Consider the following 85,825-nt stretch of genomic DNA (forward strand, 5'->3'; position numbering starts at 1 on the left):
GTGACCGGATCGAGAACGGCCCCAAGGCCGACATCAAGCCGGGCAACAACCTGCCGCTGCGCAACATCCCGGTCGGCACCGTCGTGCACGCGATCGAGCTCCGCCCCGGCGGCGGCGCGAAGATCGCCCGGTCCGCCGGCGCCAGCGTCCAGCTGGTCGCCAAGGACGGCCCGTACGCCCAGCTGCGGATGCCCTCGGGCGAAATCCGCAACGTGGACGTGCGCTGCCGCGCCACGGTCGGCGAGGTCGGCAACGCCGAGCACCAGAACATCAACTGGGGCAAGGCCGGCCGCATGCGCTGGAAGGGCAAGAAGCCCACGGTGCGTGGTGTCGCCATGAACCCGGTCGACCACCCGCACGGTGGTGGTGAGGGCAAGACCTCCGGTGGTCGCCACCCGGTGAACCCGGCCGGCAAGCCCGAAGGCCGTACCCGCCGCCGCAAGGCAAGCGACAAGCTCATCGTCCGGCGTCGTCGCACCGGTAAGAAGCGCTGAGCAGGGAGGGAGTGAAGGATGCCACGCAGCCTTAAGAAGGGCCCCTTCGTCGACGACCACCTGCTCAAGAAGGTGGACGTCCTCAACGAGTCGGGCAAGAAGACCGTCATCAAGACCTGGTCCCGCCGGTCGACGATCATCCCCGACATGCTGGGCCACACGATCGCGGTGCACGACGGCCGCAAGCACGTGCCGGTGTTCGTGACGGAGGCGATGGTCGGGCACAAGCTCGGCGAGTTCGCGCCGACCCGCACGTTCAAGGGTCACATCAAGGACGACCGGAAGTCGCGCCGCCGCTAGGCGACGAACTAGAGGAAGAGCAAGGGGAAGCAGCGATGAACGCCCGTAACGAAGCTGAGGCGCAGGAGTTTCCGCGCGCCGTGGCTCGGGCTCGCTACGTCCGCGACACGCCGATGAAGGTGCGCCGCGTCGTCGAGCTCATCAGGGGTCGTAGCGCCAGCGAGGCCCTGGCCGTGCTCCAGTTCGCGCCGCAGGCGGCATCTGAGCCGGTCCGCAAGGTGCTCGCGAGCGCCGTGGCCAACGCCGAGAACAACCTGTCCCTGGACCCCGACACCCTGTGGGTGTCCAAGGTCTACGTGGACGAGGGTCCGACCCTCAAGCGGTTCCGCCCGCGCGCCCAGGGCCGTGCGTACCGGATCCGCAAGCGGACGAGCCACATCACCGTCGAGGTGGAGTCGCGTCCGAAGAAGTCCAGCGCGAAGGGAACCCGGTAGTGGGCCAGAAGATCAACCCGCACGGCTTCCGGCTGGGGATCACCACCGACTGGAAGTCCCGCTGGTACGCCGACAAGCAGTACGCCGAGTACGTGGCCGAGGACGTCAAGATCCGCAAGCTGCTCGGCCGTGGCATGGAGCGTGCCGGCATCTCCAAGGTGGAGATCGAGCGCACCCGCGACCGGGTCCGCGTCGACATCCACACCGCCCGGCCGGGCATCGTCATCGGCCGTCGTGGTGCGGAGGCCGACCGCATCCGCGGTGAGCTGGAGAAGCTCACCAAGAAGCAGGTGCAGCTCAACATCCTCGAAGTGAAGAACTCCGAGGCGGACGCGCAGCTCGTCGCGCAGGGCGTGGCCGAGCAGCTGTCGAACCGCGTGGCGTTCCGCCGCGCGATGCGCAAGGCCATCCAGTCGGCCATGCGCTCGCCCCAGGTGAAGGGCATCCGCGTGCAGTGCGGCGGTCGTCTCGGCGGCGCCGAGATGTCCCGCTCGGAGCACTACCGCGACGGCCGGGTGCCGCTGCACACGCTGCGCGCCGACATCGACTACGGCTTCTTCGAGGCCCGCACCACGTTCGGCCGCATCGGCGTGAAGGTGTGGATCTACAAGGGTGACGTCGTCGGTGGCCTCAGCGCCAAGCGCGAGCGCGACGCCGCGCCGTCCGCCGAGCGCGCCCCGCGCCGCGACCGCGGCGAGCGCCCGAACCGGGCCCGTCGTTCCGGCGCCAGCGGCACCACGGCGACGAGCACCGAAGCCGGACGGGCCGCGGCGGAGACCGCGGACGCCCCGGCCGCGACCGAAGAGAAGACGGAGGGCTGAGTCGTGCTCATCCCGCGCAGGGTTAAGCACCGCAAGCAGCACCACCCCGGTCGGTCCGGTGCTGCCAAGGGCGGCACGAGGGTCACCTTCGGCGAGTACGGCATCCAGGCGCTGGAGCCCGCTTACGTGACCAACCGCCAGATCGAGTCGGCGCGTATCGCCATCACGCGGCACATCCGCCGTGGTGGCAAGGTCTGGATCAACATCTTCCCGGACCGCCCGCTGACCAAGAAGCCCGCCGAGACCCGCATGGGTTCCGGTAAGGGTTCCCCGGAGTGGTGGGTCGCCAACGTCAAGCCGGGTCGGGTGCTCTTCGAGATGAGCTTCCCGAACGAGCAGGTGGCCCGCGAGGCGCTGCGCCGCGCGATCCACAAGCTCCCGATGAAGTGCCGCATCGTTACGCGTGAGGGTGGTGAGTTCTGATGGCAGCGGGTACCACCGCTTCCGAGCTTCGCGAGCTCACCGAGGAAGAGCTCGTGCTGCGCCTTCGGGAGGCGAAGGAGGAGCTGTTCAACCTCCGCTTCCAGATGGCCACCGGGCAGCTGGACAACAACCGCCGGCTGCGCACGGTCCGGCACGAGATCGCCCGGATCTACACCGTGATGCGGGAGCGGGAGCTGGGCCTGTCGGCCTCTCCCGACGGTTCCACTGGTGAGGGTGCGGCATGAGCGAGAACGAAGTGACTGAGACTCAGACGCGCGGCGAGCGCAAGGTCCGCGAGGGCTACGTCGTGTCCGACAAGATGGACAAGACGATCGTGGTCGCCGTCGAGGACCGCAAGAAGCACCGCCGCTACTCCAAGGTCATGCGCTCCACCACCAAGGTGAAGGCGCACGACGAGCAGAACTCCGCCGGCGTCGGCGACCGCGTGCTGCTCATGGAGACCCGGCCGCTGTCGGCCACCAAGCGCTGGCGCCTCGTCGAGATCCTCGAAAAGGCCAAGTAAAACCACGGACCGAGCCCGTCAGGTCGGCAATCTGGCGGGCCAGGAATGGTCAGGAGAAGGTAAGTGATCCAGCAGGAGTCGCGGCTGCGCGTCGCCGACAACACCGGTGCGAAGGAGATCCTCTGCATCCGTGTTCTCGGTGGCTCGGGCCGCCGCTACGCGGGCATCGGGGACATCATCGTCGCGACGGTGAAGCAGGCCATCCCCGGCGCCGGTGTGAAGAAGGGTGACGTCGTCAAGGCGGTCGTCGTCCGCACCGTCAAGGAGAAGCGCCGTCCCGACGGCTCTTACATCCGGTTCGACGAGAACGCCGCGGTGCTCATCAAGAACGACAACGAGCCGCGGGGCACCCGCATCTTCGGCCCGGTCGGTCGCGAGCTCCGCGACAAGAAGTTCATGAAGATCATCTCGTTGGCGCCGGAGGTGCTCTGATGAAGGTGAAGAAGGGCGACACCGTCGTCGTTATCGCCGGCAAGGACAAGGGCGCTCGCGGCAAGGTCATCCAGGCCTACCCCGCCGAGAACCGCGTCCTGGTCGAGGGCGTCAACCGCATCAAGAAGCACACCCGGATCACGCAGACCCAGCGCGGCGCGCAGTCGGGCGGCATCGTGACCCAGGAGGCCCCCATCCACGTGTCCAACGTGATGGTGGTCGACTCGGACGGCAAGCCGACCCGTGTGGGCTACCGGACGAACGACGAGGGCAAGCGGGTCCGCATTTCCCGTCGTAACGGGAAGGACATCTGATGACGACCGTTGAGAAGACCATCCCTCGGCTGAAGACGCGCTACCGCGAGGAGATCGTCGCGGAGCTGCGCAAGCAGTTCGAGTACGCCAACGTGATGCAGATCCCGGGCGTCGTGAAGGTCGTCGTGAACATGGGCGTCGGCGACGCCGCTCGCGACGGCAAGCTGATCGAGGGCGCCGTGCGCGACCTGTCGATCATCACCGGCCAGCGCCCCGAGGTCCGCAAGGCGCGCAAGTCCATCGCCCAGTTCAAGCTGCGCGAGGGCATGCCGATCGGTGCGCGCGTGACGCTGCGCGGCGACCGCATGTGGGAGTTCCTGGACCGCCTGCTGACGATCGCGCTGCCGCGCATCCGCGACTTCCGCGGCCTGTCCGGCAAGCAGTTCGACGGCAACGGGAACTACACGTTCGGCCTCAACGAGCAGTCGATGTTCCACGAGATCGACCCGGACGCCATCGACCGCCCCCGCGGCATGGACATCACGGTCGTCACCACCGCCACCAACGACGAGGAGGGCCGGGCGCTGCTGAAGGCCCTGGGCTTCCCGTTCAAGGAGAACTGAGCTGATGGCCAAGAAGGCTCTGATCAACAAGGCGGCCAAGAAGCCGAAGTTCAAGGTGCGGGGGTACACCCGGTGCCAGCGCTGCGGCCGGCCGCACTCGGTGTTCCGCAAGTTCGGCCTGTGCCGGATCTGCCTGCGCGAGATGGCCCACCGGGGCGAGCTGCCCGGCGTGAGCAAGTCGAGCTGGTAGACCCGCCCACCGGCAGGTTTTTCGAAAATCCCACTTCGCTGTAGGCCCGCTCACGACCCGGCTGGGGTGCGGGGACTCCCGCACCCGGCCGCGGACCCTGACTGGGGAACCGCAGCGAGAAAGGTTGACCAGGTCACCATGACGATGACCGACCCGATCGCAGACATGCTGACGCGTCTGCGGAACGCGAACTCGGCTTACCACGACAAGGTCGTGATGCCGCACTCCAAGCTCAAGGCCAACATCGCCGAGATCCTCAAGCGCGAGGGCTACATCGCGAGCTACCGCGATGAAGAGGGCGATGTCGCCAAGCAGCTCGTCATCGAGCTGAAGTACGGCCCGAACCGGGAGCGCAGCATCGCCGGCCTCCGCCGCGTGTCCAAGCCCGGTCTGCGCGTGTACGCGAAGTCGACGAACCTGCCGAAGGTGCTGGGCGGTCTGGGCGTCGCGATCATCTCGACCTCCGGCGGTCTCATGACCGACCGTCAGGCCAACAAGTCGGGCGTGGGCGGCGAAGTCCTCGCCTACGTCTGGTAAGGGAAGGGGGACAAGCCAATGTCGCGCATCGGAAAGCTGCCGATCACCGTCCCCTCCGGGGTCGACGTGAACATCGACGGCCAGGACGTCAGCGTCAAGGGTCCCAAGGGCACCCTGTCGCTCACGATCGCTGAGCCGATCATCATCGAGAAGGCCGAGGACGGCACTCTTGAGGTGAAGCGCCCGAACGACGAGCGTCGCAGCCGCTCGCTCCACGGCCTGTCGCGCACCCTGGTGCAGAACATGGTCGTCGGTGTGACGCAGGGCTACGAGAAGAAGATGGAGATCCACGGGGTCGGTTACCGCGTCGCGCTCAAGGGTTCCGACCTGGAGTTCGCGCTCGGTTACAGCCACCCGGTCAAGGTCGAGGCCCCCGCGGGCATCACCTTCGCGGTGGAGACCCCGACCCGCTTCTCCGTGGCCGGCATCGACAAGCAGCTCGTGGGCGAGGTCGCCGCCAACATCCGCAAGCTGCGCAAGCCCGACCCGTACAAGGGCAAGGGCGTGCGCTACGCGGGCGAGAAGATCCGCCGCAAGGTCGGAAAGACGGGTAAGTGACATGAGCGAGACTGCAACGAAGCGCAAGCCGGTCGGCAAGGACATCTCGACCACCCGCCGCATCGCCAAGACGCGCCGTCACTTCCGCCTCCGCAAGAAGGTCAGCGGCACGCCGGAGCGTCCGCGCCTGGTCGTGCACCGGTCGTCGAAGCACATCACCGTGCAGATCATCGACGACCTCGCCGGCCACACCCTGGCGGCTGCCTCCTCGGTGGAGGCGGACGTCCGCGCGGTGGAGGGCGACAAGAAGGCCAAGGCCGCCAAGGTCGGCCAGCTGGCCGCGGCCCGCGCCAAGGACGCCGGGATCACCAAGGTCGTGTTCGACCGCGGTGGCAACTCCTACCACGGCCGGATCGCTGCTCTGGCCGACGCCGCCCGCGAGGCGGGGCTGGAGTTCTGACAATGCACATCTTCGGAATTGAGAGGGACGCCTGATGCCAGGACGCACGCGTCGCGAAGGCGGCGGGGGCGAGCGCGGAGAGCGTCGCGACCGTCGTGACGGCGGTCGCGGCGGCGCGGCCCAGGAGAAGACCCCGCACCTGGAGCGCGTGGTTGCGATCAACCGCGTCTCCAAGGTCGTGAAGGGTGGCCGTCGCTTCAGCTTCACCGCTCTGGTCGTCGTCGGCGACGGCGACGGCATGGTCGGTGTCGGCTACGGCAAGGCCAAGGAAGTCCCGGCCGCGATCGCCAAGGGTGTCGAGGAGGCGAAGAAGAACTTCTTCCGCGTCCCTCGCATCGCGGGCACGATCCCCCACCCGGTGCAGGGCGAGAAGGCGGCCGGTGTCGTGCTGCTGCGCCCGGCCTCGGCCGGTACCGGCGTCATCGCCGGTGGCGCGGTCCGCGCGGTGCTGGAGTGCGCCGGTGTCCACGACGTGCTGAGCAAGTCGCTGGGCTCGGACAACGCCATCAACATCGTGCACGCCACGGTGGAGGCCCTGAAGGGTCTCCAGCGTCCCGAGGAGGTGGCTGCCCGTCGCGGTCTGCCCCTGGAGGACGTCGCTCCCGCCGGTATGCTCCGCGCTCGCGCAGGGGCGGTGTGATCATGGCTCAGCTCAAGGTCACCCAGGTGAAGAGCAGCATCGGTACCAAGCACAACCACCGTGAGTCCCTCCGGACCCTGGGGTTGCGCAAGATCCGCCAGTCGGTGGTCCGCGAGGACACGCCGCAGGTGCGCGGGCTCATCCACGCCGTGCGCCACCTGGTGGTCGTCGAGGAGGTCCAGTCGTGACCATCAAGATCCATGACCTGCGTCCGGCCCCCGGCGCCAAGACCGCGAAGACCCGTGTCGGTCGCGGTGAGGGCTCCAAGGGCAAGACGGCCGGTCGCGGTACGAAGGGCACCGGCGCGCGGAAGAACGTCTCCCCGCGCTTCGAGGGTGGCCAGATGCCGCTGCACATGCGCCTGCCGAAGCTCAAGGGCTTCCGCAACCCGTTCCGCACCGAGTACCAGGTCGTGAACGTGGGCGACCTGGCCCGGGTGTTCCCGGACGGTGGCCGGGTCGACGTGGACGCCCTCGTCCACGCCGGTCTGGTGCGCAAGAACGAGCTGGTCAAGGTTCTCGGTGAGGGCGACCTGAACGGCGTCAAGCTGGACGTCGTGGCCAACAAGTTCTCGGGCAGCGCGGTCGAGAAGATCGCGGCGGCCGGCGGCACCACCACGGTGCTCTGACGCACTGCGACGGTGCTGACGCACTGCGACGGTGCTGACGCACTGAAGTGGCAGGATTGAACTACAGCAAGGCCTGAACGGCCCCCGGTGCCTCCCGCGCCGGGGGCCGTTCGCTGTCTCCTCCTCCTCCGGAGGGGTGTCCTCGCTTCGCGGTTCTTGGACGCGCTGGCGCGCTCTCAAGATCAAAAGCGTAAAAGCGGCCGGGAGGCCTCCAGTGGGGGGAAGGGCCTGCGTGTTCCCCACCGCATGACCTGGCGGAGCCGACCACACTTTTCGGGGGTCGGTCGAAAAACTTTTGCTCGTTCCTCGCAAAACTTTTTGGCCCGACCCCCGAAAAGTGTGGTAGCCCTTCGGGCAGGTCATACGGTGGGGAACACGAAGGCCCCTTGTGGCTGGTAGCTCAGCCGCCGCTGCGCGGCGGAGCCGCGCGGAGCGCGGCGAAGGGCGTGTGGGTGGCGCGGTGTGGTTGTGTGGCGAAGGCGTGCTGAGGGTGGCTGTAGGGCGTGGCCGGGTGGGATGGTCCGGCTGGGCGTTGGTGGCGGTCTGGGGGGCCTTGGTGGCCATTCGAGATGGTGTGGGGTGTTCGCGCACAGCAGAAAGCAGTTGCGGTGGCGGGTTAGCGTGGGCGCATGTGGCTGGTGGTCTTTTTTGGTGCGGCTGTTCTGGTTGCTCTCACGCCTGGTGCCAACAACCTGCTCGGCATGCACCACGCCGTGCACCACGGGGCGCTCAAAGCGGTGACTGCCCTGGTCGGGCGGCTGTTCGCGTTTGCCCTCATGATCGTTGCCGTTGTGGCCGGGCTCGGGCCGGTGTTGGCCGCGTCCACCACCGCGCTCACCGTCATCAAGTGGCTCGGGGTGGCTTACCTCGTCTACCTCGCCGCGCGCATCTTCTTCACACCATCACAGGCCTCCTCGACCCCGAAGAGCGGCAACCCGCTGCGCAAAGAGTTCCTCGTCGCGATCACGAACCCGAAGGCGTTGTTGATCTTCACCGCCTTCGTCCCGCAGTTCGTGGACCCCGCGCGGGGCTCCGTGCAGGCTCAGCTCGTCGTGCTCGGTGCGGTCTACCTGGCAGCGGAAGTGCTGGCAGGGGCCGGTTACGTGACGGTTGGCGCGATCATCCGCCGGGCCGACCTCAGTGCCCGCGCGCGGCGCCGGCTGGACCAGGGGACCGGGACGCTCCTGCTCGGGATGGCGGGGGTCCTGGCCACGAGCGCCACCCGCTGAGACCGGTCGGGCACCGGCTGCAACTTGATCCATTCGGCGGCTTGCGAACGCCGGGTCTTGATCGGGTACGAAGTGTGAAGGGCGGCTGGCTACGGCAACCCGCTTCGCGGCTGTTAAAGTCGCGGGCTGAACCCGGATGTCCTCCGGGTCGGTCGCGGCTACCCCCGCGTCCGCCACCACCGCAAGACTGTGCCGGCAACACAGCCGGTACCGCAGGATGCCGACCCAGGCGGGGCGGCAACGCTGATGGAGGTTCGCGTGCTCGGCGCATTCCGCTCGGCTCTCGCGACGCCGGACCTACGCAAGAAGATCCTCTTCACCCTGGGGATCGTCGTGGTGTACCGGTTGGGCGCGACCATGCCCGCGCCGGGCGTCTCCTTCAAGAACGTGAGGCTCTGCGCCGAGCAGATCGACCAGCAGGGTGTCTACTCGCTGATCAACCTGTTCAGCGGCGGCGCCCTGCTCAACCTGTCGATCTTCGCGCTGGGCATCATGCCCTACATCACCGCGAGCATCATCATCCAGTTGCTCACCGTGGTCATCCCGCGGTTCGAGCAGCTGAAGAAGGAAGGCCAGGCGGGCCAGGGCAAGCTGACCCAGTACACCCGCTACCTGACCATCGCCCTCGCGGTGCTGCAGTCGACCGGCATCATCGCGCTCGCGGTGCGCGGCCAGCTGTTCCAGAACTGCGAGCACGACGTCATCCCGGACCAGAGCGTCTGGAACCTCGTCGTCATCGTCGTCGCCATGACCGCGGGCACCAGCGTCATCATGTGGCTGGGCGAGATCATCACGGAGAAGGGCATCGGCAACGGCATGTCGTTGCTGATCTTCACCGGCATCGCCGCCCGCATCCCGCACGAGGGCCAGCTGATCCTCCAGCGCGGTGGCCTGACCTTCTTCCTGGTCTGCGTCGCGGCCCTGCTGATCATCGCCAGCGTCATCTACGTGGAGCAGGCCCAGCGCCGCATCCCGGTCCAGTACGCGAAGCGCATGATCGGTCGCCGCATGTACGGCGGCACCTCGACCTACCTGCCGCTGAAGGTGAACCAGGCCGGTGTCATCCCGGTCATCTTCGCCTCGTCGCTGCTCTACCTGCCCGACCTCATCTCGCGCCTGACCACGTCCACCGACGGGTCCGCGCCGAGCTGGTGGGAGACGTTCGTCCAGACGCACCTGGTCAGCCAGTCCAGCCCGGTGCACATCTCGGCGTACTTCCTGCTGATCGTCTTCTTCACCTACTTCTACGTGGGCATCACGTTCAACCCCGACGAGCGTGCCGACGAGATGAAGAAGTTCGGTGGGTTCATCCCGGGTATCCGCCCCGGGCGTCCCACCGCCGAGTACCTCCGCTTCGTGCTGGGGCGGATCACGCTGCCGGGCTCGCTGTACCTGGGCATCGTCGCCATCCTGCCGAACCTGTTCCTCGACCTGACCGGTCAGGGCCAGAACCAGAACTTCCCGTTCGGCGGCACGGCGGTGCTGATCATGGTGGGCGTCGGCCTCGACACTGTTAAGCAGATCGAGAGCCAGCTCATGCAGCGCAACTACGAAGGGTTCCTCCGCTAGTGCGACTCGTTCTCGTCGGCCCGCCCGGAGCGGGCAAGGGCACTCAGGCCGAACTGCTCAAGACCAAGCTCGGCGTGCCGCACATCTCCACCGGGGACCTCTTCCGCGCGCACATCAGCCAGCAGACCGACCTCGGCAAGGAGGTCCAGGAGTACCTGGACTCCGGCGAGCTGGTGCCGGACGCGGTCACCAACGAGATGGTGCGGGAGCGCCTGTCGCAGGAGGACGCCAAGGACGGCTTCCTGCTCGACGGGTTCCCCCGCAACGTCGCCCAGGCGGCCGTGCTCGGCGAGATCCTCGCCGCGGACGGGCACGCCCTGGACGCCGTGCTGGAGTTCCGGATCGACGAGGACGTCGTGGTGGAGCGCCTGCTCGCCCGCGGCCGGGCGGACGACAAGGAAGAGGTCATCCGCCACCGCCAGCAGGTCTACCGCACCGAGACCGCGCCGCTGCTCGACCACTACGCCGACATCGTCGTGAGCATCGACGCCGTGGGCGACGTGGAGGAGATCAGCGAGCGGGCCCTGGCCGCCCTGCGCGCCGCGCGCGGCGAGAAGTGACCGGTGGCCTGCTCGATGCGCTGCGCAGGATCGTCCCGGGTGACCGCATGATCGAGATCAAGAGCCGCGGCCAGCTGGAGGCCATGCGGGCCGCCGGCCTGGTCGTGGCCCGCACCCTGGCGCTGCTCACCGAGCACGCCAAGGTCGGCGTGAGCACGGCCGAGCTGGACGAGCTGGCGGAGCAGTCCATCCGCGACGCCGGCGCGATCCCCAGCTTCAAGGGCTACCACGGGTTCCCGGCGAGCATCTGCGCGTCGGTGAACGAGCAGGTGGTCCACGGCATCCCGAGCAAGACGCAGGTCCTGGCCGAGGGCGACCTCATCTCCATCGACTGCGGCGCCATCCTCGACGGCTGGCACGGCGACTCGGCCGTGACCCTGGCGGTCGGGACGGTGACCGAGGCGGAGCTGAAGCTGTCCGAGGCGACCCGCGAGTCGATGGTGGCGGGCATCGCGGCGGCCGTCCCGGGCGGGCGGCTCAGCGACATCTCCTTCGCCATCGAGTCGGCCACGATCCTGGCGGGCGAGCGCGACGGCGTCGAGTACGGCATCGTGGACGGCTACGGCGGCCACGGCATCGGCACCAAGATGCACATGGACCCGTTCCTGCCGAACTACGGCAAGCCCGGCAAGGGTCCGCGCCTGAAGGTCGGCATGGCGATCGCGATCGAGCCGATGCTGACCCTGGGCAGCGAGCGGACCGCCGAGCTGGACGACGGCTGGACCGTGGTGACCACGGACGGGTCGCGGGCGGCGCACTGGGAGCACAGCGTGGCCATCACCGACGACGGCCCCTGGGTGCTGACGGCGCTCGAAGAAGACTGACGGACGCCAGTAGCGGGCCGCTGGCGAGTCCGGGCCGCCCGAGCGCGGATACGGGGGTTAGCCCCCTTCTTCGGCGGGTGGCCGGTGGCCACGATTGACGCGTGAGCCTCCCCGTGCGGCCCGAGGACATGCGGGCCTCCGACGCCGAGCGCGAAGTCGTGCAGCAACTGCTCCACCGCGCCCACGCCGACGGCAGCCTGGACCTCGCCGAGTTCGACGAGCGGGTCGTGGCGGTCTGGCGGGCGAAGACCCGTGGTGAGCTGGTGGCCCTGACCGCGGACCTGCCGCAGGTGGTCGAGCGGCCCCTGCCCCCGCCCCCGCCGCCACCGGTGCGGGTGAAGCCCCGCGGGCCGTCCGCGCTGAAGGTGCTCACCACGATCTGGCTGAGCGTGAGCGCGTTCAACTTCGCGATCTGGCTGCTGGTGAGCGTGCTCGGCGGCGAAGGCGTGGTCCACCCGTGGTTCCTGTGGGTGGCGATGCCGTCCGGGGCCGTCCTGGGTGTGATCTGGCTCCTCGTCGGGCGCGACCGCGCGGCGGGTTGACAGCCCCGATTTGGGCATACCCGCCGACGCGCGTACTATGGACGGGTGGCGCACACGTAGCGCCGGTTCCGCCATGCCTGTGACGCACCTTACCGCCGGCTGGCAGGTTCGCAAGGGCCTGAAGGAGTCGGGGTTCCGCGCGTGCTCCACAGCCAAGTGGAAGCTAACCACCGTCACGAAACGCGGAGGACATGGGCAAGAAGGACGGGGCCATTGAGGTCGAGGGCCGCGTAGTCGAACCGCTCCCCAACGCGATGTTCCGCGTCGAGTTGGAGAACGGGCACAAGGTCCTGGCACACATCAGCGGCAAGATGCGTCAGCACTACATCCGCATCCTCCCTGAGGACCGGGTTGTCGTGGAGCTCTCGCCCTACGACCTGTCCCGCGGGCGCATCGTCTACCGCTACAAGTGACCTCCACGGTGACACCGGGCGACCGGTGCACCGGGGCTACCAGCAGGAGAGCTCAGGCGTGAAGGTCCAGCCGAGCGTCAAGAAGATCTGCGACAAGTGCAAGGTGATCCGCCGCCACGGCCGGGTCATGGTCATCTGCGAGAACCTGCGCCACAAGCAGCGCCAGGGCTGAGCAGACAGCCACGTCGCAGCGTCCTCACCGACGCAAGACAAGCAAGCCTCCCCGCACCTGCTCCTCGACGCACCACCCGAGGAGCACACCCCCGGACTCCAGGCCGGGGCCGGGACACCGACCGTGAGAGCGGCCGGAACTGACAACAGCGAGTCAGTCCCGGGAGCGGACGGGGAGCAGACCTGGAGAGAAACGACAGGAGCAATCGCCGCATGGCACGACTCGCTGGCGTCGACCTCCCCCGCGAGAAGCGGATGGAGATCGCGCTCACCTACATCTTCGGCATCGGTCGCACGCGCTCCAAGGAGCTGCTGACCGCCACTGAGATCTCCCCTGACCTGCGCGTCAAGGACCTCAGCGACGACGACCTCGCCAAGCTGCGGGACTACATCGAGAACAACTTCAAGGTCGAGGGTGACCTCCGCCGCGAGGTTCAGGCCGACATCCGCCGCAAGATGGAAATCGGCTGCTACGAGGGTCTGCGCCACCGTCGCAACCTGCCCGTCCGCGGGCAGCGCACCAAGACGAACGCGCGTACTCGTAAGGGTCCGAAGAAGACCGTTGCGGGCAAGAAGAAGGCCGGCAAGAAGTAACCTCGCGCACCCATAAGTAGGAGATCACCCAGATATGCCACCCAAGTCCCGCACGGGCGCCGGGGTCAAGAAGGTCCGGCGCAAGGAAAAGAAGAACGTCTCGCACGGCCAGGCGCACATCAAGAGCACGTTCAACAACACCATCGTGTCCATCACGGACCCGATGGGCAACGTGATCAGCTGGGCGTCCGCCGGCCACGTGGGCTTCAAGGGCTCGCGGAAGTCGACGCCGTTCGCGGCGCAGATGGCCGCCGAGAACGCCGCCCGCAAGGCCGCCGAGCACGGCATGCGCAAGGTGGACGTGTTCGTGAAGGGTCCCGGCTCCGGCCGCGAGACCGCGATCCGTTCCCTCCAGGCCGCCGGTCTCGAGGTCGGCACCATCCAGGACGTGACCCCGCAGCCCCACAACGGCTGCCGCCCGCCCAAGCGGCGCCGGGTCTGAGGCACGGGGAGGAGTAAGCACACATGGCTCGCTACACCGGACCGGCCACCCGCATCTCGCGCCGGCTCAAGGTCGACCTCGTCGGTGGGGACCAGGCGTTCGAGCGCCGTCCCTACCCGCCCGGCCAGCACGGCCGCGGTCGCATCAAGGAGTCGGAGTACCTGCTCCAGCTCCAGGAGAAGCAGAAGGCCCGCTACACGTACGGCGTGCTGGAGAAGCAGTTCCGCCGCTACTACGAGGAAGCGGTCCGCCGCACCGGCAAGACCGGTGAGAACCTGCTCCAGATCCTGGAGTCCCGTCTGGACAACGTGGTGTACCGCGCGGGCCTCGCGCGCACCCGTCGCCAGGCTCGCCAGCTGGTCAGCCACGGGCACTTCCTGGTCAACGGCCAGAAGGTGAACATCCCGAGCTACCGGGTGTCGAAGTTCGACATCATCGACGTGAAGCCGAAGTCGCTCCCGACGCTGCCCTTCGAGGCCGCGCGCGCGTCCTTCGGTGACCGCCCGATCCCGGCGTGGCTCCAGGTCGTGCAGTCCAACCTGCGCATCCTGGTGCACCAGCTGCCGGAGCGGGCGCAGATCGACACGCCGGTGACCGAACAGCTCATCGTCGAGCTTTACTCGAAGTGATCCTCTCGGCGGGCGGTCCACGCGACCGCCCGCCGATCGGGTCCCGCGACGGCACGGAATGGTGTGCCGAACGCGTTTGCCGGTCTCCGCGACTGGCGTTCCCGGCGTCATATGGCGGGCGTCGGGTTGAGAAAGGAAGAACCCAGTGCTGATTTCCCAGCGCCCCTCGCTCAGCGAGGAAGCGGTCAACGAGACCCGCTCCCGGTTCGTCATCGAGCCGCTGGAGCCGGGCTTCGGCTACACCCTCGGCAACTCGATCCGCCGCACCCTGCTGTCCTCCATCCCCGGCGCCGCCGTGACCAGCATCCGCATCGACGGCGTGCTGCACGAGTTCACGACGGTCCCCGGCGTGAAGGAGGACGTCACCGACATCATCCTCAACCTCAAGGAGCTGGTCGTCAGCTCCGAGGAGGACGAGCCGGTGACCATGTACCTGCGCAAGCAGGGCCCCGGTGCGGTGACCGCCGGTGACATCGTGCCCCCGGCCGGTGTGACCGTGCACAACCCCGACCTGCACATCGCCACCCTGAACGGCAAGGGCAAGCTGGAGATCGAGCTCGTCGTCGAGCGCGGTCGCGGCTACGTCCCCGCCGTCCAGAACAAGCAGGCCGGCGCCGAGATCGGCCGCATCCCGGTCGACTCGATCTACTCGCCCGTCATGAAGGTGACCTACAAGGTCGAGGCCACCCGTGTCGAGCAGCGGACCGACTTCGACAAGCTGATCCTCGACGTCGAGACCAAGCCCTCCATCACGCCGCGCGACGCCGTCGCGTCCGCGGGCAAGACCCTGGTGGAGCTGTTCGGTCTCGCGCGTGAGCTGAACGTGGACGCCGAGGGCATCGAGATCGGACCGTCTCCCGCCGAGGCGGACACCATCGCGGCCTTCGCGATGCCGATCGAGGACCTGGACCTCACCGTCCGGTCCTACAACTGCCTCAAGCGCGAGGGCATCCACACGGTGGGCGAGCTGGTCTCGCGCAGCGAGGCGGACCTGCTGGACATCCGCAACTTCGGCGCCAAGTCGATCGACGAGGTCAAGATGAAGCTCGTCGGCCTCGGCCTCGCGCTGAAGGACAGCCCGCCCGGGTTCGACCCGTCGGCCGCCGCGTCCGACTACCCCGCCGAGGGCTGGGGCGCCGCGGACACGTCCGTGGACAACCACGACGACGGCCACGACTACGCGGAGACCGAGCAGCTCTGAGGCCGCTTAGCGGCCGGGCCGGAGCAGAGGATCAGAAAGAAATCCGAGGAGCAATTCGATGCCCACCCCCACCAAGGGACCCCGTCTCGGGGGCTCGCCGGCCCACGAGCGGCTCATGCTGGCCAACCTGGCCACGTCGCTGTTCACCCACGGTCGGATCACGACCACGGAGGCCAAGGCGAAGCGGCTGCGCCCGTACGCCGAGAAGCTGATCACCAAGGCCAAGGTCGGCGACCTGCACAACCGTCGCGAGATCCTCAAGGTCATCCGCGACAAGGACGTCGTGCACAAGCTGTTCGCGGAGATCGGCCCGCAGTTCGCGGACCGCGCCGGCGGCTACACCCGCATCACCAAGACGCTGCCGCGCAAGGGCGACAACGCCCCCATGGCCGTGATCGAGCTGGTGCCGGAGAAGACCGTCACCTCCGAGGCCGAGCGCGCCCGCAAGACCAAGTTCGCCAAGGACGAGGTCAAGCCGGCCGAGACCAAGGCCGAGGAGACCAAGGCTGACGAGGTCGTCGACCAGGACGCTGACGCGCCCGAGTCGGCCACCAAGGACGCCGCGGAGGAGCCCGCCGAGGGCGCCGACGAGGCCGCTCCGAAGGCCGAGGACAAGAAGGACGAGTCCTGACGGACCCGACCGCCGACGAGCCCGTCGTCCCCTCGCGGGGCGACGGGCTCGTTCGTGTGCGCCTGGACCTGGGCTACGACGGCACGGAGTTCTCGGGGTGGGCGCGCCAGCCGGGTCGGCGGACGGTGTGCGGGGTGCTGGAGGACACGATGTCCACCGTGCTGCGGGAGGACGTGTCCCTGACCGTGGCGGGGCGGACCGACGCCGGCGTGCACGCGTCCGGCCAGGTGGCGCACGCCGACCTGCCCGCGTCGGTGGACGTGGCCGGGTTGCCGCGGCGGCTCGCGCGGGCGTTGCCGACCGACGTGCGGGTGTTCTCGGCGCGGGTCGTGCCGGCCGAGTTCGACGCCCGGTTCGCGGCGTTGCGGCGGCACTACGAGTACCGGGTGACCGACGCGCCCTTCGGCGCTTCGCCGCTGCGGCGGCTGGACACCCTGGCGTGGCCGCGTCCGCTGGACGTGGACGCCCTGAACGCCGCTTCCGAGCTGCTGCTGGGGGAGCGGGACTTCTGCGCGTTCTGCAAGCGCCGGGAGGGCGCGACGACGATCCGCGAGCTGCAGCGGCTGTCGTGGGAGCGGGACGGGGCCGTGCTGACGGCGTTCGTCTCGGCGGACGCGTTCTGCCACTCGATGGTGCGCAGCCTGGTGGGGGCGCTGCTGGCCGTCGGGGAGGGGCGCAAGCCGGTCACCTGGCCCGCGTCGCTGCTCTCGTTGTCTTCTCGATCGAGTGAAGTCACGGTCGCTCCGCCGCACGGCTTGTCACTCGTCCGGGTGGACTACCCGGAGGATTCGGAGCTGGCCGCGCGGGCGCTGGTCACGCGGAACGTGCGCGGCGCACCGACCAGTTGAGCCAGGCCACGCCGCCCATCGGGATCTCGGCGAGGTAGGTGAAGACGGCGAACAGGAGCACGCCCGCGACGGCCGGTCCGGCGGGCGTGCCCAGCGCGACGAGCAGGGCGATCGTGCCGTTCTCGCTGACCCCGAACCCGCCGGGCGTGACCACGGCCAGCGTGAGCAGGCGGCTCACCGCGAACGCCGCGACCAGCGCGCCCGGCGACAGCTCGACCCCGGTCACCGCGAGGCAGCACCACAGCAGCAGGGCCTGCAACGCCAGGTAAGCCACCATGCCGGTGGTCATCTTCGCCCAGTTGCGCCGGATGACCTGCGCGTTCTGCCGGCGCAGCCGCACCACGAACCGCCGGGCGCGGCCCCGCAGCACGCCGCTGAGCCAGCGCAGCCTGGTCAGGGCGGCGACGGTGACGACCAGGGCCACCGCGGTGGTGAGGGTGGCGGCGAGGACCGTGCGCCCGAGCACCGCCGCGCCCTGGACGGCCAGCGCGACCAGCGGGAGGGCGACCCGGCCCAGGGCGTTCCACAGGCCGCTGACGATGGTGGACGTGGTGATCGCGCGGGCCGTGTGCCCCCAGCTCGACGCCATCACGGCGGTCACGGCGACGCCCGCGGCGCCGCCGAACGGGAACAGGTTGCTCACCGCGCTGCCCGCCGCGTTGAGGCTGAACGCCTGGGTGTTGCGCAGGCCGGGCAGCGAGCCGGTCAGGACGTAGGTGTAGGCCCACAGGCCGGCCAGCCACAGCGCGGTCAGGCCCGCGAGGGCGGCGGCGCTGACGGCGGCGAGGTGGTCGGTGATGGTGGCCCAGCCGACGCCGCCGACCTTGGGGACCAGCGCGACCACCAGCCACACCGCGAAGGCCACGGAGGCGAGCGAGGCGACCAGGTTGAGGCGGCCCCTCAGCGTGCGCGCAAGCGTTTGCGCTCGATGTACCACTCCGTGCCCATGACCAGCCGGAACAGCGGCGGCGGCAGGCTCAGCAGGGCGCTCACCGTGCGGGTCTGGTCGCCGCCCGTCGTCTGCGTGGCGTGCGCCGCCAGCGCCGCCCGCTTGGAGCCGGCGTACCGGCGGACGTCCACGGTGTGCGTGATCGCTGCGCGGGGCGTGTAGGCCGTCCGGAACGGGGTCAGGTCGAACCGCCGCGCGACCCGGGCCAGCCGGAGGGCGCGCAGCAACAGGGTCCGGTCGACCGTCGCCTCCCACACCCTCAGTGTGCCCGCCAGCTCGGCGGCCAGCGCGCCGACGCGGTGCACCTGCACGTGGTCGGGGTGCCCGTAGCCGCCGACGGGGTCGTAGGTGGTCAACAGGTCGGCGCGCTCCTCGTGCAGGATCTCGGCCAACCGCCCGGCGGCCTCCGGCACGTCCGCCCGCGCGAAGCCCGTCGACGCGCTCCCGTCCAGCCCGGAGTCGGCGTAGCCGAGGAACTCCACCCGCGCGCACCCGAGCACCTCCGCCGCCCGGTGCGCCTCCCTGGTGCGGACGGCCCCGAGGTCGCCGCGGTGGGCGGCCAGCCCGCGCTCGCCGGCCGTCGCGACGACCAGCACCACCCGGTGCCCCTCGGCGGCGAGGCGGGCCATGGTGCCCCCCGTCAGGAGGGCTTCGTCGTCTGGATGGGCGTGGAAGAACACGCAGGTTCGGCTCACGGGTGTAAGAGTGTCAGTTGCTCCGTTCAGCGGCTTGACGGGAGTCCCTGTGTCGATCGTCCACGTCAGCGACTGCTTCCTGCCGCGCCTGGGCGGCATCGAGGTCCAGGTGGCGGGCCTGGCCGAGGCGCAACGCCGCGCGGGCGCGGAGGTCCACGTGATCACGGCGACCCGCGCCGCCACCCGACCGCCCGGCTACACCGTCCACCCCGTGGCGATGCCGTTCGGGCCGCCGATCCACCTGCGCGCCGGGCACCACCTGGACCGGTTGCTGGGGTCGTTGGGGGCGGATGTCGTGTACGTGCACGTCGGTGCGGTGTCGCCGTTCGCGTGGTCGGGCATCCGGTCGGCGCTGGAGCTGGGGCTGCCGACGGTCGCGGTGGTGCACAGCATGTGGGACCCGGCGGTGCGCTGGTGCTACCGGGCGCTGGACCGGGTGGACGGGTGGTCGCGGTCGCCGTTGGTGCTGGCCGCGGTCTCGACGGCCGCCGCGGCGCGGGTGCGGTCGGCGTTGCCGGGGGAGGTCTTCGTCGTGCCCAACGGCGTCACGCCGGCGCTGTGGCGGGGGATCCCCGCGCAGCGCTCGGGCGGGCCGGTGCACGTCGTGTCGGTGGGTCGGTTGGCGTCGCGCAAGCAGCCGCTGCACCTGTTGGCCGTGCTGCGGGAGGTGTCGTCGGCGGTCGGCGGGGTGCGGGCGACGCTGGCCGGGGACGGCCCGGAGATGGGGGCGGTGCGCCGGTACGTGCGGCGGCACGGGATGGACTGGGTGCGCCTGCCCGGTCGGCTGGACCGCGAGGCGGTGTCGCGCTTGCTGGCGTCGGCGGACGTGTTCGTGAACCCGACGGTGTGCGAGGCGTTCGGGCTGGCGACGTTGGAGGCGCGGACGGCGGGGGTGCCGGTGGTGGCGCGGCCGGGGACGGGCGTGGCGGACTTCGTGCGCGACGGCGTGGAGGGACTGCTGTCCGACGACCTGGCCGCGGCCCTGGTGCGGTTGGTGTCGGACCGGGGGCTGCGCGCCCGCATGGCGGCCCACAACCGGACCACGGACCCACCGTGCACGTGGCCGCGGGTGTTGGCGGCTCTGGACGCGTGCCGCGAACGGGCGGCGGTGCTGGCCGGCGCGGGGCTCAGCGGAGGAGGTCGGCGAGGTCGAGGGTGATCGGGACGGGGGAGGCGGTGATGGTCTCGGGGCCTTCGGCTTCGAGGATGTTCTCGGCTTTGTAGAGCCCGTTCTCCAGGCGGTGGGCGGTCAGGCGCAGGGGGTTGAGCTTGCTCGGCTGGTCGATCGCCCAGAAGAACGGCACACCGGCGCCGGCGTAGCTCGCCACCTTGATCTCGCGTTCGGAGACCGGGTTGCCGGGCGACCAGATCTCGACCGCGAGCCGCACGGCCTCGGCGGGGAACGAGACGGCCCCGACGGGGGTTCGGTCGAGCAGCACCAGGTCGGGGATCAGCGCGGTCCGCATCGTCGTCGAGATCCGCACACCCACCCCGGGAACCGCGAACAGGTCGTTGCGCTCGGCGGCGCGGATCGCGGCCCTGAGGCAGGCGCCCAGGTTGAGCGCGGCGAACTGGTGGGTGCCGCCCGGCGGAGGAGTCACGAACAGGTACCCCGTGATCAACTCGATGCTCGACCCGTCCGGAGCGGGATCCAACTTCAGCCAGTCCTCGATGGTGTGCGGCCCGAGGGTCGAGCGCGGTGGGTCGTGCTCGGCCGGCGGTTCACAGCCGTACTCCGGTGCTGCGGACACGGATGGACCTCCTGCTTCGTCTTCCCTCACAGCGTCCCACTCTCCACCAAACGGGTGAGATCGCAACAGAACCGCCACCATCGGATCAGCGGGTGGAGGCCACTCGGGTCGAGGCCCGCCGCCACCACAACAGCAGAACGGCCCCCACCGGCGGAAGGAGGTGGGGGCCGTTCGTCGTGCTGCCCGGTGCCGCGGGACCTACAGGTCGAGGGTCCAGGTGTCGATGTAGCCCGTGTCCTGCGAGTAGACGTCGCGGACGCGCAGCTGCCAGTTGCCGTTCGCCGTCTCGGCCGACAGGTTCACCGTGTACGTCGCGTCCACGTTGTCCGTGCCGTCCGAGCCGCTGGACACCTTCAGCTGCTTCACCGCGCCGCTCGGCGTGATCAGGTCGATCGCCAGGTCACCGCGGTAGGTGTGCTTGATGTGCACCTCGACGGTGGCGGTGGCGCTCGCGGCGCCCGCGCAGTCGGTGATCGCGATGGTGCTGGTGGCGGTGCCCAGGTCGGGCACGTTCACGTCGGTCGCGTTCGTCTTGGGCGCGCAGCCGGTGGGCGGCGGGGTGGTGCTGCCGACCAGGCGGAGGAGCTTGTTCGGGGAACCCGTGCCCGCGTTGCCCACGACGCCGCTCGTCGCGCCGTTCACCAGGGCGTCGCGCACCTGCTGCGGCGTGGCGGTCGGGTTGGCCGCCAGGTAGACCGCCGCCGCGCCGACGACGTGCGGGGTCGCCATCGAGGTGCCGCTGATGGTGTTGGTGGCCGTGTCACCGGTGTGCCAGGCCGACGTGATGGACGAGCCCGGCGCGAAGATGTCCAGGCAGGTGCCGATGTTGGAGAACGACGAGCGCGCGTCGGTGTTGGTCGTCGAGCCCACCGTGATGCCCTCCGCCGTGCGGGCCGGGGAGGTGTTGCACGCGTTCGCGCCGCTGTCGTTGCCCGCCGCGAGGCCGTAGGTCACGCCCGCCGCGATGGAGTTTCGGACCGCCTGGTCGACGGTGGCGTCCGCGCCGCCGCCCAGCGACATGTTCGCCACGGCCGGCTTCGCCGCGTTCTGGGTCACCCAGTCGATGCCCGCGATGACGCCCGCGTACGTGCCGGAGCCGGAGCAGTTCAGCACCCGCACGCCGACCAGCTTGGCCTTCTTGGCCACGCCGTACGCGGTGCCGCCCACGGTGCCCGCGACGTGCGTGCCGTGGCCGTTGCAGTCGGTGGCGTCGTTGTCGTTGTCGACGGTGTCGCGCCCGGAGACCGCGCGCCCGCCGAAGTCGGTGTGGGAGAACCGGATGCCCGTGTCGATGATGTAGGCGGTGACGCCCTCACCCTCGTTCGGGTAGGTGTAGGAGTTGTTCAGCGGCAGCGCGGCCTGGTCGATGCGGTCCAGGCCCCAGGACGGCGTCGGCGACTGCGTGCCGGAGATCTTCACCTCGGCGTCCTGCTTGACGTACTCGACGCTCGGGTCCGCGGCGAGCCGGCGCGCCTGCGCCTCGCTCATGGTCGCGGAGAATCCGCGCAGGGCGCTGGTGTAGGTGTGCTTCACGGAAGCCTGGTACTTCGCGCTCAACGTGTCGGCGCTGGCCGCGCCCACGTCCTTGAGCACCACGATGTAGCTGTCCTTGACCGCGTTCGGGGCGCCGAGGCCGAGGATCTCGCCCTCGGCGGCGCCGGCGGTGAACGTCGTCAGTGCGGCGGTGACGGCGAAAGCGGTGCCGGTGGCCAGGCCCGCTCCGGTCACCCGCCTCGTCCAGGACGCGCGAGAGTCTCGCATCGCAGGGGTTCTCCTCTTCGCAGGGTGTGCGCCCGGGAGGATCACCGCGGCGAGACCGCCCGGACACGGTGAGTCAGTTCCTAGTTCGCCCTGCGGTGGCAGCGCAAGAATTCGCGCCGAATACAAGCCGGACGGCCTCTCCACAGTATTGACCCGGCCTGTGAACGAAATGCTGCGGAGAGTGACTGGACGGAGAAAGAAAAACGTGCCCCGAGCCGGCCGGCCCGGGGCACGTCAATGCGGTTCAGCCGTCAGTCGCCGCGGCGGACCGCGCCCAGGATCTGCTGCTCACCGGGCGTGGTGACCAGCCGCAACGGCCGCCACAGGTTCGCGCCCAGCGCGATCACCTGGTCGTCCTTCAACGTCGTCAACTGGTGCGCCATCTGCGGCGGCAACCGCCAGATCTGCGCCGCCAACTGCGCCTGCCCGACCGGCAGCCGCTGCAACAGCACGAGGTCGGCGGAATTCGCCGTGCCGGACGCCTGCGGGTGCAGGTAGGGCAGCACGTACATCGTCGTCTGCCACGGCGAGCGCGGCGGGAACAGCTCCTGCGGCACGTGCCCGCCGTCGTGCACGACCAGCAGCGGCGCGTCCTCCGACGGCCGTGGCAGGTCCACCGGCGAGAGCCGGCGCAGCTGCACGGTCGGCGCGGGACGCCCGTCCGGGCCGGTGCCCGCCGCCCGCACCACCGGCTGCCACGCCTGCGGCCGGCCGGTCGCGACGGTGATCCACGCGCCGGTCGCCATCGCCCGCAGCGCGATCTGCCGCGCCAGGTACAGGCCGCCGACCACCACCATGCGGGTCGGCGCGGACCGCAGCACCGAGATGGTCAGCGGCTCGCCCTTCAGGCCCGAGCCCAGCACCATGCCGCCGCGGTCGCCCGACGGGCTGACCACGTCCAGCAGTTGCGGCGCGACCAGGAACTCCGGCGCGACGCCGCGGCCCTGGCCGGTGTCCAGCAGACGGCTGTTGCTCACGCGACACCTCCGAGCGGCAGGGTGGCGGCCAGGCCTGCGACCTGGAGCCCGTTCAACGGGGTCAGGGTGATGTCCAGCTTGTCCGCCAACGCCTTGAGCCGGTCGTCCGCGCGGTCCAGCTCGGCCGGCGTCCGGGCGGACACCCGCACCATGCCGCGCAGGCCGACCTGGCCCTGCTCGCTGCTCGGCGAGATGGTCATGGACAGCGTCGAGGACAGCGCCCGCACGCCGGTCAGCGCGTTCAGGTTGTTGCGCATGCCCTTCGCGGGCCAGCCGGTGATCGCGTAGGACGCGTGGCCGACGCCGCCCGCGGTGACGCCGCCCCACTTCTCGCGCAGCGACACCGGGTTGTTCGTGCCCGCCACCGAGGTCAGCTCGGCGGCGGAGATGCCGGCGCGGATCAGCTCGTCGGAGTCCAGCGGGCGGATCGTCACGCCGGCGGACTCCAGGGCGTTGCGGACGCGGGACAGCGCGCCGATCAGCGCCCGGTGCGCGCCGACGACGCCGCCGCCGCGCTCCCGGATCGCCGCCGCGCACCGCTTCGGGTCCAGCCGCACCGCGATCCACGTGGTGCGCCGGGCCGCCGCGGGCAGCGGGCCGAGCACCTCCATGTAGGAGTTGAGGGCCGGGGAGTTCGCGGGCAGCGCCGCGGAACCGGGGTAGCAGTGCCAGATCACCGAGATGGCGTCCAGCACCACGCCGCGGTCCTCCAGGCACGGCGCGAGCGCGCCCAGCGGCAGCGACGGCGCGGTGCCCACGGCGTTGATCAGGCCGGGCGCCGGGTCGACCAGCAGCACCGCCGTCCACGCGCCCTGGTGCCACGCCATGCCCAGCGGCCGGCGCTCGTGGTCGGTGCCCTTGGCCACCACCAGGTCCGGCACGGCCAGGCGCAGCAGCGCCACGCGCGGGTCGTCCGAGCCGATGACCGAGGCCTCTTCCTCCGACGGCGGCTTCATCTCCACCGGGCCGCCGCGCTTGGCGGTGCGGCTGTGCGAGCGGAGGTTGTAGCGCACGACGAGGCCGATCCACTGGGTCAGCCAGCGGCCACGCGACCGGGTGAACGCGAGGATCAGCGCGATCAGCACGATCCCGCCCGCCGTGTAGAGCAGGGCGGGGGCGATCTCGTCACCGGTGGTGCCGACCGCGAGCAGGATCAGGCCGACGGCGACGCCGACTTCGAGGACAACCAGGTTGGCGACCGGCAGCGCGCCGAGGCTCGCCCCGGTCGCGCGCCGACGTGCCCGGAGCAGGGCGGCGCGCACGCCGCCGCCCGGCGCCTGCGCGGGACCGCCGGGGCCACCAGGGCCGCCGGGGCCGCCCTGCGGGCGCGCCATCGCAGGGTTCGGTTGACCCGGATGTGGGGTGGTCACGGACATCCGATCTGGTTCTCTTTCCCGTCGGCGTTCGGCGGGTGGACCGACCGGGTCTGACCAACCCGCACACGCGCCACCCGCCGTCCGGCTATCGTGCAGACCGTACCGCGACTGGGAGAGCAGCGAGCCGAGAATGGCATCAACACCCACCACCAAGTCACAGGTCCAGGCCTACCGCTTCGTGCTGCGCAGGATGCAGTCCGCCCTGGTGCGCAGAGACGCGGTGATGCTGCACGACCCGATGCGCACGCACTCGCGTGCCACCGCTGTGGGTGTGATCCTCGGCGTGATCGGGCTCATCGGCTTCCTCGTGTTCGGCTTCTTCTCGCCGGACCCGCGGCTCGACGACGAGACGCAGATCGCCATCTCCAAGGAGACGGGCCAGGTCTACGTCGTCCGGCAGGGCGGCACGAAGCAGTTGATCCCGATGACCAACCTCGCCTCCGCCCGACTGCTGATCCTCAACCAGTCGAACCCGGACAAGGCGCAACAGGTCGGTGGCGGTGACGCCCAGGCGGGCCAGGTCAACGCGGCGCCGCAGGTCGCGGGCGGCGAGCCGAAGCTGGTCAGCGAGAAGGCCCTGGCGAAGCTGCCCAAGGGCCGGCTCACCGGCATCCCGGACGGCCCGGACGTCCTGCCCGCCAAGCCGGAAGAACGGATCGGCGCGGAGTGGTCGGTGTGCGACACGCTCGACCTCGACGAGACGCTGAACAACCCGACGTCGAAGAACAAGTTCGAGACGACGGTCATCGCCGGCATGAGCGGCGGATCGCTGCTGGACGGCAACAAGGCGCTGCTGGTCAAGGCGGGCACCGACGACAAGCAGGCCTACCTGATCTACAAGGCCCCGGTGAACTCGAAGATCACCTCGACGTCCACCGTGCGGGCCAAGGTGGACCTGACCGACCCGCAGGTCCAGAACGCGCTCAACCTCAAGGGCAAGACGGTGCGCGCGGTCAGCGCCGGCCTGCTCAACGCCATCCCCGAGGCCAAGCCGCTGGAAGCGCCGAAGATCACCGGCCGCGGCGAGAACGTGACCTACCTCCAGGGCGTGCCGGGCCTGAAGGTCGGCAACGTGATCGAGGTCAAGCGCCTCGGCGCCGACTCGGAGTTCTACGTGGCGCTCAAGGACGGCCTCCAGAAGGTGAGCCAGGCGGCGGGCGACCTGATCCGCGCCGCGAACGCGCAGGGCGACCCCAAGGTCGTCGACATCGCGAAGATCGACACCAAGGAGCCGACCGAGAAGCTGGACTTCCTGGACTACCCGGCCGAGGTGCCGGACGTGCTGGAGCCCAACCAGAACAACCGGGTCGTGTGCCTGGGTTGGCGGGCGGAGAACGTCAACGCGGACAACCGGTCGCAGCACACCCAGGTGACCATCGCGCCGTCGCTGCCTGTGCCGACCGACGCGGTCGCGGTGAACATCAACCAGGTCGGCGCGACCGGCGAGGTCGTGAGCAAGTTCATCATGGCGCCGGGCAAGGCGGCGGTGGTGCGCGCGGCGACGTCCACCCAGGACTTCCGGACCGGCCCGATCCACCTGATCACCGGTCGCGGCGTGAAGTACGGCATCCCGGACACGTTGGTGGCGGGCGCGCTGGGGCTGGGCGACCAGTTCGTGCCGGGCCCGGAGTCGATCCTGCGGTTGTTGCCGAACGGGCCGCAGTTGAACCGCAACGACGCCATCCGGAGTTGGGACTCGATCCCGGTGCCCAAGAACGTGGGGCTGTTGCCCGAAGAGCAAGCCAAGAAGGCGTCCGGCGGCTGAGGCGGTGTTGGACGGCGCGCCTCCGGCGCGCGGCTCGGCCGCCCCGGAAGTCGGCTCGTCGCGCCGCGTTTCCCGCCGATCGAAGAGCGTGATCGTCGGGAAAGGCGTCCCGACAAGCCGACGGCGGCCTCGCGGCACCGCGGGCCGGCTTCCGCGAGCCGCTGGTGGTGGGCTGAGCCCTTCGGCGGAACCCGGGGGCGTCGGGGACCGTCACACCTGACGCTTGAGGGAGGTGTTCGGGTGTACGAGGCACCACGTCCCCCGGTCGCGGGGTCCGGCAAGGTCAGCGTCGACGCGCGCTGGGTCGAGTTGTACGCGCAGCGCGTGGACGAGGCGGCGGAGGAGCTGTCGCGGGCGCGGGAGCAGTTGCGGTCCGCCCCCGTGCGACCGCACAGCTTCGGCGAGCTGGGCAAGACCCTGCGCACCTCCGAGGCCTACACCCGCGCGGCCGGGATGTTGAACCAGCAGCTCGACCGCGCCTGCGAGGTGCTGTCGGCCGCGTCCAAGGGGCTGCACGCGGTGGCCAAGCACTACGGCGGCCAGGAGGACGAGGCCGTCGCGCTGATCAAGAAGGCCCACCGCCGCCTGGAGGACTCGCGATGAGTGGCAAGGACGGCCGGCAGCTGGTCGCCGAGGTCGGCGCCGAGCTGGACTACCTGTCCGGGATCAGCCGCCGGCTCGGGCTGCAGGACCTGGTGGCGGACTACTTCGAGCCCGTCGTCGGGTCCTGGAACGACCTGCACGAGGAGGCCGAGCGCTGGCGCAAGGCCGGCCTGGTCGCCGAGCACGTGACCCGCGACCTGACCAAGCCGCTGGGCAAGCTCGACTCCGCGTGGCAGGGCCGGGACGCCGAGTCCTTCGTGGCGCACATGCAGTCCGTGGGCCTGGCCGGGCACGACATGTCCGACGCCATGCACGCCATGGGCGACGCCCTCGACCAGACCGCCGACGGCATCCGCGGGATCGTCGAGGACATGGCGCGCGTGTACGCCGAGGCCGCCGACACGGTGTCCGGCGCGGCGGCGCTGCCGTTGGACGGCGACCGGCGCGTGGTCGAGGTGCTGGACGAGCTGCGGGACCCGGCCAAGGAGCTCTACGAGTCGGTCCGGGACATCCTGGAGGCGTTCCTGCGGCTGTGCGACGGGGTGTCCGGGGAGAACTCCGACTTCGCCGACGTGAAGATGGAGCACAAGTACCCCGAGAAGGACTGGACGTTCAGCGAGCCCAAGAAGGCGACCGCGCCGCCCGCCGGCGGTGGGGGCGCCGCCGCGCCGCCCGCCGCGACCGAGCCCGCCAAGGCCGGCGGTGGCGGCGTGGGTGGCGGTGGCGTCGGTGGTGGGGGCGTCGGCGGCGGTGGCGTCGGTGGTGGGAGCGGTGTGCCCGGTGGCGGTGTCCCGGGCGGGTCGCCGGCCGAGCGGCTGGGCTCCGGCGGGTACACGACCGTGCAGGAACCCCGCACGTCCGAGGCGGGTCCGGCCCCGGCGGCGGCCGCGGCGTCCGGTGGTGGCCGCGGCGGTGCGCCCGGCGGCGCGGGCATGGGCATGATGGGCGGCGGCATGATGGGCGCCATGGGCGCCGGCGGCCAGCAGGGCGGCGACAAGGAGCACAAGTCGAAGTTCCGGATCACCGGCACCACCGAGGAGTTGCTGGGCAAGCCCAAGAAGACCGCTCCCCAGGTGCTCGGCGAGGACTGACCCCCAAGACAGCGCGAAGGGCCGCTCCCACGACGGGAGCGGCCCTTTCGACTTCGGTCAGAGCACCGAGCGCTTCACCGGCACGGCCGCCTTGCGGGCCCGGTTGCGGTTCACCGTGTGGACGATGAACAGGGTCAGCAGGAGCAGGCCCACGCCGCCGCCCGTGCCGGACAGGGCCACGATCAGCGGCGTCGGGTCCGGCGGGTTCAGCGGGTCGAGGTCGGTCAGCACCTGGGACGGCTGGACCGGCTTGAAGTCCTTGCGCTCCGACGGGAGCTCCGCGGTCAGGGCCGCCATCGGGTTGATCATGCCCGCGCCGACCTTGTTGTCCCGGCCGGCCGGGTTGCCCGGGTGCTGGGCGGTCGCCTTGATGCGGTCCATGACCTGCTTGGCGCCCAGGTCCGGGAACCGCTCGCGGACCAGGGCCACCACGCCGGCCACGTACGGCGCGGCGAAGCTGGTGCCCTGGATGCGGGTCTGGCCGGTGGGGCCCTCGCTGGAGTTGGCCAGGCCCTGGCCCCGCGGGTCCAGGGTGACGATGTCCTCGCCCGGCGCCGCGACGCTGACCCACGGGCCCCACACGGAGAACGGCGACACGTTGCCCGTCTGGCCCACCGAGGCCACCGACAGGACGTTGTCGGCGTACCAGGGCGGCGAGGCGACGATGTTGACGTTGTTGGGGTCCTCGTTGTCGTTCTGGAGGGCGCAGCCGTCCTTCTGGGTGAAGTTGCCGGCCGCGGTGACGATCACGACCTGCTTCTCGTTGACCGCCCAGTCGATCGCGGCCTGGAGTTCGCGTTCCTGCTGGCTCGGCTCCTGGGGCTCGGCGCAGGAGGTCAGCGAGATGTTGATGACCTGCGCGCCCTTCTCGGCGGCCACCACGATGGCCTTCGCGAGGGTGCCGACCTTGCCCGCCGAGTCGCGGTTCTGGCTCTTGTCGGTGGGGTGCTCGAACTTGAAGTTGCTGCTGGTGTGGCGGATGGCGAGGATCTCCGCCTCCGGCGCGGCGCCGATGAACCCGGTCTGGTCGTCCTTGCTCGCCGCCGCGACGCCGGCCACCTGGGTGCCGTGGCCGTCGCAGTCGTCGGTGCCGCCCTTCTCCGTCTCGACGTAGTCGCCGGTCGCGGTGACCCGGCCGGCCAGGCGCGGGTGCTCGTTGACGCCGGTGTCGATGATCGCGACCTTGACGCCCTTGCCGGTGGCGAACCGGTGCGCCTCCTCCAGGCGCAACTGCATCTGGCCCCACGGCCGGTTCGGGATCGTCTTGTTCCCGGTGTTGGAGGCGATGCAGAGGTTCTTCGGGGTGTAGTCGACGTCCTCCCGGGGCGGCTCGAACGCCGGCCGCAGGCTCCGGTCCACCGGGGGCGGCACGGAGTTCGGCCGGCTCGGGGCGGGGGTGGTCGTCGGCTGGGCGAACGCGCCGGGGGTGGTGACCAGGGTCAGCGCCACGGCCACCGCTGCGGCGGACTTCCGTGTCGTGGTCCGCATGGCTCAGGCCGGGATCAGCTGGCGCATGGCGACGTACAGGTCCATGACGGCGAGCGCCAGCGGGAGCACGATCGCGATCAGGATCGCCTCCAGCACGTCCACCGTCCGGCGCAGCACCGGCGAGAACTTCTGGCCGGGGAAGATCACGCCGAGCACCAGGGCCGCCGCGCCGACCAGGACCAGCGTCCCGAACACGAACAGCAGCCGGTTGTCCAGCGAGGACTCCACGAGCCAGCCCAGCAGCACGCCCGCCGCCGCCACCATGCCGCTGACCAGCAGCGCCACCGCCTGCGCGCCGTTGGCGTAGGCCCGGCCGCGCAGCATCAGCACCAGCGCCACCGTGACCGCGAGCATCGGGCCCCAGATGGTGCCGTCGCCGGCGGCGATCACCGCGAACACCGCGGCGGTGCCGCCGCAGCCGATGATCATGCCGGTCAGGTACTCGTGGGCGTTCGCGGTGCGCCGCTCGATCACCGCGTACTCGGGGAAGCCGGTGTCCTCCTTGAGGTCCTCGGCACTGCCCGGCACGGTCGGCAGCGGCAGCTTGGCCAGCTGGATGGTCAACCGGGGCAGCGCGGACAGCGCCGCCAGGGACACCGCCGCGGTCGCCGCCGCGATTCCCACGATCGGGTGGTCGACGAAGATGCCGATGAGGAACGCGAGGCCGCTCAGCGCGCCCGCCGTGGCCGCCGCGATGAACACGGTGATGCCGCGGCCGATCAGCAGGATCGCCGCGCTGGCGAAGATCAGGACGAGGACGCTGGCCAGCAGCAGGTTCGGCCGGCCGATCGCGCCCGGGACGGTGTAGAGGCCCGCCACGTACGCCATGGGCAGCCCGCCCGCGCTCGCGATCAGGACACCGGTGCCGACCGCGCTGTAGGAGCGGGAGATGACCGCGCCCGCGGCCAGCGCCACGATCGCCATCGCGCCCGCGCAGATCGCCGGCCACAGGCTCGGGCCGCCCGCCAGCGGGCCGGACAGCAGCACCGCGACGGCCGCCGCGATCAGCGCCAGCGCGCCCGCGATGTGGCCGTACTTGCGCGCGGTGTCCTTGGTCCACGGCCGGAAGCTGTCCGGGTCCGACTCGGCGATCGCGTCGACCACGTCGTCGTACAGCGGCGGTGGCGGGTTCTCGTTGCGCTTGCGCAGCTGGAGCAGCTCGCCGTCCACGACGCCCAGCGAGGCCAGCGTGCGGCTCGGGTCGAGCGGGCTGTCGCCCAGCTTCGCCAACGCCCACCCGCCGTGTCGCACGCCGCCGTCCGGAGTGGCCTCCTTGGCCATGTCCAGCAGCATCGGCAGCAGGTCGGCCACCGCGACGTCGGCGGGGAGCGCGACGTCGATGCGCGTGCGCGGCGCAACCACCGTCACCCGGCTGAACACCGTCGTACCGGTCGCCACCAGGGCCCCCTAAGTCCTCTTGCGTGTCTGCGTGCCGCCCCGACCTTATTGGTCCGCTCGACGCGCCGGCCGGAGGGGCGGGACACAGTATGGACGGAACGGGTGTCCGGACAGGGCCGTTCCGACGAACCCGTGGCCGGTGGATTTTCACGACCCACCTTCGGAGCGGGTTCCGATGCGCAATAGTGTCGGTTGGCAACCGCGGTTGTGACACGCGAGTCGGTTCGAGAGAGTGTGAAGAGGTGCCTGTTAGGTGAGCACGTTGCAGTTCAAGCGCACGGCACGCCTCGCTGCTCCCCGTCCACCGGGCGGTGAGGTCCACCTCGAACCGCCGCCCGAGGTGCCCCGGATCATCCCCGGCAACATCATGATGAAGGCGATGCCGGCCGTCATGATCGTGTCGTCCATCGGGATGATGGTCCTGATGTTCACGTACAGCAACAAAAACCCGGCCGCGATGATCATGCCCGGCATGATGATGATCTCGACCATCGGCATGATGGCGGGCGGCATGGGGTCCGGCAAGGGCCAGAAGAAGGCCGAGATGAACGAGGACCGCAAGGACTACCTGCGGTACCTCGGGCAGATGCGCGACCGGGCCCGCGAAGCCGCCAACGAGCAGCGCGCCGAGCGGGAGTGGGTGCACCCCGACCCGCAGATGCTGTGGTCGCTGGCCACCACCCGCCGCATGTGGGAGCGCCGGCAGAACGACCCCGACTTCTGCCACCTGCGCGCGGGCCGCGGCTCGCAGCGCCTGGCCACCCGACTCGTGCCGCCGCAGACCGGCCCGGTCGAGGAGCTCGAACCGATCGCCACGCTGGCGCTGCGCCGCTTCGTGCGCGCCCACTCGCTGGTGCCCGACCTGCCCATCTCGATCGCGCTGCGCGGCTTCGCCGCCGTCGGCCTGCTCGGCGAGACCGACGCCAAGCGCGGCCTCGCCCGCGCGCTGATCGCCCAGATGGCGACCTTCCACTCCCCGGACGACCTGCTCATCGCCGTCGTCACCACCGGCCGCACCAAGGCCGAGTGGGAGTGGATGAAGTGGCTGCCGCACGTGCAGCACCCGAACATCGTGGACGGCATCGGCCAGATGCGGATGATGGCCGGTTCGCTGACCGAGGTCGAGCAGATGCTCGACGAGCAGCTGCGCGACCGCCAGCGGTTCACCCGCAACGCGCCGCCGCCGGCCGACCAGCCGCACATCGTGATCCTCATCGACGACGGCGACGTCACCCGCGAAGAGCAGATCATCCTGGAAGAGGGCCTGGTCGGTGTCACCCTGCTCGACCTGTCCGAGTCGCTGGGCAACCTGACCGCCCGGCGCGGCCTGCGCCTGGTCATCGAGGACGACAAGCTGGGCGCGCGCAGCGCCAGCGGCGTCGAGTGGTTCGGCGCGCCGGACTGGCTGTCCGTGGTCGAGGCCGAGGCGCTGGCCCGGCGGCTCGCGCCGTACCGGATCGGCGGCGTGGACGCGGGCGGCGGCGACGAGGACCCGCTGTCGATGTCCAACAACCCGCCGCTGATCGAGTTCCTGGGCCTGCCCGGCGACCCGATGACCTTCGACGTGCAGCAGGCGTGGCGGCCCCGGCCGGTCCGCGACCGCTACCGCGTGCCGTTCGGCATCGGCGAGTTCGGCCAGCAGGTGGAGCTGGACATCAAGGAAGCGGCCATGGAGGGCATGGGCCCGCACGGCCTGTGCATCGGCGCGACCGGTTCCGGCAAGTCCGAGTTCCTGCGCACGCTGGTGCTGGGCCTGCTGGCCACGCACTCCTCGACGTCGCTCAACATGATCCTCGTCGACTTCAAGGGTGGTGCGACGTTCCTCGGCCTGGACAAGGCCCCGCACGTCGCCGCGACCATCACCAACCTGGCGGGCGACCTGACCCTGGTCGACCGCATGAAGGACGCCATCGCGGGCGAGGTCGCGCGGCGGCAGGAAGTCCTGGCCAAGGGCAACTACAAGAACGTGTGGGACTACGAGAAGGCGCGCGAGAACGGCGCCGACCTCGACCCGCTGCCCGCGCTGTTCATCTGCATCGACGAGTTCTCCGAGATGCTCACGGCCAAGCCGGACTTCATCGACATCTTCCTCCAGATCGGTCGCGTCGGCCGGTCGCTCCAGATGCACATGCTGCTGGCCTCGCAGCGACTGGAGGAAGGCAAGCTGCGCGGTCTGGACACGTTCCTCTCCTACCGCATCGGCCTGAAGACCTTCTCCGCCGCCGAGTCGCGCGCCGCGATCGGCGTGCCGGACGCCTACGAGCTGCCGCCCATCCCGGGTTCGGGCTACCTGGGCGTGCAGGGCGCGCCGCTGACCCGGTTCAAGGCGCTGTACGTGTCCGGCCCGTACCGGCCCGCGGGCATCCAGGTCGCCGGTCCGTCGGCCGTGGTGTCCAGCGACAAGCGGCCCCGGTTCTTCGTGCCGGACTACATCGAGATCCCCAAGGAACCGGTCAAGCCGGTCGAACCGGTCAAGCAGGAGAAGGAGAAGGAGGACAGCAACGAGCCCAGCGAGCTGGAGGTCATCGTCAACCGCCTGGTGGGCCAGGGCCCGCCGGCGCACGAGGTGTGGCTCCCGCCGCTGAACGAGCCGCCGTCGCTGGACACCCTCCTGCCGCCGCTGCAGACCACCGAGGACCGCGGCCTCACGCCGCCCGGGTTCTTCTCCAACGGCAAGCTCCAGGTGCCGCTGGGCGTGGTGGACAAGCCGTTCGAGCAGCGCCGCGACCTGCTGTGGGCGGACTTCTCCGGCGCGGCCGGCCACGGCGCGATCGTGGGCGGTCCGCAGTCGGGCAAGTCGATGATGCTGCGCACGCTGATCACGTCGATGGCGTTGACGCACACCCCCGAGGAAGTGCAGTTCTACTGCCTCGACCTCGGTGGCGGCACGCTCGCGTCGCTGGAGAACCTGCCGCACGTCGGTGGCTTCGCGTCCCGCCTGGACGTGGACAAGGCGCGCCGCATGGTGGCCGAGCTGTCCGGCCTGATCTCCGAGCGCGAAGTCCGGTTCCGCGCGCAGGGCATCGACTCCATGGTCGAGTTCCGCAACCGCAAGCGGCGCGGCGAGATCCGCGACGACGACTTCGGCGACGCGTTCCTCGTCGTCGACGGCTGGATGAACTTCCGGCAGGAGTTCGAGGCGCTGGAGCCGCAGGTCCAGGCGCTGGCCGCCCAGGGTCTGTCGTTCGGCGTGCACGTGGTCGTGGCCGCGAACCGCTGGGCGGAGATCCGGCCCGCGATGAAGGACCTGCTGGCCACCCGCTTCGAGCTGCGCCTGGGTGACCCGAGCGAGTCGGACGTGGACCGCAAGGTCGCCGTCAACGTGCCGGCGGGTCGGCCGGGCCGCGGCCTGTCGCCGCAGAAGCTGCACTTCCTGACCGCGCTGCCGCGCGTCGACGCGTCGTCGGACGCGGAGAACGTGGCGGCGGGCGTGCAGGACATGGTCGCCAAGGTCAACGCGGCCTGGCGCGGCCGGCGGGCCCAGCAGGTCCGGTTGCTGCCCGACCTGCTGCCGTACCCGGAGTTCATGGCCCAGGTCCAGCAGCTCAACCCCAACCGCGGGCACCTGGTGCCGATCGGCGTCAACGAGGACGAGCTGGCGCCGGTCTACCTGGACTTCGACGCCGACCCGCACTTCATGACCCTGGCCGACGGAGAGGCGGGCAAGACGAACATGCTGCGCACGATCGTGCGCGGCATCATGAGCAGCTACACCTCGCAAGAGGCGCTGATCATGCTGGTCGACTACCGCCGCACCATGCTCGGCTTGATCGACACCGACCACCTGCTGTCCTACGCCGTGTCGTCGGCCCAGCTGACGGACATGATCAAGGACGTGCGCGGCTCGATGGCGGGCCGGTTGCCCGGCCCGGACGTCACGCAGGAGCAGTTGAAGAACCGGTCGTGGTGGAAGGGCCCGGAGCTGTTCGTGATCGTGGACGACTACGACCTCGTCGCCCCGCAGGGCGCCCAGAACCCGCTGGCCCCGCTGGCGGAGTTCATCCCGCAGGCGAAGGACGTGGGCCTGCACATCGTGGCGGCACGGCGCATGGGTGGCGCGTCGAGGGCGATGTACGACCCGATCCTGGGCAAGCTGAAGGAGATCTCGGCCCCGATCATGGTGGGCTCCGGCTCGAAGGAGGAGGGCGCGATCGTGGGCAACCTGAAGCCGTCGCCCCAGCCGCCGGGTCGGGGCACGCTGGTGACGCGGAAGCACGGGCAGCAACGCATCCAGTTCGCCTGGATCCAGCCGGACTAGCCGGTGCTGCGGAAGGGGCCACCTCTTGTTCGGGAGGTGGCCCCTTCGCTTTGCCCGGGTCACGGCGTGTCGTTCGGCCGCCGGTTGGCGGCGTGGTCGGTGGGTGCTGGCTGGCTGCTCGGCTGGCTGGCTGCTGCCGGCTGCTGGTTGGGTGTTGGTCGGCCGGCTAGTCGCGTCGTGTTGGTCGGGTGCCGGTTCGCTCTTCTCGCGTTGGGCATCCACCCGCCCACCCCCGCCCAGGCCACCCGGCAAAAGCCCCAACTGCCCCGCCTTCGGCGGCCTGGCCCGGCTCCGCCGGGCCTGCGCGCGGAGCGCGCTGGGCGCGCACCGCGCGCCTGGCATGTGCGGGGTCGGCCTGGGTGGGGGTGGGTGGGCGGAACGCCCGAACGTGACACAGCCCGGGGCCGGCACCCGCGCCCTCCGCACGCACCTCGCGACCCCGGACACGCCGAAAGGGGCCGCCCAGCGCGTAGGACGGCCCCTCCCGAACACCTCCGGATCCGACCCGCGGACATCCGCACGGGGGAGCGCACGGACGTCCGCGGGTCGTGGTGGTCACCGGCGAGCACGTCGGAGCCCGGCACGCCACCCCCCTGATGACGACGCACCCGAAACCCCGACTCCCCGGCCCGGGACCGCGGCACCCCCCGTGTTGCCGACCGCCGTCCCGACCCCGGGAACCGCCCCGCGGTGAACGCTGTCCACTGTGCCCGGTCCCGCTCACACTCGACTCACGCCGCCGGCTGGGAGGTGGGACCCGGGGTGGGGGTCCCGATCCCACCTCGGTCGGCCGGGCCTCACACCCCTGTCACGCGGACCTCACGCGCACCCCGGCGACCGGCCGTAAACTGTCACCCGCTCGGAGGAGGGATATGAGGACTGCGTTCAAGGTGCTCGGTCCCCTCGAAGTGTGGCGCGCCGGCGCGCCGGTGCCGGTGCCCGCGGGCCGGGCCCGGGTGCTCCTGGCGTCCCTGCTGCTCAGGGCCAACGAGACGGTTTCCGTGGACACCCTCGTGGAACGCCTGTGGGACGGCGCGCCGCCCAGCCCGCACCGCGCCCGCGCCACCCTCCAGATGGTGATGACGCGCCTGCGCCAAGCCCTCGGCGACGTGAACGTGGTGCGCACCACACCCGGCGGCTACGTCGCCGACGTCGGCCCCGGCGAGCTGGACCTCCACGTCTTCCGCGCCCTCGCCGAGCAGGGCCGGTTCGCCGACGCCCTCGCGCTCTACCGGGGCGAGCCGCTGTCCGACGTGCGCTCCGACGCCCTGCACGCCGAGGAGGTCGAGCCGCTGCTGGAGGAGCGCCTGACCGTCCTCGAACGCCGCATCGACGCCGACCTGGACGCGGGCCGCTCCGCCGAGCTGGTCGCCGAGCTGCGCGCGCTGACCACCCGCCACCCCCTCCGGGAGCGGTTCTGGGGACAGCTCATGCTCGCCCTGTCCCGCTCCGGCCGCCAGGCCGACGCCCTGGCCACCTACCGTTCGGTAACCAGGCTGCTGGACGAGGAGCTGGGCGTCCCTCCCGGCCCTGAGCTGCGCGAAGTCCACCAGTCCGTGCTCACCGGAGCGCCCCACGCCCCAGCCTGGCCCCTGCCCCGCCAGTTGCCGCCGGACATCGCGGACTTCGTCGGCCGCGAGGACCTGCACCGCGACGTGACCGCCGTCTTCAGCCCCGCGTCCGCCACCGCCGTGCCGATCGCCGTGATCACCGGCCCGCCCGGGTCCGGCAAGAGCGCCCTGACCGTCCACATCGCGCACCGCCTGAGCGACCGGTTCCCCGACGGCCAGCTGTTCGTGCGCCTCGGCGACGGCACGCACCGCCCCCGCGACACCGGCGAGGTGCTGGCCGAGCTGCTCACCGGCGTGGGCGTCGGCCTGGCGTCCATCCCGGAGGACGTCGAAGCCCGCGCGGCGGCGTTCCGGTCGCGCATCGCCGGGCGCGCGGTCCTGCTGGTGCTCGACGGCGCGGCCGACGTCGCCCAGGTGCGCCTGCTGCTGCCCGGCGGCGCGCGCTGCGCGGTCCTGGTGAGCAGCCGCCGGCACCTGACCGGCCTGCCGGGCAGCCGCGTGCTGCGCCTGGGCCCGCTCGACCACGGCGACGCCCTGCGTCTGCTGTCCGGGATCATCGGCGCCGACCGCGTCCACCGCGAACGCGAGGCGGCGGACGCGGTCGTCGAGGCCACCGGCGGCCTGCCGCTCGCGCTGCGCATCGTCGGCGCCCGCCTGGCCACCCGCCCGAGCCTGCCGCTGAACGCGCTCGCCGTCCGCCTGTCCGACGAACGCCGCCGCCTGGACGAGCTGTCCACAGCGGACATGGAGGTCCGCGCCGGGTTCGAGCTGAGCTACGCCGCGCTGGACGACCACGTGGCGGTCGCGTTCCGCAGGCTGGGCCTGCTCGGTCCGGTCGACTTCGCGGCCTGGTCGGTCTCGGTCCTGACCGACGGCGACGGCGAGCGCCTGGTCGAGCACCTGGTCAACGCCAACCTCCTCCAGGAGACGGGCGTCGACGCGACCGGTGAACCCCGCTACCGCCTGCACGACCTGCTGGCCGTCTACGCGGCGGAACTGGTCGCCCGGGACGACCCGACCGAGAACCGCGACCGCCTGCGCCGCCACGCCGAGGCCCTGCTCCTGCTCGCCGACGAGGCCCAGCACGACACCCGCTTCTACGTGGACATGCTGCCCATGCGGCCGGTCCACGTCGAAGAACCCGCACTCGCCCACGAAGCCGAACGCCTCACCCGCAGCGGCGCGGCGTGGCTGGTGTCCGAGCAGCGGCAGGTCGTCCGCGCCGTCGAGGTGGCCGCGGCCGAGGGCTGGCCGGACATCGCCGCCGACCTGGCCGACCGCGCCAGCCACCTGGACCTGGACGTGTTCATCGGCAGCGCCGGCATGGCCCGCCTGCACGCGTTGTCCAGCGCGAGCGCCCACGCGGCCGGCGACGCGAACCTGGCGCTGCGCATGGAACACCACCGCCTGAGCGAGGCCGCGAAGGACGTCGTGGACGAGGTCCTCATCGAGGACTTCCGCAAGTGCGCCGAGGGCCTGGAGGAGATCGGCGACACCCTCACCCTGGCCTGCCACCTGGCCACGTGGGCGTTCTACCAGTCGGTGTTCGACGGCAAGCCCGCCGTGGAGCTGGCCGAACGCGCCGCGACCCTGGCCCGCGGCACGGGTGACGACAGCGTCTACCTCTCCGCCCTGCGCGAGCACGCGTCGATGCTGGCGTGGAGCGGCCGGATGTCCGACGCCCTCCCGCTGTTCGAGGAAGCCATCACCCTCAGCCGAACCCAGCCGGACGCGCTCTCCGAAGCCCAGGTCAACCACCGGATCTCGATGTACGCGCTGCGCAACGGCGACCTGACCCTGGCGGCCGAGACGTCCCGCCGAACCCTGGCCCTGCTGGAAGGCGCCCAAGACCTCCGCGCGACGGCCTACGTGGTCAGCCACGCGTCCCGAGTGGACGCCGCGCTCGGCAACCACGACAGCGCCGTGAAACGCGCCCAACGCGCCTACGAGATCTTCACCGGCTTGGCGGAGGGCATCGGCTCCGCCACCGCGGCGGCCAACGTCGGCGAAAGCCACCTCGCCGCCGGCCACCCGGCCGAAGCCGTTGCCTTCCTGGAGCAGGCCATACCGACCCACGAGGGGGTCGGCGCGGCCGAAGCGCTGGAACGCATGGCGGAAACCCTGGTCAGGGCACGCCAGGCCCTGGAACCGAACTGACCACCATCATCAACACCAGGGGGGAAGTTGATGACCACGGAGTTCAAGGTCTTGGGCCCGTTGGAGGTCTGGCACGACGGCGTCCAGGTGCCGTTGCCCAGCGGTCGGGCGAAGGCCCTGCTGGCCGCGTTGCTGTTGCGGGACAACGAGGTCCTGTCGGCGGACGCCCTGGTCGACCGGGTGTGGGACGGCGCGCCGCCGAACCCGTCCCGTGCCCGGGCGACGCTGCACATGACCGTGACGCGGCTGCGCCAAGCCCTCGGTCCGGCCAACGTCGTCCACACCACCGGCGGCGGCTACCGGGCGGTCGTCCCCGGCGGTGCCCTGGACCTGCACCGGTTCCGCTCCCACGTCGCCGGCGGGCGGTTCGCGGAAGCGTTGGAGCTGTGGCGCGGTGAACCGCTGGCGGACGTGCGGTCCGACGCTCTCCGCCCGGCCGTGGACGCGCTCGAAGAGGAGCGCCTGGTCGCGTTGGAGCGGCGGGTCGACGCGGATCTGGAGGCGGGGAAGTCGGCGGAGCTGGTGGCCGAGCTGCGGACGCTCGTGGCGCGTCACCCGTTGCGGGAACGGTTCTGGGGTCAGCTGATGCTCGCCCTGTACCGCTCGGGTCGTCAGGCCGACGCGCTGGCGACCTACCGCACGGTGGCCAAGCTCCTGAGCGACGAGCTGGGCGTCGCGCCGGGGGAGGGACTCCGCGACGTCCACCGGACCGTCCTGTCCGGAGAGGGCGCGGCCGTCCCGGCTGTTCCCGGGTGGCCGACACCGCGTCAGCTCCCGCCGGTCACAGCGGACTTCGTGGGCCGGGACGACGTCCACCGCGCGGTGGAGCGGGCACTGGCTCCCGGCATCCCGCTGCGCGCCGTCCCGATCGCTGTGGTCGCCGGCCCGCCGGGATCGGGCAAGAGCGCGCTGACCGTCCGGATCGCCCACGCCTTGAGCGACCGGTTCCCGGACGGCCAGTTGTTCGTCAACCTCGGTGACGGCACGCCCGAGCCCCGCGACCCGGCGGAGCTCCTGGTCGAGCTGCTGGCGGCGGTCGGCGTGCCCATGACGTCCGTTCCCGACGACGTCCGCGCCCGCGCGGCGGCGTTCCGGTCCCGGCTGGCGGACAAGGCGGTGCTGCTCGTCCTCGACGGTGCGGCCGACGCGGAGCAGGTGCGCCACCTGCTGCCGGGCAGCCCGTCCTGCGCGGTGCTGATCAGCAGCCGGCACCTGCTGACCGGCCTGGAGGGCGTCACCACGTTGCGCCTGCGCCCCCTCGACGCCGACGACGGCCTCGACCTCCTGACCCGCATGACCGGCTCGGACCGCGTGGCGGCCGACCCGGACGCGGCCCGGCGGATCGTGGCGGCGACCGGCGGTCTGCCGCTGGCCCTGCGCATCGTGGGCGCCCGGCTGGCGACCCGCCCCAACCTGCCCCTGCGCGCGCTGGCCGCCCGCCTGTCCGACGAGCACCGCAGGCTCGACGAGCTCGCCACCGCCGACATGGAGGTTCGCGCGTCGTTCGAGCTGAGCTACGCGGCGCTGGACGACGGGGTGGCGACCGCCTTCCGCCGGCTCGGCTTCCTCGGCGCTCTCGACTTCGCTTCCTGGGTGGTGTCGGTCCTCACCGGCGGCGACGGCGACCGCCTGGTCGAACGCCTCCTGGAGGCGAACCTCCTGGAGGAGGTGGGCGTGGACGCGACCGGCGAACCCCGTTACCGCCTGCACGACCTGCTGGCGTCCTACGCGACGGAACTGGTCTCGACCGAGGACGACGTCCACCTGCGGCACTGCCTGGACGCCCTCCTGCGGCTCGCCGACGCCGCGCAGGCCGGCGTGCCCTTGGGCATCGACACCACGCCACTTGAGCGGCTGCACGTGGACGTGCCGGAACTGAGCGACTCGGCCGTCGCGCGGTTGACCAGCCGGCCGGAGGCGTGGCTGGTGGCGGAACACCGGCAGCTCACCCGTGCGGTCGAAGCGTGTGCCGCGCGCGGCTGGGTCAAGCCGGCCCTGCACCTGCTGGAACTCGTCGGCCACCTCGACACCGGGGCGGTGGTGCCGATCGAGCGAATGGCCCACCTCAGTGCGTTGATCAGGAACAGCGCCCGGGAAGCGGGTGATCCCGCGCTCAGGTGGCGCGCCGAGTACTACCGCCTGGCACACGTCGCCCGGGCGAGCATGAGCGAGGAGGTGGTCGCGCAGCACCGGGCGTGCGCCGAAGGGCTGGAGGCCAGTGGCGACCACGTGTACCTCGCCGCCCACCTCGCCTCTTGGGCGTACTACCAGTCCATCCTCGACGACGAGCCGGCCGTCCACCTGGCCGAGCGCGCCGTCGCGGTCGCGCGGGAGTCCGGGCCGGTGACGATGTACCTCTCCGCGCTGCGTGAACACGCGTCGATGCTCGCCTGGGCCGGCCGCATGGACGAGGCGCGGCCCCTGTTCGACGAGGCCGTGGCGCTGGCCCGGGGCATCAGCCGGCCCGTCGAAGCGGCCGTCCAGCACCGGGTCTCCGTGTACGCGCTGCGCCACGGCGACCTCGACCGCGCCACCGCCGCCTCGCAGCGGTCCCTGGAACTGATCGAAGAGGCAGGAGACCTGCGAGGTCTGGCCTACGTGCTCAGCCACGCGTCCCGCGTCCGGTCCGCGTCCGGCGACCACGACACGGCGGTCACCTTCGCCGAGCGGGCGTACCGGATCTTCGCCGAGCTGTCCGAGGGCCTGGGTTCGGCGATCGCCGCCGCCAACCTCGCGGACAGCTACCTGGCGGCCGGCCGCGCCGCGGCCGCCGAACGGCTCCTGACCGAAGCGATCCCGGCGCACCGGGGCATGGGAGCGACCGAGGCGCTCGAACGCATGGCGGCGACCCTGGATCGGGCGAGGGAAATGCTCGAACCGTCCTGAGGGCCGTGGCACAGACGTTCGCGCGTCGGCCGTCCCGGTGGGCCCATTGCTGGACGACTACGGCTTCGGCGGGAGGACCTGGTCGTCGTGGTCACCAGCAGGCACCCGTTGGGGAGCCTCGTTGCCACGGACGGTGCCCATCCGGTCGCGCTTGGCGCAAGGGGTGCGGAGATGACCGATTGGAGCGCTCGATCCTGATATGCATGTGCGTGCACGCCGACCCCGGCGGACGAGGGGATGACCGATGAGCCTGCGCGTGGCGGTGGACTTCGGCACGTCCAGCACCTGCGTGGCGATCTCGGTCGACAACCGGGAGCCGCAGGTCGTGGTGGTGGACGGCCAGCCGATCGTGCCCTCCGCCGTGTTCGCCGCCGCGGACGGGACGCTGTTCGTCGGGCAGGAGGCGGAGCGGCAGGCGGCCGTGGACCCCGCCCGGTACGAGCCCCATCCCAAGCGCCGGGTCGATGAGGGCGAGCTGCTGCTCGGAACGTCGGTCCTGCCTGTCGTGGACGTCGTGCGGGCCGTGTTGACGCGGGCGGTGGGTGAAGCTCGGCACGTGGCCGGTGGCGCGCGGGTCGACCTTCTCGTGCTGACCCACCCCGCCGACTGGGGCGCGATCCGGACTCGGGTGCTGTTGCGGGCTGCGCGGGGGTTGGGCCAGGAGGTTCGGCTGGTGCCCGAGCCGGTCGCGGCGGCGGTGTTCCACTCGGCCACCCACGCGATCGCCGACGGTGCGGCCCTGGCGGTGCTCGACCTCGGTGGCGGCACGGTGGACGCCAGCGTGGTGGCGCGGTCCGGTGGGGCGTTCCGGGTGCTGGCCACCAAGGGTGATCCGAGCTTCGGCGGCGCGGACATCGACCAGGCGTTGTTGGAGCACATCGGGACGTTGGTCGGGCCGGGGGACCCGGAGGCCTGGCGGCAGCTCGTCGAGGGTCGGGAGATGGCCGACCGGCGCAAGCGGCGGGTGCTGCGGCAGGACGTTCGGGGTGCCAAGGAGACGTTGTCGCGGCACTCCTACACCGATGTGCCGATGCCGCCGCCGTTTCCCGACGCCCATGTGACGCGGGCCGACCTTGAGCGGTTGATCGACGGGCCGTTGCAGCGGGCCGCCGCCTTGGTGACATCGGTCGTGCGGGACGCGGGGCTGGACCCGCGTGGGCTCGCCGGGGTGTTCCTGGTCGGCGGGTCCAGTCGGATCCCGCTGGTCGCGCGGCTGGTGTTGGAGCAGTCCGGGGTGGTGCCCACGAGCATCGACCAGCCGGAGACGGTGGTGGCGCGGGGTGCGTTGCGCGCGGTCAGCACCGACCCGCTGCGGACCGGTGCGCTGCCCAGCCAGGGCGATGTCACGCAGAAGATCACGGGCGACGACTCGACGCGGAAGATCACCCGGCGGATCACGGCGTCGCCGCCCGGGGGGTTCCCGCGGCCCGCGTACTTCCCTCCGGCTCCGCCGGTGCGGAAGAAGAGCCGGGTGCCGCTGGTGGTGGCGGGGGCGGTGCTGCTGGTGGCCGTGATCGGGGCGTCCGTGGCCTACGCGTTGACGCGGAAAGACAACACCGGCACACCCACCACGACCTCGCCCAGCGCTCAGGGCAAGTTGATCGCCCAGTACGACTACACCTTCACCGCCCCGGTCGGCTGGACCCAGACCGGTGGGGACCCGAAGCGGCGCGAAGTGCTGCTCAAGCCGGAGTCGCCGGAGTCCCCGCTGGACGTGATCGCCGTCAACGAGCAGAAGCTCACCTACAACGCCACCGACGACCGGTCCCGTGCCGAGCGGGAGTTGCGGGAGGGGTACGACAAGCGGCAGAACGTGTCCGGTTTCGACGCTTCCGCCGACTTCGCGGGCAAGGATGTCGTTTACTACCGGGAAGAGGCGGAGACCTTCACGGTCGACTGGTACGTGGTGCTCCGGGGTGACGCCCAGGTGAGCGTCGGGTGCCAGTTCCCGGCTTCCGGCGAGGAGCGGGTCCGCCCGGCGTGCGAGCAGGTGGTCCGCACGCTGACCGTGACCAGTTAGAGGGAAGTGTGATGACCGGCATCCCGGAGGCGTTCGCCAGGTTCCGCTCCGATGTCGAGGCGGCGGTGACGAGAGGGCGTCGGGCGGCGGCGGCTGCCGGTGCGTCGAACGCCGCCCAGCGGAACCGGAACCGCGAGCTGGCCGACCAGGCGCGGGCCAAGCAGGTCACGCCGGAGGGCCGGCGACCGACCTCCGAGGACGTGCGCCGGGTGGCCACCGGGTTCCGGGAGGACCGCGGGCTGCCCGTCGAGCGGCTGCCGTCCGGGGCCGAACTCCTCGCGCCGGCCGAAGAATCGCAGAAGCGAACGGACGCGAATGCAAATCCGGTGCCGTCACCCCCGGTGTCCGGTTCCCGCGCCGTCGCCGGTCCGGGTGGCCAGTTGCCCCCCGAAAGGGGCGATGACGAGGACTTTTCGCAAGCGCGAATCCTCTACTGAGGGCCGGTTCCCCCGGTTTGCGTTTACTAGCGCAACTACTTCCGGGGAAGTCGCGACAGGGCGGAACCGACCGTGGCAGGGTCTGCGTCGGAAGGGACGTACCAGGCAAGAACGGGTACGACCGGATCTTCGATGAAGGGGGTTTCTCCCAATGGCTGGTTACGGTACCGGGACCGAGGAACTCGTCGGCGCCGCGAAGGACATCGTGAGCACCGACGAGAGCGTGCAGGGCATCCTGAACCAGGTCCGCAACACCGTCGACACCGTCGGCGCGAGCTGGAAGGGTTCCGCCGCCACGGCGTTCAACACCCTCATGCAGCGCTTCGACGAGGACGCCCGCAAGCTGCAGGAGGCGCTCCGCGCGATCGCCGAGCAGATGGCCGGCACCGCCGAGATCTACCAGCGCCAGGAAGAGGAGCAGAACCAGTCGATGAGCAGCCTGACCAGCCGCCTCGCCGGCGGGTTCTGATCCGCTCCGACTGCGTCAGCAGTTCTTCGCTTTCTGTTTCCGCTTCGCTCGGCACAATTGACTTTTGGTTAGGGGAGAAATGAACGACCGCATTGAAGTCAGCTTCGGCGAGCTCGCGAACGCCGCTTCGTCGATCGGCTCGCAGGCCAGCCAGGTCCAGCAGCAGCTCGACGACCTGAAGCAGCGCCTCGCCCCCGTGATCGCGCAGTGGGACGGTGGCGCGTCCGAGTCCTACCAGGCCGCGCAGGCGCAGTGGGACAACTCCGCCGCCGACCTGCAGTCGGTGCTGGCGTCCATCGGTGTCGCCGTGCAGCAGGCCACCGAGGCGTACGAGGCCGCGGAGCGCACCAACCAGAACCGCTGGTGACCTCCGTCACCTCCGTGTGACTCCGCGAGACCCCCGGGCTCTTCGAAGGCCCGGGGGTCTCGTCCTGTTGGCGCCGCCAGGCGGTGCCGGCATGCTGTTCAGAGCCGGTTGGCGGGGGTCGTTTTGACCCGGACGTGGGCCTACCGGTATCTTCCTACGTTGTTGTGCGGTACCCGGTGCGCTTCCGCGTGCCTCGTGTTCTGGTCCACCTGCCCGTCTGGGGTGTCTGGAGCCTGAGCAGCCGCCGCAATGACCCCAGACGCAAGTGACGACGAGGTAGACCCGTGCGCACGTACAGCCCGAAGCCCGGCGAGGTGACCCGAGCCTGGCACGTGATCGACGCCCAGGACGTGGTGCTCGGCCGGCTCGCCACCCAGGCCGCGACGCTGCTGCGCGGCAAGCACAAGCCGACTTACGCCCCTCACGTTGACACCGGTGACTTCGTCATCATCATCAACGCGGACAAGGTGGCGCTGACCGGCAAGAAGCGTGACCAGGAGTTCGTGTACCGGCACTCCGGCCACCCGGGCGGTCTTCGCCAGAGGTCGTTCGGCGAGGTGCTCGACACCCGGGCCGACCGGCTGGTCGAGAAGGCCATCAAGGGCATGCTGCCCAAGAACCGCCTCGGCCGTGTGATCGCCGGCAAGCTCAAGGTCTACACGGGCCCGACCCACCCGCACGCGGCGCAGCAGCCGCAGCCGTTCGAGATCAAGAAGGTCGCCCAGTGACCGAGCCGTACTCCGAGGAAAACGACGTGACCACCCCTGAGGTCGAGACCGAGGCCGTCGAGGCGGACACCGCCGTCGACGCCGTCGAGTCCGATGTCGACGGTGCCCAGGACGAGGCCGCCGAGCCCGCCCCCGCGCCCGTCGTGCGCCCCGTGCTCAGCGCCGGCGCCCACCACCTCGCGCAGACCGTCGGCCGCCGCAAGGAGGCCATCGTCCGCGTGCGCCTGCTGCCCGGCACCGGCAAGTTCACCCTGAACGGGAAGTCGCTGGAGACCTACTTCCCGAACAAGGTGCACCAGCAGCTCATCCGCGAGCCCCTGGTGACCACGGAGAAGCCGGAGACCTTCGACGTCATCGCCAACCTCAGCGGCGGCGGCATCACCGGTCAGGCCGGCGCGCTGCGCCTCGCGATCGCCCGCGCGCTCGTCGCCGTGGACTCCGAGGACCGCCCGGTGCTGAAGAAGGCCGGCTTCCTCACCCGTGACCCGCGGGTCAAGGAGCGGAAGAAGTACGGCCTGAAGAAGGCCCGCAAGGCGCCTCAGTACAGCAAGCGCTGACCTCGCGGTCGGCACCAGAGCACTACCTGCGGGAGCAGTCAGTTCTTCGTCGAACTGCTGCTCCCGCAGTGCTTTCCACCCGAAGTTGTGTGGTTCATCACGGAGGTCATGGCGATCATGGGTCGGCTGTTCGGCACTGACGGTGTGCGTGGTCTGGCGAACGCCGACCTGACCCCGGAACTGGCGCTGTCGCTGGCCGCCGCCGCCGCGCGGGTGCTCGCCGAACACGACCGCTCCCACCGCCCGGTCGCCGTCGTCGGCCGCGACCCGCGGGCCAGCGGCGAGATGCTGGAGGCCGCCGTGGTGGCGGGGCTCACGTCGGCGGGCGCGGACGTGCTGCGGGCGGGCGTGCTGCCCACCCCGGCGGTCGCGCACCTGGTGGCCGCGCTGGGCGCGGACGTCGGCGTGATGATCTCCGCCTCGCACAACCCGATGCCCGACAACGGCATCAAGCTGTTCGCGGCGGGCGGGCACAAGCTGCCCGACTCCGTCGAGGACGAGATCGAGCAGAAGCTGGGCGCGCTGGACCACCGCCCGACCGGCGCGGGCATCGGCCGCGTCCGGGACGTCGAGGACGCCGAGGGCCAGTACGTGCAGCACCTGCTGAAGGTGACGCCGCACCGGCTGGACGGCCTCAAGGTCGTCGTGGACGGCGCGAACGGCGCCGCGTCCGTGGCCGCGCCGGACGCCTACCGCCGCGCGGGCGCCGAGGTCGTGGAGATCCACACCGCCCCGGACGGCCTGAACATCAACGACGGCTGCGGCTCCACCCACCTGGAGCAGATCCGCAAGGCCGTCCGCGAGCACGGCGCGGACCTGGGCGTCGCGCACGACGGCGACGCCGACCGCTGCCTGGCCGTGGACGCCGACGGCAACGAGGTCGACGGCGACCAGATCATGGCGGTCCTCGCGATCGCGATGAAGGAGTCCGGCGAGCTGACCGACGACACCCTGGTCGCCACCGTGATGAGCAACCTGGGCCTGCACCTGGCGATGCGGGAGCACGGCATCACGCTGCGCACCGCCGCCGTGGGCGACCGGTACGTGCTGGAGGAGCTGCGGGCCGGCGGGTACGCGCTGGGCGGCGAGCAGTCCGGGCACGTCGTGCTGCCCGCGCACGCCACCACCGGCGACGGCCTGCTCACCGCGCTGCGGCTGATGGCGCGCATGGCGGAGACCGGCAAGCCGCTGGCCGAGCTGGCGGGCGTGATGAAGCGGCTGCCGCAGGTGCTGGTCAACGTCGTGGTCGCGGACAAGGCGCGGGTGGCGAAGGACACGGCGGTCGGCGAGGCCGTGGCGGCCGTCGAGGCGGAGCTGGGCGACACCGGCCGGGTGCTGCTGCGCCCGTCCGGGACGGAGCAGCTCGTCCGGGTGATGGTCGAGGCCCCCACCCACGAACTGGCGGAGTCGGCGGCGCAGCGCCTGGCGGGTGTGGTTTCCTCGGTGGGCTGATCCACGAGTCCCGGGGGCACCCATGGTGATCGACCTGCTCATCCTCCTCGTCCTGGCCGGGGTGGTGGTCGTGGTCGTCCTGATCGTCAAATCGACCAAGAAGAACCGGCAGAACAACCCCTACGGCCGGCCGGGTCCTCACGGGCCCCAGCAGCCGTACGGGCAGCAGCCGCCTTTCGGGCACCCCGGTCAGCAGCAGCCGTACGGCCCGCCCGGCCAGTTCGGCCCGCCGCCCGGTCAGCAGCCGCCCCACGGCCAGCCGGGCCAGGTCCAGCACGGCCAGGTCCAGCACGGCCAGGTCCAGCCGGGGCAGCAACCGCCGTTCGGCCAACCGGGGCAGGCCGGTCCGTACGGGCAGCCGCCGCAGGGTCCGCCGCCCGGACACCTCCCGCCGCCCGGACCGGGTCAGCCGCCCCGGTAGGCACGAGCGCGTGCCGCCGGCGTTTACACCTGCAAGGAACGCGTCCGAACAGGCGTCGGACGGCCTCGCGGGCTGCCACGATGGGAACCGGGCGCCGAAGCGTCGCGTCGTAACGGACGAGTTCGGTAGAGGGTCGTGGCCGTCGCGCCACGGAGGGGAGTGAAGCGCCGTGGCCGGTTACGGCACCAGTACCGAGGCCATGCAAAAGGCCTCGAAGGCTATTTCCGACACCGCTAAGGACACGGCGGAAGAGCTCCAGAAGGTCGGCCAGACCGAAACGGTCGACGCCGATTTCGGCGAAGCGCACAAGCAGCACTTCGCGAAGTACAAGTCGGGCGTCGAGAACTTCGGCAAGGGCATCACCAACATGTCGACGACGCTCGGTTCCTTCGCGGGCAAGATCGCCGCCGGCGCCTCGACCTACGGTGACGTCGAGTCCCAGAACGCGGGCAACGTGGGGAGCAAGTACTGATGGCCGAGCCGGGCTGGAACGAGGTCAAGGCCCTCCTCGACGACCCCAACGTCTCCGAGGACAAGAAGAAGGCGCTGCTGCGCGAGTACACCAACTCGACCGCGCCCTGGAACATCCCCGACGAGGCCGAGAAGTACCAGGACCGCTACGACTACGACAGCTGGGACGTCAGCCTCTACAACCGCGCGACCAGCGACCTCGAAGGCGTCTACAACGAGGCCAAGGCCGAGTCCGACACCAAGAGCTACAACAGCCGCGAGCAGACCAAGGCCGTCAACGAGGGCCAGAAGTCGTTGGACGGCAAGCAGCCGCCGACGGCGTCCGGCGCGGGCACGAAGAACTCGAACGAGCTGTTCGACGCGGGCAAGGCGGGCCTGAAGGTCTTCGAGAAGTTCATGCCGATCTGGAACAACCGGCCCGGCGACTGCCTCGGCAACACGACCAACCTGGACTACGCGAACCACATCGAGAAGCCGTACAACGAGCAGCGGAACATCAACTTCCACAAGCTGCTCATGGAGGCCGACGAGTTCAGCACGGCCAAGACCAAGGTCGACGAGATGCGCACGGACGTGGACGCGCAGCTCAAGGGCCTGTACGGCGAGTGGAAGGGCGCGGCGGCCGACAAGTCGCACGAGCACTACAGCGACCAGATCGTCCCCAAGATCAACGAGCTGGGCGAGGGACTGGACGGCGCGGCCAAGCTGACCCGGTCCGCGGTGACCGGTGTTTTCCAGCTGTGCAAGAGCAAGGCCGACGAAGTCCTGGAGATGTACCGGGAGCAGATCGCGCAGGCGGACACGTACATGGCCGAGAAGGTCGTGTCGTTCTCCCGCGGCGAGGGCGACTACTCCAAGGACCGCGTGCTGGAGATCGCCGGCTGGGTCGACTCGAAGATGGGCAGCAACATCGCGGACCGCATCAACAGCGATGACTGCTACCTGAACGACGAGAACAAAGAATACGCGATCAACCAGTGCAAGCGGTGGATCCAGCAGTCGTTCAACACCGAGTTCTGGGGCCTCTACACGCAGTTCAAGAACCTGTGTGAGACCACGAAGTCCTCTGTGGACCAGAAGTGGGAGACCCTGGCCTCCTACATGTCGGGCTTCGAGAACCCGTTCCCGGCCGCGTCCGGCGGCGACGACAAGGGCGGCAACGACGGGAACGGGAACGGCAACGGGAACGGCAAGGGCACCCCGCCCGGCGGTGGCGGCGGCACCCCGCCCGGTGGCGGCGGTGGCGGCACGCCCGGCGGTGGCGGCGGCATGCCGGAGATGCCGAAGCCGGAGAACCCGCTGGACAAGGACGGCGACGGCAAGCCCGACGACGTCAAGCTGCCCGGCGACACCGACGGCGACGGCAAGATCGACGACCTCGACGGGGACGGCAAGCCGGACGACCTGAACGGCGACGGCAAGCCCGACGGCCTCAAGGGCGAGGAAGAGCCCGAGACCGTCACCATCAAGAGCGGCGACAACGAGATCAAGATCACGGAGCCGGACGAGCGCGGCCACGTGCAGATCACCGTCGACACGCCGACCAGCGAGCCGAAGACCTACGACGTCGACTTCAGCAACAACCCCGACGCCCTGAAGGCCCTGACCGGCCAGAACGGCGCGGCGGCACTGGCGGGCGCGCTGGCCGGCGCGACCCCGGTGTCCGGCACGCCCGGTGCTCCGGCCGGCGGTCCCACCGCCGGCGGTCCGACGGGTGGTCCGGCCGTGGGCGCGACGGCGGGTGGCGCCGAGGGTGGCGCGATCCCGATCGAGGCCGGCGCCGACGGCAAGGCGCTCATCGAGCTGGACGGCCTGGCGATCACCGCCGAGGTGGACCCGCTGACCGGCGAGATCAACCTGACCGTGGACAACGGCGACGGCACGCCCGAGGAGTACGGCGTCGAGTTCGGCGAGGACAAGGCCGACGACGGCAAGGCGGGCATCCCGACCATCGACGACGCGGTGCCGATGCCCGCCGAGGTGCCGCCGGGCCAGCCGGACGTGCGCGCGATGCCGTTCGAGGGCGGCGCGGAGACGTTGATCGGCCAGGAGACCGGCGTGGGTGTGGCCGGGGGCGCGGTCGGCGAGCCGTTGATCGCTTCGCCGGAGACCGGGTTCGGTGCCGGCGGCGGGTTCAGCGGTGGGCCCACGGCACCGGACCCCGGGTTCGGGCCGGGTGGCGGGGCGGAGCCGTTGATCGGCCGGCCGGAGCCCGCGGTCGAGTTCGTGGACCCGGCCGGCGTCGCGCCCGACCCCGGCTTCTCGGCTCCCGGCACCCCTGCCGGTGGCTTCACGACGATGCCCGCGGCCGACCCCGGGTTCTCGGCACCCGGCACGCCGGCCGGCGGTTTCACCACGATGCCGGCCGCCGACCCCGGGTTCGCGCCCGGTCAGGGCGGTTTCGCCCCCGGCGGCGGTGGCGGCGGCGGCTTCGGGCCCGGCTTCGGCGGGGACTTCGGCCAGGGTGGTGGCGGTGGTTTCAGTGGTGGCGGGCCGCAGTTCGCGCACCACGAGCAGACGTTCACCGCGCCCGACAACAGCGGCACGACCACGACGTCCGGCGCGTCGGTGTTCGGTGGCGGCGGGTCGGCCGGGTTCGGCGGTGCGGACTCCGTGTGGGGCGCGCCGGCGTCGGACAACACGTGGAGCAGCCCGTCCGGCAGTGCGGACCAGGGCCTGGCGTCCACCATGAACACGTCCGAGGCGGGTCAGCCGGGTGCGGCGACGCTGCCGTCCATGACCGAGTCGCACGGCCAGTCGTCCGGGTCGCCGATGGGTGGCGGCATGATGGGCGGCGGGATGCCGATGGGTGGCGGCATGGCGGGCGGCGGTCAGCAGGGCGGTGGCGACACCGAGCGCAGCCCCGGCCAGTGGCGCACCACCGGCTCGCTGTTCGACGACGACGTGAACCTCAGCCGCGTGCAGGGCGTGCTGGGTGAGGAGGGTCGATGAGCGCTTCTGCCGAGCGCCTCGCCGCGGCGATGAGCCGCATGGACCAGATCGACCGGGAGGCCGCCGACCGTCGCGAGCTGCGCGAACGGCACGCCCGGGAGGCGCGCGACAAGGCGGGTGACGCCTTCTCCAAGCAGGCGCAGATCGCGGAGAAGACGATCGAGCGCATCCAGGAGGCCGGCAAGGCCCAGAAGGCCGCCGGCGGCTGGGGCACGACCGCGGCGACGCAGAAGAAGGGCGGCGAGTTCCAGTTCGGCACGGAGGACGACGAGCCGACCTACGAGGCGCAGCAACAGCCCGGCTACGGCTGGTCGTCCGGCCAACCGACCCCGGCCGCCGCACCTCTCCCGCCCCCGGTCACGCCGCCACCCGCCCCGACGCCACCGCCGCCCGCTCCGGCTCGGCCCGCGGCTCGACGGCCGGCTCCGGTCGACGACGATGACGATTTCGGCGGCCAGAGCTGGCTGACGTGAACTGGGACGGCCCCCGCCTCGCTGAGGTGGGGGCCGTTTCGCGTTGGTCGTTGGTCGTTGCTCGTGCCTGGTTCGGGACCCGTGTCGACGGGGGCGTTTGGCGGGGCGGTGCCGGCCGCCGCAGGCGGGCAGTGCCTGCCGCCGCAGGCGGGTGCAGTTGGGGCTTGTGCCGGGTGGCCTGGGAGGGGGCGGGCGGGTGGACACCCACCGGCAGCAAAGCCATCAGCCTTGCCGAGCCAAGCCCGCGGCCATCACCCCTGCCGAGCCCGCCGCCACAAGCCGAACCCAGCCCGCCGCCGGCCCCGCCACTCCGCGCCCCGCGCGGCTCAAAGCCTGCCCGGGCGCGGCCTCCGGCCCCCGCTTCCATCATCCCAGCGGGTACCGACAATTCGGTGCGATCTTCGGCGAAGGAGCGCTCAGCGCAACGTCAACGCGGCCCGCTGAAAACCCAGCGGCGCGCCCTTGACGTCCTCCTCCAGCAAGACGTCCCACTTCTTCTCGCCCTTGAGCGCCCGCAGCAGGAACGCCGTCAGCAGCGCCCGCGCCAGTCGTTGCGCGGCCCGCTCGCCCTTGCCGTCCAGCAGCAGTTCGCTCCAGTGCCGGCCCTCGGCGAAACCGAGGTGGCTGGTCTTCGGCAGCACCCGGTACTGCACCGGGCCCGTCCACGCCTGCGCGATCGCCTCCGCGTGCCCGACCGGCGGCGCGATGCGGTCCTCGCCCGCTGCCAGGTGCAGTCCCGGCACGGTCACCCGGCGGGCCGCGTCCAGTGCCGACGGGCGGACCTCCGACGCCGCCAGGGTCACCACCGCGCGCACCCGTGGGTCGTCGGCGGCGGCCAATACCGCCGCTCCGCCACCCATCGAGTGACCCGCCACGGCCAGGCGTTCCGGGTCCACGCTGATGCCGCCCTCGCCCAACCGGACACCGGTGCACACGTCCAGCGTGGTGCGCAGGTTCCCCGCCAACAGCCTCGACGACATCAGCGGACCGCGCTGCGTGCCGGGGGCCGCCGCGACGATGCCCCACGACGCCAGGTGCCGCAGCAGCGCCCGGTACCTCGTGACCGGTTGGAGCCAGCCGTGGCCGAACGCGACGGCGGGGAGGCCCAGGCCGGACGCGGGGGTGTAGACGAGGCCGGGGAGGCCCACCAGGGCGAGGTCGCCGCGCAGCACGGGGTGCTCGCCGGGCCTGCCGAGCTGGTCGAGCACCTGCTTCGCCGAGTAGCCGCTCACCGCGTGAACGGTAGTCGATCGCGCCGAACCCGCGCACGCCCCGATTGGTCTACACCAATAAAGCCACCGACCAGCGCAAACGCCAGGAAGTGGCCCGTTCGGGTGACAACCCTGGTCTGGTTACGCTGTGCGGCGTGTGCGGAATCGTGGGATACGTGGGCCACCGGCCGGCGCTGGACGTCGTCCTCGACGGGCTGCGGCGGCTGGAGTACCGGGGCTACGACTCGGCGGGCGTCGCCGTGCTGGACGGCGCCGGCGGGCTGGCCGTCGAGCGCAAGGCCGGGCGGCTGAGCAACCTGGAGGAGCGGCTCGACGAGGTGGGCCGCGAGGCCTTCGCGGGCACCGCCGGCATGGGCCACACGCGGTGGGCCACGCACGGCGCGCCGATCGACCGCAACTCCCACCCGCACCGCGACGTGACCGGCCGGGTCGCCGTGGTGCACAACGGGATCATCGAGAACTTCGCCGCCCTGCGCGCCGAGCTGGAAGCGCGCGGCGTCGAGATGGCCAGCGACACCGACACCGAGACCACCGCCCACCTGATCGCCATCGCCTACACCGAGGGCGACACGGCGGGCGACCTCGCGGGCAGCGTGCGCGCCGTGGTCCGCCGCCTGGAGGGCGCGTTCACCCTCGTGGTGACGCACGCCGACCAGCCGGACACCGTCGTCGCCGCCCGCCGCTCCTCGCCGCTGGTGGTCGGCGTGGGCGAGGGGGAGACGTTCGTCGCCTCCGACGTGTCCGCGTTCATCGAGCACACCCGCGAGGCCGTCGAGCTGGGCCAGGACCAGGTCGTCGTGATCACCCGCGAGGGCTACGAGGTCACCGACTTCGTCGGGGAGGCCGCCGAGGCCAAGCCGTTCACGGTCAACTGGGACCTGTCCGCCGCCGAGAAGGGCGGCCACGAGTACTTCATGCTCAAGGAGATCGAGGAGCAGCCGGACGCGCTGGCCAACACCCTGCGCGGCCACTTCGTCGGCGGCCGGATCGTCCTGGACGAGCAGCGCCTGTCCGACCAGGACCTCCGCGACGTGGACAAGGTGTTCGTCGTGGCCTGCGGCTCGGCCTACCACTCGGGCCTGGTCGCCAAGTACGCCATCGAGCACTGGACCCGCCTGCCCGTCGAGGTCGAGCTGGCCTCCGAGTTCCGCTACCGCGACCCGGTGCTGGACCGCGACACCCTGGTCGTCGCCGTGTCCCAGTCCGGTGAGACGGCCGACACGCTGGAGGCCGTGCGGCACGCCCGCGCCCAGAAGGCCCGCGTGCTGGCGGTGTGCAACACCAACGGCGCGCAGATCCCGCGCGAGTCCGACGCCGTGCTCTACACGCACGCCGGCCCGGAGATCGGCGTCGCGTCCACCAAGGCGTTCCTCGCCCAGATCGCCGCGAACTACCTGGTCGGCCTGGCGCTGGCGCAGGCGCGCGGCACCAAGTACCCCGACGAGGTCGCCCGCGAGTTCCACGAGCTGGAGGCCATGCCGAAGGCCGTGCAGCAGGTGCTGGGCACGGTCGAGCAGGTCCGCGCGCTGGGCCGCGAGCTGGCCGACTCCAAGGCCGTGCTGTTCCTGGGCCGCCACGTCGGCTACCCGGTGGCGCTGGAAGGCGCGTTGAAGCTCAAGGAACTGGCGTACATGCACGCCGAGGGCTTCGCCGCGGGCGAGCTGAAGCACGGCCCGATCGCGCTGATCGAGGAGGGCCTGCCGGTCGTCGTGGTGATGCCGTCGCCCAAGGGCCGGGCGGTGCTGCACTCGAAGCTGGTGTCCAACATCAGCGAGATCCAGGCGCGGGGCGCGCGGACCATCGTGATCGCCGAGGAGGGCGACGAGACGGTCCGGCCGTTCGCCGACCACCTGATCGAGGTGCCCGCGGTGTCCACGCTGCTCCAGCCGCTGGTCTCGACCGTGCCGTTGCAGGTCCTGGCCGCGGAGATCGCGCGCAGCCGGGGCTACGACGTGGACAAGCCGCGCAACCTGGCCAAGTCCGTCACCGTCGAGTAGGCCCCCGCCCGCGCGCCTAGGCTCTCCCGCTATGCGGGGACTGTGGACCACGGGACGGGTCAGGGCGGCCGAGGAGCGGGTCATGGCGCGGGTGCCCGAAGGGGCGCTCATGCGGCGGGCCGCGTTCGGGGTCGCGACGGTGGCGCTGGAGCACCTGGCCGGGCGGCGGCGGGTCGGGCTGCTGGTCGGGGCGGGCGGCAACGGCGGCGACGCGCTGTGGGCGGGCTACTACCTGCGCCGGCGCGGGGTCGCCGTGTCCGCGGTGCTGCTCGACCCGCCCAAGGCGCACGCCGCCGGCCTGGCCGCGTTCCGGCGGGTCGGCGGCCGGGTCGTCGACCGGCTCACCGACGTGGACCTGGTGGTCGACGGCATCGTGGGGCTGTCCGCGCGGGGCCCGCTGCGGCCGGCCGCCGCCGAGCACGTGGCGCACCTCGACGCGCCCGTGCTGTCGGTGGACCTGCCCAGCGGCGTCGACCCCGACACCGGCGCGGCGCACGGCCCGCACGTCCGGCCCGCGGTCACGGTCACGTTCGGGTGCCTCAAGCCCGTGCACGCGCTGGCCGACTGCGGCGAGGTGCGGCTGGTGGACATCGGCCTGGGCCCCGAGCTGGCCGGCCCGGACCTGCTCGAACTCGAAGTCGAAGACGTCGGCGAGGCGTGGCCCGTGCCGGGTCCCGCCGACGACAAGTACACGCAGGGCGTGACCGGTGTCGCGGCCGGTTCGGCGACCTACCCCGGCGCGGCCGTGCTGGCCACCGGCGCGGCGCTGCTGGCCACCTCCGGCATGGTCCGGTACGCGGGCGCGGCGGCGGAGGGCGTGCGGGCGCGGTGGCCCGAGGCGATCTGCACCGGGTCGATCACCGACGCCGGCCGCGTGCAGTCGTGGGTGGTCGGGCCGGGCCTGGGCACCGGGCTGGGCGCGGAGGCCGTGCTGCGGACCGTGCTGGAGGCGGGCGTGCCGGTGTGCGCGGACGCGGACGCCATCACCATGCTCGCCAACAACCCCGACCTGTGGGACGCGCGCGACCCGGACACCCCGCTCGTGCTGACCCCGCACGACCGCGAGTACGAGCGCCTGGCAGGCGGGGTCGGCGACGACCGGGTGGCGGCGGCGAGGCGCGCGGCGGACAAGTTCAACGCGGTGGTCCTGCTCAAGGGCCACACCACGGTCATGGCCGCCCCGGACGGCCGCGTCCTGGTCAACCGCGCCCGCACGTCCTGGGCCGCCACGGCGGGCTCCGGCGACGTCCTGTCGGGCCTGGTCGGCGCGCTCCTGGCGGCCGGCCTGGACCCGCTCCTGGCGGCGGGCTGCGCGGCCCGCGTGCACGTCCTGGCGGCGGAACTGGCCGCGGACGGGGCGCCGATCCCGGCGACCTCCCTCCTCGCCGCCGTCCCCGACGCGATCCGCGCCGTCCGCCCGCCGACCTCCTGACCCCGACCGGCCGCGACCGCCCCCTGTGTCACCATGAACGGTGTTATGGCTGCTCCTCGCGCTGAGGTCGTGATCGACCTCGACAACCTCCGGCACAACGTCGCGCTCCTGGCCGGCCGCGCGCCCGCCGCCGCGACCATGGCCGTCGTCAAGGCGGACGGGTACGGGCACGGCGCGGTCGAGGTGGCGAGAGCGGCCCTGGAGGCGGGGGCGACCTGGCTCGGCTCGTGCTCCCTGGCCGAGGCGCTCGCGCTGCGCGGCGCGGGCATCACGGCCCCCACCCTCGCGTGGCTGGACCCGCCCGGCACCGACTACGCGCCCGGCGTCGAGCAGGACGTCGACCTCTCGGTGGCGAGCATCCGGCAGTTGGACGAGATCGCGGACGCCGCCCGGCGCGCGGGCCGGACCGCCCGCGTCCACCTCAAGATCGACACCGGCCTGTCCCGCAACGGCTGCCCGCCCGACGTGTGGCCCGCCCTGGTGGACAAGGCCGCCGCCACGCCCGAGGTCCGCGTGGTCGCCGTCTGGTCGCACCTGGCGTGCGCCGACGAGATCGGCCACCCGGCCACCGACGCCCAGGCCGAGCGGTTCGACGACGCCTACCGCGCCGCCGTGGCCGCGGGCCTGGACCCGATGCGGCACCTGGCCAACTCGGCCGCCCTGCTCACCCGTCCCGACCTGCACTTCGACCTGGTCCGGCCGGGCATCGCGGTCTACGGGCTCAACCCCGTGCCGGAGCCGTTCGACCTGCGCCCGGTCATGACGTTCCGCTCCACGGTCGCGCTGACCAAGCGCATCGCGGCCGGCGAGTCGGTCTCCTACGGCCTGACCTGGACCGCCAAGGCCGACACCACGCTGGCCCTGGTGCCGGTCGGCTACGCGGACGGCGTGCCGCGCGCCCTGTCCAACCGCATGCGCGTCCTGCTCGCCGGCGCGCGGCGTCCCGTGGTGGGGCGGGTGTGCATGGACCAGGTCGTGGTGGACTGCGGCGACGACCCCGTGGCCGAGGGGGACGAGGTGGTGCTGTTCGGCACCGGCGCGCACGGCGAGCCGACCGCGCGCGAGTGGGCCGACACCACCGGGACCATCGACTACGAGATCGTCACCGGCATGTACCGGCCGCGCGTGGCGAGGACGTACCGGTGAACACGCTGTGGAAGGCTGTCGGCTGGGCGGGCGGCGTGCTCGGCGCGGCGGCGACGGGCGTCGCGGTCGGCGTGGCGGCCAACCACAAGAAGGTCGCCAAGGACCGCCGACAGGACGACCCGCTCGCCGACGAACCCCTGGGCGAGCTGACCCCGAACCGCGAGTCCACGGTCGCCGCCGACGACGGCGTGCCCCTCTCGGTGGAGGAGGTCGACCCCGAGGACGGCGGCACGCCGGACCTCACCGTCGTCCTGGTGCACGGCTTCGCCCTGGACCGCCGCTGCTGGCACTTCCAACGCCGTGACCTGGCCAGGCTCACCGAACCCCGGGTCCGCCAGGTCCTCTACGACCAGCGCGGCCACGGCCGCTCGGGCCGCGGGAAGGCCGCGTCCAGCACCATCGACCAGTGCGCCCGCGACCTCGACGAGGTGCTCCGAGCGGTGGTCCCCGAGGGCCCGGTCGTCCTGGTCGGCCACTCCATGGGCGGCATGACGATCATGGCCCTCGCCGAGCAGCAACCCGAGCTGTTCGCCGACCGCGTCCGGGGCGTGGCCCTGGTCGGCACGGCGGCCGGCGCGGTCGGCGGCGCGGGCCTGCCCAAGAGCGTGCTGTCCCGCTACAACCCGGTGACCCTCGGCGTGGGGCGGCTGGCCGGCCTCCAGCCGGGCCTCGTGGAGTGGGTCCGCCGCCGCGCGAACACCCTCACGTGGAGCGGCATCCGGGCGCTGGCCTTCGGCGACCGGGGGACCAGCGCGTCCCTGGTCGACCTGATGGAGCAGATGATCGGCGGGACCACCGTGCAGGTCCTCACGGAGTTCCTGGAGACTCTGGGCACGCACAACAGGTACAAGGCGCTGGCCGGTCTGCGGCACTGCGAGGTCCTCGTGATCAGCGGTGACGCCGACAAGCTGACGCCGTTCTCGCACGCCGAGCGGATGGCCGAGGAGATGCCGCACGGCGAACTGGTCCGCGTCCCGGGTGCGGGCCACATGGTGATGATGGAACAGCCCGACCCGGTGACGGGACACCTGGTGGGCCTGGTTCGGCGCAGCGCGGTCGAACGGTCGGAAAGCAGGCGGCGGTGGTGGCGACGAGCGTGACCCTCCCCAGGGTGGAGGACACGGAGGAGTTCGGGCGCAGGCTCGGCGAACTGGTGCGCGGCGGCGACCTGCTGCTGCTGGCCGGCCCCCTCGGGGCGGGCAAGACAGCGCTGGTGCGCGGCCTGGCGAACGGCCTGGGCGTGACCGGCCGGGTCAGCTCGCCGACGTTCGTCATCGCCCGCGTGCACGAACCCGCGCCGGAGGGCCGGGGCGTGCCGCTGGTGCACGTGGACGCGTACCGCCTGGGCGGGCACCTGGACGAGCTGGACGACCTCGACCTGGACACCGACCTGGTGGACGCGGTGGTGGCCGTCGAGTGGGGCGAGGGCGTGGCCGAACGCCTCTCCGAGGACCACCTGCTCATCCGCCTGGAACGCCACGACGACGACGTCCGCACGGCCCACCTGGAGCCCCACGGCTCCTGGACCACCCGCGAACTGCCCTAAGCCTCGGCGATCCCGCGCACGACCCCCAGCCGGACCAGGTCCTGCGGGCGCAGCATCAGGTCGTCGGCCAGCTCCCGCACGTCCGCGCGCTTGAGGATCGCGGCGGCGAGTTCGGGCGCGATCACGGAGAAGTAGGCGTCGGGGGCGATCCAGGTGTGGTCGGGCGAGGACAGCGCCAGCGCCCCGCCGGACCCGCCCTCGCCGACCACCAGGGTCGTGATCGGCACCCGCGCCTGCGCCACCACCGCGAACAACTCGGCGATCGCCGCCCCGACCCCGGCCCGTTCGGCGGCGGCGTCGTTGGCCGCGCCGGGCGTGTCCACCAGGGTCAGCACCGGCAGCGCGAGCCGCCCGGCCAACCGGATGACCCGGCTCGCGGTCCGGAACCCGGCGGGCGTGGTGGCGGTGCCGGTCTGGGCGACGTAGGCGACGGACCGCCCGTGCCGCCGGCCGATCCCGCACAGCAACCCGGGATCGACCCCGCCGGCCCGGTCGCCGCTCAACGCCACCCGGTGGTCGAAGTAGTCGTCCAGGTACGCCGCCGCCCGGGGCCGCTCGGGCGCACGCGCGCGTTCGACGGCGCTCCACCCGTCCTCGGGCAGGTCGGTCGCCCCCAACGCCCGGGGCACCTCGGCCGGCACCGCGCCGCCGCCGGTCAGCAGCCCCAGCAGCCGCCCGACCACCTCGTCCACGTCGCCCTCGGCGACGACCACGTCCACCGTGCCGGCCGCGAACTGGCCCTCGGCGGTGTAGGCCGGGTCGTCACCGGGCCGCACCCGGCTGCCCGCGAACCCGACCTGCGCGCCCGCGACCCCGACCACCACGTCCGCGCCCGCACCCAGCGACGCCCACAGCCCACCGGTCGTGGGGTTCCGGAGCACGGACACGTGCGGCAACCCCGCCTCCCGGTGCACCGCGCACAGCCGCGCCACCCGTTGGAGCTGCCGCAACGACAGCATCCCCTCCTGCATCCGGCTGCCACCGGTGGCGATCACCGACACCACCGGCAACCCCCACGCCAGCGCCTCGCCGAACGCCTCCTCCAGCACCGCCCCGGTGGCCGTGCCGACCGACCCGCCCAGGAACCGGAAGTCGAACGTGATCACGACGGCGTCCGCGCCCCGCCGCCACGACACGGACTCCGCCCCGCCGGTCCGCTCCCGCGCCCGGCGCAGCTGGTCGTCGTAGCCGGGCCAGCCGAGCGGGTTCACCGCAGCTCCCGCTTCAGGACCTTGCCCATGTCGTTGCGCGGCAACGACTCCACGAACCGGACCACGCGGGGCCGCTTGTGCGGCGTCAGCAGCCTCGCCACGTGGTCGGCCAGCTCGTCGCCCGTCGCCGGCGCCCCGGTCGACACGACCCAGGCCACCACCCGCTCGCCCAGGTCGTCGTCGGGTTCCCCGGTCACGGCCACCTCGGCCACGCCGGGGTGTTCCAGCAGGGCGTTCTCGATCTCGCCGGCCCCGATCTTGTACCCGCCGCTCTTGATCAGGTCGGTGGCGCGCCGCCCGACGATCCGCAGGTACCCGTCCGGCTCGACCACGGCGAGGTCACCCGTCCGGAACCACCCGTCCGTGAACGCCTCGCGGGTGGCGTCGGGCCGGTTGAGGTACTCCAGGAACAGGTTCGGGCCGCGCACCTCGATCTCGCCCGGCTCGTCCCCGACCACCCGCACCTCGACCCCGTCCAGCGGCGGCCCGACCGTGCCCGGCCGCCGGTCCCCGGACGCCCGGACGCTGGTGTTCATCAACGTCTCCGTCATGCCGTACCGCTCGACCACCCGCTGCCCGGTGAGCCGTTCGAGCTGCTCGTGGACGGTGGCCGGCAGCGCCGCCGACCCGGACACCAGCAACCGGGCCCGCGCGAACGCCGCCGCGTGCTTGGGCGCCTGCGCGATCCGGTGGTACATCGTGGGGACGCCGAACATCATCGTGCCGACCGACGCCATCGCCTCGGCCGCCTTCTCGACGGTGAAGCTCCCCAGGTGGCGCACCGTCCCGCCGCGCCGCAACGGCCCGAGGACGCCGATGCCCAGCCCGTGCACGTGGAACAGGGGGAGGCCGTGCACGACGACGTCCTCGGCGGTCCACTCCCACGCCTGCGCGAGCGCGTCGAGGTTCGACGCCAACGCCCGCCGGGGCAGCACCACGCCCTTGGGCGGCCCGGTGGTCCCGGAGGTGTAGACGATCAGCGCGGGGGCTTCGGCGTCGGGTTCGGGCAACGGCACCTCGACCCCGGACGGCAGCTCGTCGTCCACCACGAGGTCCGGCTCGCTGTCCCCGAGGATGTGCGCCAGTTCCCGCTCACCCACCTTGGGGTTCAGCGGCACCACGGGCACCCCGGCCAACAACGCGCCGACCACCACCACGCACGTCCGCACGTCGGCCCGCGCCCACACGGCGATCCGCCGCTTCCCCACCAGCCCGTACGCCACCTGCCGGGCTTGAGCGGCCAGTTCGGCGTAGGTCAACTCGTGGTGGGGGAACCGGATGGCCACTTTGGCGGTCGGGGAGGCCAAGGCAGGCAGCAACATCCACCCACCTTGACCAAGAACCGGCCGAACCGCATCACAACTGTGCTCCGAGCCACCCCGGCTCCCGGCCGGTGCTACGACTTGATCAGGATCGACGTCTCGGTCACGAGCTTGGCGTGGGGCGGCTGCGAGGACGTCACCGGATCGTCCTCGCCGATGGTGTCCTGGCCCGGTGCGGAGGTCGTCGACCGCTGGGAGTTGCGGATCCTGTTGTTGGTGCGCTTCGCGCGGCTGTCGATCTGAAGCGGCAGACGCCAGCGCAGGTGCCAGAGCGACTGGCGAGTGTTGGTTGGATTCCCGGCGGGCTGGCCGAAAGGTCGCACCCGCCGTGGCGGTCGATCACGACTGCCTATTCGATCGGCTCAATGGCGAAGCCCCCGATCGGCTCGGGGGCTTCGCGATCATGGAACGTGTTTCAGCCGAGGTGCGGCTCCAGCCACTTCAGCAGTTGCGCCTTCGGTCGCGCCCCCACCAGTTGGGCCACCAGCTCGCCGCCCCGGTACAGCTGCAACGTCGGCATCCCCATGATCCCCAGGTCCCGCGCCGTCCGGGGGTGCGCGTCCGTGTCGATCTTCGCGAACGACACCGACTCCAGCTCGGCGTCCAGCTCCGCCAGCACCGGCTCGATCATCCGGCAGGGCGGGCACCAGGCCGCCGTGAACTCCACGAGCACCGCGTCCCCGGTGATCGCCTCCGCGAACGTCTCGTCCGTCAACGTGCGCACGGTCGACTCCTCTTCTCCGCCTCCGCCAACTGCGTGCGCACCCGGCTCCGCGCGGCCTCCAGGCGCTCGATGCACTCGTCCAGCTCGGCGAGCTTGCGCCGGTACACCGCGACCGACGCGGGACACGCGTCCCCGCTCGGGTGGCCGTCGCGCAGGCACTCGACGAACGGCCGGGTGTCCTCCAGCGCGAAACCGATGCCGGTCAGCGACCGGATCTCGGTCACCAGCCGCAGGTCGGCCTCGTCGTACTCGCGTTGCCCGTTGGCACCGCGCCGCGCCCGCAGCAGTCCCAGGGACTCGTAGTAGCGCAGCGCGCGGGTGGTCGTGCCACTCTGTCGTGCCAGTTCTCCGATGCGCACGGTGGGAGATCCTCCGCCTTGACGCCGACGTCAAGTCCAGTGTGCTTCAGCCCACGAACGCGGCACCCGTACCCTTGACGACCGTGCTAGTGCTCGCTTTGGACACCGCGACCCCCGCCGTCACCGCCGGAGTGGTCGAACTGACGCCCGACGCGCCGCCCCGCCTGCTCGCGCAGCGGGTGACGGTGAACGCCAAGGCGCACGGCGAGCTGCTCACCCCCCACCTCCAGGAGGCCCTGACCGAGGCCGGGAAGACCCTGCGCGACCTGGACGCCATCGTCTGCGGCTCGGGGCCGGGCCCGTTCACCGGGCTGCGCGTGGGCCTGGTCACCGCCGCCGCCCTGGGCCAGGCGCTCAACCGGCCGGTCTACCCGGTGCCCACCCCGGACGCCATCGCGCTGGACGCGAACACCGGCCACCCGCTCCTGGTGGCCACGGACGCGCGCCGCAAGGAGGTCTACTGGGCCGCCTACGACGCCGCCGGTCGCCGCACCGACGGCCCGCACGTGGACAAGCCGGCGGACGTCCTCGACAAGCTCCCGGCGGTCACCGCGGCGGCCGGCGAGGGCGCGCGGATCTACGCCGACGTGCTCGGCCTGCCCGTGGTGGACGTCCGGTACCCGTCGCCGACCTCCCTGGTCGCCGCCGCCGCGGGCGAACTGCTCGCCGGCGCCCGCCCCGCCGCGCTCACCCCGCTCTACCTGCGCCGACCGGACGCCGTCGAACCGGTCGGCCGCAAGAGGGTGACGAGATGACCCCGCGCACGGTCACCATCGCGCCGCTGCGCCACGAGGACGCGGCCCGCTGCGCCGAGATCGAGCGGGACCTGTTCCCCGGCGACGACCCGTGGAGCGAGAACGCGTTCCACAGCGAACTCGACCACGGCAACTTCTACGTCGGCGCGTACTGGGACGACCGGCTCATCGGCTACGCGGGCCTGGCCCTCACCGACTTCGAGTCGAGCGTCCACACCATCGCCGTGGAGCGCGCCCACCAGGGTTCCGGCGTCGGCAAGACCCTCCTGCGCACCATCCTGGCCAAGGCCGACGAACTGGGCCTGCCGGTGTTCCTGGAGGTCCGCACGGACAACGTGCCCGCGATCTCGCTCTACCTGGCGCACGGCTTCGAGCACCTCGGCCTGCGCCGCCGCTACTACCAGCCGTCGGGCGCCGACGCGTACACGATGGGAAGGCCCGCGAACCGTGACTGACCGGCTCATCCTCGGCATCGAGAGCTCGTGCGACGAGACGGGCGTCGGCATCGTCCGCCTCGGCCCGGACGGCGTGCTGGAACTGCTCGCCGACGAGGTCGCCTCCAGCGTGGAGGAGCACGCGCGCTTCGGCGGCGTGGTCCCGGAGGTGGCGTCGCGCGCCCACCTGGAGGCGATGGTGCCCACCATGCGCCGCGCCGTGGAGAAGGCCGGGATCGAGCTGTCCGACGTGCACTCGATCGCCGTCACCGCGGGTCCGGGCCTGGCCGGGGCGCTGCTGGTGGGCGTCAGCGCCGCCAAGGCCTACGCCGCCGCGCTCGACAAGCCGCTCTACGGCGTCAACCACCTCGCCGGGCACGTCGCCGCCGACACCCTCCAGCACGGCCCGCTGCCCGAGCGGTGCGTCGCGCTGCTGGTCTCCGGCGGCCACTCCCAGCTGCTGCTGGTCGAAGGGCTGGCGGAGAGGATCACCGAGATCGGCTCCACCGTGGACGACGCCGCCGGCGAGGCCTACGACAAGGTCGCCCGCCTGCTCGACCTGCCCTACCCGGGCGGCCCGCCCATCGACAGGCTCGCCAAGCGGGGCAACGGCTGCGCGATCGCGTTCCCGCGCGGCCTGACCGGTCCGCGCGACGCCAAGTACGACTTCTCGTTCTCCGGCCTGAAGACGTCGGTCGCCCGGTGGGTGGAGAAGCGGGAGCGCGCCGGCGAGGAGATCCCGCTGGCCGACGTGGCGGCGTCGTTCCAGGAGGCCGTGGCCGACGTGCTGACCATGAAGGCCGTCCGGGCGTGCAAGGACCTCGGCGTGGACACCCTGGTGATCTCCGGCGGGGTCGCGGCGAACTCGCGGCTGTCCGGCCTGGCGGCCGAGCGCTGCGCGGAGGCGGGCATCGAGCTGCGCGTGCCCCGTCCCCGGCTGTGCACCGACAACGGCGCGATGATCGCCGCGCTCGGCGCGCACCTGGTGGCCGCCGGCGCGAAGCCGTCGCCGCTGGACCTGTCGACCGTGCCCGGCCTACCCGTCGGCACGGTGCAGATCTTCTGACGCCCGGTCGGGGCGGCTGCGCCGGGCCTGTCGGCGACCACGCCCGGATCAGCCCTCGACCAGCCCTTCCTTGAACGCCAACCGGAACCGCTCGTCGCCCAGCGCCGCGCGGGCGGCGGCGGTGATCCGGTCCACGTCGTGGCGCTCACCATCCGGCAGCGGCAACCCGACCGACTGCCGGTGGGCCGCCGCGACGCCGAGCAGCCGCGCGGCCTCCTCGTGCCGGCCGGCCAGCGCCTCCGCCCCCGCCAACCCCTCGCAGGCCAGCGCCACCGCGCGCGGGTCGCCGACCCGGCGGGCCAGGTCGAGCCCGGCGCGTTGCAGCCGCAGCGCCCCCTCGACGTCGCCCCGCTGCTCGGCGACGAACCCCTGCTCGGCCAGCACCAGCGTCGCCCCGGCCTCGAACCCGGCCCGCCGGTGCCAGTCGTGCAGCCGCGCCAGCAGCCGGTCCGCCTCGGCCAGGTCCCCGGACCGCCGCGCGACCAGCGCGAGCCCGGTCTCCGCGTACATCTCGCCGGGGGAGAAGCCCTGGTCGGCGGCGATCCGCCGGGCCTGCTCGTGCAGCGCGCGGGACTCCGCGAAGTCCCCGGTCAGCAGGGCCACCCGGCCCAGCCAGGACAGCGTGTAGGACACCTCCGGCCACGAGCGCAGCTCCCGGGCCAGCTCCAGCCCCTGTCGGTGCACGCGCGCCGCTGTGTCGTAGTCGCCGCGCAGCTGCGCCAGCGTGCCCAGGGCGAACGACGCCTGGAGCCGGCCCCACCGGTCGCCCAGCGCGGTGAACGCCCGGTCGGCTCGTTCGGCGGCGTCCCGCGCGGTGTCGAAGTCGCCGCGGCCCATGGCCTGGCTGAACCGGTCCGACAGCGCGGCGGCCACGCCCCACTCGTCGCCGCGCGCGACGAACTCCGCCAGCGCCGAGTCCGTGAGCCGCTCGCCGGCGACCATGTCCCCGACGGTGGAGAACACGTACCCGAGGAACCACCGCGCCCGCGGGTCGGCGACGTGCCCCGGGTCCCGCACCGGCCCGCCGGCCAGCACCGAGAACCCCAGCCGCCACGGGCCGTCCAGCGCGTCCCGGGCCTCCCGGACCCGCCCGCGCAGGAACCAGTACCAGGCCAACGCCCGCGCCGCGCCGGCGTCGCCCTCGACGGCGGCCCGCAGGTTCGCGGCGTCGGCGTCCAGCCGCGCCAGCCACCGCAGCTGGTCGGGGCCGCGCAGCTCGGGGTCCGCCCGTTCGGCCAACGCCCGGTAGTGGGCGGCGTGCCGGGCGCGGACGGCGGCCGGTTCACCCGCCTCGACCAGCCGTTCCCGCCCGTAGTCGGCGACCGACTCCAGCAACCGGTAGCGCACCCGGTCGCCGGGCACCACTACGACCAGCGACCGGTCGACCAGCCGGCTCAGGCTCTCCAGCACGTCGTCCACGCCGTCGCCCGCGCAGATCGCCTCGGCGGCCTCCAGGTCGCACCCCTCGACCACGACCGCCAACCGCCGCAGCACGGCCCGTTCGGCGGGTTCGAGCAGGTCCCAGCTCCAGTCGATCATGGCCCGCAGCGTCCGCTGGCGCTCCGGCGCGTCCCGCGGACCGCCGGACAGCACCCGGAACCGGTCGTCCAACCGCTCCAGCAGCCCGTCCACGCCGAGCGCCCGCACGCGGGTCGCGGCCAGTTCCAGCGCCAGCGGCAACCCGTCGAGCCGCGCGCAGATCCGCTCGACCACGGCCCGGTTGTCGGCCGTCACGGCGAACCCGGGCACCGCCGCCGAGACCCGTTCGCCGAACAGCCGGACCGCGTCGGGCGGCTCCAGCGGCGGCACCACCCAGACGGTCTCCCCGGCGATCCCCAACGGCTCCTGGCTGGTGGCCAGCACCCGCAACCCGGGCGCGGCCCGCAACAACCGCGACACCAGCCCGGCGACCGCCCCCACCAGCCGCTCGCAGTTGTCCAGCACCAGCAGGGCCTCCCGGCCGCGGAACGCCTCGGCGATCCGGTCGACGAGCGGGCCGGACATGCCCGGCGACACCTCCTCCCGCACCCCCACCACCGCCGCGACCGCCCCGGCCACCCGCTCGCCCGCGACGCGGTCCAGGCCGGCCAGCTCCACCAGCCACACCCCGTCGGCCACCGCCCCCTCCAACGACCGCGCCACCTCCACCGCGAGGCTCGTCTTGCCCACCCCGCCCGGCCCGGTCAGCGTCACCAGCCGCGCCGACCCCAGCAGCCCCGCCACCGCGGCCACCGCCCCGGAGCGCCCCACCAGCGACGTCACCGGCGCGGGCAGGTTCGTGCGCGGCCTGGTCACCTCGTGCCGCAGCAGCGCCTGGTGCAGCTCCACCAGCTCCGGGCCCGGCGCGAGCCCCTGCTCCTCGGCCAGCAGCCGCCGGTAGGCGGCGAAGCTCTCCAGCGCCCGCACCTGGTGCCCGCCCAGGTACAGCGACCGCATGTGCAGCCCCCGCAACCGTTCCCGCAGCGGGTGCCGCGCCACCTCCTCCTCCAACGACACCGGCCGCCCGGCCCCGAGCAGGGCCTGCGCGCGGTCCTCCACGACGGTCAGCCGCTCCTCCGCGACCCGCGCGGCGAACCCCACGGCGAACGGCTCCGACGCGAACTCCGCCAACGGCTCACCGCGCCACAGCGCCAACGCGTCGTCGTGCGCGCCCGCCGCCACCAGCTCCCGGAACTCGACCACGTCAAGCCACGAGTACCGCACCGCGTACCCCGGCGGCTGCCACACCACCACGTCCCGACCCAGCGCCTTGCGCAGCGCGGACACCTTGGTCTGCAACGTGTTGCCCGGGTTGCCCGGCGGGTGCGCGCCCCACAGCGCCGCGCCCAGCGCGTCCACCGGGACCGGCCGGCCCTCGGCGACCAGCAGCCGCGCGAGCAGCGCCCGCACCTTCGCCTCCGGCACCCGCACCGGGGTCCCGTCCGCCGTCCACACCGCCAGGGGTCCCAGCACGCCGAATCGCACGACCTGGAGTCAACCAGCAGTGGACCCGCAGCGAACCCGCAGCGCCCGCCGACAACCTGGTCCCACCGACGAACGAAGGAGCGACATGAGCACGCCGCTGACCCTGATCGGCCTCGGCCCCATGGGGCAGGCCATGGTCCGCAAGTTCCTGGCCGCCGGCCACCGGGTCACCGTCTGGAACCGCACCGCGAGCCGCGCCGACGCGCTGGTCGAGCAGGGCGCCACCCGCGCCGACACCCCGCAGGCGGCGGTCGACGCGTCCCGGCTGGTCCTGCTCAGCCTGACCGACTACGCCGCCATGCACGACATCCTCGGCGACGTCGAGCTGGCCGGGAAGACCGTCGTCAACCTCAGCTCCGACACCCCGGACCAGACCCTGAAGGCCGCCGCGTGGCTGGCCGAGCGGGGCGCGGAACTGGTGGTGGGCGGGGTGATGGTGCCCGCGCCGTTGGTCGGCGAGGAGGGCGCGTACGTCTTCTACAGCGGCCCCAAGGACGTCTTCGAGGCGCACGAGGACGTGCTGGCGGTCATCGGCCGGCCGGACTACCTGGGCGAGGACCACTCCCTGGCGCAGCTGTTCTACCAGGCGCAACTCGACTACTTCCTGACCGCGCTGGCCGGCGTCCTGCACAGCATCGCGCTGGTCAAGACCGCCGGCGTCCCGGCCGCGAAGTTCGCCCCGTACCTGCGGGACAACCTGAACTCGATCTCGATGTACCTGGACGAGACCGTCCGGCACCTCGACTCGGGCGAGTACCCGGGCGACGCGGCGAACATCCTGATGATGGGCGCGACCGCCGACCACATCGTGGGCGCCAGCGAGTCCACCGGGCTGGACGCCGGGCTGCCGAAGGCGGTCCAGTCGCTCTACCGGCGCGGCATCGAGGCCGGGCGCGGCAGGGAGAGCTGGACCGCCCTCTACGAGGTGATCAAGGGTAAGGAGAACTAAACAGCGTTAAGGCCGGGGTTGCGGTCCTCCACCACGAACGACTTCAGGGTGGTGGCCGCGGCCCCGGGCGTCCGCACGGCGGACAGGGTCCGGAAGTCCGCCCGCATCTCCCGCGCGGTGAACCGGGTGCGGACGTACCCGCGGCGGCGGCTGTGCAGCTTGATGTGCGGGTTGAGCCGGAGCTGGGTCTGGTCGACGGTGTCGTTGCCGTCGCCGCCGGAGGTGACGGACGTGCAGACCAGCTCGGTGCCGACGGTCCGCGACGACGCCGGGTCGTTCCAGTCGGCCTTGATGTCGGCGGCGTAGTGGGCGTGCACGTCACCGGTCAGCACGACGGTGTTGCGCACGCCCGCCTCGACCCACCCGCGGGTGATCCGGTCGCGCGAGGCCAGGTAGCCGTCCCAGCCGTCCATCGACACCTCCTCGACCGGGCCGTCCTTGCGGTCGCGCTCGGCGAAGAAGACCTGCTGGCCCAGGACGTCCCAGCGGGCGCGGGAGCGGCGGAACCCGTCCAGCAGCCACGCCTCCTGCTCCGCGCCGGTGATGGTGCGGGTCGGGTCGCCGGCCTCGGCGCAGGTCTTCCAGCCGTCGCCGCACGCCTGGTCGTCGCGGTACTGGCGGGTGTCGAGCATGTGGAAGTTGGCCAGCGCGCCCCACTGGACGCGGCGGTAGAGCTGCAGGTCGATCCCGTTCGGGCGGGCGGACCGGCGCAGCGGCATGTTCTCGTAGTAGGCCTGGAACGCCGCCGCGCGCCGGTCGGCGAAGTTCGGGTCGGGCTGCTCGGGCACCTCGTCGGCCCAGTTGTTCTCGATCTCGTGGTCGTCCCAGACGAGCAGCCACGGCGCGGTGGCGTGGGCGAACTGGAGGTCCGCGTCGGTCTTGTACTGGGCGTGGCGCAACCGGTAGTCGGCGAGCGTGCGGGTCTCGGGGCCGACGACGGTGCGCACGTCGGCGGCCTTGGCCGCGTACTCGTACTGGTAGTCGCCCAGGTGCAGGACCAGGTCCGGGTGGTCCTCGGCGAGGCGGCGGTAGGCGGTGAAGTAGCCCTCGCCGTAGTGGGCGCAGGAGGCGAAGCACATCGTGAGGTCCTGCACCTCCCACGGCGCGGGGGCGGTGCGGGTCCGGCCGACGGGCGAGATGTGGTCGCCGGCCTTGAACCGGTAGAAGTACTCGGCGCCGGGGCGCAGGCCGAAGGGTTCGACGTGCACGCTGTGGGCGCTGTCCGGCCGGGCGACCTGCGTGCCGCGCCGCACGATCCGCCGGAAGCCCTGGTCCTCGGAGATCTCCCAGTGCACCGGGACGACCCGGTTGGGCATGCCGCCCAGGCCGTCCTCGTTCAGCGGGTTCGGGGCGAGGCGCGTCCACAGCACGACGCCGTCCGGCCGCGGGTCGCCGCTGGCCACGCCGAGGGTGAAGGGGTCGCCGAGCTTGGGGAAGCCGGCCCCGGCCGTGGCCAGGGCGACACCGCCGATGAGCAGGGTTCGTCGCGTCACGGTGTTCATGCGGCAGACCGTCCGCCACGGCGGTGGCATCCAGGTGAACACCGCCATTCGCCGAGACGACACTCCCGTGAGCGCCGTCCCCCGCCGAGCCGCGCCCGCGGGTCGATCCCCGGCAGTCCCCACCGACGAGTGACGGGGGTCGTTGAAGCGTTGGCACTCGCGTGGGTAGAGTGCTAGACGCACGGCACCAGCAACCGCCCCGACCCCCGCGACGGCGGGGTGGCAGGAGCCGTAAACGCAACCTGCCAACGCTTTCGACGACCGTGGAGGTCAGCCCGGTGAGCGTGAACATCAAGCCGCTCGAGGACAAGATCGTCGTCCAGGCCAGCGAGGCCGAGACCACGACCGCTTCCGGCCTCGTGATCCCGGACACCGCGAAGGAGAAGCCCCAGGAGGGCAAGGTCCTCGCGGTCGGTCCCGGCCGGATCGACGACAAGGGCAACCGCATCCCCGTGGACGTGGCTGTCGGCGACGTCGTCATCTACTCCAAGTACGGCGGCACCGAGGTCAAGTACAACGGCGAGGAGTACCTGATCCTCTCCGCCCGCGACGTGCTGGCCGTCATCAACTGACGTTCCGGCCGGACACGTGGAGAACGCCCCGGCGGCCTCGGAGAACCGGGGACACCCCCGGGGCGTTCCGCGCATCTGAGAGAGGCTAGGTATGGCCAAGCAGATCAGCTTCGACGAGGACGCTCGTCGGGCTCTTGAGCGCGGCGTGAACAAGCTGGCGGACACGGTCAAGGTGACCCTGGGTCCGCGCGGCCGGCACGTGGTGCTCGACAAGAAGTTCGGTGGGCCGACGGTCACCAACGACGGTGTGACCATCGCCCGCGAGATCGAGCTGGAAGACGCCTTCGAGAACCTGGGCGCGCAGCTGGCCAAGAGCGTGGCCACGAAGACCAACGACGTGGCCGGCGACGGCACCACGACCGCGACCGTCCTGGCCCAGGCCATGGTGCGGGTCGGTCTGCGCAACGTCGCCGCGGGCGCCAACCCGACGTCGCTGGGCCGCGGCATCCAGGCCGCCGCCGACGCCGTCGTGGACGCCCTCAAGGCCAAGGCCACCCCGGTCAAGGGCCGCGACAACATCGCACAGGTCGGCACCGTCTCCTCGCGCGACGCGTCGATCGGCAACCTGCTCGGCGAAGCCATCGAGAAGGTCGGCGAGGACGGTGTGATCACCGTCGAGGAGTCCTCGACGCTGGCCACCGAGCTGCAGATCACCGAGGGCGTCCAGTTCGACAAGGGCTACATCTCGGCGCACTTCGCGACCGACCTCGAAGCCCAGGAGGCCGTGTTCGAGGACGCGCGCATCCTGCTGCACCGCGAGAAGATCAGCGCCCTGGCCGACCTGCTCCCGCTGCTGGAGAAGGTGGCGGAGGCCGGCAAGCCGCTGGTCATCGTGGCCGAGGACGTCGAGGGCGAGGCGCTGTCCACCCTGGTGGTCAACGCCCTGCGCAAGACGCTGCGCGTGGTCGCGGTCAAGGCCCCGTACTTCGGCGACCGCCGCAAGGCGTTCCTGGACGACCTCGCCGTCGTCACGGGCGCCACGGTGATCTCCGCCGAGGTCGGCCTGAAGCTGGCCGAGGCCGGGCTGGACGTGCTGGGTTCCGCGCGGCGGGTCGTGGTGTCCAAGGACGACACGACCATCGTCGACGGCGCCGGTGCCAAGGCCGACGTGGCCGCCCGCGCGGAGCAGCTGCGCCGCGAGATCGAGGCGACCGACTCCGACTGGGACCGCGAGAAGCTGCAGGAGCGGCTGGCGAAGCTGTCCGGCGGCATCGCGGTGATCAAGGTCGGCGCGGCCACCGAGACCGAGCTGAAGGAGCGCAAGCACCGCATCGAGGACGCGGTGGCGGCGACCAAGGCGGCGGTCGAGGAGGGCATCGTCCCCGGCGGCGGTTCCGCGCTCGTGCACGCCGCCAAGGTGCTGGACGGCGGTCTGGGCCTGTCCGGCGACGAGGCGACCGGCGTCGCGATCGTGCGCGAGGCCCTGGGCTCGGCCCTGTTCTGGATCGCGGCCAACGCGGGCCTGGAGGGCGCCGTGGTGGTCAACAAGGTCCGCGAGCAGGACTGGGGCTACGGCCTCAACGCGGCTTCGCTGACCTACGGCGACCTGCTGGAGGCCGGGATCATCGACCCGGTGAAGGTCACCCGCTCCGCCGTGGCGAACGCCGCGTCGATCGCGCGCATGGTGCTCACCACCGAGAGCGCGGTCGTGGAGAAGAAGGAAGAGGAGCCCGCCGCGGCCGGTCACGGCCACGGTCACGGCCACGGCCACTGAGCCGGACCGCTCGACGCTCGCTCACGAGGGGGCGGCACCCACCACGGGTGCCGCCCCCTCGCGTGGAGGTCGGCCGTCAGCTCGTCTCCCGGACATGGCGGAGGGGGCGGCGTGCGGAGCGCCGCCCCCTCCTGCCGGAGGTGGTCTTCCCGGCTCGCGTCAGGCCATCGCGGGCTGGCGCTTGCGGGCCTTGATGATGCTGTCCCGCTCGGACTCCGAGAGACCACCCCAGATCCCGTAGGGCTCCTGCACCGCCAGCGCGTGGCGCCGGCACATCTCCAGCACGGGACACGACAGGCACACGGCTTTGGCCCGTGCCTCCCGCCGCGCCCGCGCCGGACCGCGTTCACCGTCCGGGTGGAAGAAGAACGCGCTGTCCATCCCGCGGCACGAGCCGCGCATCTGCCAGTCCCACAGGTCGGCGTTGGGACCGGGAAGCCTTCGGGTGTCCGCCATCGAGACCGCCTCCTTGGCCCACTGACGAGAACTGCTCCATTCGGCTTAACGATGATCCACCGTAGAACCGCGCCAAAACTTGTTCAAGGGGGTTGGCCGCACAAATGCGCAATTCATTCGATGGGTGATCAGCGGAGGTCACCCCCGGAGTTGCCCGTGACGTCAGGTGAACGGACGATGTCAGCGTGATGACGCCCCCCGAGCCCGCCGCGGCGCCGCTCGACGACGCCCAGGAAACCGTTGCGGCAGAAGACGATCCTGCGCATTCGGTGCCCCTGTCGGTGGCCGCGGTCGCACGGCGGCTGGGCGTCGCGCCGGCCACGCTGCGCACCTGGGACCGGCGGTACGGCCTCGGACCCAGTGATCACACCACCGGGCGACACCGCAAGTACGCACCACACGACGTGGCCCGGCTCGAACTGATGCAACGGGCCCTGCTGCGGGGCGCGTCGAGCGCCGAGGCGGCCAAGTACGCCCTCGCCACGCCCGTCCCGCAGCCCCGGCTGGTCCGCCGGACCGCCGCCCCGCCGCCCCTGCTGACCGGCGGCGAGTTCGACACCGGCTCACCGCCCGCCGGCGGGCGCGGGCTCAAGCTGCCGGGCGCGAGCCGGCTGGCGCGCGGGGTCGGCCGGGCGGCGCTGGCGATGGACTCGGCCGCCGTCCAGGTGCTGCTCGCGGACTCGATCGCGCAGGACGGCGTGGTCGCGACCTGGGACGACGTGGTCCGCCCGGTCCTCGCCGCCATCGCCGCGCGCTGGGAGCACTCGGGCGCCGGCGTCGAGGTGTCGCACCTGTTGGACGAGTGCGTGCTGGCCGCGATGGTCCGCGCGACCCCGATCGTCGCCGAACCGCGCAACCACCGGCCGGTGCTGCTCGCGTGCATGCCGGAGGAACGGCACAACCTGCCGCTGTACCCGCTGGCCGCGGAGCTGGCCCGGCGCGGGATCGACGTCCGTCAGCTCGGCGCGGCCCTCCCGCTGGACGCCCTCGCCAACGCGGTGAGGCGGACCGCGCCCGCCGCCGTGGTGCTGTGGGCGCAGCTGCCGCGTTACGCCGATCCGGGTGTCGTGACGGCCCTGCCCCGGACCCGGCAGCAGGTGCGGCTGTTCGTCGGGGGGCCGGGCTGGGAGCGCGGGGTCGTGCCGTCGCCCGCGGAGCGGATCAACGGCCTGGCCGAGGCGGCGGACGCCGTGGAGCGGGCGGTGTGCTGACCCTGCCTACAGTGGCCGGGTGGACGAGCTGCGAGCTGCGGCGTTCGGCGACCGACCGGGCGCGGACGTGTGGTGGGCGCTGACCGGGACGCCGCGCGAGCGGTGGCTGGCGGCGGTCGCGCTCGGCGGCCGGGGGCACTACGCGGCTGCGGCCACCGCGCTGGGCGCGCTCCTCCGGTCCGGTGATCACTTGATCGTCTCCCTGGCGGCCTCCACCCTGGCCTCCCACCGCCGCCAACTGGGTGGCCACACCGCCGCCCGCCCACTGGACGCCCTGGCCCTGACCGCCGCCGGTCACATCGAAACCACTACCACCGACCCCGACGGCGTCGATCCCGCCGGTGCGCGGGCCGACGCGCTCCTGGGCCTGGCCGCCGACGCCCTGGGAGCCGGCCGCACCGACGAGGCCCGCCGCCTCCACGCCCGCGTCACCCCCTACTCCTGGCGCACCCGCGTCCGCCACGGCTGGGTCGCCGCCGAGATCGAGCTGGGCAGCGGTCACGCGCAGCGAGCGGTGGGGCCCGCTGAGACCGCGCTCCGGCACGCCGAAGCCGCCGGCGCGACGCGACACGTCCTCAAGTCCAAGCTCGTCCTGGGGACCGCGTTAGTGGTGTGGGGGACACCCGAAAGCGTCGATCGGGGCGTCCGCCTGCTACAGTGTGACCTAAATCACACCAACTACCACGGTCTCTCCTCGTTGATCTGGCCGACGGCGCTCGTGCTCCTGACCGGCCCGGTAGTCCGCAATAGTGCGGAGACCGCAGAGCTCCGGGAAACCGCCGCCAACGCTCTGAGCTGCGTGTTACGGAGAGCTGATCCGATCAGCCGACGAATCGCCGCCTCCTCGCCGTGGGTCCCGGCATCGCTGCTCCGTTCCGGGGAACCCCCGAACGCAGACGCTGAGACGAACTTCTTGACGGATTAAGCACCGGATCGTGTCAAGGTTCCGCCCCTAGCGTCCGATAGGGGAAGTGGAACGTCACTCGGCTGCAGGAAGGAGTCCCCGTGACCACGGTCCTTATTTGCGACGACCGGCGCAGTGTGCGGGAGGGTCTCACCCGCGTGATGTCGGCTGTCCCCGGGGTTAGCCGCATCGACTGCGTAGCGCACGGTGACGAGTTGTTGGCGCGTTTCTCCCGGCAGCCGGTCGACGTGGTGCTGGTGGGAACCCAGCGCGCCGTCCCGACCGGGGTCGAAGCGACCCGGCGACTCGTCTCGGCCAACCCGCAGGCAAACGTCATCGTCTTCGGGGCGCCCGACGACGCGGGGAGCATCGCCGCCGCCATCGCCGGCGGCGCCCGCGGCTACCTCCGCTGGGACGCCTCGCGCCCCGAGCTGGTGGCCGCGCTCGCCCACACCCTCGCGAGCACGTCCGTGCCCGCGCCGCGCCAGCCGTCCGACCCGGGGGTCCAGCTCACCGAGCGGGAGCTCCAGGTGCTGCGCGGCATGAGCCAGGGCAAGTCCAACGGGCAGATCGGCCGCGAGCTGTACCTGTCCGAGGACACCGTCAAGACCCACGCGCGCCGGCTGTTCCGCAAGCTCGGCGTCCGCGACCGCGCGCAGGCCGTCGCGCACGGCTTCCGCCGCGGCCTGGTGTCCTAGGACGCCGGGACTCCCTCCCTCGCCGATTCGACTGATTCGGCCCGGTGACGTCACCGTCGCCGGGCCGGCTCGTTGTCAGGGCGTGTCGGCAGGTCAGATGGGGTCCAAAGACCCCTTTTGCGTGCATCCGGTCCCGCGACCGGTACGGTGAGTGTCACCGGTACGGGCGACGTCCGTCGTCGCGTGCTGTTCGTTGTCGGTACGCCTACACGTAACACCAGGGCTGTTGTCTGCGATGACCAACTTGGGGGACGGACTGGACGCCGAAGTGGGCGCGGCCGTCGATGGCGACCGCCACGCGATCGAGCGGCTGCTGGCATCCATTCGTCCCTTGGTGGTGCGGTACTGCCGCGCCCGAGTCGGAAGGCAGGAGAGGTCTTTCGCTTCGGCGGACGACGTGGCCCAGGAGGTGTGTCTCGCGGTGCTGACGGCCCTGCCCAGCTATCGCGACCAGGGTCGGCCGTTCTTGGCGTTCGTCTACGGGATCGCAGCGCACAAGGTGGCCGACGCGCATCGCTCAGCTGCCCGGAACCGGTCCGAACCGGTGCCGGAGGTGCCCGACGCCCCCGAGACGGAAGCCGGTCCCGAGCAGCGCGCCATGCAGGGCGAGCTGTCCGGCCGGATGGCCCAGCTCCTGAAGATCCTTCCGGAGAAGCAGCGGGAGATCCTGCTGCTTCGCGTGGTCGTCGGCCTGTCGGCCGAGGAGACCGCCGACGCCGTCGGCTCCACGCCGGGTGCGGTTCGAGTGGCGCAGCACCGCGCCTTGGCCCGCCTCCGCAAGTCGTTGGCAGCGGAGGAGGTGGTCTGAGTGGCCGACCAGCACGAGAAGGGCGATGGAGAAGTCGTGCGCGGACGAGATGAGAGAACCCCGCTCACCTCGGATGACCCCTTGGTGGAGCCCGGTGACGACCTCGCGGGGATCCGAGCGGATGACGCTCTGCTGGACGCGCTGGGCGGGCGCGGACACGCGGAAGGGCTCGTCGAGGACGAGCTGAACGCGCTGCTGCTCGCGTGGCGGCGCGAAGTGGACAGCCGACCGGTGGGCGAGCTGGTCGACACCGACACCGCGGTGGCCACGATCGCCGCCGCGCAGCCCCAGCAACGGGGCCGCCACCGGTTCCTGATCCCGCTGGCGAGCGCCGCCGCCGTGCTGGCGATCGCGTTCACCGGGGTCAGCCTGGTGGCCCGCGACGCCCAGCCGGGTGACGCGCTGTGGGGTCTGACCAGGGTGTTGTACTCCGACCACGCCCGGTCGGTGGAAGCGGCCGTGACGGTCCGCACCGACCTGGAGACCGCCCGCGCCGCGCTGCGCGAGGGCCGCTACACCGAGGCCCGCGAGCTGCTGGACAAGGCGAGCACGGTCCTGCCGTCCATCTCCGCCGACGACGGCAAGGCCGACCTGGCGCAGAAGCACGAGTCGCTGGTCCGCGAGCTGACCAGCACCAACCCGGCGCCGACCAACCCGCCGGCGAGCCAGTCGCCGTCCACGACCTCCGCGCTGCCGACCGAGCCGAGCACGCCGTCGTCCACGGCCCCGACCACGACGACCCCGGAGCCGACCACGACCACGGCCCCGACCACGACGACGACCGTGCCCACGACCGACGGCACGGCCGCTCCGCCGCCGAGCAACGACCCGCCGTCGGGCGGCGCGACCCGCAACGAGCCGGGCTCAGAGCAACCGAACGCGAGCCCGACCGGCAATTGACACGCAAGATGAAGCCCGCCCCCAGCTAGCAGGGGCGGGCTTCGTCACATCCGGGCCGAGTTCTCGGTCACACCCTCAGCGCGCGCCCTCGGTCGCGGTGACGCCGTCCGCGTAACCGCGGCAGTACTCCCAGGACACGTACGCGGTCGGGTCCGGGTCGTAGGCGGGCTCGTGGGGGCGCATCCGGCCGTCGGAGAGCAGCTGCTCCAGCGACGACCGCAGCAGCGCCCAGTCGTGGTAGTGCGGCTCCTGGCACTCGCCGCAGTCCACCACGATCCCCCGGACACCACGGTGTTCCAGCAGCGCCTGGTAGACGGCGAGGTCGCTCAGGTCGCCGATCAGCTCGGCCCGCTCGACGTCGTCCATCGGCGGGTGGTCGTGGTCCTCGTCGGGCGAACCCAGGGACAACGCCGGGTCCTCGGGGTCGCCCGCGAACGGGTCTGGTGGCAACGCGTCGTGCGGCACGACCCCGCACGGTACCGAAGAGACCCCCGACCACGTCCAGATACCATGGGCTGAACCCATCGCCGCCTGCGGAAAACCCCAATTCGCGGTCGGCGGGATCGCCGCACGACGGAAAGGCTCACCGGCCGCCATGACCAGCGAGTTGAACGCTGACGGAGTCCCGAGCAAGTTCGCGATGCTGGGACTGACCTTCGACGACGTGCTGCTGCTGCCGGCCGAGTCCGAGGTCGTGCCGAGCGGCGTGGACACCAGCACCCGCATCTCCCGCAACACCACCCTCGGCGTGCCGCTCGCGTCCGCCGCGATGGACACCGTCACCGAGAGCCGGATGGCGATCTCGATGGCCCGCCAGGGCGGCATCGGCGTGCTGCACCGCAACCTGTCCATCGAGGAGCAGGCGCGGCAGGCCGAGACGGTGAAGCGGTCCGAGGCGGGCATGGTCAGCGACCCGGTGACGTGCTCCCCCGACGACACGATCCGCCACGTGGACGAGCTGTGCGCCCGCTACCGGATCTCCGGCGTCCCGGTGACCGACGCGCAGGGCAAGCTGGTGGGCATCATCACCAACCGCGACATGCGCTTCGAGGTCGACCACTCGCGCAAGGTCAGCGAGGTCATGACCAAGGGCCCGCTGGTCACCGCCCAGGTGGGCGTGTCCGCGGAGGCCGCGCTGGGCCTGCTGCGCCGCCACAAGGTGGAGAAGCTGCCGATCGTCGACGGCGACGGCAAGCTGCGCGGCCTGATCACGGTCAAGGACTTCGTCAAGACCGAGCAGTACCCGAACGCCTCGAAGGACCCGGACGGCCGCCTGCTGTGCGCCGCCGCGATCGGCGTCGGCGAGGACAGCTTCACCCGCGCCATGACCCTGGCCGAGGCCGGCATCGACGTGATCATGGTCGACACCGCGCACGGCCACCAGCGCAACGTGCTGGAGATGGTCGCCCGGGTGAAGAAGGAGCTGGGCGACGAGGTGGACGTGGTCGGCGGCAACGTCGCCACCCGGGCCGGCGCGCAGGCGCTGGTGGACGCGGGCGCGGACGGCGTGAAGGTCGGCGTCGGCCCCGGCTCGATCTGCACCACGCGCGTGGTCGCGGGCGTGGGCGTGCCGCAGATCTCCGCGATCTACGAGGCGTCGCTGGCCTGCCGCCCGGCGGGCGTGCCGGTGATCGGCGACGGCGGCATCCAGTACTCCGGCGACATCGCGAAGGCGATCGCCGCGGGCGCCAGCGCGGTCATGCTGGGCAGCCTGCTGGCGGGCACCGCCGAGTCGCCGGGCGACCTGATCCTGGTCAACGGCAAGCAGTTCAAGACCTACCGCGGCATGGGCTCGCTGGCCGCGATGCAGGGCCGCGGCGACCGGAAGTCCTACTCCAAGGACCGCTACTTCCAGGACGACGTGCTGTCCGAGGACAAGCTGGTGCCCGAGGGCATCGAGGGCCGCACGCCGTTCCGCGGTCCGCTGTCCCAGGTCGTGCACCAGCTCGCGGGCGGCCTGCGCGCGGCGATGGGCTACACCGGGTCGCGCACGATCGCCGAGCTGCAGGACAAGCAGCTGGTGCGGATCACGGCGGCCGGCCTGAAGGAAAGCCACCCGCACGACATCACGATGACCGTCGAAGCGCCGAACTACACGACCCGCTGAGCTAGAGTCCACGGGTTCCGCAGGTCAAGGAGAGGACGACACAAGGTGCGCGATCTGGTCGAGATCGGCATGGGCCGGACCGCGAGGCGGGCCTACGAGCTGGACGACATCGAGATCATCCCGTCCCGCAGGACCCGTTCGTCGAAGGACGTCTCGACGGCGTGGCAGATCGACGCCTACCGCTTCGAGATCCCGCTGATCACCCACCCGACGGACGCGATCGTCTCGCCGGGCACGGCGGTGGCGGTGGGCGAGCTGGGCGGTCTGGGTGTCCTCAACGCCGAGGGCCTGTGGGCGCGGCACGGCGACGTGGAAGAGGCGCTGTTCCGGCTGGTGCAGTCGGTGGAGGACACCGACGACCCGGCCGCGCCGGTCAAGGTGCTGCAGGAGCTGCACCAGGCCCCGGTGCGCATGGACCTGATCGCCGAGGCGATCAAGCAGGTGCGCGAGTCGGGCGTCACGGTGGCGGTGCGGGTCAGCCCGCAGCGGGCCGCCGAGCTGACCCCGGACCTGCTCGCGGCGGGCGTGGAGATCCTGGTCGTGCAGGGCACGATCATCTCCGCCGAGCACGTGTCGCGCGACGGCGAGCCGCTGAACCTCAAGTCGTTCATCGCGGACCTGGACATCCCGGTCATCGCCGGCGGCGTCGGCGACTACCGGACGGCCATGCACCTGATGCGCACCGGCGCGGCGGGCGTGATCGTCGGCTACGGCTACACCCCGGGCGTCACCACGACGGACTCGGTGCTGGGCATCGGCGTGCCGATGGCCACGGCCATCGCGGACGCGGCGGCGGCGCGCCGGGACTACCTGGACGAGACCGGCGGCCGGTACGTGCACGTCATCGCCGACGGCGGCGTGCTGACCAGCGGTGACGTGGCCAAGTCGATCGCGTGCGGCGCGGACGCGGTGATGCTGGGCGAGCCGCTCGCGGCGGCGGCCGAGGCGCCGGGGCAGGGCCTGTACTGGACGGCGGCGTCGGCGCACCCGTCGGTGCCGCGCAGCCACGTGTCCACCGGCGTGGACCAGGTGGTGGACCTGCGCAGCCTGCTGTTCGGGCCGTCGGTGGACCCGCGGGGCGTGACGAACCTGTTCGGTTCGCTCAAGCGCGCGATGGCCAAGACCGGCTACTCCGACATCAAGGAGTTCCAGAAGGTCGGCCTGACCGTCCGCGGCTGAGGCGAACCTGTGCGAAACCCCTCGTCCCGGGGCGGGGGGTTTCGTGCGTTCGGGGGACTGAACCGATTGGGACTAGCTGTTACTTCGGGTTACGCCTAATCTGCCCCTCATGGGTGAACTCGCCGGTAACATCCGCACGGACTACGACGTCGTGGTCGTCGGCTCGGGCTTCGGCGGCAGCGTCGCCGCCCTCCGGCTGACCGAGAAGGGCTACCGCGTCGCCGTGCTGGAGGCCGGCCGCCGGTTCGCCGACGACGAGTTCGCCGCCACCTCGTGGGACCTCAAGCGGTACCTGTGGGCGCCCGCGCTCGGGTGCTACGGCATCCAGCGCATCCACGCGCTGCGCAACGTGATGATCCTGGCCGGGTCCGGCGTCGGCGGCGGGTCGCTGGTGTACGCGAACACCCTGTACCGGCCGCTCAAGCCGTTCTACAACGACCGGCAGTGGGCGCACATCACGGACTGGGAGTCCGAATTGGCCCCGTTCTACGACCAGGCCAGCCGGATGCTCGGGGTCGTGCAGAACCCCACCACCACCCCGTCCGACGAGGTCATGAAGACCGTCGCCGAGCGGATGGGCGTGGCCGACAGCTTCCACCCGACCCCGGTCGGCGTGTACTTCGGCGAGCCCGGCCAACCCGCCGAGGACCCGTACTTCGGCGGCGCCGGACCGGCCCGCACGGGCTGCACCGAGTGCGGCGAGTGCATGACCGGCTGCCGGGTCGGCGCGAAGAACACCCTGGTCAAGAACTACCTGTACCTGGCCGAGCGCAACGGCGCGGAGGTGCTGCCGCTGACCACCGTCACCGGCCTGCGCCAGGCGGCGGACGGCACGTGGTCGGTGGACACCCGGCGCACCGGCGCCAAGCTGCGGCGCGGCCGGCGCACCATCACCGCCGGCCAGGTGGTGCTGGCCGCGGGCACGTGGGGCACCCAGCAACTCCTGCACCGGATGCGCGACGAGGGCGCGCTGCCCGAGCTGTCCCGCAAGCTGGGCGAGCTGACCCGCACGAACTCCGAGGCGATCATCGGCGCGGGCCGCTTCACCGTGGACGAGGACCGCAACTTCAGCCAGGGCGTGGCCATCACGTCCTCCATCCACCCCGACGAGCAGACCCACATCGAGCCGGTGCGCTACGGCAAGGGCAGCAACGCGATGGGCCTGCTCCAGACCCTGGCCACCGACGGCGCCAAGGCCACGCCCCGGATCCTGCAGTTCCTGGTCCAGGCGGTGCGCCACCCGGTGCGGCTGGCGCGGCTGCTGTCGGTGCACCGGTGGAGCGAGCGGACCGTGATCCTGCTGGTCATGCAGAGCCTCGACAACTCGATCACGACGTACACCAAGAAGGGCGTCTTCGGCCGGAAGCTCACCTCCAAGCAGGGCCACGGCGAACCCAACCCGGCCTTCATCCCCGCGGGCCACCGCGCGAACCTGCTGGCGGCGGAGACCATCGACGGCGTGGCGGGCGGCACCTGGGGCGAGCTGTTCAACATCCCCCTGACCGCCCACTTCATCGGCGGCTGCCCGATCGGGTCGGACCCGGAGTCGGGCGTGATCGACCCGTACCACCGCGTGTACGGCTACCCGGGCCTGTCGGTCGTGGACGGCGCGGCGATCTCGGCGAACCTGGGCGTGAACCCGTCGCTGACCATCACGGCGCAGGCGGAACGCGCGTTCTCGCTGTGGCCGAACAAGGGCGAGGCCGACCAGCGCCCGGCCCAGGGCGAGGCCTACCGGCGGGTGCCCGCGGTGACCCCGGTGCAGCCGGCCGTCCCGTCCGACGCTCCCGGCGCTCTGCGGCTGCCGATCGTGGAGGTCCGCACCAAGGCGTGAGCCTCACACCTCGACGACCTCGAACTCGGCCGGGGCAACGGGTGGTGGCCGCCCCTATGGTGGGAGGCGTGGCAGCGAAGCCGTTTGCGTCCAGTGCCGACCTCGCACCCAAGGACGAGGAGTTCGTCCGCCTCGCCGAAGGCGTCTACGCCCTCACCGCCGAAGGCGACCCCAACGTCGGCGCGATCGAGGGCGAGGACTTCCTGGTCTGCGTCGAGGCCCGCGCGACACCCGTGGCCGCCCGCCGGTGGCTCGACCGCCTGCGCGAGCACACCGACAAACCCGTCCGCCACCTGGTCCTCAGCCACTACCACGCCGTCCGCACGCTGGGCGCGAGCGCGTTCGGGGCCGAGCAGGTCATCGCGCACGAGAACACCCGTGCCCTGATCGCCGAACGCGGCGAGCAGGACCGGGCCAGCGAGTACGCCCGCATGCCGCGCCTGTTCGAGGACCCCGCCTCCATCCCCGGCCTGACCTGGCCGACCCTGACCTTCACCGACCGCCTCACCATCCCGCTCGGCGGCGACCGTGGCGACCTCGAACTGCGCTACTGCGGACGCGGCCACACCGCCGGCGACATCGTGGCGTGGCTGCCCCAGCAGCGGATCCTGTTCGCGGGAGACCTGGTCGAGAGCCGGGCCGCCCTCTACACCGGGGACGCGTTCCACGACGAGTGGGCGTCCACCACGCTCGACGCCGTCGCCGCCCTGGGCGCGGAACAGCTGGTCGGCGGCCGGGGCGCGGTGGCGCGGGACCGGGGCGAGGTCGAGGCGGCGATCGCCCAGTCCCGGCACTTCCTGGACGAACTGCGCCGCACGGTCGGCACCGTCCACCGCTCGGGCGGCACGGTCGCCCAGGCCTTCCGGGCCGCCCACGACGCCCTCGCGCCCCGGTACGGCCGGTGGCCGATCTTCGAGCACTGCCTGCCGTTCAACGTGCAGCGGTACTGGGACGAGTGCGACGGCGTCGACTGGCCGCGGATCTGGACCGCCGAACGCGACCAAGAGGTGTGGGCGGCACTGCGGTGACCCCGGTCGTGGTCGTCGGCGCGGGGCCGGTGGGCATGACGGCGGCCCTGTTGCTGGCTCGCGCCGGGGTGCCGACGGTGGTGCTGGAGGCCGCCGACGCCCGCACCGCCGTCGGCAGCCGGTCCATCTGCCTCCAGCACGACGTCCTGCACATCCTGGAGCGGGTCGGCGCGGGGCGGGCGGTGGTCGAGGCGGGCGTCACCTGGTACCGCGGTCGGACGTTCTTCCGGGGGCGCGAGGTGCTGACCGTGGACCTGCCGAGACGCCCGGGCTTCCCGCCGTTCGTGAACACGCCGCAGACGGAGGTGGAGCGCATCCTGGAGGCGGGGGTGCGGGCCGAGCCGCTGATCGACCTCCGTTACGGGCAACGGGTCGTCGGCCTCTCGCAGGACGGTGGCGGGGTGACACTGTCCACTGTGGACTCGACGGTCGTAGGTACCCACTGCATAGCCGCCGACGGCGTGAAGTCCACCGTCCGCGACCTGCTGGGCATCTCGTTCGAGGGCCACTCGTTCCAGGACCTGTTCGTGATCGCGGACATCCGGGTGGACCTGGGCCACGCGGAACCCGAGCGCCTGTTCCACTTCGACCCGCCGTGGAACCCGGGCCGCCAGGTGCTGCTGCACCCGCAACCGGGCGGCGTGTACCGCATCGACTGGCAGGTCCCGGAGGGTTTCCGGCTGACGGACGAGCACATCAGGCGCATCACGGGCGACCGTCCGTACGAGGTGCTGTGGCAGTCCACGTACCGCTTCCACCAGCGCCGGGCGGACCGCTTCCGGGTGGGCCGGGTGTTCCTGGCGGGGGACGCGGCGCACGTGATGAGCCCGTTCGGCGCGCGGGGGCTGAATTCGGGCATCTGCGACGCCGACAACGCGACGTGGAAGATCGCTCTGGACCGGGCCGGTGAGGCGGGGCCGGCGTTGCTGCCGTCGTACGAGATCGAGCGGGGCGCGGCGGCCGATGAGAACTTGCGGGTGACGGGTGCGACGATGCGCTTCCTGGTGCCGTCGACGGAGGAGGAGCGCCGGTACCGGCTGGAGGTGTTGGAACGCGGCGACAAGGCGCGAATCGACTCGGGCAGGCTGTTCGAGCCGTTCCCCTACCGGGATTCGCCCCTGACGTCCCCGGGCTGCACCGGCGAACTGGCCCCCGCCGGCTCCACTCACGGCCCAGGCTTCACCTTGATAGGCGAAACCCTGATCCGCCCAGACGGCCACTACGCCGCCCAACCCCTCCCACCCCAGCCCGCTCCCTCCTCGGCCCACGCAACCACCTCAACGCCCCCGGCCCCGGCGTCGCCTCCGGCCACCTCCGCCTACACCCCGGCCTCCACTTCCGCTGCGGCCTCCGCTTCCACCGAGGCCTCCGCTTCCACCGAGGCCGCCACCTCCACCGAGGCCTCCGCTTCCGCCGCGGCCGCCACTTCCGCCCCGGCCTGCGCGCACGTGGCCGCCTCCACTTCCGCCTCTGCGCACGTGGCCGCCTCTGCTTCCGCCTCCGCGCGCCTTGCCGCCGCCCTTCAGCGAGCTAAAGGTTTCACTTCACTGAACTAAAATTTTCACCCGTGGTGGGCGGCAAGGAGAGCCAGGCCAAGCGAGACCACCGGCGCCACACTCATCTGCGCCCGGCCAAGCGGGGTCGTGAACCCGCCGCGCCGAGTCCCGCCGCGCCGAACCTGCCGCGCCGAACCTGCCGCGCCGAACCTGCCGCGCCGAACCTGCCGCGCCGAACCTGCCGCGCCGAACCTGCCGCGCCGAACCTGCCGCGCCGAACCTGCCGCGCCGAACCT

88 protein-coding genes (1 of these 88 running past the window's edge) are annotated in these 85,825 nt (G+C 71.9%); 71 read left to right on the top strand and 17 right to left on the bottom strand.

Annotated features, from left to right (window positions below; all coding sequences use genetic code 11):
• The 30 genes from rplB to truA all read left to right on the top strand — a co-directional run.
• Positions 1-494 carry the 3' portion of a 50S ribosomal protein L2 gene (gene rplB / locus ABD126_RS19790; protein WP_343935348.1) on the top strand. Its footprint begins 340 nt before the window's first position, so 494 of the gene's 834 nt are visible here — the last part of the coding sequence; the start codon falls outside the window, past its left edge; its stop codon occupies positions 492-494.
• An 18-nt stretch (positions 495-512) separates the two neighbouring features.
• A complete protein-coding gene (rpsS, locus tag ABD126_RS19795; protein ID WP_015105260.1) occupies positions 513-794 on the top strand; it encodes a 30S ribosomal protein S19 in 282 nt (93 codons plus the stop codon).
• 35 nt (positions 795-829) lie between these two features.
• Complete coding sequence (gene rplV, locus ABD126_RS19800; protein WP_337728376.1) at positions 830-1,228, top strand: 50S ribosomal protein L22; 399 nt, start codon at positions 830-832, stop codon at positions 1,226-1,228.
• A complete protein-coding gene (rpsC, locus tag ABD126_RS19805) occupies positions 1,228-2,049 on the top strand; it encodes a 30S ribosomal protein S3 (protein ID WP_343935349.1) in 822 nt (273 codons plus the stop codon). Before rplV ends, rpsC begins: the two co-directional genes overlap by 1 nt.
• A gap of 3 nt (positions 2,050-2,052) precedes the next feature.
• Complete coding sequence (rplP, locus tag ABD126_RS19810; protein WP_337728378.1) at positions 2,053-2,472, top strand: 50S ribosomal protein L16; 420 nt, start codon at positions 2,053-2,055, stop codon at positions 2,470-2,472.
• Positions 2,472-2,717 carry a 50S ribosomal protein L29 gene (gene rpmC / locus ABD126_RS19815; protein WP_121224910.1) on the top strand — a complete coding sequence of 82 codons (246 nt, stop codon included), beginning with the start codon at positions 2,472-2,474 and terminating at the stop codon, positions 2,715-2,717. The genes rplP and rpmC overlap by 1 nt, the downstream gene beginning before the upstream one ends.
• Positions 2,714-2,995, top strand: coding sequence for a 30S ribosomal protein S17 (rpsQ, locus tag ABD126_RS19820; RefSeq protein WP_337728379.1), 282 nt, complete (start codon positions 2,714-2,716; stop codon positions 2,993-2,995). The genes rpmC and rpsQ overlap by 4 nt, the downstream gene beginning before the upstream one ends.
• A gap of 63 nt (positions 2,996-3,058) precedes the next feature.
• Positions 3,059-3,427 (top strand): 50S ribosomal protein L14, encoded by a 369-nt coding sequence (gene rplN / locus ABD126_RS19825; protein WP_015805282.1) that lies wholly within the window; start codon positions 3,059-3,061, stop codon positions 3,425-3,427.
• Positions 3,427-3,741, top strand: coding sequence for a 50S ribosomal protein L24 (rplX, locus tag ABD126_RS19830; RefSeq protein WP_121224914.1), 315 nt, complete (start codon positions 3,427-3,429; stop codon positions 3,739-3,741). Before rplN ends, rplX begins: the two co-directional genes overlap by 1 nt.
• Positions 3,741-4,304 carry a 50S ribosomal protein L5 gene (gene rplE / locus ABD126_RS19835; RefSeq protein ID WP_337728380.1) on the top strand — a complete coding sequence of 188 codons (564 nt, stop codon included), beginning with the start codon at positions 3,741-3,743 and terminating at the stop codon, positions 4,302-4,304. The genes rplX and rplE overlap by 1 nt, the downstream gene beginning before the upstream one ends.
• Before the next feature lie 4 nt (positions 4,305-4,308).
• Positions 4,309-4,494, top strand: a complete 186-nt coding sequence (locus tag ABD126_RS19840; protein ID WP_121224918.1) for a type Z 30S ribosomal protein S14 — start codon at positions 4,309-4,311, stop codon at positions 4,492-4,494.
• Positions 4,495-4,632: 138 nt separating this feature from the next.
• Positions 4,633-5,031, top strand: a complete 399-nt coding sequence (rpsH, locus tag ABD126_RS19845) for a 30S ribosomal protein S8 (RefSeq protein WP_309117676.1) — start codon at positions 4,633-4,635, stop codon at positions 5,029-5,031.
• Between the two features lie 18 nt (positions 5,032-5,049).
• Positions 5,050-5,589, top strand: coding sequence for a 50S ribosomal protein L6 (rplF, locus tag ABD126_RS19850; protein ID WP_343935350.1), 540 nt, complete (start codon positions 5,050-5,052; stop codon positions 5,587-5,589).
• 1 nt (position 5,590) lies between these two features.
• Positions 5,591-5,989, top strand: coding sequence for a 50S ribosomal protein L18 (gene rplR, locus ABD126_RS19855; RefSeq protein WP_343935351.1), 399 nt, complete (start codon positions 5,591-5,593; stop codon positions 5,987-5,989).
• Positions 5,990-6,023: 34 nt separating this feature from the next.
• The gene (gene rpsE, locus ABD126_RS19860) at positions 6,024-6,629 is read left to right on the top strand and encodes a 30S ribosomal protein S5 (protein WP_121224926.1); all 606 of its coding nucleotides are present in this window, start codon (positions 6,024-6,026) and stop codon (positions 6,627-6,629) included.
• A 2-nt stretch (positions 6,630-6,631) separates the two neighbouring features.
• Positions 6,632-6,817 carry a 50S ribosomal protein L30 gene (gene rpmD / locus ABD126_RS19865; protein WP_033428588.1) on the top strand — a complete coding sequence of 62 codons (186 nt, stop codon included), beginning with the start codon at positions 6,632-6,634 and terminating at the stop codon, positions 6,815-6,817.
• Positions 6,814-7,257 carry a 50S ribosomal protein L15 gene (gene rplO, locus ABD126_RS19870; RefSeq protein WP_343935352.1) on the top strand — a complete coding sequence of 148 codons (444 nt, stop codon included), beginning with the start codon at positions 6,814-6,816 and terminating at the stop codon, positions 7,255-7,257. The genes rpmD and rplO overlap by 4 nt, the downstream gene beginning before the upstream one ends.
• Before the next feature lie 629 nt (positions 7,258-7,886).
• Positions 7,887-8,486 carry a LysE family translocator gene (locus tag ABD126_RS19875; protein ID WP_343935353.1) on the top strand — a complete coding sequence of 200 codons (600 nt, stop codon included), beginning with the start codon at positions 7,887-7,889 and terminating at the stop codon, positions 8,484-8,486.
• A gap of 258 nt (positions 8,487-8,744) precedes the next feature.
• Positions 8,745-10,055, top strand: a complete 1,311-nt coding sequence (gene secY, locus ABD126_RS19880) for a preprotein translocase subunit SecY (protein ID WP_343935354.1) — start codon at positions 8,745-8,747, stop codon at positions 10,053-10,055.
• The gene (locus ABD126_RS19885; protein ID WP_343935355.1) at positions 10,055-10,615 is read left to right on the top strand and encodes an adenylate kinase; all 561 of its coding nucleotides are present in this window, start codon (positions 10,055-10,057) and stop codon (positions 10,613-10,615) included. The genes secY and ABD126_RS19885 overlap by 1 nt, the downstream gene beginning before the upstream one ends.
• Positions 10,616-10,662: 47 nt before the next feature.
• The gene (gene map / locus ABD126_RS19890) at positions 10,663-11,439 is read left to right on the top strand and encodes a type I methionyl aminopeptidase (RefSeq protein WP_343935356.1); all 777 of its coding nucleotides are present in this window, start codon (positions 10,663-10,665) and stop codon (positions 11,437-11,439) included.
• A gap of 101 nt (positions 11,440-11,540) precedes the next feature.
• Positions 11,541-11,981 (top strand): DUF1707 SHOCT-like domain-containing protein, encoded by a 441-nt coding sequence (locus ABD126_RS19895; protein ID WP_343935357.1) that lies wholly within the window; start codon positions 11,541-11,543, stop codon positions 11,979-11,981.
• Between the two features lie 191 nt (positions 11,982-12,172).
• Complete coding sequence (gene infA, locus ABD126_RS19900) at positions 12,173-12,394, top strand: translation initiation factor IF-1 (protein WP_005166804.1); 222 nt, start codon at positions 12,173-12,175, stop codon at positions 12,392-12,394.
• A gap of 58 nt (positions 12,395-12,452) precedes the next feature.
• The gene (gene rpmJ / locus ABD126_RS19905; protein ID WP_010148647.1) at positions 12,453-12,566 is read left to right on the top strand and encodes a 50S ribosomal protein L36; all 114 of its coding nucleotides are present in this window, start codon (positions 12,453-12,455) and stop codon (positions 12,564-12,566) included.
• A gap of 212 nt (positions 12,567-12,778) precedes the next feature.
• Positions 12,779-13,159: a 30S ribosomal protein S13 gene (gene rpsM / locus ABD126_RS19910; protein WP_121224935.1), complete on the top strand. Its 381-nt coding sequence runs from the start codon at positions 12,779-12,781 to the stop codon at positions 13,157-13,159.
• 34 nt (positions 13,160-13,193) lie between these two features.
• Entirely contained in the window at positions 13,194-13,601 is a 408-nt protein-coding gene (gene rpsK, locus ABD126_RS19915) for a 30S ribosomal protein S11 (protein WP_033436732.1), read from the top strand.
• 23 nt (positions 13,602-13,624) lie between these two features.
• Entirely contained in the window at positions 13,625-14,230 is a 606-nt protein-coding gene (gene rpsD, locus ABD126_RS19920; protein ID WP_343935358.1) for a 30S ribosomal protein S4, read from the top strand.
• A 145-nt stretch (positions 14,231-14,375) separates the two neighbouring features.
• Entirely contained in the window at positions 14,376-15,431 is a 1,056-nt protein-coding gene (locus tag ABD126_RS19925; protein ID WP_121224939.1) for a DNA-directed RNA polymerase subunit alpha, read from the top strand.
• A gap of 58 nt (positions 15,432-15,489) precedes the next feature.
• Positions 15,490-16,062: a 50S ribosomal protein L17 gene (gene rplQ / locus ABD126_RS19930; protein ID WP_343935359.1), complete on the top strand. Its 573-nt coding sequence runs from the start codon at positions 15,490-15,492 to the stop codon at positions 16,060-16,062.
• A gap of 56 nt (positions 16,063-16,118) precedes the next feature.
• Entirely contained in the window at positions 16,119-16,910 is a 792-nt protein-coding gene (gene truA, locus ABD126_RS19935; protein ID WP_343935360.1) for a tRNA pseudouridine(38-40) synthase TruA, read from the top strand.
• Here truA and ABD126_RS19940 read toward each other — a convergent pair.
• Positions 16,876-17,775: a lysylphosphatidylglycerol synthase transmembrane domain-containing protein gene (locus ABD126_RS19940; protein WP_343935361.1), complete on the bottom strand. Its 900-nt coding sequence runs from the start codon at positions 17,773-17,775 to the stop codon at positions 16,876-16,878. The genes truA and ABD126_RS19940 overlap by 35 nt on opposite strands.
• A 35-nt stretch (positions 17,776-17,810) precedes the next feature.
• Entirely contained in the window at positions 17,811-18,554 is a 744-nt protein-coding gene (locus ABD126_RS19945; protein WP_343935362.1) for a PIG-L deacetylase family protein, read from the bottom strand.
• Between the two features lie 49 nt (positions 18,555-18,603).
• On the opposite strand from ABD126_RS19945, the gene ABD126_RS19950 reads away from it, so the two are divergent.
• A complete protein-coding gene (locus ABD126_RS19950) occupies positions 18,604-19,713 on the top strand; it encodes a glycosyltransferase family 4 protein (RefSeq protein WP_343935363.1) in 1,110 nt (369 codons plus the stop codon).
• Here the strand turns inward: ABD126_RS19950 and ABD126_RS19955 are convergent.
• The 4 genes from ABD126_RS19955 to eccE all read right to left on the bottom strand — a co-directional run bounded on the left by ABD126_RS19955 (position 19,682) and on the right by eccE (position 24,377).
• Entirely contained in the window at positions 19,682-20,305 is a 624-nt protein-coding gene (locus ABD126_RS19955; protein WP_343935364.1) for a Uma2 family endonuclease, read from the bottom strand. The genes ABD126_RS19950 and ABD126_RS19955 overlap by 32 nt on opposite strands.
• A 198-nt stretch (positions 20,306-20,503) precedes the next feature.
• Positions 20,504-22,066, bottom strand: coding sequence for a S8 family peptidase (locus tag ABD126_RS19960; RefSeq protein ID WP_343935365.1), 1,563 nt, complete (start codon positions 22,064-22,066; stop codon positions 20,504-20,506).
• 251 nt (positions 22,067-22,317) lie between these two features.
• Positions 22,318-23,043 (bottom strand): hypothetical protein, encoded by a 726-nt coding sequence (locus ABD126_RS19965; RefSeq protein ID WP_343935366.1) that lies wholly within the window; start codon positions 23,041-23,043, stop codon positions 22,318-22,320.
• Positions 23,040-24,377 (bottom strand): type VII secretion protein EccE, encoded by a 1,338-nt coding sequence (gene eccE / locus ABD126_RS19970; protein ID WP_343935367.1) that lies wholly within the window; start codon positions 24,375-24,377, stop codon positions 23,040-23,042. Before eccE ends, ABD126_RS19965 begins: the two co-directional genes overlap by 4 nt.
• 172 nt (positions 24,378-24,549) lie before the next feature.
• Between eccE and eccB the strand changes: the two genes are divergently transcribed.
• The 3 genes from eccB (at position 24,550) to ABD126_RS19985 (ending at position 27,878) form a co-directional block, all read left to right on the top strand.
• Complete coding sequence (gene eccB, locus ABD126_RS19975; protein ID WP_343935368.1) at positions 24,550-26,184, top strand: type VII secretion protein EccB; 1,635 nt, start codon at positions 24,550-24,552, stop codon at positions 26,182-26,184.
• Positions 26,185-26,424: 240 nt separating this feature from the next.
• A complete protein-coding gene (locus ABD126_RS19980; protein WP_343935369.1) occupies positions 26,425-26,787 on the top strand; it encodes a hypothetical protein in 363 nt (120 codons plus the stop codon).
• Entirely contained in the window at positions 26,784-27,878 is a 1,095-nt protein-coding gene (locus tag ABD126_RS19985; protein ID WP_343935371.1) for a WXG100 family type VII secretion target, read from the top strand. The genes ABD126_RS19980 and ABD126_RS19985 overlap by 4 nt, the downstream gene beginning before the upstream one ends.
• A 57-nt stretch (positions 27,879-27,935) precedes the next feature.
• On the opposite strand, the gene mycP is transcribed toward ABD126_RS19985, so the two are convergent.
• Entirely contained in the window at positions 27,936-29,366 is a 1,431-nt protein-coding gene (mycP, locus tag ABD126_RS19990; RefSeq protein WP_343935372.1) for a type VII secretion-associated serine protease mycosin, read from the bottom strand.
• Between the two features lie 3 nt (positions 29,367-29,369).
• Entirely contained in the window at positions 29,370-30,764 is a 1,395-nt protein-coding gene (eccD, locus tag ABD126_RS19995) for a type VII secretion integral membrane protein EccD (RefSeq protein ID WP_343935373.1), read from the bottom strand.
• 253 nt (positions 30,765-31,017) lie between these two features.
• Here eccD and eccCa point away from each other — a divergent pair, with 253 nt between their 5' ends.
• The 14 genes from eccCa to ABD126_RS20065 all read left to right on the top strand — a co-directional run bounded on the left by eccCa (position 31,018) and on the right by ABD126_RS20065 (position 51,983).
• Positions 31,018-35,022, top strand: a complete 4,005-nt coding sequence (eccCa, locus tag ABD126_RS20000; protein ID WP_343935374.1) for a type VII secretion protein EccCa — start codon at positions 31,018-31,020, stop codon at positions 35,020-35,022.
• Between the two features lie 872 nt (positions 35,023-35,894).
• Complete coding sequence (locus tag ABD126_RS20005) at positions 35,895-38,750, top strand: AfsR/SARP family transcriptional regulator (RefSeq protein ID WP_343935375.1); 2,856 nt, start codon at positions 35,895-35,897, stop codon at positions 38,748-38,750.
• A 30-nt stretch (positions 38,751-38,780) separates the two neighbouring features.
• Positions 38,781-41,636 (top strand): AfsR/SARP family transcriptional regulator, encoded by a 2,856-nt coding sequence (locus ABD126_RS20010; protein WP_343935376.1) that lies wholly within the window; start codon positions 38,781-38,783, stop codon positions 41,634-41,636.
• Positions 41,637-41,880: 244 nt separating this feature from the next.
• Positions 41,881-43,656 (top strand): type VII secretion-associated protein, encoded by a 1,776-nt coding sequence (locus ABD126_RS20015; protein WP_343935377.1) that lies wholly within the window; start codon positions 41,881-41,883, stop codon positions 43,654-43,656.
• A gap of 11 nt (positions 43,657-43,667) precedes the next feature.
• Complete coding sequence (locus ABD126_RS20020) at positions 43,668-44,093, top strand: hypothetical protein (RefSeq protein WP_343935378.1); 426 nt, start codon at positions 43,668-43,670, stop codon at positions 44,091-44,093.
• A 151-nt stretch (positions 44,094-44,244) separates the two neighbouring features.
• Entirely contained in the window at positions 44,245-44,562 is a 318-nt protein-coding gene (locus ABD126_RS20025; RefSeq protein ID WP_343935379.1) for a WXG100 family type VII secretion target, read from the top strand.
• A gap of 79 nt (positions 44,563-44,641) precedes the next feature.
• Positions 44,642-44,929 (top strand): WXG100 family type VII secretion target, encoded by a 288-nt coding sequence (locus ABD126_RS20030; protein ID WP_343935380.1) that lies wholly within the window; start codon positions 44,642-44,644, stop codon positions 44,927-44,929.
• Between the two features lie 284 nt (positions 44,930-45,213).
• Positions 45,214-45,657 carry a 50S ribosomal protein L13 gene (gene rplM, locus ABD126_RS20035; RefSeq protein ID WP_343935381.1) on the top strand — a complete coding sequence of 148 codons (444 nt, stop codon included), beginning with the start codon at positions 45,214-45,216 and terminating at the stop codon, positions 45,655-45,657.
• Positions 45,658-45,683: 26 nt separating this feature from the next.
• Complete coding sequence (rpsI, locus tag ABD126_RS20040; RefSeq protein ID WP_343935382.1) at positions 45,684-46,214, top strand: 30S ribosomal protein S9; 531 nt, start codon at positions 45,684-45,686, stop codon at positions 46,212-46,214.
• Between the two features lie 117 nt (positions 46,215-46,331).
• Complete coding sequence (gene glmM, locus ABD126_RS20045) at positions 46,332-47,666, top strand: phosphoglucosamine mutase (protein ID WP_343935501.1); 1,335 nt, start codon at positions 46,332-46,334, stop codon at positions 47,664-47,666.
• Positions 47,667-47,688: 22 nt separating this feature from the next.
• The gene (locus ABD126_RS20050; protein WP_343935383.1) at positions 47,689-48,087 is read left to right on the top strand and encodes a hypothetical protein; all 399 of its coding nucleotides are present in this window, start codon (positions 47,689-47,691) and stop codon (positions 48,085-48,087) included.
• 169 nt (positions 48,088-48,256) lie between these two features.
• Positions 48,257-48,559 carry a hypothetical protein gene (locus ABD126_RS20055; RefSeq protein ID WP_309115137.1) on the top strand — a complete coding sequence of 101 codons (303 nt, stop codon included), beginning with the start codon at positions 48,257-48,259 and terminating at the stop codon, positions 48,557-48,559.
• A complete protein-coding gene (locus ABD126_RS20060; protein WP_343935384.1) occupies positions 48,559-51,510 on the top strand; it encodes a WXG100 family type VII secretion target in 2,952 nt (983 codons plus the stop codon). The genes ABD126_RS20055 and ABD126_RS20060 overlap by 1 nt, the downstream gene beginning before the upstream one ends.
• Complete coding sequence (locus ABD126_RS20065; protein ID WP_343935385.1) at positions 51,507-51,983, top strand: hypothetical protein; 477 nt, start codon at positions 51,507-51,509, stop codon at positions 51,981-51,983. The genes ABD126_RS20060 and ABD126_RS20065 overlap by 4 nt, the downstream gene beginning before the upstream one ends.
• 416 nt (positions 51,984-52,399) lie before the next feature.
• Here the strand turns inward: ABD126_RS20065 and ABD126_RS20070 are convergent, their stop codons facing one another.
• Positions 52,400-53,215, bottom strand: coding sequence for a dienelactone hydrolase family protein (locus ABD126_RS20070; protein WP_343935386.1), 816 nt, complete (start codon positions 53,213-53,215; stop codon positions 52,400-52,402).
• Positions 53,216-53,349: 134 nt separating this feature from the next.
• Here ABD126_RS20070 and glmS point away from each other — a divergent pair, with 134 nt between their 5' ends.
• The 5 genes from glmS to tsaE are packed head-to-tail and all read left to right on the top strand — an operon-like array spanning position 53,350 to position 59,336.
• Positions 53,350-55,212, top strand: coding sequence for a glutamine--fructose-6-phosphate transaminase (isomerizing) (gene glmS / locus ABD126_RS20075; protein ID WP_343935387.1), 1,863 nt, complete (start codon positions 53,350-53,352; stop codon positions 55,210-55,212).
• A gap of 31 nt (positions 55,213-55,243) precedes the next feature.
• On the top strand, positions 55,244-56,644 hold the full coding sequence (locus tag ABD126_RS20080; RefSeq protein ID WP_343935388.1) for an NAD(P)H-hydrate dehydratase: 1,401 nt from the start codon (positions 55,244-55,246) through the stop codon (positions 56,642-56,644).
• A 45-nt stretch (positions 56,645-56,689) separates the two neighbouring features.
• The gene (gene alr, locus ABD126_RS20085) at positions 56,690-57,790 is read left to right on the top strand and encodes an alanine racemase (protein ID WP_343935389.1); all 1,101 of its coding nucleotides are present in this window, start codon (positions 56,690-56,692) and stop codon (positions 57,788-57,790) included.
• Positions 57,787-58,890, top strand: a complete 1,104-nt coding sequence (locus tag ABD126_RS20090; RefSeq protein WP_343935390.1) for an alpha/beta fold hydrolase — start codon at positions 57,787-57,789, stop codon at positions 58,888-58,890. The genes alr and ABD126_RS20090 overlap by 4 nt, the downstream gene beginning before the upstream one ends.
• Positions 58,887-59,336: a tRNA (adenosine(37)-N6)-threonylcarbamoyltransferase complex ATPase subunit type 1 TsaE gene (gene tsaE, locus ABD126_RS20095; RefSeq protein ID WP_425542849.1), complete on the top strand. Its 450-nt coding sequence runs from the start codon at positions 58,887-58,889 to the stop codon at positions 59,334-59,336. Before ABD126_RS20090 ends, tsaE begins: the two co-directional genes overlap by 4 nt.
• Here the strand turns inward: tsaE and ABD126_RS20100 are convergent.
• The gene (locus ABD126_RS20100; protein WP_343935392.1) at positions 59,333-60,547 is read right to left on the bottom strand and encodes a carboxyl transferase domain-containing protein; all 1,215 of its coding nucleotides are present in this window, start codon (positions 60,545-60,547) and stop codon (positions 59,333-59,335) included. The genes tsaE and ABD126_RS20100 overlap by 4 nt on opposite strands.
• Positions 60,544-61,869 carry an acyl-CoA synthetase gene (locus tag ABD126_RS20105; RefSeq protein WP_343935393.1) on the bottom strand — a complete coding sequence of 442 codons (1,326 nt, stop codon included), beginning with the start codon at positions 61,867-61,869 and terminating at the stop codon, positions 60,544-60,546. Before ABD126_RS20105 ends, ABD126_RS20100 begins: the two co-directional genes overlap by 4 nt.
• 81 nt (positions 61,870-61,950) lie before the next feature.
• On the opposite strand from ABD126_RS20105, the gene ABD126_RS20110 reads away from it, so the two are divergent.
• Positions 61,951-62,112 (top strand): hypothetical protein, encoded by a 162-nt coding sequence (locus ABD126_RS20110; RefSeq protein ID WP_343935394.1) that lies wholly within the window; start codon positions 61,951-61,953, stop codon positions 62,110-62,112.
• Between the two features lie 172 nt (positions 62,113-62,284).
• Here the strand turns inward: ABD126_RS20110 and ABD126_RS20115 are convergent, their stop codons facing one another.
• Positions 62,285-62,593 (bottom strand): thioredoxin family protein, encoded by a 309-nt coding sequence (locus ABD126_RS20115; RefSeq protein ID WP_343935395.1) that lies wholly within the window; start codon positions 62,591-62,593, stop codon positions 62,285-62,287.
• On the bottom strand, positions 62,581-62,952 hold the full coding sequence (locus ABD126_RS20120) for a MerR family transcriptional regulator (protein WP_343935396.1): 372 nt from the start codon (positions 62,950-62,952) through the stop codon (positions 62,581-62,583). Before ABD126_RS20120 ends, ABD126_RS20115 begins: the two co-directional genes overlap by 13 nt.
• An 83-nt stretch (positions 62,953-63,035) precedes the next feature.
• Between ABD126_RS20120 and tsaB the strand changes: the two genes are divergently transcribed.
• From tsaB to tsaD, 3 genes are read left to right on the top strand one after another with little or no spacing between them, the layout of a single operon-like run.
• A complete protein-coding gene (gene tsaB, locus ABD126_RS20125; protein WP_343935397.1) occupies positions 63,036-63,707 on the top strand; it encodes a tRNA (adenosine(37)-N6)-threonylcarbamoyltransferase complex dimerization subunit type 1 TsaB in 672 nt (223 codons plus the stop codon).
• Positions 63,704-64,162 (top strand): ribosomal protein S18-alanine N-acetyltransferase, encoded by a 459-nt coding sequence (gene rimI, locus ABD126_RS20130; protein ID WP_343935398.1) that lies wholly within the window; start codon positions 63,704-63,706, stop codon positions 64,160-64,162. The genes tsaB and rimI overlap by 4 nt, the downstream gene beginning before the upstream one ends.
• Complete coding sequence (tsaD, locus tag ABD126_RS20135) at positions 64,155-65,207, top strand: tRNA (adenosine(37)-N6)-threonylcarbamoyltransferase complex transferase subunit TsaD (RefSeq protein ID WP_343935400.1); 1,053 nt, start codon at positions 64,155-64,157, stop codon at positions 65,205-65,207. Before rimI ends, tsaD begins: the two co-directional genes overlap by 8 nt.
• 48 nt (positions 65,208-65,255) lie before the next feature.
• On the opposite strand, the gene ABD126_RS20140 is transcribed toward tsaD, so the two are convergent.
• Positions 65,256-68,171: an ATP-binding protein gene (locus ABD126_RS20140; RefSeq protein ID WP_343935401.1), complete on the bottom strand. Its 2,916-nt coding sequence runs from the start codon at positions 68,169-68,171 to the stop codon at positions 65,256-65,258.
• An 85-nt stretch (positions 68,172-68,256) separates the two neighbouring features.
• Between ABD126_RS20140 and ABD126_RS20145 the strand changes: the two genes are divergently transcribed.
• The gene (locus ABD126_RS20145) at positions 68,257-69,120 is read left to right on the top strand and encodes an NAD(P)-dependent oxidoreductase (RefSeq protein WP_343935402.1); all 864 of its coding nucleotides are present in this window, start codon (positions 68,257-68,259) and stop codon (positions 69,118-69,120) included.
• Here ABD126_RS20145 and ABD126_RS20150 read toward each other — a convergent pair.
• On the bottom strand, positions 69,117-70,622 hold the full coding sequence (locus tag ABD126_RS20150; RefSeq protein WP_343935403.1) for an alkaline phosphatase D family protein: 1,506 nt from the start codon (positions 70,620-70,622) through the stop codon (positions 69,117-69,119). The two genes, ABD126_RS20145 and ABD126_RS20150, sit on opposite strands and share 4 nt — an antisense overlap.
• Before the next feature lie 278 nt (positions 70,623-70,900).
• Between ABD126_RS20150 and groES the strand changes: the two genes are divergently transcribed.
• Positions 70,901-71,194, top strand: coding sequence for a co-chaperone GroES (gene groES / locus ABD126_RS20155; RefSeq protein WP_158844728.1), 294 nt, complete (start codon positions 70,901-70,903; stop codon positions 71,192-71,194).
• Positions 71,195-71,285: 91 nt separating this feature from the next.
• The gene (groL, locus tag ABD126_RS20160; RefSeq protein WP_343935404.1) at positions 71,286-72,908 is read left to right on the top strand and encodes a chaperonin GroEL; all 1,623 of its coding nucleotides are present in this window, start codon (positions 71,286-71,288) and stop codon (positions 72,906-72,908) included.
• A gap of 159 nt (positions 72,909-73,067) precedes the next feature.
• Here the strand turns inward: groL and ABD126_RS20165 are convergent, their stop codons facing one another.
• On the bottom strand, positions 73,068-73,364 hold the full coding sequence (locus tag ABD126_RS20165) for a WhiB family transcriptional regulator (RefSeq protein ID WP_343935405.1): 297 nt from the start codon (positions 73,362-73,364) through the stop codon (positions 73,068-73,070).
• A 281-nt stretch (positions 73,365-73,645) separates the two neighbouring features.
• Here ABD126_RS20165 and ABD126_RS20170 point away from each other — a divergent pair, with 281 nt between their 5' ends.
• The 5 genes from ABD126_RS20170 (at position 73,646) to ABD126_RS20190 (ending at position 77,885) form a co-directional block, all read left to right on the top strand.
• Positions 73,646-74,575, top strand: coding sequence for a MerR family transcriptional regulator (locus ABD126_RS20170; RefSeq protein ID WP_343935406.1), 930 nt, complete (start codon positions 73,646-73,648; stop codon positions 74,573-74,575).
• Positions 74,576-74,594: 19 nt separating this feature from the next.
• Entirely contained in the window at positions 74,595-75,500 is a 906-nt protein-coding gene (locus tag ABD126_RS20175; RefSeq protein ID WP_343935407.1) for a hypothetical protein, read from the top strand.
• Positions 75,501-75,580: 80 nt separating this feature from the next.
• A complete protein-coding gene (locus ABD126_RS20180; protein ID WP_015805222.1) occupies positions 75,581-76,177 on the top strand; it encodes a response regulator transcription factor in 597 nt (198 codons plus the stop codon).
• 235 nt (positions 76,178-76,412) lie between these two features.
• Positions 76,413-76,985 (top strand): sigma-70 family RNA polymerase sigma factor, encoded by a 573-nt coding sequence (locus ABD126_RS20185; protein ID WP_121225037.1) that lies wholly within the window; start codon positions 76,413-76,415, stop codon positions 76,983-76,985.
• Between the two features lie 36 nt (positions 76,986-77,021).
• A complete protein-coding gene (locus ABD126_RS20190) occupies positions 77,022-77,885 on the top strand; it encodes an anti-sigma-D factor RsdA (RefSeq protein WP_343935408.1) in 864 nt (287 codons plus the stop codon).
• 75 nt (positions 77,886-77,960) lie between these two features.
• On the opposite strand, the gene ABD126_RS20195 is transcribed toward ABD126_RS20190, so the two are convergent.
• On the bottom strand, positions 77,961-78,410 hold the full coding sequence (locus ABD126_RS20195) for a DUF5319 domain-containing protein (protein ID WP_309115159.1): 450 nt from the start codon (positions 78,408-78,410) through the stop codon (positions 77,961-77,963).
• Between the two features lie 70 nt (positions 78,411-78,480).
• Here ABD126_RS20195 and guaB point away from each other — a divergent pair, with 70 nt between their 5' ends.
• From guaB to ABD126_RS20225, 6 genes are all read left to right on the top strand, one after another.
• Positions 78,481-79,992 (top strand): IMP dehydrogenase, encoded by a 1,512-nt coding sequence (gene guaB, locus ABD126_RS20200; protein WP_343935409.1) that lies wholly within the window; start codon positions 78,481-78,483, stop codon positions 79,990-79,992.
• Between the two features lie 45 nt (positions 79,993-80,037).
• Positions 80,038-81,171 carry a GuaB3 family IMP dehydrogenase-related protein gene (locus tag ABD126_RS20205; protein ID WP_309115161.1) on the top strand — a complete coding sequence of 378 codons (1,134 nt, stop codon included), beginning with the start codon at positions 80,038-80,040 and terminating at the stop codon, positions 81,169-81,171.
• Between the two features lie 109 nt (positions 81,172-81,280).
• Positions 81,281-83,005 carry an FAD-dependent oxidoreductase gene (locus ABD126_RS20210; RefSeq protein ID WP_343935410.1) on the top strand — a complete coding sequence of 575 codons (1,725 nt, stop codon included), beginning with the start codon at positions 81,281-81,283 and terminating at the stop codon, positions 83,003-83,005.
• 68 nt (positions 83,006-83,073) lie between these two features.
• Positions 83,074-84,033: an MBL fold metallo-hydrolase gene (locus ABD126_RS20215; RefSeq protein ID WP_343935411.1), complete on the top strand. Its 960-nt coding sequence runs from the start codon at positions 83,074-83,076 to the stop codon at positions 84,031-84,033.
• Positions 84,030-85,589, top strand: coding sequence for an FAD-dependent monooxygenase (locus ABD126_RS20220; RefSeq protein WP_343935412.1), 1,560 nt, complete (start codon positions 84,030-84,032; stop codon positions 85,587-85,589). The genes ABD126_RS20215 and ABD126_RS20220 overlap by 4 nt, the downstream gene beginning before the upstream one ends.
• A gap of 11 nt (positions 85,590-85,600) precedes the next feature.
• Positions 85,601-85,825: hypothetical protein (locus ABD126_RS20225; protein WP_343935413.1), on the top strand; the 225-nt coding region annotated here is incomplete at its 3' end.

It is taken from the genome of Saccharothrix mutabilis subsp. mutabilis (assembly GCF_039521145.1).
In the GTDB taxonomy this organism is placed as follows: Bacteria; Actinomycetota; Actinomycetes; order Mycobacteriales; family Pseudonocardiaceae; genus Actinosynnema; species Actinosynnema mutabilis.

Bases quoted from the DNA above. Each gene is read 5' to 3' on its own strand.
- rpsH (WP_309117676.1), top strand. From the start codon at position 4,633: ATGACGATGACCGACCCGATCGCAGACATGCTGACGCGTCTGCGGAAC.
- rpmC (WP_121224910.1), top strand. From the start codon at position 2,472: ATGGCAGCGGGTACCACCGCTTCCGAGCTTCGCGAGCTCACCGAGGAA.
- rplE (WP_337728380.1), top strand. From the start codon at position 3,741: ATGACGACCGTTGAGAAGACCATCCCTCGGCTGAAGACGCGCTACCGC.
- rimI (WP_343935398.1), top strand. From the start codon at position 63,704: ATGACCCCGCGCACGGTCACCATCGCGCCGCTGCGCCACGAGGACGCG.
- ABD126_RS20030 (WP_343935380.1), top strand. From the start codon at position 44,642: ATGAACGACCGCATTGAAGTCAGCTTCGGCGAGCTCGCGAACGCCGCT.
- ABD126_RS20005 (WP_343935375.1), top strand. From the start codon at position 35,895: ATGAGGACTGCGTTCAAGGTGCTCGGTCCCCTCGAAGTGTGGCGCGCC.
- map (WP_343935356.1), top strand. From the start codon at position 10,663: ATGATCGAGATCAAGAGCCGCGGCCAGCTGGAGGCCATGCGGGCCGCC.
- rpsM (WP_121224935.1), top strand. From the start codon at position 12,779: ATGGCACGACTCGCTGGCGTCGACCTCCCCCGCGAGAAGCGGATGGAG.
- ABD126_RS20080 (WP_343935388.1), top strand. From the start codon at position 55,244: ATGCGGGGACTGTGGACCACGGGACGGGTCAGGGCGGCCGAGGAGCGG.
- ABD126_RS20060 (WP_343935384.1), top strand. From the start codon at position 48,559: ATGGCCGAGCCGGGCTGGAACGAGGTCAAGGCCCTCCTCGACGACCCC.
- glmM (WP_343935501.1), top strand. From the start codon at position 46,332: ATGGGTCGGCTGTTCGGCACTGACGGTGTGCGTGGTCTGGCGAACGCC.
- ABD126_RS20105 (WP_343935393.1), bottom strand. From the start codon at position 61,869: ATGTTGCTGCCTGCCTTGGCCTCCCCGACCGCCAAAGTGGCCATCCGG.
- ABD126_RS20210 (WP_343935410.1), top strand. From the start codon at position 81,281: ATGGGTGAACTCGCCGGTAACATCCGCACGGACTACGACGTCGTGGTC.
- ABD126_RS20145 (WP_343935402.1), top strand. From the start codon at position 68,257: ATGAGCACGCCGCTGACCCTGATCGGCCTCGGCCCCATGGGGCAGGCC.
- rplV (WP_337728376.1), top strand. From the start codon at position 830: ATGAACGCCCGTAACGAAGCTGAGGCGCAGGAGTTTCCGCGCGCCGTG.
- ABD126_RS20065 (WP_343935385.1), top strand. From the start codon at position 51,507: ATGAGCGCTTCTGCCGAGCGCCTCGCCGCGGCGATGAGCCGCATGGAC.
- ABD126_RS19875 (WP_343935353.1), top strand. From the start codon at position 7,887: ATGTGGCTGGTGGTCTTTTTTGGTGCGGCTGTTCTGGTTGCTCTCACG.
- eccB (WP_343935368.1), top strand. From the start codon at position 24,550: ATGGCATCAACACCCACCACCAAGTCACAGGTCCAGGCCTACCGCTTC.
- ABD126_RS20010 (WP_343935376.1), top strand. From the start codon at position 38,781: ATGACCACGGAGTTCAAGGTCTTGGGCCCGTTGGAGGTCTGGCACGAC.
- ABD126_RS20165 (WP_343935405.1), bottom strand. From the start codon at position 73,364: ATGGCGGACACCCGAAGGCTTCCCGGTCCCAACGCCGACCTGTGGGAC.
- ABD126_RS19840 (WP_121224918.1), top strand. From the start codon at position 4,309: ATGGCCAAGAAGGCTCTGATCAACAAGGCGGCCAAGAAGCCGAAGTTC.
- rplR (WP_343935351.1), top strand. From the start codon at position 5,591: ATGAGCGAGACTGCAACGAAGCGCAAGCCGGTCGGCAAGGACATCTCG.
- groL (WP_343935404.1), top strand. From the start codon at position 71,286: ATGGCCAAGCAGATCAGCTTCGACGAGGACGCTCGTCGGGCTCTTGAG.
- ABD126_RS20050 (WP_343935383.1), top strand. From the start codon at position 47,689: ATGGTGATCGACCTGCTCATCCTCCTCGTCCTGGCCGGGGTGGTGGTC.
- ABD126_RS20185 (WP_121225037.1), top strand. From the start codon at position 76,413: ATGACCAACTTGGGGGACGGACTGGACGCCGAAGTGGGCGCGGCCGTC.
- eccE (WP_343935367.1), bottom strand. From the start codon at position 24,377: ATGGCGCGCCCGCAGGGCGGCCCCGGCGGCCCTGGTGGCCCCGGCGGT.
- ABD126_RS20015 (WP_343935377.1), top strand. From the start codon at position 41,881: ATGAGCCTGCGCGTGGCGGTGGACTTCGGCACGTCCAGCACCTGCGTG.
- rpsD (WP_343935358.1), top strand. From the start codon at position 13,625: ATGGCTCGCTACACCGGACCGGCCACCCGCATCTCGCGCCGGCTCAAG.
- rpsQ (WP_337728379.1), top strand. From the start codon at position 2,714: ATGAGCGAGAACGAAGTGACTGAGACTCAGACGCGCGGCGAGCGCAAG.
- ABD126_RS20195 (WP_309115159.1), bottom strand. From the start codon at position 78,410: ATGGGTTCAGCCCATGGTATCTGGACGTGGTCGGGGGTCTCTTCGGTA.
- ABD126_RS19985 (WP_343935371.1), top strand. From the start codon at position 26,784: ATGAGTGGCAAGGACGGCCGGCAGCTGGTCGCCGAGGTCGGCGCCGAG.
- rplX (WP_121224914.1), top strand. From the start codon at position 3,427: ATGAAGGTGAAGAAGGGCGACACCGTCGTCGTTATCGCCGGCAAGGAC.
- ABD126_RS19960 (WP_343935365.1), bottom strand. From the start codon at position 22,066: ATGCGAGACTCTCGCGCGTCCTGGACGAGGCGGGTGACCGGAGCGGGC.
- ABD126_RS20150 (WP_343935403.1), bottom strand. From the start codon at position 70,622: ATGAACACCGTGACGCGACGAACCCTGCTCATCGGCGGTGTCGCCCTG.
- rpsK (WP_033436732.1), top strand. From the start codon at position 13,194: ATGCCACCCAAGTCCCGCACGGGCGCCGGGGTCAAGAAGGTCCGGCGC.
- rpmD (WP_033428588.1), top strand. From the start codon at position 6,632: ATGGCTCAGCTCAAGGTCACCCAGGTGAAGAGCAGCATCGGTACCAAG.
- guaB (WP_343935409.1), top strand. From the start codon at position 78,481: ATGACCAGCGAGTTGAACGCTGACGGAGTCCCGAGCAAGTTCGCGATG.
- rpsS (WP_015105260.1), top strand. From the start codon at position 513: ATGCCACGCAGCCTTAAGAAGGGCCCCTTCGTCGACGACCACCTGCTC.
- infA (WP_005166804.1), top strand. From the start codon at position 12,173: ATGGGCAAGAAGGACGGGGCCATTGAGGTCGAGGGCCGCGTAGTCGAA.
- alr (WP_343935389.1), top strand. From the start codon at position 56,690: ATGGCTGCTCCTCGCGCTGAGGTCGTGATCGACCTCGACAACCTCCGG.
- ABD126_RS20020 (WP_343935378.1), top strand. From the start codon at position 43,668: ATGACCGGCATCCCGGAGGCGTTCGCCAGGTTCCGCTCCGATGTCGAG.
- ABD126_RS20025 (WP_343935379.1), top strand. From the start codon at position 44,245: ATGGCTGGTTACGGTACCGGGACCGAGGAACTCGTCGGCGCCGCGAAG.
- rplF (WP_343935350.1), top strand. From the start codon at position 5,050: ATGTCGCGCATCGGAAAGCTGCCGATCACCGTCCCCTCCGGGGTCGAC.
- rpsE (WP_121224926.1), top strand. From the start codon at position 6,024: ATGCCAGGACGCACGCGTCGCGAAGGCGGCGGGGGCGAGCGCGGAGAG.
- mycP (WP_343935372.1), bottom strand. From the start codon at position 29,366: ATGCGGACCACGACACGGAAGTCCGCCGCAGCGGTGGCCGTGGCGCTG.
- rplQ (WP_343935359.1), top strand. From the start codon at position 15,490: ATGCCCACCCCCACCAAGGGACCCCGTCTCGGGGGCTCGCCGGCCCAC.